General features: G+C 69.3%; 102 protein-coding genes, 1 tRNA gene and 1 pseudogene (2 of these 104 only partly in view). 64 read left to right on the top strand and 40 right to left on the bottom strand.

The window, feature by feature from the left end:
* The 4 genes in view from mrdA to AC3EF3_RS17895 are tightly spaced (at most 41 nt apart) and all read right to left on the bottom strand, a layout consistent with a single transcriptional unit that may run on beyond the window.
* A protein-coding gene (mrdA, locus tag AC3EF3_RS17910) for a penicillin-binding protein 2 (RefSeq protein WP_488533502.1) crosses the window boundary here: on the bottom strand, positions 1–1695 show its 5' portion. 321 nt of this gene lie to the left of the window's left edge; 1695 of the gene's 2016 nt are visible here — the first part of the coding sequence; its start codon is at positions 1693–1695; its stop codon lies beyond the left edge, outside the window.
* 10 nt (positions 1696–1705) lie between these two features.
* Positions 1706–2224: a rod shape-determining protein MreD gene (gene mreD, locus AC3EF3_RS17905; protein WP_488533501.1), complete on the bottom strand. Its 519-nt coding sequence runs from the start codon at positions 2222–2224 to the stop codon at positions 1706–1708.
* On the bottom strand, positions 2221–3162 hold the full coding sequence (mreC, locus tag AC3EF3_RS17900; RefSeq protein WP_488533500.1) for a rod shape-determining protein MreC: 942 nt from the start codon (positions 3160–3162) through the stop codon (positions 2221–2223). Before mreC ends, mreD begins: the two co-directional genes overlap by 4 nt.
* A gap of 41 nt (positions 3163–3203) precedes the next feature.
* Positions 3204–4247, bottom strand: coding sequence for a rod shape-determining protein (locus AC3EF3_RS17895; RefSeq protein ID WP_488533499.1), 1044 nt, complete (start codon positions 4245–4247; stop codon positions 3204–3206).
* A 128-nt stretch (positions 4248–4375) separates the two neighbouring features.
* On the opposite strand from AC3EF3_RS17895, the gene gatC reads away from it, so the two are divergent.
* Genes gatC through gatB form a run of 3 tightly spaced genes read left to right on the top strand, consistent with a single transcriptional unit; the run spans position 4376 to position 7583 of the window.
* Entirely contained in the window at positions 4376–4675 is a 300-nt protein-coding gene (gatC, locus tag AC3EF3_RS17890; protein ID WP_488533498.1) for an Asp-tRNA(Asn)/Glu-tRNA(Gln) amidotransferase subunit GatC, read from the top strand.
* Positions 4672–6141 carry an Asp-tRNA(Asn)/Glu-tRNA(Gln) amidotransferase subunit GatA gene (gene gatA / locus AC3EF3_RS17885; protein ID WP_488533497.1) on the top strand — a complete coding sequence of 490 codons (1470 nt, stop codon included), beginning with the start codon at positions 4672–4674 and terminating at the stop codon, positions 6139–6141. The genes gatC and gatA overlap by 4 nt, the downstream gene beginning before the upstream one ends.
* Positions 6138–7583 carry an Asp-tRNA(Asn)/Glu-tRNA(Gln) amidotransferase subunit GatB gene (gene gatB, locus AC3EF3_RS17880; RefSeq protein WP_488533496.1) on the top strand — a complete coding sequence of 482 codons (1446 nt, stop codon included), beginning with the start codon at positions 6138–6140 and terminating at the stop codon, positions 7581–7583. The genes gatA and gatB overlap by 4 nt, the downstream gene beginning before the upstream one ends.
* Here gatB and AC3EF3_RS17875 read toward each other — a convergent pair.
* Positions 7549–8220 carry a DUF4124 domain-containing protein gene (locus AC3EF3_RS17875; protein ID WP_488533495.1) on the bottom strand — a complete coding sequence of 224 codons (672 nt, stop codon included), beginning with the start codon at positions 8218–8220 and terminating at the stop codon, positions 7549–7551. The two genes, gatB and AC3EF3_RS17875, sit on opposite strands and share 35 nt — an antisense overlap.
* A gap of 38 nt (positions 8221–8258) precedes the next feature.
* Positions 8259–8942 carry an orotate phosphoribosyltransferase gene (gene pyrE, locus AC3EF3_RS17870; RefSeq protein WP_488533494.1) on the bottom strand — a complete coding sequence of 228 codons (684 nt, stop codon included), beginning with the start codon at positions 8940–8942 and terminating at the stop codon, positions 8259–8261.
* On the opposite strand from pyrE, the gene AC3EF3_RS17865 reads away from it, so the two are divergent.
* Positions 8941–9744 carry an exodeoxyribonuclease III gene (locus AC3EF3_RS17865; RefSeq protein ID WP_488533493.1) on the top strand — a complete coding sequence of 268 codons (804 nt, stop codon included), beginning with the start codon at positions 8941–8943 and terminating at the stop codon, positions 9742–9744. The genes pyrE and AC3EF3_RS17865 overlap by 2 nt on opposite strands.
* A 3-nt stretch (positions 9745–9747) precedes the next feature.
* Here the strand turns inward: AC3EF3_RS17865 and AC3EF3_RS17860 are convergent, their stop codons facing one another.
* Positions 9748–10839 (bottom strand): phospholipase A, encoded by a 1092-nt coding sequence (locus AC3EF3_RS17860; protein ID WP_488533492.1) that lies wholly within the window; start codon positions 10837–10839, stop codon positions 9748–9750.
* A 111-nt stretch (positions 10840–10950) separates the two neighbouring features.
* Between AC3EF3_RS17860 and AC3EF3_RS17855 the strand changes: the two genes are divergently transcribed.
* Both AC3EF3_RS17855 and AC3EF3_RS17850 read left to right on the top strand, forming a co-directional pair.
* A complete protein-coding gene (locus tag AC3EF3_RS17855) occupies positions 10951–12150 on the top strand; it encodes a 7TM diverse intracellular signaling domain-containing protein (RefSeq protein ID WP_488533491.1) in 1200 nt (399 codons plus the stop codon).
* Between the two features lie 147 nt (positions 12151–12297).
* A complete protein-coding gene (locus tag AC3EF3_RS17850) occupies positions 12298–12603 on the top strand; it encodes a DUF4148 domain-containing protein (RefSeq protein WP_488533490.1) in 306 nt (101 codons plus the stop codon).
* Positions 12604–12617: 14 nt separating this feature from the next.
* Here the strand turns inward: AC3EF3_RS17850 and AC3EF3_RS17845 are convergent, their stop codons facing one another.
* Positions 12618–13022 (bottom strand): hypothetical protein, encoded by a 405-nt coding sequence (locus tag AC3EF3_RS17845; protein ID WP_488533489.1) that lies wholly within the window; start codon positions 13020–13022, stop codon positions 12618–12620.
* 125 nt (positions 13023–13147) lie between these two features.
* Between AC3EF3_RS17845 and AC3EF3_RS17840 the strand changes: the two genes are divergently transcribed.
* Positions 13148–13471, top strand: coding sequence for a hypothetical protein (locus AC3EF3_RS17840; protein WP_488533488.1), 324 nt, complete (start codon positions 13148–13150; stop codon positions 13469–13471).
* Positions 13472–13480: 9 nt separating this feature from the next.
* Here AC3EF3_RS17840 and AC3EF3_RS17835 read toward each other — a convergent pair whose 3' ends face one another.
* Complete coding sequence (locus tag AC3EF3_RS17835; protein ID WP_488533487.1) at positions 13481–15556, bottom strand: ATP-dependent helicase; 2076 nt, start codon at positions 15554–15556, stop codon at positions 13481–13483.
* Positions 15557–15653: 97 nt separating this feature from the next.
* Here AC3EF3_RS17835 and AC3EF3_RS17830 point away from each other — a divergent pair, with 97 nt between their 5' ends.
* The 7 genes from AC3EF3_RS17830 to AC3EF3_RS17800 all read left to right on the top strand — a co-directional run bounded on the left by AC3EF3_RS17830 (position 15654) and on the right by AC3EF3_RS17800 (position 22868).
* Entirely contained in the window at positions 15654–16619 is a 966-nt protein-coding gene (locus tag AC3EF3_RS17830) for an AEC family transporter (RefSeq protein ID WP_488533486.1), read from the top strand.
* Between the two features lie 61 nt (positions 16620–16680).
* Positions 16681–18537, top strand: coding sequence for a M48 family metallopeptidase (locus tag AC3EF3_RS17825; RefSeq protein WP_488533485.1), 1857 nt, complete (start codon positions 16681–16683; stop codon positions 18535–18537).
* Entirely contained in the window at positions 18537–19115 is a 579-nt protein-coding gene (locus AC3EF3_RS17820) for a nucleotidyltransferase family protein (protein WP_488533484.1), read from the top strand. Before AC3EF3_RS17825 ends, AC3EF3_RS17820 begins: the two co-directional genes overlap by 1 nt.
* Positions 19116–19138: 23 nt before the next feature.
* Entirely contained in the window at positions 19139–19339 is a 201-nt protein-coding gene (locus tag AC3EF3_RS17815) for a hypothetical protein (RefSeq protein ID WP_488533483.1), read from the top strand.
* A gap of 183 nt (positions 19340–19522) precedes the next feature.
* The gene (locus AC3EF3_RS17810) at positions 19523–20569 is read left to right on the top strand and encodes a glycosyltransferase family 4 protein (RefSeq protein ID WP_488533482.1); all 1047 of its coding nucleotides are present in this window, start codon (positions 19523–19525) and stop codon (positions 20567–20569) included.
* Positions 20570–20591: 22 nt separating this feature from the next.
* Positions 20592–22766 (top strand): amylo-alpha-1,6-glucosidase, encoded by a 2175-nt coding sequence (locus AC3EF3_RS17805; protein ID WP_488533481.1) that lies wholly within the window; start codon positions 20592–20594, stop codon positions 22764–22766.
* 25 nt (positions 22767–22791) lie between these two features.
* Positions 22792–22868 (top strand) — tRNA-Met (locus AC3EF3_RS17800).
* Between the two features lie 43 nt (positions 22869–22911).
* On the opposite strand, the gene AC3EF3_RS17795 is transcribed toward AC3EF3_RS17800, so the two are convergent.
* A complete protein-coding gene (locus AC3EF3_RS17795; protein WP_488533480.1) occupies positions 22912–23166 on the bottom strand; it encodes a GlsB/YeaQ/YmgE family stress response membrane protein in 255 nt (84 codons plus the stop codon).
* A gap of 121 nt (positions 23167–23287) precedes the next feature.
* On the opposite strand from AC3EF3_RS17795, the gene AC3EF3_RS17790 reads away from it, so the two are divergent.
* Positions 23288–23704 carry a hypothetical protein gene (locus tag AC3EF3_RS17790; protein WP_488533479.1) on the top strand — a complete coding sequence of 139 codons (417 nt, stop codon included), beginning with the start codon at positions 23288–23290 and terminating at the stop codon, positions 23702–23704.
* A gap of 14 nt (positions 23705–23718) precedes the next feature.
* The gene (gene miaB, locus AC3EF3_RS17785; RefSeq protein ID WP_488533478.1) at positions 23719–25056 is read left to right on the top strand and encodes a tRNA (N6-isopentenyl adenosine(37)-C2)-methylthiotransferase MiaB; all 1338 of its coding nucleotides are present in this window, start codon (positions 23719–23721) and stop codon (positions 25054–25056) included.
* A gap of 6 nt (positions 25057–25062) precedes the next feature.
* Here miaB and AC3EF3_RS17780 read toward each other — a convergent pair whose 3' ends face one another.
* The 3 genes from AC3EF3_RS17780 to ffh are packed head-to-tail and all read right to left on the bottom strand — an operon-like array spanning position 25063 to position 28613.
* A complete protein-coding gene (locus AC3EF3_RS17780; protein WP_488533477.1) occupies positions 25063–26016 on the bottom strand; it encodes a tripartite tricarboxylate transporter substrate binding protein in 954 nt (317 codons plus the stop codon).
* Positions 26017–26029: 13 nt separating this feature from the next.
* Entirely contained in the window at positions 26030–27229 is a 1200-nt protein-coding gene (locus tag AC3EF3_RS17775; RefSeq protein WP_488533476.1) for a M20 aminoacylase family protein, read from the bottom strand.
* Between the two features lie 16 nt (positions 27230–27245).
* Positions 27246–28613, bottom strand: coding sequence for a signal recognition particle protein (gene ffh / locus AC3EF3_RS17770; protein WP_488533475.1), 1368 nt, complete (start codon positions 28611–28613; stop codon positions 27246–27248).
* Between the two features lie 47 nt (positions 28614–28660).
* Here ffh and AC3EF3_RS17765 point away from each other — a divergent pair, with 47 nt between their 5' ends.
* The 8 genes from AC3EF3_RS17765 (at position 28661) to AC3EF3_RS17730 (ending at position 38768) form a co-directional block, all read left to right on the top strand.
* On the top strand, positions 28661–29461 hold the full coding sequence (locus tag AC3EF3_RS17765; RefSeq protein WP_488533474.1) for a cytochrome C assembly family protein: 801 nt from the start codon (positions 28661–28663) through the stop codon (positions 29459–29461).
* Positions 29458–29688 carry a PP0621 family protein gene (locus AC3EF3_RS17760; protein ID WP_488533473.1) on the top strand — a complete coding sequence of 77 codons (231 nt, stop codon included), beginning with the start codon at positions 29458–29460 and terminating at the stop codon, positions 29686–29688. Before AC3EF3_RS17765 ends, AC3EF3_RS17760 begins: the two co-directional genes overlap by 4 nt.
* Positions 29689–29691: 3 nt before the next feature.
* Positions 29692–31389 (top strand): sensor histidine kinase, encoded by a 1698-nt coding sequence (locus AC3EF3_RS17755; protein WP_488533472.1) that lies wholly within the window; start codon positions 29692–29694, stop codon positions 31387–31389.
* Positions 31389–32819, top strand: coding sequence for a sigma-54-dependent transcriptional regulator (locus AC3EF3_RS17750; protein WP_488533471.1), 1431 nt, complete (start codon positions 31389–31391; stop codon positions 32817–32819). Before AC3EF3_RS17755 ends, AC3EF3_RS17750 begins: the two co-directional genes overlap by 1 nt.
* On the top strand, positions 32800–33384 hold the full coding sequence (gene ampD, locus AC3EF3_RS17745) for a 1,6-anhydro-N-acetylmuramyl-L-alanine amidase AmpD (protein WP_488533470.1): 585 nt from the start codon (positions 32800–32802) through the stop codon (positions 33382–33384). The genes AC3EF3_RS17750 and ampD overlap by 20 nt, the downstream gene beginning before the upstream one ends.
* 508 nt (positions 33385–33892) lie before the next feature.
* Entirely contained in the window at positions 33893–36808 is a 2916-nt protein-coding gene (locus tag AC3EF3_RS17740; protein ID WP_488533469.1) for a ribonucleoside-diphosphate reductase subunit alpha, read from the top strand.
* Between the two features lie 133 nt (positions 36809–36941).
* Positions 36942–38159, top strand: coding sequence for a ribonucleotide-diphosphate reductase subunit beta (locus tag AC3EF3_RS17735; protein WP_488533468.1), 1218 nt, complete (start codon positions 36942–36944; stop codon positions 38157–38159).
* A 162-nt stretch (positions 38160–38321) separates the two neighbouring features.
* Positions 38322–38768 (top strand): histone, encoded by a 447-nt coding sequence (locus tag AC3EF3_RS17730; RefSeq protein WP_488533467.1) that lies wholly within the window; start codon positions 38322–38324, stop codon positions 38766–38768.
* Between the two features lie 47 nt (positions 38769–38815).
* Here the strand turns inward: AC3EF3_RS17730 and AC3EF3_RS17725 are convergent, their stop codons facing one another.
* Positions 38816–39892, bottom strand: a complete 1077-nt coding sequence (locus AC3EF3_RS17725) for a LuxR C-terminal-related transcriptional regulator (protein ID WP_488533466.1) — start codon at positions 39890–39892, stop codon at positions 38816–38818.
* Positions 39893–40063: 171 nt separating this feature from the next.
* Between AC3EF3_RS17725 and AC3EF3_RS17720 the strand changes: the two genes are divergently transcribed.
* The gene (locus AC3EF3_RS17720) at positions 40064–40291 is read left to right on the top strand and encodes a hypothetical protein (RefSeq protein ID WP_488533465.1); all 228 of its coding nucleotides are present in this window, start codon (positions 40064–40066) and stop codon (positions 40289–40291) included.
* Here the strand turns inward: AC3EF3_RS17720 and AC3EF3_RS17715 are convergent.
* Positions 40285–41739, bottom strand: coding sequence for a cobyric acid synthase (locus AC3EF3_RS17715; RefSeq protein ID WP_488533464.1), 1455 nt, complete (start codon positions 41737–41739; stop codon positions 40285–40287). The genes AC3EF3_RS17720 and AC3EF3_RS17715 overlap by 7 nt on opposite strands.
* Positions 41736–43043, bottom strand: a complete 1308-nt coding sequence (locus AC3EF3_RS17710) for a cobyrinic acid a,c-diamide synthase CobB (protein ID WP_488533463.1) — start codon at positions 43041–43043, stop codon at positions 41736–41738. The genes AC3EF3_RS17715 and AC3EF3_RS17710 overlap by 4 nt, the downstream gene beginning before the upstream one ends.
* 85 nt (positions 43044–43128) lie before the next feature.
* On the opposite strand from AC3EF3_RS17710, the gene AC3EF3_RS17705 reads away from it, so the two are divergent.
* Together AC3EF3_RS17705 and AC3EF3_RS17700 are read left to right on the top strand one after the other, a co-directional pair.
* Complete coding sequence (locus tag AC3EF3_RS17705) at positions 43129–43995, top strand: MlaD family protein (RefSeq protein ID WP_488533462.1); 867 nt, start codon at positions 43129–43131, stop codon at positions 43993–43995.
* Entirely contained in the window at positions 43992–44594 is a 603-nt protein-coding gene (locus tag AC3EF3_RS17700; RefSeq protein WP_488533461.1) for an ABC-type transport auxiliary lipoprotein family protein, read from the top strand. Before AC3EF3_RS17705 ends, AC3EF3_RS17700 begins: the two co-directional genes overlap by 4 nt.
* Here AC3EF3_RS17700 and AC3EF3_RS17695 read toward each other — a convergent pair.
* Positions 44591–45148, bottom strand: a complete 558-nt coding sequence (locus AC3EF3_RS17695) for a cytochrome b (RefSeq protein WP_488533460.1) — start codon at positions 45146–45148, stop codon at positions 44591–44593. The genes AC3EF3_RS17700 and AC3EF3_RS17695 overlap by 4 nt on opposite strands.
* Before the next feature lie 60 nt (positions 45149–45208).
* Between AC3EF3_RS17695 and AC3EF3_RS17690 the strand changes: the two genes are divergently transcribed.
* The 14 genes and pseudogenes from AC3EF3_RS17690 (at position 45209) to AC3EF3_RS17625 (ending at position 62665) form a co-directional block, all read left to right on the top strand.
* A complete protein-coding gene (locus AC3EF3_RS17690; protein WP_488533459.1) occupies positions 45209–45499 on the top strand; it encodes a hypothetical protein in 291 nt (96 codons plus the stop codon).
* Entirely contained in the window at positions 45500–46090 is a 591-nt protein-coding gene (locus AC3EF3_RS17685) for an alpha-ketoglutarate-dependent dioxygenase AlkB (RefSeq protein ID WP_488533458.1), read from the top strand. It begins immediately after the preceding gene.
* A 147-nt stretch (positions 46091–46237) separates the two neighbouring features.
* Positions 46238–52324 (top strand): beta strand repeat-containing protein, encoded by a 6087-nt coding sequence (locus tag AC3EF3_RS17680; RefSeq protein WP_488533457.1) that lies wholly within the window; start codon positions 46238–46240, stop codon positions 52322–52324.
* Between the two features lie 21 nt (positions 52325–52345).
* Positions 52346–54022 (top strand): type I secretion system permease/ATPase, encoded by a 1677-nt coding sequence (locus AC3EF3_RS17675; protein WP_488533456.1) that lies wholly within the window; start codon positions 52346–52348, stop codon positions 54020–54022.
* Positions 54019–55356 carry an HlyD family type I secretion periplasmic adaptor subunit gene (locus AC3EF3_RS17670; protein ID WP_488533455.1) on the top strand — a complete coding sequence of 446 codons (1338 nt, stop codon included), beginning with the start codon at positions 54019–54021 and terminating at the stop codon, positions 55354–55356. Before AC3EF3_RS17675 ends, AC3EF3_RS17670 begins: the two co-directional genes overlap by 4 nt.
* 89 nt (positions 55357–55445) lie before the next feature.
* Positions 55446–56555 carry a PAS domain-containing sensor histidine kinase gene (locus tag AC3EF3_RS17665; protein WP_488533454.1) on the top strand — a complete coding sequence of 370 codons (1110 nt, stop codon included), beginning with the start codon at positions 55446–55448 and terminating at the stop codon, positions 56553–56555.
* 10 nt (positions 56556–56565) lie between these two features.
* Positions 56566–57987: an NADP-dependent phosphogluconate dehydrogenase gene (gene gndA / locus AC3EF3_RS17660; protein ID WP_488533453.1), complete on the top strand. Its 1422-nt coding sequence runs from the start codon at positions 56566–56568 to the stop codon at positions 57985–57987.
* Positions 57988–58066: 79 nt separating this feature from the next.
* Positions 58067–58525 (top strand): pyridoxamine 5'-phosphate oxidase family protein, encoded by a 459-nt coding sequence (locus AC3EF3_RS17655; RefSeq protein ID WP_488533452.1) that lies wholly within the window; start codon positions 58067–58069, stop codon positions 58523–58525.
* A 31-nt stretch (positions 58526–58556) separates the two neighbouring features.
* Positions 58557–58799: a glutaredoxin domain-containing protein gene (locus AC3EF3_RS17650; RefSeq protein WP_488533451.1), complete on the top strand. Its 243-nt coding sequence runs from the start codon at positions 58557–58559 to the stop codon at positions 58797–58799.
* Positions 58800–58871: 72 nt separating this feature from the next.
* Positions 58872–59786: an aldo/keto reductase gene (locus AC3EF3_RS17645; protein ID WP_488533450.1), complete on the top strand. Its 915-nt coding sequence runs from the start codon at positions 58872–58874 to the stop codon at positions 59784–59786.
* 6 nt (positions 59787–59792) lie between these two features.
* Positions 59793–60266: pseudogene (locus AC3EF3_RS17640) on the top strand (DUF6064 family protein); the annotation flags it as partial.
* Between the two features lie 220 nt (positions 60267–60486).
* A complete protein-coding gene (locus tag AC3EF3_RS17635; protein WP_488533449.1) occupies positions 60487–61377 on the top strand; it encodes a Tim44 domain-containing protein in 891 nt (296 codons plus the stop codon).
* A 12-nt stretch (positions 61378–61389) separates the two neighbouring features.
* Positions 61390–62268, top strand: coding sequence for a transcriptional activator NhaR (gene nhaR, locus AC3EF3_RS17630; RefSeq protein WP_488533448.1), 879 nt, complete (start codon positions 61390–61392; stop codon positions 62266–62268).
* A 55-nt stretch (positions 62269–62323) separates the two neighbouring features.
* Positions 62324–62665, top strand: a complete 342-nt coding sequence (locus tag AC3EF3_RS17625) for a hypothetical protein (protein WP_488533447.1) — start codon at positions 62324–62326, stop codon at positions 62663–62665.
* A gap of 1 nt (position 62666) precedes the next feature.
* Here the strand turns inward: AC3EF3_RS17625 and AC3EF3_RS17620 are convergent, their stop codons facing one another.
* The 7 genes from AC3EF3_RS17620 to AC3EF3_RS17590 are packed head-to-tail and all read right to left on the bottom strand — an operon-like array spanning position 62667 to position 68476.
* A complete protein-coding gene (locus AC3EF3_RS17620) occupies positions 62667–63017 on the bottom strand; it encodes a TfoX/Sxy family protein (protein ID WP_488533446.1) in 351 nt (116 codons plus the stop codon).
* Positions 63014–64438, bottom strand: a complete 1425-nt coding sequence (locus tag AC3EF3_RS17615) for an MFS transporter (protein ID WP_488533445.1) — start codon at positions 64436–64438, stop codon at positions 63014–63016. Before AC3EF3_RS17615 ends, AC3EF3_RS17620 begins: the two co-directional genes overlap by 4 nt.
* A gap of 5 nt (positions 64439–64443) precedes the next feature.
* On the bottom strand, positions 64444–65091 hold the full coding sequence (locus AC3EF3_RS17610) for a hypothetical protein (protein ID WP_488533444.1): 648 nt from the start codon (positions 65089–65091) through the stop codon (positions 64444–64446).
* Positions 65088–66068, bottom strand: coding sequence for an MlaD family protein (locus AC3EF3_RS17605; RefSeq protein ID WP_488533443.1), 981 nt, complete (start codon positions 66066–66068; stop codon positions 65088–65090). Before AC3EF3_RS17605 ends, AC3EF3_RS17610 begins: the two co-directional genes overlap by 4 nt.
* A 1-nt stretch (position 66069) precedes the next feature.
* Positions 66070–66873 carry an MlaE family ABC transporter permease gene (locus tag AC3EF3_RS17600; RefSeq protein ID WP_488533442.1) on the bottom strand — a complete coding sequence of 268 codons (804 nt, stop codon included), beginning with the start codon at positions 66871–66873 and terminating at the stop codon, positions 66070–66072.
* A gap of 31 nt (positions 66874–66904) precedes the next feature.
* The gene (locus tag AC3EF3_RS17595; RefSeq protein ID WP_488533441.1) at positions 66905–67846 is read right to left on the bottom strand and encodes a flavin-nucleotide-binding protein; all 942 of its coding nucleotides are present in this window, start codon (positions 67844–67846) and stop codon (positions 66905–66907) included.
* 9 nt (positions 67847–67855) lie between these two features.
* Entirely contained in the window at positions 67856–68476 is a 621-nt protein-coding gene (locus AC3EF3_RS17590; RefSeq protein WP_488533440.1) for a glutathione S-transferase family protein, read from the bottom strand.
* A 107-nt stretch (positions 68477–68583) separates the two neighbouring features.
* On the opposite strand from AC3EF3_RS17590, the gene AC3EF3_RS17585 reads away from it, so the two are divergent.
* The 3 genes from AC3EF3_RS17585 to AC3EF3_RS17575 all read left to right on the top strand — a co-directional run bounded on the left by AC3EF3_RS17585 (position 68584) and on the right by AC3EF3_RS17575 (position 72916).
* Entirely contained in the window at positions 68584–69471 is an 888-nt protein-coding gene (locus AC3EF3_RS17585; protein ID WP_488533439.1) for a LysR family transcriptional regulator, read from the top strand.
* Between the two features lie 149 nt (positions 69472–69620).
* Positions 69621–71528 (top strand): DUF6600 domain-containing protein, encoded by a 1908-nt coding sequence (locus tag AC3EF3_RS17580; RefSeq protein WP_488533438.1) that lies wholly within the window; start codon positions 69621–69623, stop codon positions 71526–71528.
* Between the two features lie 38 nt (positions 71529–71566).
* Positions 71567–72916, top strand: coding sequence for a DUF6600 domain-containing protein (locus AC3EF3_RS17575; protein WP_488533437.1), 1350 nt, complete (start codon positions 71567–71569; stop codon positions 72914–72916).
* Here AC3EF3_RS17575 and AC3EF3_RS17570 read toward each other — a convergent pair.
* The gene (locus tag AC3EF3_RS17570) at positions 72909–73169 is read right to left on the bottom strand and encodes a hypothetical protein (RefSeq protein WP_488533436.1); all 261 of its coding nucleotides are present in this window, start codon (positions 73167–73169) and stop codon (positions 72909–72911) included. The two genes, AC3EF3_RS17575 and AC3EF3_RS17570, sit on opposite strands and share 8 nt — an antisense overlap.
* 163 nt (positions 73170–73332) lie before the next feature.
* Between AC3EF3_RS17570 and AC3EF3_RS17565 the strand changes: the two genes are divergently transcribed.
* Entirely contained in the window at positions 73333–74826 is a 1494-nt protein-coding gene (locus tag AC3EF3_RS17565) for an AMP nucleosidase (RefSeq protein WP_488533435.1), read from the top strand.
* Positions 74827–74829: 3 nt separating this feature from the next.
* Here the strand turns inward: AC3EF3_RS17565 and AC3EF3_RS17560 are convergent, their stop codons facing one another.
* The gene (locus AC3EF3_RS17560) at positions 74830–75273 is read right to left on the bottom strand and encodes a VOC family protein (protein WP_488533434.1); all 444 of its coding nucleotides are present in this window, start codon (positions 75271–75273) and stop codon (positions 74830–74832) included.
* Positions 75274–75349: 76 nt separating this feature from the next.
* Here AC3EF3_RS17560 and AC3EF3_RS17555 point away from each other — a divergent pair, with 76 nt between their 5' ends.
* Entirely contained in the window at positions 75350–76228 is an 879-nt protein-coding gene (locus AC3EF3_RS17555; RefSeq protein ID WP_488533433.1) for a LysR family transcriptional regulator, read from the top strand.
* A gap of 5 nt (positions 76229–76233) precedes the next feature.
* Here the strand turns inward: AC3EF3_RS17555 and asd are convergent, their stop codons facing one another.
* Positions 76234–77094, bottom strand: a complete 861-nt coding sequence (gene asd, locus AC3EF3_RS17550; protein WP_488533432.1) for an archaetidylserine decarboxylase — start codon at positions 77092–77094, stop codon at positions 76234–76236.
* Between the two features lie 33 nt (positions 77095–77127).
* Between asd and AC3EF3_RS17545 the strand changes: the two genes are divergently transcribed.
* Both AC3EF3_RS17545 and AC3EF3_RS17540 read left to right on the top strand, forming a co-directional pair.
* The gene (locus AC3EF3_RS17545; RefSeq protein ID WP_488533431.1) at positions 77128–78051 is read left to right on the top strand and encodes an ATP-binding cassette domain-containing protein; all 924 of its coding nucleotides are present in this window, start codon (positions 77128–77130) and stop codon (positions 78049–78051) included.
* Positions 78048–78842, top strand: coding sequence for an ABC transporter permease (locus AC3EF3_RS17540; protein WP_488533430.1), 795 nt, complete (start codon positions 78048–78050; stop codon positions 78840–78842). Before AC3EF3_RS17545 ends, AC3EF3_RS17540 begins: the two co-directional genes overlap by 4 nt.
* Before the next feature lie 4 nt (positions 78843–78846).
* Here AC3EF3_RS17540 and AC3EF3_RS17535 read toward each other — a convergent pair whose 3' ends face one another.
* From AC3EF3_RS17535 to AC3EF3_RS17525, 3 genes are read right to left on the bottom strand one after another with little or no spacing between them, the layout of a single operon-like run.
* Entirely contained in the window at positions 78847–80340 is a 1494-nt protein-coding gene (locus AC3EF3_RS17535) for a glycosyltransferase family 39 protein (RefSeq protein WP_488533429.1), read from the bottom strand.
* Positions 80341–80372: 32 nt separating this feature from the next.
* Positions 80373–80702 (bottom strand): hypothetical protein, encoded by a 330-nt coding sequence (locus AC3EF3_RS17530; protein WP_488533428.1) that lies wholly within the window; start codon positions 80700–80702, stop codon positions 80373–80375.
* The gene (locus AC3EF3_RS17525) at positions 80702–80890 is read right to left on the bottom strand and encodes a hypothetical protein (RefSeq protein ID WP_488533427.1); all 189 of its coding nucleotides are present in this window, start codon (positions 80888–80890) and stop codon (positions 80702–80704) included. The genes AC3EF3_RS17530 and AC3EF3_RS17525 overlap by 1 nt, the downstream gene beginning before the upstream one ends.
* Positions 80891–81033: 143 nt before the next feature.
* Between AC3EF3_RS17525 and AC3EF3_RS17520 the strand changes: the two genes are divergently transcribed.
* Together AC3EF3_RS17520 and AC3EF3_RS17515 are read left to right on the top strand one after the other, a co-directional pair.
* Positions 81034–81528, top strand: coding sequence for a pyridoxamine 5'-phosphate oxidase family protein (locus tag AC3EF3_RS17520; protein ID WP_488533426.1), 495 nt, complete (start codon positions 81034–81036; stop codon positions 81526–81528).
* A complete protein-coding gene (locus AC3EF3_RS17515; protein WP_488533425.1) occupies positions 81525–82838 on the top strand; it encodes a GAF domain-containing protein in 1314 nt (437 codons plus the stop codon). The genes AC3EF3_RS17520 and AC3EF3_RS17515 overlap by 4 nt, the downstream gene beginning before the upstream one ends.
* Position 82839: 1 nt before the next feature.
* On the opposite strand, the gene AC3EF3_RS17510 is transcribed toward AC3EF3_RS17515, so the two are convergent.
* The gene (locus tag AC3EF3_RS17510) at positions 82840–83550 is read right to left on the bottom strand and encodes a hemerythrin domain-containing protein (protein ID WP_488533424.1); all 711 of its coding nucleotides are present in this window, start codon (positions 83548–83550) and stop codon (positions 82840–82842) included.
* Positions 83551–83720: 170 nt separating this feature from the next.
* On the opposite strand from AC3EF3_RS17510, the gene AC3EF3_RS17505 reads away from it, so the two are divergent.
* Together AC3EF3_RS17505 and AC3EF3_RS17500 are read left to right on the top strand one after the other, a co-directional pair.
* Positions 83721–84533, top strand: a complete 813-nt coding sequence (locus AC3EF3_RS17505) for a crotonase/enoyl-CoA hydratase family protein (protein ID WP_488533423.1) — start codon at positions 83721–83723, stop codon at positions 84531–84533.
* Between the two features lie 112 nt (positions 84534–84645).
* Complete coding sequence (locus tag AC3EF3_RS17500; protein ID WP_488533422.1) at positions 84646–87453, top strand: PAS domain-containing protein; 2808 nt, start codon at positions 84646–84648, stop codon at positions 87451–87453.
* Between the two features lie 6 nt (positions 87454–87459).
* Here AC3EF3_RS17500 and AC3EF3_RS17495 read toward each other — a convergent pair whose 3' ends face one another.
* Complete coding sequence (locus AC3EF3_RS17495) at positions 87460–87771, bottom strand: DUF4148 domain-containing protein (RefSeq protein WP_488533421.1); 312 nt, start codon at positions 87769–87771, stop codon at positions 87460–87462.
* Between the two features lie 28 nt (positions 87772–87799).
* Positions 87800–87964 carry a hypothetical protein gene (locus AC3EF3_RS17490; RefSeq protein ID WP_488533420.1) on the bottom strand — a complete coding sequence of 55 codons (165 nt, stop codon included), beginning with the start codon at positions 87962–87964 and terminating at the stop codon, positions 87800–87802.
* A 188-nt stretch (positions 87965–88152) separates the two neighbouring features.
* On the opposite strand from AC3EF3_RS17490, the gene AC3EF3_RS17485 reads away from it, so the two are divergent.
* Both AC3EF3_RS17485 and AC3EF3_RS17480 read left to right on the top strand, forming a co-directional pair.
* Positions 88153–90684, top strand: coding sequence for an ATP-binding protein (locus AC3EF3_RS17485; RefSeq protein WP_488533419.1), 2532 nt, complete (start codon positions 88153–88155; stop codon positions 90682–90684).
* On the top strand, positions 90684–93248 hold the full coding sequence (locus AC3EF3_RS17480; protein ID WP_488533418.1) for an ATP-binding protein: 2565 nt from the start codon (positions 90684–90686) through the stop codon (positions 93246–93248). The genes AC3EF3_RS17485 and AC3EF3_RS17480 overlap by 1 nt, the downstream gene beginning before the upstream one ends.
* Before the next feature lie 24 nt (positions 93249–93272).
* Here the strand turns inward: AC3EF3_RS17480 and AC3EF3_RS17475 are convergent, their stop codons facing one another.
* Entirely contained in the window at positions 93273–94049 is a 777-nt protein-coding gene (locus AC3EF3_RS17475) for an SDR family NAD(P)-dependent oxidoreductase (RefSeq protein ID WP_488533417.1), read from the bottom strand.
* Positions 94050–94091: 42 nt separating this feature from the next.
* Between AC3EF3_RS17475 and AC3EF3_RS17470 the strand changes: the two genes are divergently transcribed.
* The 6 genes from AC3EF3_RS17470 (at position 94092) to AC3EF3_RS17445 (ending at position 98754) form a co-directional block, all read left to right on the top strand.
* Complete coding sequence (locus AC3EF3_RS17470; RefSeq protein WP_488533416.1) at positions 94092–94541, top strand: MarR family winged helix-turn-helix transcriptional regulator; 450 nt, start codon at positions 94092–94094, stop codon at positions 94539–94541.
* Positions 94542–94575: 34 nt separating this feature from the next.
* Positions 94576–94998 carry an organic hydroperoxide resistance protein gene (locus AC3EF3_RS17465; protein ID WP_488533415.1) on the top strand — a complete coding sequence of 141 codons (423 nt, stop codon included), beginning with the start codon at positions 94576–94578 and terminating at the stop codon, positions 94996–94998.
* 34 nt (positions 94999–95032) lie between these two features.
* Positions 95033–95782, top strand: coding sequence for a metallophosphoesterase family protein (locus AC3EF3_RS17460; RefSeq protein WP_488533414.1), 750 nt, complete (start codon positions 95033–95035; stop codon positions 95780–95782).
* Position 95783: 1 nt separating this feature from the next.
* On the top strand, positions 95784–97232 hold the full coding sequence (locus tag AC3EF3_RS17455; protein ID WP_488533413.1) for a serine/threonine protein kinase: 1449 nt from the start codon (positions 95784–95786) through the stop codon (positions 97230–97232).
* Positions 97229–98236 (top strand): serine/threonine protein kinase, encoded by a 1008-nt coding sequence (locus AC3EF3_RS17450; RefSeq protein WP_488533412.1) that lies wholly within the window; start codon positions 97229–97231, stop codon positions 98234–98236. Before AC3EF3_RS17455 ends, AC3EF3_RS17450 begins: the two co-directional genes overlap by 4 nt.
* Before the next feature lie 113 nt (positions 98237–98349).
* Entirely contained in the window at positions 98350–98754 is a 405-nt protein-coding gene (locus tag AC3EF3_RS17445; protein ID WP_488533411.1) for a hypothetical protein, read from the top strand.
* A 4-nt stretch (positions 98755–98758) separates the two neighbouring features.
* Here AC3EF3_RS17445 and AC3EF3_RS17440 read toward each other — a convergent pair whose 3' ends face one another.
* Together AC3EF3_RS17440 and AC3EF3_RS17435 are read right to left on the bottom strand one after the other, a co-directional pair.
* Positions 98759–101704, bottom strand: coding sequence for an acetoacetate--CoA ligase (locus tag AC3EF3_RS17440; protein ID WP_488533410.1), 2946 nt, complete (start codon positions 101702–101704; stop codon positions 98759–98761).
* 109 nt (positions 101705–101813) lie between these two features.
* A complete protein-coding gene (locus AC3EF3_RS17435; RefSeq protein ID WP_488533409.1) occupies positions 101814–102689 on the bottom strand; it encodes a fumarylacetoacetate hydrolase family protein in 876 nt (291 codons plus the stop codon).
* A 65-nt stretch (positions 102690–102754) separates the two neighbouring features.
* Between AC3EF3_RS17435 and AC3EF3_RS17430 the strand changes: the two genes are divergently transcribed.
* The 3 genes from AC3EF3_RS17430 to AC3EF3_RS17420 are packed head-to-tail and all read left to right on the top strand — an operon-like array spanning position 102755 to position 105403.
* Positions 102755–103723: a Bug family tripartite tricarboxylate transporter substrate binding protein gene (locus tag AC3EF3_RS17430; protein WP_488533821.1), complete on the top strand. Its 969-nt coding sequence runs from the start codon at positions 102755–102757 to the stop codon at positions 103721–103723.
* A gap of 12 nt (positions 103724–103735) precedes the next feature.
* Positions 103736–104701 carry a tripartite tricarboxylate transporter substrate binding protein gene (locus AC3EF3_RS17425; protein WP_488533408.1) on the top strand — a complete coding sequence of 322 codons (966 nt, stop codon included), beginning with the start codon at positions 103736–103738 and terminating at the stop codon, positions 104699–104701.
* The gene (locus AC3EF3_RS17420; protein ID WP_488533407.1) at positions 104702–105403 is read left to right on the top strand and encodes a molybdate ABC transporter substrate-binding protein; all 702 of its coding nucleotides are present in this window, start codon (positions 104702–104704) and stop codon (positions 105401–105403) included.
* Here the strand turns inward: AC3EF3_RS17420 and AC3EF3_RS17415 are convergent.
* Complete coding sequence (locus tag AC3EF3_RS17415) at positions 105400–106587, bottom strand: MFS transporter (RefSeq protein WP_488533406.1); 1188 nt, start codon at positions 106585–106587, stop codon at positions 105400–105402. The two genes, AC3EF3_RS17420 and AC3EF3_RS17415, sit on opposite strands and share 4 nt — an antisense overlap.
* A gap of 67 nt (positions 106588–106654) precedes the next feature.
* On the opposite strand from AC3EF3_RS17415, the gene AC3EF3_RS17410 reads away from it, so the two are divergent.
* Entirely contained in the window at positions 106655–107257 is a 603-nt protein-coding gene (locus tag AC3EF3_RS17410; protein ID WP_488533405.1) for a TetR/AcrR family transcriptional regulator, read from the top strand.
* On the opposite strand, the gene AC3EF3_RS17405 is transcribed toward AC3EF3_RS17410, so the two are convergent.
* The 3 genes in view from AC3EF3_RS17405 to nirK are tightly spaced (at most 13 nt apart) and all read right to left on the bottom strand, a layout consistent with a single transcriptional unit that may run on beyond the window.
* Positions 107258–107836 carry an SCO family protein gene (locus AC3EF3_RS17405; RefSeq protein WP_488533404.1) on the bottom strand — a complete coding sequence of 193 codons (579 nt, stop codon included), beginning with the start codon at positions 107834–107836 and terminating at the stop codon, positions 107258–107260.
* A 13-nt stretch (positions 107837–107849) separates the two neighbouring features.
* Positions 107850–108596, bottom strand: coding sequence for a formylglycine-generating enzyme family protein (locus tag AC3EF3_RS17400; protein WP_488533403.1), 747 nt, complete (start codon positions 108594–108596; stop codon positions 107850–107852).
* 4 nt (positions 108597–108600) lie between these two features.
* On the bottom strand, positions 108601–109783 hold the 3' portion of the coding sequence (gene nirK / locus AC3EF3_RS17395) for a copper-containing nitrite reductase (protein WP_488533402.1). The gene runs 284 nt beyond the window's last position; the window shows 1183 of its 1467 coding nt (coding positions 285–1467); its start codon lies beyond the right edge, outside the window; the stop codon is at positions 108601–108603.

Raw genomic sequence — 109783 nt, 5'->3', positions numbered from 1 at the left:
CGAGGCCTTGTACTTCGCGTTCTGCGCGATCGTCACGACCTGCGCCGTGCCGGTCTTGCCGCCGCTCGTGTAGGCGGCGCCGCGAAACGCCGCGGCCGACGTGCCCTCGATGTTCACGCCTTCCATCGCCTTGCGCACGATCGCGATGTTCTCGGGTTTCGCGATGCGCTCGCCCATCGATTGCTGCGCGGCCGACAGCACGGGTTTCTTGGTGACCACGTCCTCGACCTGGCGCACCAGGTGCGGCTTCATCTTGACGCCGTCGTTGGCCAGCGTGCCCATCGCCGAGGCGATCTGCAGGATGGTGAAACTGTTGTAGCCCTGGCCGATGCCCAGCGAGATCGTCTCGCCGGCGAACCACTTCTGGTTGGCGGGGTTGCGCGTGTAGGCGGCGCGCTTCCACGCCGTGGAGGGCAGCAGGCCCTTGGCCTCGCCCTGGATGTCGATGCCGGTGATGTCGCCGAAGCCGAACCGGTGCATGTGCTCGTAGATCGTGTCCACGCCCAGGTCGTTGGCGAGGATGTAGTAGTAGGTGTCGCACGACTGCACGATGGAGCGGTACATGTCCACGGCGCCGTGGCCGCCTTCCTTGTCGTCGCGGAACTTGTGCCCGCCGAACCAGAAGAAGCCAGGGTCGTTGTACACCTGCTCCGGCCGGCGCTTGCCTTCTTCGAGCGCCGCCAGCGCCATGTAGGGCTTGTACGTGGAGCCGGGCGGGTAGGTGCCGCGCAGCGCGCGATTCAGCAGCGGCTTGTCGATCGATTCGTTGAGCTGCGTCCAGTTCTCGCTGTCGATGCCGTCGACGAACAGGTTCGGATCGAACGTCGGCTTGGAGACGAAGGCGAGGATCTCCCCGGTCTTCGGGTCGATCGCGACGAAGGCGCCGCGGCGGTCGCCGTACAGGTCCTCGACCAGCCGCTGCAGCTTGATGTCGACCGACAGCCGCACCGTGTTGCCCGGGGTGGGCGGGTGGCTGTGCAGCTTGCGGATCGCGCGGCCGCCCGCGGAGGTCTCCACGGCCTCGACGCCGGTGGTGCCGTGCAACTGCTCCTCGTAGCTCTGCTCGATGCCCAGCTTGCCGATGTATTCGGTGCCGCGGTAGTTGGCCTGCTGCGCCTCCGGCCAGTCTTCCATCGCGCTCTTCTCGGCCTGGTTCACGCGGCCGATGTAGCCGATCAGGTGGCTCGCGAGCTCGCCCCAGGGATAGTTGCGGAACAGGCGCGCCTTGATTTCCACGCCGGGAAAATGCCAGCTGTTGGCGGCGAACTTGGCGACCTCTTCGTCGGTGAGCTTGGTGCGGATCGGCAGCGATTCGACCGTCTTGTTTTCTTCCAGCAGCTTCTTGAAGCGTCGCCTGTCGCGCGCCGAGACCTCGATCACCTTGCCGAGGTCGTCGATCACCTTGTCCAGTGGCGCGTTCAGGCGCTGCGGCTGGATTTCCAGCGTGTAGGCCGAGTAGTTGGTCGCCAGCACGATGCCGTTGCGGTCCAGGATCAGGCCGCGGTTCGGCACGATCGGCACGATCGCCGTGCGGTTGTTCTCGGCCTGCTCCATCAGGTCGGCATGTCGCCAGATCTGCAGGTAGGCCAGGCGCAGCCCGAGCAGGATGAAGCACAGCACCACCACCAGGCTGGCGGCGAACACGCGCAGGCGAAACCGCGAGAGGTCCGCTTCGACATTGCGCAGTTCGGTCATCGCACCAGAGCTAGAGCGGACGGTTCTCGTCCGGGTCGGGGGCGCGGCGCTGGGGCGCGAGCAGCACGATGCTGGCGACGGGCCACAGCACGGCCTCCAGCACCGGTGCGAGCACGATGTCCCAGCCCGGGAAGATGCCGCCCGAGATCATGCGGATCACCAGCGAGATCGCATGCGCCGCCGCGAACAGCGGGAAGACCTGCACCGCCTGCGAAGGCACCGTGAACCACAGCAGGCGGCGGTGGATCGTGATCGCGAAATACGACAGGGCCGTGTAGGCGAGCGCGTGCTGCCCCAGCAGCGAGGCCTGGTGCACATCCATCGCCAGGCCGAACATGAAGGCCGCGCCGACGCCCACGCGCAAGGGCTGGTGCACGGCCCAGAAGACCAGCGTGAGCGCGAGCAGATCGGGCATCCACGGCGTGCGGCCGATCGGCAACATGTTGATCAGGAGCGCGACGAGCAGGGAACCCCAGATGAAGGTGGGGCTGGCGGGCAGCAGCAGCGGCTGGCCGGGGCGCATGATCATGGCGCAGCCGCCTTCTTCGCGGGGGCCGGCTTCTTCGCGGCGGCCGCAGGCGCATCTTCCGGCGCGGGCCGCGGCGGCAGCTGCTGCGCGATGCCGCCCAGCACCATCACGTGCCGGGCGCCGTCGACGGCCGCCGCAGGCGCCAGGCTGATGCGCGCGAAGCCCGCGTCGCCGCGCCGCTCGACCTTCACGACCTTCGCGACCGGCAGGCCGGGCGGGTACACCCCATCGACGCCGCTGGTCGTGAGCAGGTCGCCCGGCTGCACGTCGGCGTTGCCGGCCATGAAACGCAGTTCGAGCGAGCCGTCGCCCGACTTCGGGTCCCCGTACGCGACGCTGCGCGCGCCGGTGCGCGAGTTCAGCACGGGGATCGCGTGATCGCGGTCGGTGATCAGCGTGACTTCGGAGACCAGCGGCATCACGCGCGTGACCTGGCCCAGCACGCCCGATTCATCGATCACCGGCGAGCCGGCCTCGAGGCCCTGCGTCATGCCCTTGTCGATGATCACCTTGCGCGAGAACGGGTCCGCCGCGTCGTACAGCACTTCGGCCGCCGTGCCCGGCGCGTTCACGCGCTGGCGCAGCTGCAGCAGTTCGCGCAGGCGCTTGTTCTCGAGCAGCAGCTGTTCGACCTGGTTGGCCCGCTCGGACTGCAGGGCGAGCTTGCGGCGCGCCTGCTCCTCGTTCGCCTGGGCCGTGGCCAGCGACTCGAAGTATTCGCCGGTGAAGCGCACGGCGAGCACCGGCCTCAACGCGAGCCATTGCATCGGGTACAGCACGGTGGCGACGCCGGCGCGCAGCGGCTGCGATACCTTGAAGCGCGTGTCGGCGACCATCAGGAAGAGGGCGATGGCCGAAAAGACCATCAGCTTGGACAGGGCCGAGGGGCCCTGCTTGAAGAAGGGCGGCGGGGTCCGGTCGAGGGTGCCGAGAGGCATGGGTCAGCGGCAGATACTGCAAGCCGCATTGTGCGGCTTGCTTACTCGCTCGTGAAGATCGAACCGAGGCGCTCCATCCGCTCCAGCGCGATGCCGCAGCCGCGCACGACGCAGGTCAGCGGATCTTCGGCGACCAGCACCGGCAGGCCTGTCTCTTCGGCCAGCAGGCGGTCGAGGTCGCGCAGCAGCGCGCCGCCACCGGTGAGCATCATTCCGCGCTCGGCGATGTCGGCGCCCAGTTCGGGCGGCGTGGATTCCAGCGCGTTCTTCACCGCCGAGACGATGTTGTTCAGCGGGTCCGTCAGGGCTTCCAGGATTTCGTTGGAGGAGATCGTGAACGAGCGCGGCACGCCTTCGGAGAGGTTGCGGCCCTTGACCTCGATCTCCCTGACCTCGCTGCCCGGGAAGGCCGAGCCGATGGTCTTCTTGATTCCCTCGGCCGTGGGCTCGCCGATCAGCATGCCGTAGTTGCGGCGGATGTAGCTGATGATCGCCTCGTCGAACTTGTCGCCGCCGACGCGAACGCTGCCCTTGTAGACCATGCCGCCGAGCGAGATCACGCCGACTTCGGTGGTGCCGCCGCCGATGTCCACCACCATCGAACCGCTGGCTTCCGACACCGGCAGGCCGGCACCGATGGCCGCGGCCATGGGTTCCTCGATCAGGTACACCTCGGAAGCGCCGGCGCCCAGCGCCGACTCGCGGATGGCCCGGCGCTCGACCTGCGTCGAGCCGCAGGGCACGCAGATGATGATGCGCGGGCTGGGCCTCATCATGGACCGCGGGTGGACCATCTTGATGAACTGCTTGAGCATCTGCTCGGTGACGGTGAAGTCGGCGATCACGCCGTCCTTCATCGGGCGGATCGCCTCGATGTTGCCCGGCACCTTGCCCAGCATGGCCTTGGCTTCATGGCCGACGGCCTGGATGGTCTTCTTGCCCTGGGGGCCGCCCTCGTGCCGGATCGCGACCACCGAGGGCTCGTCCAGGACGATGCCCTTGTCCCGCACGAAGATCAGGGTGTTGGCCGTGCCCAGGTCAATCGCCAGGTCGGTCGAGATGTACCGCCGGAATGCTCCGAACATTGAGAAATTCCTCTTTTCCTCTGTGAAATCGGCCGCTAGCGCGGCCGTTCCAGCAAAGGCGGGATAATACCTGATCCCCTGTGGACAACCGGCCCCGGCGGGCCTGTTTTTTCCCCGTTACACCTCCCATGGCGCTGAACTCGCAAGACATCGCGCGGATTGCCCATCTCGCGCGTCTGGAACTCGATCCCGAAGAGGGTGAACGCATGCTCTCGCAGATCAACGGCTTCTTCGCGATCGTCGAGAAGATGCGTGCCGTCGACACGACCGGCATCGAGCCGCTGGCCCATCCCGTGGCCGCGGTGCAGGACGTGCAGCTGCGCCTGCGCGAGGACGTCGTGAGCGAGGGCAACCAGCGCGAGGCGAACCAGCAGAGCGCGCCCGCCGTCGAGCGCGGCCTGTTCCTCGTGCCCAAGGTGATCGAATGACCGCGGCATTGCACGAACTGACGGTGGCCCAGCTGGCCGCCGGATTGCGGGCGAAGAAGGTCTCGGCCGTGGAAGCGGCGCAGCATTTCCTCGCCCGCGGAAAGCAGCACGATGCGCTGGGCGCCTACCTCGCCCGCGACGAAGGCGTGACGCTGGCCCAGGCCCGCGCGATGGACGCGCGCATCGCGAAGGGCGACGCCCCGGCCCTTGCGGGCGTGCCGATCGCCCACAAGGACATCTTCGTCACCCGGGATTTCCCCAGCACCGCCGGCTCGAACATGCTGGCGGGCTACCGCTCGCCCTTCGACGCGACCGTGGTGGCGAAGCTGGCGCAAGCCGGCTGCGTGACGCTGGGCAAGTTGAACTGCGACGAATTCGCCATGGGCTCGTCCAACGAGAACTCCGCGTTCCAGCCGGTGAAGAACCCGTGGGACACCTCACGCATCCCCGGCGGCTCGTCGGGCGGCAGCGCCGTGGCGGTCGCGGCAGGCCTGGCCCCTGCGGTCACGGGCACCGACACCGGTGGCTCGATCCGCCAGCCGGCCTCGTTCTGCGGCATCAGCGGCATCAAGCCGACCTACGGGCGCGCCTCGCGCTACGGGATGATTGCCTTCGCCTCGTCGCTGGACCAGGCCGGCCCGATGGCGCGCACCGCCGAGGACTGCGCGCTGCTGCTGTCGGCGATGTGCGGGCCCGACCCGGATCGCGATTCGACCTCGCTCGACCTGCCGGCCGAGGACTTCACCCGGTCGCTGAACGGCTCGATCGACGGCCTGCGCATCGGTGTGCCGAAGGAGTTCTTCGGCGAAGGCCTGTCGCCCGATGTGCGCGCGGCGATCGACACGGCCCTCCAGGAGTTCACCAGGCTGGGCGCGAAGATCGTCGAGGTCTCGCTGCCGCGCACCGAGCTCGCCATTCCCGTCTACTACATCATCGCGCCGGCCGAAGCGTCGTCGAACCTCTCGCGGTTCGACGGCGTCAAGTTCGGCCATCGCGCCAGGCAGTACACCGACCTGCTCGACATGTACAAGAAGACGCGTGCCGAAGGCTTCGGCGACGAGGTGAAGCGCCGCATCATGGTCGGCACCTACGTGCTGTCGCACGGGTACTACGACGCTTATTACCTGCAGGCGCAGAAGATCCGCCGCATGATCGCCGACGATTTCCAGCAGGCCTTCAAGGAGTGCGATGTGATCGCCGGCCCGGTCGCACCGACGGTGGCCTGGCACCTGGGCGAGCACGGCAGCGACCCGCTCGCCGATTACCTGGCCGACATCTTCACGCTGCCCGGCTCGCTCGCGGGCCTGCCCGGCATGAGCATTCCCTGCGGCTTCGGCGAGGGCGGCATGCCCGTGGGCCTGCAGTTGCTCGGCAACTACTTCGGCGAAGGCAGATTGCTCAACGCCGCGCACCGCTTCCAGCAGGCGACCGACTTCCATGCGCGTCGCCCGGAGGGCTTCCAATGAGCAGGCTGGTCCGGGGCTGGGAAGTCGTGATCGGCTTCGAAACCCACACGCAACTGTCCACGCAGTCGAAGATCTTTTCGCGCGCGCCGACGGCGTTCGGCGCCGAACCCAACACGCAGGCCAGTGCGGTGGACGTCGCGCTGCCCGGCACGCTGCCCGTGATGAACCGGGGCGCGGTGGAACGGGCGATCGAGTTCGGCCTGGCCGTCAACGCGAAGATCGCACCGCGATCCATTTTCGCGCGCAAGAACTACTTCTATCCCGACCTGCCCAAGGGCTACCAGATCAGCCAGTATGAGATCCCGGTGGTGCAGGGCGGCGTGGTGGAGTTCTACCTCGGCGACGAGAGGAAATCCGTGCGCCTGGTGCGTGCCCACCTCGAGGAGGACGCGGGCAAGTCGCTGCACGAGGATTTCGTCGGCATGTCCGGCATCGACCTCAACCGCGCCGGCACGCCGCTGCTGGAGATCGTCACCGAGCCCGACATGCGCTCGTCCGACGAAGCCGTGGCCTACGCGAAGGAGCTGCACAAGATCGTCACCTGGATCGGCATCTGCGACGGCAACATGCAGGAAGGCTCCTTCCGCTGCGACGCCAACGTCTCGGTGCGCCGGCCCGGCGAGCCTTTCGGCACGCGCCGCGAGATCAAGAACCTGAACAGCTTCAAGTTCATGCAGCAGGCGATCGACTACGAGGTGCAGTGGCAGATCGACGAGCTGGAAGAGGGCCGCGCGATCGAGCAGGCGACGGTGCTGTTCGATCCCGACACCGGCGAGACGCGCGCGATGCGCACGAAGGAAGACGCGGCCGATTACCGCTACTTCCCGGACCCCGACCTGCCGCCGCTGGTGGTCGCGCCCGAATGGGTCGAGCGCGTGAAGTCGCAGATGGCGGAGCTGCCGCGCACGATGGCCGCGCGCTTCGTCGCGGACTATGGCCTGCCCGAGTACGACGCGACCACGATCACGTCGAGCAAGGCCATGGCGGCCTACTTCGAGGAGGCGGCGAAAGCCTCGAAGCAGCCCAAGCTCGCCAGCAACTGGGTGATGGGCGAACTGTCGCGCCGCATCAACGCGGGCGAGGGCACGATCGAGGCGCCGCCCGTGTCGGCGCGGCAGCTGGGCGCCCTCATTGGCCGCATCAGCGACGGCACGATTTCCAACAACGCCGCGAAGCAGGTCTTCGATGCGCTCTGGACCGGTGAAGGCACGGACGTGGATGCCCTGATCGAAGCCAAGGGGCTGAAGCAGATGAACGACAGCGGGCTGCTGGAGAAGATCATCGACGAGGTGGTTGCCGCCAGCCCGGACAACGTCGCTCAATACCGGGCGGGCAAGGAGAAGGCCTTCAACGCGCTGGTCGGCCAGGTGATGAAGGCCAGCCGCGGCAAGGCGAACCCGCAGCAGGTCAACGAGCTGCTGAAGAAGAAGATCGGGCCGTGACCGGCACGACGCGCTTCGCCCAGAGTTCCCTCAGGCGCGCCAGCTCCTCGTCGTAGCGCGCATTGATGCGCTTCTTCTCTTCGTCCTGGTTCGCGACGAAGCGCGCCTGGGCCGCCAGTTCGTGGTCGTTTTCCTCGAACTGGCGCTTCAGTGGCGGCGGCGCCTTCTTCATGTCTCCCCGGTAGAACTCGAGCTCGGCATCGAGCTTCCTGCGCTGGGTGTGCAGGTCGGCGATGCGCTGGTTGGCCGTGGCGATCACGTCGTCCACGGTGGTGATCGCCGCCGCCCGTTCCTTGTCGTGCGTAGCCTTGTCGGGATAGCGCGCGAGCAGCGCCCGGTCGCGCTTCTTCTCTTCGAGCTGGCGGTTGGTTTCCTCGGTGGCCCGTCGCGCTTTTTCTTCTTCGGCCGCGCGCTCTTCCGCCGTCAGCGATGGACCGATCTTGCGCACCAGCTGGCCGCCCGGGCTGAGCTGCCTCTGCTCGCGGTCGATGCATTCGAAGATCGGGCGATCGGACGTGAGGCGCCGGCCTTTCGCATCGGTGCAGGTGTAGATGCCCTGGACGCCCTGGGTGCCCTGGGTGCCCTGGGCCCCGGCCCCGGGCAGGAGCGCGGCCCAGAGACCGGCCGCGATCGCCATTGTTCCGAACCAGCGCACGTTGTCCCTTTCCCCAAGTCCTAGTCGATGCCGTAGCGTTCGCGGTAGGCGAGCACCTGCTGGTGGTGGCGGCCCAGCGCGTCGCCGCGGTGCCGCTCGAGATACTGGAGCAGATCCGAAAGCCGCGCGATCGAGCAGACCGCCAGGCCCAGTTGGCGCTCGACGTACTGCACGCCGCTGTAGTCGACGTCGGCACCCTTCTCGGTGGCCTTTTCCTGCCGGTCGATGGCGATTGCGACACCGACGGGCGAGCCGCCCGCGGCCGCGATGATGTCGCGTGCTTCGCGTTTGGAGGCGCCGTCGGTGATGACGTCGTCGATGATCAGCACTCGCCCTTTCACTGGTGCGCCCACCAGCGTGCCGCCCTCGCCATGGGCCTTGGCTTCCTTGCGGTTGTGCGCGTAGGGCACGTTGCGGCCCAGGCGGGCGAGTTCGATGGCGACGGCGGCCACCAGCACGATGCCCTTGTACGCGGGACCGAACAGCATGTCGAACTCGATGCCCGATGCGAGGATGCGGCGTGCATAGAATTGCGCCAGCCGGCCGAGCTTGGCGCCGTCGTCGAACAGGCCGGAATTGAAAAAATACGGCGACAGGCGGCCTGCCTTCGTCGTGAATTCGCCGAAGCGCAGCACCCCGGCGTCAATCGAAAACTGAACGAACTCCTGGGCCAGCTCGTCGCGGCCCCCATCACCGATCCCCATGGGCAAGTCCTTCTTCAAACTGACCAGTCTCAACCTGAATGGCATCCGGTCGGCGGCCAGCAAGGGAGTCGAGGCCTGGATTGCAAAATCCAGGCCGGATTGTATTTGTGTGCAGGAAGTCAAGGCTCAGGCGCCCGATGTCGAGGGCCGTTTCGAGGCGCTGGCCGGCCTGCAGGGCCACTTCCATTTCGCGCAGAAGAAAGGCTATTCGGGCGTCGCGGTCTACACCCGGCACGCGCCGAGCGACGTGATCGTCGGCTTCGGCTCCGACGAATTCGATGCCGAGGGGCGCTACGTCGAATTGCGTTTCGACACGCCCCAGCGCAAGTTCTCCCTCATCAGCTGCTACTTCCCGAGCGGGTCCTCGGGCGAGGACCGCCAGCAGGCGAAGTTCCGCTTCCTCGACCAGTTCGATCCGCACCTGGTGAAGCTGAAGCAGACGCGCGAGTTCGTGCTGTGCGGCGACGTCAACATTGCCCACCAGGAGAAGGACCTGAAGAACTGGAAGGGCAACCGCAAGAACAGCGGCTTCCTGCCCGAGGAGCGGGCGTGGATGACAAAACTGTTATCGGAAACCGGACTGGTTGACGTTTACCGGCACCTGAAACCCGAGACGACGGAGGAGTGCTACACGTGGTGGAGCAACCGCGGCCAGGCCTACGCGAAGAACGTGGGCTGGCGGCTGGACTACCACCTCGCGACACCGGCGATCGCGCAGCTCGCCCGCAGTGAATCGATCTACCGGACCGAGCGCTTTTCGGACCACGCGCCGATCACGGTGGATTACGAGTTCGCGCTATAGCCGCTACCAGTCCACCAGGCTCAATCCCACCCCCAGCACCGTGCGCCGGCGGTTGAAATCCAGCAGGCTGTCGCCGTAGCCGGTGAACAGCTGCAGGTGAAGGCGCAGGCTGCCGAGCGTCGACGGCGACTGGCTTTCTATCTTCTTCATCCATTCCAGCCGTGCCGATCCCTTGCCGGCCCCGCGCAGTGTCAGCGCAAGGGTGTCGCGGGGATTGATATCCCAGCTGCCCACCACTTCCGCGCGGCCGATGTAGTTGCTGATGTTCGGGTTGTCGTCGTTGCCGGCCGATTCCGGTATGCGCTGCCAGATCCGCCCCTGCAGGGTGAAGCCGCCCGGGTGCTCGGCGCCCGCCATCGCGTACAGGCGGTTCCAGCTGCGCGACAGCGGCAGGCTCTGGCCGTTCGACTGGTGCACCAGCCCCGCGCCGGCGTAGCGCAGGCGCCAGTTGCCGGGCAGGTCGAATGCCGCCGGGTACACGTAGACGATTTCGGGTTCGTGGTCCGTGCTGCGGAACGGCCGCGAGAGTGCCGGCGTGAAGACCTGCCAGTACGACTGCTGCGTGTACGCGAACCAGAGCGAATCGCGCGGCCCGTCGCCGGTCGTGAGCAGGCCTTGCGCGATCTTCGTGCGCACCGACAGCTGGATGCGCGTCTCGGTCCGCTGGTAGGGCTGCGCCGACGCGGCGTTGTTCAGCGGGTTGCCCGACGTGGGCTGGTCGTTCACGGTGTTGCCGCGCACCACCGACAGGCTGATCGGGCGGTAGCCGCGGATGCCGAACACGTCGCAGCTGGTGTCGTTCTCCAGTTCCCAGAAGCGCGAGAGCGCGGAGGGGCCGCTGCGGTGGCAGTGGTCACCCGCTTCTTCATTGGGTGGGGCGGCGACCGCGGCGACTGCAGGAGCGACGGCGGGAGCAGGTGTCGGCGTGGATTGCGCCGCCGACCAACGATCGAAGCAGGCGAGCCGTGCGCCCGCATCGGGCATCGCGGCGCAGGCTTGCCAGCCGGCCGGCGGCGTCGGCTGCGCATGGGCGTTGATCGCGGGAAACGCGAGTGCGAAGGCCAGGGACAGGGTGGCGGATGCAAAGCGAAGCATCGCCGCATTCTGCCCGCCGACATCGGTGCACTACGGAGGCATTACTGCCCGGGGCCCTGGTGCTGGCGCACTGCTGCGAATTCTGTCATCGTCGGGTGCGTGACTCATCACATGCCGATTCCGGAACTCGCCATCTGGAGCGCTGCCGCCGGTGCCATCGCGCTGGTGATTTCCTTCGGCCTGTTCGATTACGTCGTGAGCCGCCGCGTGGCGGCACTGCATGGCGCGATCTACAACACCGTCGCGTTGCTGTTCGTGCTCGTGATGAGCGGGCTCGCGGCGACGCTGCTGCCCGCCGTTTCCACAACGGATTTGCGCACCGCGCAGGTCCTCATCGGCCCGCTGTGCGCGTCCCTGGGCGATATGTGGATCCGCGTCTGGTTCGGGGCGCGCCAGCGCGATCGGCTCATGGACGTGAGCCTGCTGGCCGGCGCCACGCTCGTTCCCGCGGCGGCCGTCGCCGCGGTGTTCGCGCTTTCGCCCGCGCAGCAGCTGCCCGCGGCGGCGGCCCTGGTGACCGTGAACACGGTGCTTGTCACCTGGATGAGCGTGCGCGCGTGGCTGCTCGGAGACGCGCTCGCGCTGGGCATCGCGATCGGCGCGGTTCCCATGATGGTCGCCGTCGGCGGGCTGTATGCGCTCGCGCTGGGCCTCGCAGTGCCCACCGGCGGGCAGGCGCTGCTCGCACTGGCCTCGGCGCTGTGCACCGCCGTGACCGGCTTCACGCTGTGGAAGCGCAACCAGCGCGCACGCCGCGTGCGCACCGTGCAGTCGCAATACGACGCGTTGACCAAGCTGCCCGCCGGCATGCCGCTCGTGCAGCAGCTCGTTCGCGCGCAGAAACGCCGGCGCATGACGCGACGCGAGGGTGCCGTGATCGCCGTGCTGGTGTTCGAGCCCGAGCGCATCCGCAACCTCGCGGGCACGGCGGGCCTGAACGAAACCTACCTGCAGCTCGCGCGGCGGCTGCAGCACCAGGTGAGTGTCGTCAACCCCGTGGGCCGCTACTGGGAGCGCTGCTTCGTCGCCGTGATCGAGTCGATCCGCTCGCCGGCGTCGCTGCGCAGCCTGGGCCTGCGCGTCGCGGCGAGCCTGCGCCGCCCGATCGAGGTCACCGGTCCCGACGGCAGCCCGGTGCAGGTGCGGCTGGACGTCGGCATCGGCGTGCTGCGGCTGGCGCGCGGCGGTGCGGAGGTCGAGGACCTGTTGCACGAGGCGCAGGAGCTGGCCGAAGCGGCGCGCGCGTTCCCGTCGCGCGCGGCGACACGCGAGCCGGGTGGCTGGGAGATCCTGCCGGTGATGCACGCGTGACGGCTAATTCTGTTCGAAGAATCGGCTAACTGTCGCCGAAGTCGCGACGCCTACAGTTCTTTCACGGCCAGCGAAGGCGCTGACCGGGACGCCCCGGGGTCACGAACCCCGGGCGCCGGACCCAAATTCTTCGTGAAAGGAAACATCGTGAACAAGATCTTCTCCACCGCCGCCGTCGTCCTGTCCCTCGCCGCCGGTTCGGCCTTCGCCGCCGCGGACGGCCCCGACTACAACATCGCCGCCGCGCAAGGCAGCACCGTGTCCCGCGCCGAAGTGAACGCGCAAGCCGTGCAGGCCCAGCAAGAAGCGCGCAGCCAGTTCGCCGCGCCCGATGGCGGCGTCGTGACCGCGGCCGCCACGCCGGGCGCCTCGCGCAGCCGTGCCGACGTGAAGGCGGAAACCATCGACGCCATCCGCGTGAGCGGCCTGGACTTGGTCAGCACGCCGTACTGATAGGCGGGCAGCCGCTACGGCTGCTTCTTCAGCACGAAGGGACGCTCCATGGGCGTCCCTTCGGCTTTCCAGGTGCCGTGGAACTCGCGCCCGCAGGAGCCTTCGACCATTTCGCCGAGCCAGGTCGCGCTGATGTGCGTGCCGTCGGCCGACTCCTCGAGCGTGAGGTCGCCGTCGTCGACGTCCCCGGCCACATCGATGCGCTGCCCGCCGCGTTCGAGTTGACCGCGCACCGTCTCCGCGAAGTCGGGATGCTTCGCGAGTCGTAGCGTGATCGGCGCGGCCGTGCCTGCGACCTGCGCCTGCCAGGTGCCGACGAGATGCACTTGCGAGAGATCGCCCGCCGCGGGACACGCCGCAGGCGCGATGGTGCCGCAGGCGGAGAGGAGGGCGGCGCCGAGGACGAGGACGATGCGCATGCGGGAAAGGAAGGGCTGGGCTAATTCTGGCAAAAGAATCGGCTAAGTCTGCCCAAAGACGCGGAACCTACAGTTCTTTCACGGCCAGCGGGCGCTGACCGAAACATCCAGCCAAAGGAAGCACCGTGAACAAGAAGCTCTTCTCCCTCGCCATCGCCGCCATGTCCCTCGCCGCCGGTTCGGCCTTCGCCGCCCCCGACGGCTCCGTCTGGAAGGCTGATCCCTCGTTCGACGTTGCCGCCCGGGCCGGCACGCTCACCCGCGCGGACGTGAAGGCGCAGATCGCGCAGGCGCAAGGTGCGGACCGCGCGCTCTACGCGAACGCGGACGGCGCCGTCGACGCCTCGGTGGTCGCCCAGTCCAGCGCGCGCAGCCGCGCGGACGTGAAGGCCGAAACCGTGGACGCGCTGCGCGTGAGCGGCCTCGGCCTGGTCAACACGCCGTACTGATCCGGCGCATCACTTCGCCGCGGCGGCCGCCGCGGCCGATTCCTGGGCCTTGCGTGCGAACTCCGCGCGCAAGGCCTTCAGTTTTTCGCGCGGGTCTTCCTTCGTCGTCGCCTTCTCGAGCGCCATCTCCGCGATGAAGCGGCTCGGCTGGGCGGCGACCACGTCGCGGCCCTTCTTGCGCTTGCGCGTCCAGCTCACCGCGAGCGAGCGCTGCGCACGCGTGATGCCCACGTACATCAGGCGGCGCTCCTCCTGCAGGCGTTGCACGATGCTCTCGTTCACGCTGTCCTGGCCCTTGCCCTCGTCGTCATCGAGCTTGAACGGCAGCAGGCCCTCGTTCACGCCGACCAGCATCACGTGCGGCCACTCCAGGCCCTTGGCGGCGTGCAGGGTCGAGAGCGTGACCATGTTCTGGTCCTGCTCGCGCTCGCTGATGGTGGACAGCAGCGAGATCGTCTGCGCCACTTCCATCAGCGTCTTCTTCTCGCTCGCGATCGTCACGCCGGCCGTGTCATCGATGTGCCCGCCGCAGCGCTGCGCCATCCAGTCGATGAACTCCAGCACGTTGGTCCAGCGCGCGGAGGCCAGCTTCTCGCTCTCCTCCGACTCGAACAGGTGCTTCTCGTAACCGATGTCCTTCAGCCACTCGAGCAGGAAGGCGCGCGCGTCCTCGGCGCCGGTGGTGTGGCGGGCGCGGAACTCGAGGTCGTTGATGTAGCGGCCGAACTCGTGCAGGCTGCCCACGGCGCGCGAACTGAGCGCCGAGCCGAGCGAGGACGAGAACAGCGCCTCGAACAGCGACAGCTTGTACTGTCCGGCGAACACGCCCAGGCTTTGCAGCGTCTGGTGGCCGATGCCGCGCTTGGGTGAGGTCACCGCGCGCAGGAACGCCGGGTCGTCGTCGTTGTTGACGATCAGGCGCAACCACGCGCACAGGTCCTTGATCTCGGCGCGGTCGAAAAACGACTGGCCGCCCGAGACCTTGTACGGGATCTGGGCCTTGCGCATCGCCTGCTCGAACACCTTCGCCATGTGGTTGGCGCGGTAGAGCACGGCGAAATCCTTCCAGTCCTTGGCGAGACCGTTGGCGCGGATCGACTGGATGCGCGCGACCACGCGTTCGGCCTCGTGCTCCTCGTTGTCCGCATCGACGATGCGCACCGGCTCGCCTTCGCCCAGTTCGGAGAACAGCGTCTTGGGGAACAGCTTCGGGTTCGGCCCGATCACGTTGTTGGCCGCGCGCAGGATCGCGCTGGTCGAGCGGTAGTTCTGCTCCAGCTTGATCACCTTCAGCTGCGGGAAGTCCTGCGGCAGCTTCTTCAGGTTGTCCAGCGTCGCGCCGCGCCAGCCGTAGATCGACTGGTCGTCGTCGCCCACCGCGGTGAAGCGGCCACGCTCACCGACGAGGAGCTTGAGCAGCTCGTATTGCGTGGCGTTGGTGTCCTGGTACTCGTCGACCAGCACGTGGCCCAGTTGCGATTGCCACTTGTCGCGAACATCGGCGTGCTGCTGCAGCAGTTTCAGCGGCAGGCCGATCAGGTCGTCGAAGTCGACGCTCTGGTAAGCGGTGAGCCGCTCTTCGTAGCGCGCCATGATGCGCGCCGTGATGCGCTCGTCGTCGCTCTGCGCCTGCGCTTCGGCCTGCCCGGCGTTCAGGCCCATGTTCTTCCACAGCGAGATCGTCCATTGCCAGTGGCGCGCGGTCGCCGCGTCGGTGGTTCCGCCGGCGTCCTTCAGGATGGCCGTGACGTCGTCCGAATCGAGGATGGAGAACTGGGGCTTGAGGCCCAGCGCCGCGCCGTCCTGGCGCAGCATGCGCACGCCCAGCGCGTGGAAGGTGCACACGAGGACCTGCCTCGCGTCCCTGCCCACCAGCGACTTCGCGCGTTCGCGCATTTCGGCCGCGGCCTTGTTGGTGAAGGTGATCGCGGCGATGCGGTTCGCGTCCAGCCCGGCCTGGATCAGGCGGGCGATCTTGTGCGTGATCACGCGCGTCTTGCCCGAGCCCGCGCCGGCCAGCACCAGGCAAGGCCCATGCAGGTAATTGACGGCTTCCTGCTGGGCGAGGTTGAGGCCGGCGGACATCAGCGAGAGGGGCGGACTGCTTGCAAAGCGGCGAATCATACGGTGCGCCGTCAGCTCCCTTTGGAATGTCCTGCGCAGTTGCGAAGAAAATACGGCCGTGCTTGACATCCTGCTGGTCACGTTCCCGTTCTTCGCGCTGGTGCTGGCGGGCTACGTGGCCGCACGCGGGCGCCTGCTGCCGCTTCAGGCCATTCCCGGCCTGAACACCTTCGTGCTGTACTTCGCGCTGCCGTGCATGCTCTATCGCTTCGGCGCGAGCACGCCGATCGCGCAGCTGCTGGACCTGGTCGCGGCTTCGGTGTACCTGGTGAGCGCGCTGGTGCTGGTGGCGGGCGTGGTGCGATTCAGCCGCAACGAGCGCATCGGCTGGAACGACGCGTCCTTCGGCGCCCTGGTCGCCGCCTTTCCCAATACCGGCTTCATGGGCGTGCCGCTGCTGATCGCGCTGCTCGGCGCGCAGGCCTCGGGCCCGGCGATCCTCACGATCCTCGTGGACCTGCTGGTCACGAGTTCGCTGTGCATCGCGCTCTCGCGGCTCGATGGCGCGGGCGTGCACGGGGCCGAAGCCGCCGCGATGAACGCACTGAAAGGCGTCGCCGTCAACCCGATGCCCTGGGCGATCGTGCTGGGCGGCATCGCCTCGGCGGCGCACCTCGAACCGGTGAAGCCGGTCGCGCAGACGATCGGGCTGCTGGCCGATTCGGCCTCGCCGGTCGCACTGTTCACGATCGGTGCGGTCCTTGCGCGCTCGCAATTCGTCGCGGCGACGGCCGAGCATGCGCCGATGCCCGCGCGCGACTTCGTGCCGGTGGCCGTCGTGAAGCTGCTCGTGCATCCGCTGCTGGTGTGGGCGCTGGGACAGGTCGCGATCGCGGCCGGCATTCCGTTGCGTCCGCAATCGCTGACGGTGATGGTCCTGGTCGCCGCGCTGCCTTCGGCCAGCAACGTCGCACTGCTCGCCGAGCGTTTCCAGGCCGACACGGGCCGCATCGCCCGCATCATCCTGCTCACCACCGCCGCAGCCTTCATCACGTTCTCGGGTGCCGTGGCCGTGATGAAATGAGGTCAATCCCGTAGCGGACCGGCCCGCCTGCTCACCCTATCATTCGTGGCAGGGAGGAGCCATGACGGCCGACGAATTCGACGCGCGGGTGACCCGCCTGGAACCCATCGCCCGCCGGAACCCCGGCGCGTACAAGCGCAAGGTACTGCTGCTCGCCTTGCTGGGCACCGGCTACGTGGCGGCCATGGTGGTCGTCCTGGTCGCTGCACTGGTCTTGCTGGTCCTCACGATCGGCGCACTGAAGGCGCTCGGGGTGAAGCTCTTGTTCATCGTGGGCGCATTGCTCTGGGTCGTCGTCAAGGCGCTGTGGGTGCGCGTTCCACCGCCCCGGGGCCATGAGATCCGGCGATCCGCGGCGCCCGAACTGTTTTCGATCATCGACGATCTGCGCAAGCGCCTGGATGCCCCCGCATTCGATCATGTGCTGCTGGTCCCGGAGCTGAATGCCGCCGTGCAGCAGTCACCTCGCCTCGGGATCCTCGGCTGGCACCGCAATTACCTGCTGATCGGGCTGCCCTTGATGAAGTCGCTGGACGTGGAGCAGTTTCGCGCCGTGCTGGCCCACGAATTCGGGCATCTCGCGCGCGGGCACGGCCGCTGGCAGAACTGGATCTACCGGCAGCGGATGCGCTGGGCCGAGCTGATGCAGGTGCTGGAAGCGGAGCAGGCGTTCGGAAGCTTCCTGTTCATGCCGTTCCTGCGACGGTTCGTGCCGTACTTCCAGGCCTATTCGTTTCCGCTTGCGCGCCAGAACGAATACGAGGCGGATGCGACAGCCGCGCACCTCACCTCGCCGCGAGCCGTCGGTCAGGCCCTCACGAATGTGGACCTTGCGGCCCGGTTCATGGCGGAAAAGTTCTGGCCGGAAGTCCACCGCCGCGCCGACATCGAACCTGCGCCGACCCTCTCGCCCATGATGGCCTTCACGCCCGTGACTTCGCCGGAGCTCGGTGCGGACGCAGCAACGGCGTGGCTGCAGGAGGCCGCCGCCGCGAAGACCGGCACCGCCGACACGCACCCGTCCTTGCCGGACCGTTTGGCGGCGATCGGCGTGCCCCTGGAGCTCAGCTTGCCTGCGATCGGGCAATCCGCCGAGCGGCTCCTCGGCGATCACGCTGCCGTCTTGTGCGCACAGATGGACGAGGTGTGGCGCAGCCGTGTCGCGGCGGCCTGGCAGGAGCGCTATCAGCAGGCGCAAGAGGAAGCGTGCCAGCTCCGCGAACTGGAGGAGAAGGCGGCTTCCGCCGAACTCGACGTGGACGAGGCGCTGCAGCGCGCCCGCCTGACGCACTCCGTCACGGGCGATGTCGAAGCGGCGATCGCACAGCTGCAGGCATTGGGCGAGCGCGCCCCCGACAACGCCGCCGTCTGCTTCCAACTCGGAGTGCGGCTGCTGGAGCGCGACGATCCCCGCGGCGCTGAACTGCTCGAACGCGCGATCGCTCTCGATGAGGATGCGACGTTGCCGGCCGGCGTGCTGCTGCGCGATTACCACTGGAACGCAGGTCGGCACGAAGAATCCCATCGGTGGCACGAGCGCGTTGTCGCGCGCCAGCAGGCGATCACCGCTGCCGAACAGGAGCGCAGCACGGTGTGGCTGACGGACAAGTTCCTGCCGCACGGGCTGGATGCCCGGCAGGTCGGTGAACTCCAGCAGGCCCTGCGCGCCATCCCTGGACTGCACAAGGCCTACCTGCTTCGAAAGCGGACGCGGGCGGGCGATGCTCCCCTGTTCGTACTCGGCTTCTCGGTCACCGCGTGGTACCGGATCCACAGCCGCCAGCGCGCGCGGGCCGTCATGGAGGCAATCCAGCGGACCCTGGCCTTTCCCGGCGAAGCGATCATCCTGTGCATCGATGCCGAGAACTACAAGTTCGGAAGGAAATTCGGCTGGAAGCGCGGCACGCGCATCGCGTGATGAATGCGCGCGCCGACATCACTGAACACCAGTTCATCCGCGACGTGCTGGCGAACCGGCACAACCGCGCCATCCTGTCGGCGTGGGACCGGCTCGGGCTCGAGGACGGCTGGCTGGTGGCCGGCTGCCTGTTCCAGACGGTGTGGAACCTGCTCGGAGGCCGGGCGCCGGAATCCGGCATCAAGGACTACGACATCTTCTATTTCGATGCGTCGGATCTCTCAGAAGCAGGGGAACGGCAGGTCCAGCAGCGTGTGGAATGCGGGCTGCCGCATCTGGGCGTCGTGGTCGAAGTGAAGAACCAGGCGCGGGTCCATCTCTGGTACGAAGGCCATTTCGGCTTCCCTTATTCCGAACTGGCCAGCGCGCGCGACGGTATCGACCGCTTCCTGATCCCCGCAACCTGCGTCGGCATCCGGCCTGGCGCCAAGGGCTACGAGGTGTATGCGCCGAACGGACTCGACGCGCTGTACGCCGGCTCGCTGGCGCCGAACCCGCTCATCGACCATCGCGACCTGTTCCGCGCGAAAGCGGCTTCGTACCGGGCGCGCTGGCCCTGGCTGCAGGTTCGCGAGTAGACCGCGCCTTTAAACTTGCGGCCATGGAACCCAGAAGGCTGCGGGTCGGCCAGCCCATCACCCCCGAAGAGTTCGACGAGTTGAGCGACGAGCAGCTCGAGCGGCTGGTGCCGAAGGCCTACCGTGAATTCTTCCCCGGCAAGGACTTCTGCGCCGACGGCCACTTCTACCTGCACGACGGCACGGCCTGGAGCTTCTACCGGGGCGGCTTCCTGGACGAATAGCCGGGCCATTCAACAGGTGAGCTTGCTGCCCTGGCCGGTGCCACCCGGCGACTGACCGACACGACGGCACACCCGGCGCTGACATACACGCGCCACGCTCCGCACTATCGTCACCGGAGTTCGCCCAAATCCCGGTCCATGGCTCATCGCCAGCGGGCCGATGGTTCTGCTCGTTCTACAAGCATGAAGATCGCCCAAGTCGCCCCCCTCATCGAAAGCGTTCCGCCCCGAGCCTACGGCGGCACCGAACGCGTCGTTCATTACCTCACCGAAGCGCTCGTCCAGATGGGCCACGAGGTCACCTTGTTCGCCAGCGGCGATTCCCGCACGTCGGGCCGCCTGGTGCCCGTGGTCGACCGCGCGCTGCGCCTGCACCCGGCCAGGCCCGACCCGGTGATCTGGCACACCTTGATGGTCGATCGCGTGTGCGAACTCAGCGATTCGTTCGACGTGATCCATTTCCACATCGAGACCTTGCACCTGCCGCTCATGAGCCGGTGCTCGACACCGAGCCTCACCACCTTGCACGGCCGCGTCGACCTGCCCGACCTCAAGCCGCTGCACAAGCGCTTCAGGGACCACCCGCTGGTGTCGATCTCCAACAGCCAGCGCACGCCGCTCGCGTGGGCGAACTGGATCGGCACCGTGCATCATGGCCTGCCGCGCGACCTCTACACCTTCCACCCGCACGCCGACGACTACTTCGCTTTCGTCGGCCGGGTCTCGCCCGAAAAGCGCCTGGACCGCGCGATCGAGATCGCCATCGCCTGCGACACACCGATCCGCATCGCGGCCAAGGTCGACGTGATGGACCGTGAATACTTCGAGCAGGTGATCGAGCCGATGCTGGACCACCCGCTGGTCACCTTCGTCGGCGAGATCGGCGAGGACGCGAAGAACGATTTCATCGGCAACGCGAAGGCGTTCCTGATGCCGGTGGATTGGCCCGAGCCGTTCGGGCTGGTGATCATCGAGGCTTTCGCCTGCGGCACGCCCGTGCTCGCCTATGGCCACGGCTCCATTCCCGAGCTGGTGGACGACGGCGTGACGGGCTTCGTCGTCAACGACCAGCAGCAGGCGATCGCGGCGGCGCGGCGCATCGCCGCCATCGACCGGCGCGCCTGCCGTGAGACGTTCGAGCGGCGTTTCTCGTCGGAGGTGATGGCGCGCAATTACCTCGCGCTGTATCGCGAGCTGGCCGCATCCGCCAGGAAGAGCATGGTCGCCTGAACGGGCGCGGGGCGCTGCCATCATGGACAAGAAGAGAAAGATCCAGCACGGCGACAACTGGTACGTGCTCGCGACGCTCGCGCACACCGAGATCCAGCCGCAGGTCCTCAAGAGCGGCGAGACCTTCGCCATCTTCGATCGTTTCGGAGACATCGGCGCGCTGGCCTCCGCCGACGAGGGGCTGTACCACAACGACACGCGCCACCTGTCCCACATGGAGCTGCTGGTGGACGGCCTGCGCCCGCTGCAGTTGGGCTCGGGCATCGAGCACGCGAACAGCGTGCTGGGCATCGACCTGATGAACCCCGACATCTCGGTCGAGCACCAGGTGGTGCTGCCCAAGGGCATCCTGCACCTGCACCGCACCAAGCTGCTGCGCCAGGCCGCCTGCCAGGAGCGGCTGCGCGTGGCGAACCACGGCGCGGACCTCGCCGAAGTGCGCATGGGGCTGTCGTTCGCGGCCGACTTCATCGACCTGTTCGAGGTGCGCGGGATGCGCCGCGAGCGGCGCGGCGAGATGCTGGCCCCGCGGGTGGAGAACGGCGTGGTCACGCTGTCGTACCGCGGGCTCGACGCCGTCATCCGCCGCACGCACCTGCGTTTCGACCCCGCGCCCCAGAGCCTGTCCGAGCACGCCGCGGTCTTCGAGCTGGCACTCGCGCCCGGCGCCGAACACGACGTCGAGATCACGGTGACCTGCGAATGCGAGGGCGAACCGCTGCCCACGGCCCTGCCTTTCGCCGCGGCGCTGGAGGCGGGCCGGCGCGAATGGCAGCGCCAGCACGAGGAGGGCTGCCGCATCGACACGTCGAACCCGCTGGCCAACATCTGGCTCGAGCAGTCGCTGTCCGACCTGGCGATGCTCACGACGCTGCTGCCGAGCGGCCCCTATCCCTTCGCCGGCGTGCCGTGGTATTCCACGACCTTCGGACGCGACGGCATCCTCACGGCGATCGAGTGCCTGTGGATGGATCCGTCGCTCGCGCGCGGCGTCCTGCAGTTCCTCGCCGGCACGCAGGCGACGGAGATCGATGCCAGGCACGACGCCGAGCCGGGCAAGATCCTGCACGAGGCGCGCCTGTCGGAAATGGCGGCCACCGGCGAGATCCCGTTCAGCCGCTATTACGGCTCGGTCGATTCGACGCCGCTGTTCGTGGTGCTCGCCGCGCTGTATTGGAAGCGCACGGGCGACGCCGAATTCATCCGCGAGATCTGGCCGAACCTGCTGGCGGCTCTGAGGTGGATCGACACCTATGGCGACCCGGATGGCGACGGCTTCGTCGAATACGCGCGCAAGAGCCGCGACGGCCTCACGCAGCAGGGCTGGAAGGACTCGCACGATTCGGTGTTCCACAGCGACGGCCAGATGGCCACTGCGCCCATCGCCCTGTGCGAAGTGCAGGGCTATGTGTACGACGCCAAGCGCCTGCTCGCGCGGGTGGCCCATGTGCTGGGCGATGAAGTGCTGGCGTCCCAGCTCGCCGAACAGGCGCAGCTGCTCAAGGACAAGTTCCAGGCGGCTTTCTGGAGCGAGGAGCTGGGCACGTACGCGCTGGCGCTCGACGCCGACAAGCGCCGCTGCGAGGTGCTGTCGTCCAACCCGGGCCATTGCCTGTGGAGCGGCATCGCGACCCCCGAGCACGCCACCCGTATCGTCGACGGCCTGATGTCGCCGGCGTTCTTCACCGGCTGGGGTATCCGCACGATCGCGCAAGGCCAGCCGCGCTACAACCCGATGTCGTACCACAACGGTTCGGTCTGGCCGCACGACAACGCGATTGCCGCGCTGGGCATGGCGCAGTACGCGCGCACGGCCGACGCGGTGAAGCTGACGAGTGCGATCTTCGACGCGAGCGTCCATTTCGACCTGCACCGCCTGCCCGAGCTGTTCTGCGGTTTCGCGCGGCGCGAGGCGTCGGGGCCGACGCTCTACCCGGTCGCGTGCGCGCCGCAGGCCTGGGCCGCCGCCGCACCGTTCGCGATGCTGCAGGCCTGCCTGGGCTTGGAGATCGTGCACGGCGGCACGGAGGTGGTCATGCATTCGCCGCGTCTGCCGGCCTTCGTCGACTGGCTGCGCATCTCGCGCGTCGGCGCGCCCGGCCGCAGCTGCGACCTGCTGCTGCAGCGCCATGAGCGCAGCGTGGGGGTGGAAGTGCTGAGGAAGGACCCGGATTTGCGGGTCACGGTGATCGCCTGACGAACCGTTTATAATCACCGGCTCTGGCGCTTTAGCTCAGTCGGTTAGAGCGATGGAATCATAATCCACAGGTCCGCGGTTCGAGTCCGTGAAGCGCCACCAGACAAAACGAAAAGCCCAGCGATTGCTCGCTGGGCTTTTTTCTTCAGGGGGTGCGGCGGCGCACCAGGCCGTAGAGGAACAGCAGCACGACCGCGCCGATCACCGATGCGATCCAGCCAGCCGGCTGTTCCGGGGAGTACCAGCCCAGCGCGGCGCCGACATAGCGTGCGACGAAGGCGCCGGCGATGCCGAGCAGGGTCGTCATGACGATGCCCATCTTGTCGTCGCCGGGTTTGACGGCGCGGGCGATCAGGCCGACGATGAAGCCGACGATGATGGTGCCGATGATCGAAAGCATGCGAAATACCTCACGGGAGTGGCGAGGGCCTCATTGTGGCTTGCGGCCCAGCCGCCGGACCGGCGCGCTGTGACCCATTGTTAAAATCGCCCATCCTCACGACAGCCTCTGGATCTACACCATGAACCGCTGCTTCTCGATGCGGGCGCGCCTGGCGCTCGCAGCCATCCTATCCCTGGCCGCGCTCGGCGCCGTAATGCCGTCGGCATCGCTCGCGCAGGAGTCCCTGCGCCGTGAGATCCCGAAGGACGTCTCACTCGGCCAGATGAACGTCAGCCTGCCGCCGGTCATCCGGATGGACGGCAAGGACGACCGGCTCTCGCCCGGCGCGCGCATCCACGACCTGCGCAACATGCTGGTGCTTTCCGGGGCGCTTGCGGGCAGCACGGTGCCGGTGGTCTACAAGCGCGACGCCGGGGGCCTCGTGCACGAAGTGTGGCTCCTCACGCCGGACGAGTACGGCAAGCTGGGTGACACCGGCAGCGACGCCCGGAAATTCGTGGACATGCTCGCCTTGATCTTCGGCGCGCGGCGATGAACGAGGGGCAGGGCATGAAGAAAGTCTTCATCAAGACCTTCGGCTGCCAGATGAACGAGTACGACTCGGACAAGATGGCCGACGTGCTGAACGCGGCCGAAGGGTACGAGCCGACCACCGACGTCGAGCAGGCCGACCTGATCCTGTTCAATACCTGTTCGGTGCGCGAGAAGGCGCAGGAGAAGGTGTTCTCCGACCTCGGGCGCGTCAAGCACCTGAAGGAGAAGGGCGTGCTGATCGGCGTCGGCGGCTGCGTCGCTTCGCAGGAAGGCGCGGCGATCATCGAGCGCGCGCCCTATGTGGACGTGGTGTTCGGGCCGCAGACGCTGCATCGGTTGCCGCAATTGCTCGACGCGCGGGCGCGCCAGCAACGGCCGCAGGTCGACATCAGCTTTCCCGAGATCGAGAAATTCGACAACCTGCCGCCCGCGCGGGTGGAGGGCGCGACGGCGTTCGTGTCGATCATGGAAGGCTGTTCCAAATACTGCAGCTACTGCGTGGTGCCTTACACGCGCGGCGAGGAAGTGTCGCGCCCGTTCGAGGACGTGCTGACGGAGGTCGCGGGCCTGGCGGACCAGGGCGTGAAGGAAGTGACGCTGCTCGGCCAGAACGTCAACGCCTACCGCGGCCGGATGGGCGCCACGAGCGAGATCGCGGATTTCGCGCTGCTGATCGAATACGTTGCCGAGATCCCCGGCATCGAGCGCATCCGCTACACCACCAGCCACCCGAACGAATTCACGCAGCGCCTCGTCGAGGTGTACGGCCGCGTGCCGCAGCTCGTGAACCACCTGCACCTGCCGGTGCAGCACGGCAGCGACCGCATCCTGATGGCAATGAAGCGCGGCTACACCGCGATGGAATACAAGAGCACGGTGCGCAAGCTGCGCGCGGTGCGGCCCGGCATTTCGCTGTCGAGCGACTTCATCGTCGGCTTCCCCGGCGAGACCGAGGACGATTTCGCGAAGATGATGAAGCTGATCGAGGACGTCGGCTTTGACGCCAGCTTCAGCTTCGTCTTCAGCCCGCGCCCGGGCACGCCGGCCGCGCAATTGCACGACGACACGCCGCAGGAGGTGAAGCTGAAGCGCCTGTACGTGCTGCAGCAGGCCATCGAGGCGAACGCGCGCCGCATTTCGGAGAGCCGCGTGGGCACGGTGCAGCGCCTGCTGGTCGAAGGCCGCTCGCGCAAGGATGACAGCGAGCTGATGGGCCGCACCGAGTGCAACCGGATCGTCAACTTCCCGGGTCAGCCGCGCCTGATCGGGCAGATGGTCGACGTGACGATCACCGAGGCGCTGCCGCACTCGCTGCGCGGCGAGGTGTGCGTCAAGGAAGAAGCGGCGGCCTGAAGCCGCTCATTCGATCCGCGCGCCGGAGGCCCTCACGATCGCGCCGGCCGTGTCCCAGTCGGCGCGCAGCAGCTTCTGGAAATCCTCCGCCGGCATCGTGCCGGGCTCCACGCCCAGGCGCGTCAGCCGCTCCTGCACTTCGGGCATCGCCAACACCTTGTTCATCGCGGCATTGAGCTTGTCCAGCTCCGCCTTCGGCAGGCCCGCCGGCGCCAGCACGCCGATCCAGGAATCGAACTTGTAGCCGGGCACCCCGCTTTCGGCCACCGTCGGCAGCTCGGGGAGGAACTTCGAACGCTGCGCGCCGGTGTAGGCGAGCAGCTTGATGCGTGCGTCCTGCTTGAACGGCACGATGCCGATCAGCGCCGAGGTGACGCCCTGCACGCGGCCGGCGAGCAGCTCGTTCACCGCATCGCCGGTGGATTTCATCGGCACGTGCTGCATCTGCAGGCCCGCTTTCGCGAGGAAATAGGCCATGCCCAGGTGGGTGGCGCTGCCGTTGCCCGCCGACGCGTAGTTGAACTGCCCGGATTTGGCCCTGAGCAGCTTGATGTAGTCGGCCATCGTGCCCACGCCCAGGTTCGACGGCGCGGCGATCACGTAGCCGGTGTTGCCGATGAAGGCGACGCCGGTGAAGTCCTTGATCGGGTCGTAGGGCAGCTTGCTGTACAGGTGCCCCGCGAGTGTGTGGCTCGCCGCCGCGACGATGAGCGTCGTGCCGTCCGCCGGCGACTTCGCGACCGCCGCCGTCCCGATCGTGCCGCCGGCGCCCGGCTTGTTCTCCACGATCACCGACGCGCCGAGCGCCTGGCCCAGTTCGTTGTTGAAGGTGCGCGCGATGGTGTCCTGCACGGCGCCGGGGCCGAACGGCACGACCAGGTGGATGACGCGCTGGGCGAAGGCGGACGATCCCGCCGCGACGAGCAGGGCGGCGAGGGCGGTGCGAAGGATGCGATGCATGGAAGGCCTCTCCTCAGGCGGCGGGTTGGGCGAGCCAGCGCTGCACGAGCCGCACGTAGTAGCTCGCGCCGATGGGGATGATCTCGTCGTTGAAGTCGAACGAGGTGTTGTGGATGATGCACGGACCCGCGCCGTGGTCGGGCAGGCGGTGCGAGCCGTCGCCGTTGCCGATGAAGGCGTAGCAGCCGGGCTTCACGCGCAACATGTGGGCGAAGTCCTCCGCGCCCATCACGGCGGGCAGGTGCTCGTTCACGCGGTCCGCGCCGACGACCTCGCGCATCACCTCGGCCGCGAAGCGCGCTTCCCGCTCGTGGTTGACGACCGGGGGCGAGGCGCGGCGGAAGAAGATGTCCGCCGTGCAGCCGTGGGCCTGGGCGATGCCTTCCGCGAGGCGGCGCAAGCCGGCTTCGAGCTTGTCCGTGGCTTCGACAGAGAACGTGCGGATCGTGCCGCCCACCGAGGCCAGGTCGGGAATCACGTTGGGCGCATCCGAGCCGCGCAATTGCGTGACCGCCAGCAGCGCCCGCTCGGTCGAGGGGATCACCCGCGGCACGAGCGACTGCAGTTGCTGCGCCAGGTCGATCACCGCACCGACGGGATCGATCCCCGTGTGCGGCAGCGACGCGTGCGTGCCGCGGCCGTGCATCGTCACCTTCCAGGTGTTGCTCGATGCCATCAACGCCGCATGGTTGAGCGCGAAGTTGCCGACGCCCTCGATCGCGAAGTTGTGCAGGGCGAACACGGCTTCGCAGGGGAAGCGCTCGAACAGGCCGTCCTCGATCATCTTGAGCGCGCCGGCCTTGCCCATCTCCTCGGCGGGCTGGAAGATGAAGTTCACCGTGCCGCTGAAGTCGCGGGTCTTCGCTAGGTGCCAGGCGGCGGCCAGCAGCATGGTCGTGTGGCCGTCGTGCCCGCAGGCGTGCATGCGGCCGTCGTGCCGCGAGCGATGCGCGAACCGGTTCTCTTCCTGCAGGGGCAGCGCGTCCAGGTCCGCCCGCAGGCCGATCGTGCGCCGGCCGTCGCCGCACTGGAGCACGCCGACCACGCCGGTGCCGGCGATGCCGGTGTGCACTTCGATGCCCCATTCGCGCAGCAGGTCGGCGACGATCTTCGAGGTGCGGTGTTCCTCGAAGCCGAGTTCGGGGTGCTGATGGATGTCGCGGCGCAGCGCGACGAAGCGGGAGATGTCCGCGAAGCTGTCGACGATGTTCACGGGGACGCAGTATGCGTCAGAACGGCAGCTTCGGCATGCCGCCCTTGCCGCCGCCCATGCGCTTCATCAGCTTCATGAGGCCGCCGCCCTTCATCTTCTTCATCATGCCCTGCATCTGCTCGAACTCGTTGAGCAGGCGGTTCACTTCCTGGACCTGCACGCCGGCGCCGGCGGCGATGCGGCGCTTGCGCGTGGCCTTGATGATCTCGGGCTTGCGACGCTCCAGCTGCGTCATGCTGTTGATGATGCCTTCCTTGCGCCGCATGTCCCGCTCGGCCTTGTCCATGTCGACGTTGCCGGCTTTGGCCGTCATCTGCGCGGGCAATTTGTCCATCAGCGAGGACAGCCCGCCCATCTGCTTCATCTGCTGGATCTGCGCGAGGAAGTCGTTCAGGTCGAACCCGCTGCCGCTCTTGACCTTGGCCGCGAGCTTCTGCGCGGCTTCCATGTCGACGCCGGCCGTGACCTGCTCGACCAGCGCGACGATGTCGCCCATGCCGAGGATGCGGCCGGCATGGCGCTCGGCGTCGAACTGCTCGAGCCCGTCGATCTTCTCGGAGACGCCCGCGAACTTGATCGGCGCGCCGGTCACCTGCCGCACCGACAGCGCCGCGCCGCCGCGCGAATCGCCGTCCATCTTGGTGAGCACGATGCCGGTGAGCGGCAAGGCTTCCTTGAAGGCCTTGGCCGTGTTCACGGCGTCCTGGCCCTGCATCGCGTCGACCACGAACAGCGTCTCGACCGGGTTCAGCGCCGCGTGCAGCTGCTTGATCTCGGCCATCATCGCCTCGTCGATGGCGAGGCGGCCGGCGGTGTCGACCAGCAGCACATCGAAATACTGCTTCTTCGCGTAATCCAGCGCGGCGCGGACGATCTCCACCGGCTTCTGCTCGGGCGAGCTGGGGAACCACTCGGCGCCGGCCTGCCTGGTGACGGTCTTGAGCTGCTCGATGGCGGCGGGGCGGTACACGTCGCCGGAGACCGTGAGCACCTTCTTCTTGCGTTTCTCGATCAGGTACTTGGCGAGCTTGGCCGTGGTGGTCGTCTTGCCGGCGCCCTGCAGGCCGGCCATGAGGATGACGGCCGGCGGCTGGGCGGCGAGATTGATGTCCGACACGCCTTCGCCCATCGTCGCGGCGAGTTCGCGGTGCACGATGCCCACCAGGGCCTGGCCGGGCGACAGCGAGCCCAGCACTTCCTGGCCCAGGGCCTTGTCGCGGACGCGGGCGACGAAATCGCGCACGACGGGCAGCGCCACGTCGGCTTCGAGCAGGGCCATGCGCACCTCGCGCAACATGTCCTGCACGTTGGATTCGGTGATGCGGGCCTGGCCGCGGATTTCCTTCGCGAGGCGCGAGAGTTTGTCGGTGAGTGCGGAAGCCATGCGATGGGCCGGGCTTCACGGAAGAGAAGCGCGGCTAAACTGTGCGCATGATTCTACCGAGCGGCCTCGACGCGCACGCGGTGCTCGCCATCGCGGCCGCGCTGGCCTATGCGATCTCCGCAGCCGGCGCCTCGCGCCTGGGCGAAAGCGGCGCGCGTTTCGCCCTGGTCGCCGCGTGGCTGTTGCACCTCGGGGCGATCGCCTGGGGCCTGTTGCTCGGCCAGCCGCCGCGCTTCGGCTTCGCGCCTGCCCTGTCCGTCACCGCGTGGCTCGTGCTCACGGTCTACGCGGTCGAGCGGCAGGTGTTCCCGCAACTGCAGGCCCGCTGGGCGCTGGCGGGCCTGGGCAGCATCGCCGTGCTGCTGGCGCTGTTCTATCCGGGCACGCCCTTGCATGCGCTGGCCTCGCCGTGGCTGCCCTTGCACCTGGCACTGGGCGTCGCCTCCTACGGCCTGTTCGCCGCCGCGGCGGTGCATGCCTGGCTGATGATGCGCGCCGAGCACGCGATGCGCCAGGGGGCCGATGCCGACGCGGGCCTGCCGCTGCTCACGCTCGAGCGGCTCACCTTCCGCTTCGCCACCATCGGTTTCGTGCTGCTGTCGGCAACCTTGCTGGCCGGCCTCCTGTTCTCGGAGACGCTGTACGGGCAGCCGCTGCGCCTGGACCACAAGACGGTGTTCTCGATCCTGGCCTGGCTGGTGTTCGCCTTCCTGCTGCTCGGGCGCCTGCGTTTCGGCTGGCGCGGGCGCAAGGCGGTGCGCGTGCTCTACACGGGCTCGATCCTGCTGCTGCTGGCCTATGCCGGATCGCGCTTCGTGCTCGAAGTGATCCTGAGGCGCGCATCATGAAATACCTGCTGCTGATCGCCGTGATCCTCGCGGTCATCTGGTACATGCGTGGCGGCCGGCAGATGCAGGGCCGGGCCCCGGGGTCGCGCGGCCCGGCTCCGCCGGCGCCGCAGGACATGGTGGAATGCCCGGTGTGCCGCGTGCACTTGCCGCGCAGCGAAGCACTGCCCGGGCCCGGGGGGCAGCTCTATTGCTGCGCCGAGCACCGGCAGCGCGCCGAGGCCTGACGGATGACGGACGCGGCCGGATCGGCTGGCACCCTGCCGTTCGATACGGCCTTCGCGCGGCTGTGGCGCGGCTTCATGACCGCGCGCATCACCATCGCCCTCGTGCTGATGGTGCTGCTCGGTGCGCTGCATACGCTGGCGGCGCCCGTGCTCAACGTGAGCAACTGGCTGGTCTTCCTGTGCGCCACCTACCTGCTCGCGGCGTTCGCGGTGCGCGTGTTCACGCGGCCCAAGGCGCCCGGCCAGTCCTTCGACGCGCACTGGGTGTCCACCATCGGCGTGGACCTGATCGCCTTCGCGGCGTTGCAGTTCCTGCAGGCCGGCGGCATCAATTACTCGCCGCTGTTCGCCTTGCCCGTGCTGATGGCCGCGGTCCTGGGCTCGACGCTGCTGGCGCTGGGCACGGCGGCCGGGGTGGCGTTGCTGCTGCTGGCCGACGCATGGATCGTCGCGCTGCATGTTCCCGGCGATGCCGCCGCCTCGCGCTACCTGCAGGCGGGGCTGACGGGCACCGGTTATTTCGCGCTGGCCTTTGTCGTCAACCTGCTCGCGGCGCGGCTGGCGCGCGAGGAGGAGGCGGCGCGGCACGGCCGTCGCGCGGCGCGCACGCAGGCGCAAGTCAACGAGCTGGTGATCGAGGCCCTGTCCGAGGGGGTGATGGTCGTGGACGGCCACGGCCGTGTGCAGGCCGCGAACCCGGCCGCGCGCGCCTTGCTGGGCTTCGTCGAGGTGAACGACAAGCAGCCCTTCGCGCTCGCCGCGCAGCCCGCCTGGGAGCCGCTGCGCGAAATGGCGGGGAGCACCTTCGCGCAGCACCGGCCGCAATGGGGCGAGGTGGCACTGGAGGAAGAAGACGCGAGCCCGCGGCGCATCCACGTCCGCACGCGGCTCACCGCGCCCGAGGAAACGGCGTCCGAAGGCCTGTGCGTGATGTTCCTGCAGGACCTGCGCGAGATGGAGGCGCGCCTGCGCACCGAGAAGCTCGCGGCGATGGGCCGCATGTCGGCGGCCGTCGCGCACGAGATCCGCAATCCGCTGGCCGCCATCGCGCAGGCCAACGAGCTGATGGAGGAGGACCTGAAGGAGCCGGGCCTGAAGCAGCTCAGTTCGCTGGTGCGCAAGAACGCCCAGCGGCTGCAGCAGATCGTCGAGGAGATCCTGGACATCTCTCGCGCGCGCCACGGCCCGGGCGCCGCGGCGGAGATGCTGGTGCTCGATGGCGCGGTGGCCGCCGCCTGCGACGACTGGGCGATGCAGACCCGCAGCGCGTCGCGCCTGCAGCTGTCGCTGGCCGCGCCGGGCTTCGCCGTGCGTTTCGAGCCGGACCACTTGCGGCGCGTGCTGGTCAACCTCCTGGACAACGCGCTGCGCTACGCCGGCGAGCAGCCGGACTCGATCCGGGTCTGGACGCGCCTCACCGGCGCGCACGCCAGCCTGCACGTGTGGAGCGACGGCGCGCCGCTCGAACCGTCGGTGCAGCGCCACTTGTTCGAGCCATTCTTCTCGTCGGAGAGCCGCTCCAGCGGCCTGGGCCTGTACATCTGCCGCGAGCTGTGCGAACGTCACGGCGCGACGATGGGCTACGAGCGCGCGCTGTCCGGTGTCGCGGGCGATGCGCGCGAGGGCAACGAGTTCGTGGTGATCTTCGCGCATGGCGCGGCCGTGGCCAGTCCTGCATCCTTTGACAAAATGACCGCCTGATGTCCACCCCGGCTTCTTCCGCGCAAGTGCTGGTCGTCGACGACGAACCCGACCTGCGCACGCTCTACGAACTCACGCTGCTGCGCGAGGGCTACCGCGTGGACGCGGCCGCTTCGCTCGCCGAGGCCAGCGCCCAGCTTGCGGCCAAGAAGTTCGACGCGGTGATCACCGACATGCGGCTGCCCGACGGCCACGGCATCGAACTGCTCAAGTGGATGGCGGCGGAGCAGCGCGGCGAGCGCTGCATCGTCATGACGGCCTACGGCTCGGCCGAGAACGCGGTGGAGGCGCTCAAGGCCGGCGCCTTCGATTACCTCACCAAGCCGGTGGACCTGAAGCAGTTCCGCACCGTGGTCGCGTCGGCGATCGCCGAGTCCGCGGCCGGAGCCCAGCGCCCGCGGGCGGCGAGCCGCGGCGCGGCACCGGGCGCAGGCAATGCGCAGAATGCGCTGCAGCGGCTGGTGGGCGAATCGGCCGCGATGCGCACGGTCAAGGAGCGTATCGGCAAGGTGGCGCGCAGCATGGCGCCGGTGCTCGTGCGCGGCGAGTCGGGCACCGGCAAGGAGCTGGTGGCGCGCGCGATCCATGCCTGCAGCCACCGGGCCGAAGGCCCGTTCGTGGCCGTGAACTGCAGCGCCATCCCCGAGACCCTGCTCGAAGCGGAGTTCTTCGGGGCCAAGAAGGGCTCGTACACCGGCGCCGCCGCCGACCGCGAGGGCTACTTCCAGGCGGCGCGGGGCGGCACGCTGTTCCTCGACGAGATCGGCGACCTGCCGCTGCCCATGCAGTCCAAGCTGCTGCGTGCGATCCAGGAGCGCCACGTGCGCTCGCTCGGCTCGACGCAGGAGGACGCGGTGGACGTGCGCGTCGTCAGCGCCACGCACAAGGACCTGGGCGCCGACGTCCAGGCCGGGCGCTTCCGCCAGGACCTGTTCTTCCGGCTGAACGTGATCGAAATCATGGTGCCGCCGCTGCGCGAGCGCCGCGAGGACCTGCCCATGCTGTGCGAGTCGCTGCTCGCGCGCATCGCGCGGGAGTCGGGCATGCCCACGCCGCAGCTGTCGCCCGCCGTGATGGAGCAGCTGATGGCGCACCCGCTCAGCGGCAACGTGCGCGAGCTGGAGAACCTGTTGCATCGCGCGGTGGCCCTGTCCGACGGCGAGGAGCTGCAGGTCGACCGCGCGCCGCCGTCGCAGCCTGGGGCGCTCGATGCGGCGCCGAAGCCGCCGGCCGAGATGCCGCAGGACCTGCAGGCGTACCTCGACCAGCAGGAGCGCGAGATCCTCGTGAAGGCGCTGCGCGAGACCGGCTTCAACCGCACCGCCGCCGCGCAGCGGCTCGGCCTGTCGCTGCGCCAGATCCGCTACCGCATCGCGCGGCTCGCGATCGCCGTGCCGGGCGGTACGGACAATGACAATGACGAGGGCTGAAGCCTCGCCGCTGTGGGACGGCGGCTGGTACCGCTTCGCCCGCCGTCTCGCGTCGCCCAACTTCGGCCCGCGCCCCTCGGGCGCGAACGTGGACCTCATCGTCGTGCACTCGATCAGCCTGCCGCCCGGCCGGTACGGCGGCGACGAGGTGCAGCAGCTTTTCACCAACACGCTGGACTGGAACGCGCACCCGTACTTCAAGTCCATCGAGGGCATGGAAGTGTCGGCGCATTTCTACATCCGCCGCGGCGGCGAGCTGTGGCAGTTCGTCGATTGCGACGATCGCGCCTGGCACGCCGGCGCCTCGTGCTGGCGCGGCCGGGAGAACTGCAACGACGATTCGGTGGGCATCGAGCTCGAGGGCCTGGAGGGCGGCACCTTCGAGTCCGCCCAGTACGAGACGCTGGCGCAACTCGCCGCCGCGATCGCGCAGCGCTATCCGATCGAACACATCGCCGGCCACGAACACATCGCGCCCGGCCGCAAGCGGGACCCCGGCCCGGGCTTCGACTGGCCGCGCCTGCAGCGCGAACTGGCGTGGCCCAGGGAGCGGTTTCCGGGCTGACGTGAGGCGTCGCGGGTTCGCGGCATGGCCCATTCGGCCAGTCCGAATGGCCCATGCCGCGAGGGCACCTTGCGCGTGCTCGGAGAGGATTGGTTGTCGCCCTGCACGGCGCTCGCACTCGCGTCAGGCGGTGCCCGGCTGGCCGATTTTTAGATGAGGACTGACGGGCACCGCCTGACGCGAGCCCCACCGCCTGTCGCACGCCCTCCGCGGGCAACACGCTGTTACTCGTTCGCCCGCGCAAGCAAGGACGCGCATTCCACCGCGAATCCGCGCGCCAGCCCGCGTCAATGCTCGCTTGTGGATCGTCCGTCCAGCGACAACGCGCTCTCCTGCTCAGCCACGGGGCATTGCCAACACCCTGTCCACAGCTGGCCCACAAGTTGGTAGAAGCACTAGATGTAGTGAGCTTGACAGTGGCTTGCCCCCATATATAGTGCTTGAGACGCGCGAACCACGCTACACTCCCGCTCCCCGAAGAACAAACACCGCAGAGGAAATACGCCGAATGCAATCTGTTTCGAGCACCACCACCGGCCCGGCTGCCGCTTCCCTGTACACCGCGTCCCAGGCGCCGCAAGCAACCGCGAATCCCCTCGCGAATTACCAGATCATCCGCCGCAACGGCTCGGTGGTCCCGTTCGAGCCCAACAAGATCGCCATCGCCATGATGAAGGCGTTCCTGGCCGTGCACGGCACGCAGGGCGCGGCATCGGCCTCGGTGCGCGAGACGGTGGACCAGCTCACGCAGTCCGTGATCCGCGCGCTGGTGCGTTCGCGACCGGGCGGCGGCACGTTCCACATCGAGGACGTGCAGGACGCCGTCGAGCTCGGCCTGATGCGCAGCGGCCAGCATGACGTCGCGCGCGCCTACGTGCTGTACCGCGAGCGCCGTGCGCAGGAGCGGGCGAAGGAAACGAAGGCCGAGGCGCCCAAGCAGCCGCAATTGCATGTCGTCGACGGCGGCCATCGCGTGCCGCTCGACCTGAACGCGCTCAAGCAGCTGATCGAGGCCGCCTGCGCCGGCCTGTCGGCCGACGTGAAGAGCGAGCCGATCGTCGGCGAGACGATGCGCAACCTGTACGACGGCGTGCCGATCGACGAGGTCTACAAGGCCTCGATCCTCGCCGCGCGCACGCTGATCGAAAAGGACCCGGACTACACCTTCGCCACCGCGCGCCTGCTGCTGCACACGATCTTCAAGGAAGTGATCGGCCGCGACCTGTCGCCGGCCGAAGCGGCGGCGAGCTACGCCGATTACTTCCCCGGCTTCATCAAGAAGGGCGTGGAGGCCGAGCTGCTCAACCCCGAGCTCCTGAACTTCGACCTGAAGCGGCTGGGCGCGGCGCTGAAGGCCGACCGCGACCTGAAGTTCGACTACCTGGGGCTGCAGACGCTGTACGACCGCTACTTCCTGCACGTGCGCAAGAAGCGCATCGAGCTGCCGCAGGCCTTCTTCATGCGCGTGGCCATGGGCCTGGCGCTGAACGAGATCGACCGCGAAGCCCGCGCGATCGAGTTCTACGAGGTGCTGTCGACGTTCGACTTCATGTCGTCCACGCCGACGCTCTTCAACAGCGGGACGCTGCGCTCGCAGCTGTCCTCGTGCTACCTGACCACGGTGCCGGACGACCTGGACGGCATCTACGAGTCGATCAAGGAAAACGCGCTGCTCTCGAAGTTCGCGGGCGGCCTGGGCAACGACTGGACGCGCGTGCGCGCGCTCGGCTCGCACATCAAGGGCACCAACGGCGAATCGCAGGGCGTCGTGCCCTTCCTGAAGGTGGTCAACGACACGGCGGTGGCCGTCAACCAGGGCGGCAAGCGCAAGGGGGCGGTCTGCACCTACCTGGAGAGCTGGCACCTCGACATCGAGGAGTTCCTCGAGCTGCGCAAGAACACCGGCGACGACCGCCGCCGCACGCACGACATGAACACGGCCAACTGGATCCCCGACCTGTTCATGCGCCGCGTGATGGAAAAGGGCGAGTGGACGCTGTTCTCGCCCTCCAACGTGCCGGACTTGCACGACAAGTTCGGCACCGAGTTCGAGAAGGCCTACGTCGCCTACGAGGAAAAAGCCAGGCGCGGCGAGATCAAGCCGACCAAGACGCTGCCGGCCACCGACCTGTGGCGCAAGATGCTCTCGATGCTGTTCGAGACGGGCCACCCCTGGATCACGTTCAAGGACGCCTGCAACGTGCGCTCGCCCCAGCAGCACGTGGGCGTGGTGCACTCGTCCAACCTGTGCACCGAGATCACCCTCAACACCAGCGACACCGAGACGGCCGTCTGCAACCTCGGCTCGGTCAACCTGGTCCAGCACCTGAAGAACGGCGCGATCGACCAGGACAAGCTGAAGAAGACGATCCAGGTCGCGATGCGGATGCTCGACAACGTGATCGACATCAATTACTACGCCGTCAAGAAGGCGCGCGATTCCAACATGCGCCACCGCCCGGTGGGCCTGGGCATCATGGGATTCCAGGACGCGCTGTATGAACTGCGCATCCCGTACGCGTCCGAGCAGGCCGTCGCTTTCGCCGACAAGTCGATGGAAGCCGTGTGCTACCACGCCTACTGGGCGTCCACGGAACTGGCGCGCGAGCGCGGCCGCTATTCCAGCTACAAGGGCTCGCTGTGGGACAACGGCATCCTGCCGCCCGACACGCTGGACCTGCTGGCCAGCGAACGCGGCGGCTATGTCGAGGTGGACCGCTCGGCCACGCTCGACTGGGACGCCCTGCGCAAGAAGATCGCCCTCGACGGCATGCGCAACAGCAACTGCATCGCGATCGCCCCCACGGCCACCATCTCCAACATCATCGGGGTCGATGCCTCCATCGAGCCGTGCTTCGGCAACCTGTCGGTCAAGTCGAACCTGTCCGGCGAGTTCACGGTGATCAACCACTACCTGGTGCGCGACTTGAAGCGCCTGGGCCTGTGGGACGACGTGATGGTGATGGACCTCAAGCACTTCGACGGTTCGCTCAACCCGATCGACCGCGTGCCGGAAGACGTCAAGGCGCTGTACGCCACGGCCTTCGAGGTCGAGCCGGTGTGGCTGGTGGAAGCCGCCGCGCGCCGCCAGAAGTGGATCGACCAGGCGCAGTCGCTCAATATCTATATGGCGGGCGCCTCGGGCAAGAAGCTGGACGAGACCTACAAGCTCGCATGGCTGCGCGGCCTGAAGACCACCTATTACCTGCGCACGACCAGCGCGACGCAGGCCGAGAAGTCCACCGTGCAGTCGGGCCGCCTGAACGCGGTGTCGAACGGTGCGTCGGGTGGTGGCGGCATGAGTGCACTCGAGAAAGCCGCGGCTGCGGCGCAGTCGCAGATGAACGCGGCAAGTGCTGCAGCGCCGGCGACCGACATCAAGTTCTGCGCGATCGACGATCCGGGTTGCGAAGCGTGCCAGTGACTCGATGAAGGCGCATGTGTCGATGTTCTCCGACATCGGCACGATGCATAGGAGCAACAAAATCGGGCGGTGATGTGAACGGACACTTTGCAATTTGCATCACTGCTCACATAATTCGAGCACTGGAAAACTTATGTTGACCTGGGACGACGAAGTCACGCCCACATCGCAAGCACCTGGCAGCAACGGTTCATACAACAACGCGAACCGTGAGGTAAACCTCTCCCCGGAAATCGCCTTGCAGACCGTCAGCACCCCTTCCCGCAAGTTCGACGACGTGGCGCTCGCGCCCGCGCAGCCTGCGTCACCGGCCAGCGCCGCGGCGTCGTCGCAGCGGCGTGTGCAGGCCGCGGACAAGCGCATCATCAACGGCCAGACCGACGTCAACCAGCTCGTCCCCTTCAAGTACAAGTGGGCCTGGGAGAAGTACCTGGCCACCTGCGCCAACCACTGGATGCCGCAGGAAGTGAACATGAACCGCGACATCGCCCTGTGGAAGGACCCGAACGGCCTGTCCGAGGACGAGCGCCGCATCATCAAGCGCAACCTCGGCTTCTTCGTGACGGCCGATTCGCTCGCCGCCAACAACATCACGCTGGGCACCTATCGCCACATCACGGCGCCCGAGTGCCGCCAGTTCCTGCTGCGCCAGGCCTTCGAGGAAGCGATCCACACCCACGCCTACCAGTACATCGTGGAGTCGCTGGGGCTGGACGAGAGCGAGATCTTCAACGCCTACCACGAGGTGGCGTCGATCCGCGACAAGGACGAGTTCCTGATCCCGTTCATCGACGCGATCATGGACCCGCACTTCCATACGGGCACGCCCGAGGCCGACCAGAAGCTGCTCAAGTCGCTGATCGTCTTCGCCTGCCTGATGGAGGGCCTCTTCTTCTACGTCGGCTTCACGCAGATCCTGGCGCTGGGCCGCCAGAACAAGATGACCGGCGCGGCGGAGCAGTACCAGTACATCCTGCGCGACGAGTCGATGCACTGCAACTTCGGCATCGACCTGATCAACCAGATCAAGCTCGAGAACCCGCACCTGTGGACGGCGCAATTCAAGGAGGAGATCAAGGCTCTCTTCCAGAAGGCCGTCGAGCTCGAATACCGCTATGCGGAGGACACCATGCCGCGCGGCGTGCTGGGCCTCAACGCCTCCATGTTCAAGGGCTACCTGCGCTACATCGCGAATCGTCGCGCGACGCAGATCGGCCTCGAAGCGCTCTTCCCGAACGAGGAAAACCCGTTCCCCTGGATGAGCGAGATGATTGACCTGAAGAAAGAGCGCAATTTCTTCGAAACCCGCGTGATCGAATACCAGACGGGTGGCGCGCTTTCCTGGGACTGAATCGCCTGCGTTGATCGACCGGCCACAAGAAGCTGGAGCCGACGCGGGCACAGGTGTTCATGGAGCTGGGATGCGTCCCAACTCCATGGATCTCTCCATGCAAACCAACAAGCATGGGGTGCTTCTTTGGTTGATGTTGATCAACTTGAACAGGAGATAGAAATGGCAACTGCGAAGAAGGCGGCCAAGAAGGCCCCGGCCAAGAAGGCCGCGAAGAAGACGACGGCGAAGCGCCCGGCGGCCAAGAAGGCTGCCGCCAAGCGCCCGGCGGCCAAGAAGGCTGCCGCGAAGCGCCCCGCGGCCAAGAAGGCTGCGAAGCGCCCGGCGGCCAAGAAGGCCGCGAAGAAGGCGACGGCGAAGAAGGCCGTCAAGAAGACCGCGAAGAAGGCCGCCAAGAAGTCCACGGCCAAGAAGGCCGCGAAAAAGGCGCCTGCGAAAAAAGCGGCGAAGAAGGCTGCGAAAAAGCCTGCGAAGAAAGCTGCGAAAAAGGCCGCGAAAGCACCTGCTGCCAAGCCGGCTGCGGCGAGCCCCGCTCCGGCTGCACCTGCGGCTCAGACCACCCTGAACCCGCAAGCGGCCTGGCCATTTCCGACGGCCAGCAAGCCGTAAGGCCAGCGGAGCAAGAAGCAAAACCCGGCACTGCGGTGCCGGGTTTTTTATTTGCCGGCGGCCAGTTCGCTGATGCGCGCGCTCAGCGCCTTGGCCGAATGCACGTCCAGCTTCGTGTAGATCTTGCGAATGTGGTCGGCCACCGTGGTCGCCGACACGTTCAGCTGCCGCGCGATCTGCGCCTGCGAGTCGCCGCGATGCAGCAGCGCGCAGACCTCGCGCTGCGCCGGCGACAGCGGCAGCCGCTCGAGCGCGCGCCGCAGCCACACGACGTGCGGCTCGAACTGCGCGATCATCACCTCCAGCAGCGGCGAGCCGGCCGGCCCGAGCGGCCACATCGGCTCGGCTTCGAACGTGAAGCGGCCCCACGCGTTCTCGACCGTCCACGACCGCTCGCGCCCGCGCCGCTGCCACAGCGCATCGAGCGCAGCGAAGTCTTCGCGCCGCGGCTCGCGGGTGACGGCTTCGGGCGTCACCCCGCCGTGCGCCAGCATCAGCAGCTTCATCGCCTCGGCCGAGGCGTGCGCGAGGCGGCCCTGCGCGTCGAGCGTCAGTTGCGCCGCGCGCGCGGGCGATACCGAGAATTCCATCGCGCCGTTCATGGGCTCGCCGCGCTCGATCCCCTGTGCGATGTACGCCGTCGCCTGTTCCAGCAGGTGTTCCTCCTGCCGGGTGAACTTCGGGTCGCCCGGTGCGCGATACAGCACCAGCGAGCCGAGCGTGCGGCCGTGGGGCGTGCGCACCAGCGCCTCCACGCGCGTGTGCAGGCCTTGCGGCCGCCACACCTCGTTGTACAGCGCCGAGCGGAAGAACGCGGGCGTGTCCAGCTCCTGCGCGCTGTGCACACGGTCGCGCGCACGGATGCTCTGGCGGAACACCGGCATCACCTCCGCCTCGCGGCGGTTGTAGAACTGCTCGAAGTAGTGCGAGGCGATGCGATGATCGATCGGTCCCTCGAACCAGTAGCGCACGATGTTGCCCGCGTCGTCGGTCCAGTCGAACAGGTTGCGGTACGAGGGCACGACGCCGTGCAACGCCTCCAGGGCCGCGGGGATGAACGACTCCGCCGGCAGCCCTGCCTGGCAGAGCGCGCGCAACGCCGAGAGCCCCGCACTGTTCTTCATGGCGCGAGCCTAGTGAGGCACTGCCTGAAAAGCTGTGACGCGCTTCACCCGCTGTAACCAGCCGTCTCGCCGCGGTGTCGAATGCCCCCTGCGCGCAGGGTGCCGATGTGCCTGTCGGCGCCTAGAGTCCCCGCCACGTGCCCACCAAATCAGGGCATAGAGGAGGAAGCGATGCAACTGGTTCCTTTCATCGGCGCGGGCCATTTCAGTTGGAAGCCCCTGCCCATCCGCTGGACCAAGCCCATTCTGTGGGCCGTGCCGCTGGTCGTCGCGTTCGGCGCCGTTCTCGTGCTCACGTCCAGCAAGGACTGGCGCGCGGCGCAGGACACGCCGGAGTTCGCCCTGAGCCCGTCGGCGCTGCCAGTCTCGGGAAGCGTTCCGAGCGATTCCAATCACTGAGGCGCCACCAGCGCCTCGAGCAAGGCGGGAGGGAAGCGGCCTTCGATCAGCCCGGCGAGGCGGTCGAAGGCCGCGTCAAGGTCGCGTGTTGCCGCGCCGAACAGGGCGTGCAGCACGCGCGCGTCCTCGAACAGGCCGTGCAGGTAAATGCCGAGCACGTTGCCCTGCGCGTTCTGCCATGCCAGCCCGGGCAGCACCTCGCGGCCGGGCTGCATGGCCGGATGCCAGGCGGTCTGCCCATGGTGGATTTCGTAGCCGTCGACAGCGACCCGCGACAGCGCGCGCCATTCGCCCGCGACCTCGCCGAAACGCGAGCTGGTGCGGCGCACCGTCTTGGCCGGCTCGAACACCGACACGACCGGCAAGAGGCCCAGGCCCGGCCCGTTGCCATCGATGCCGTGCGGATCGACCAGCGCCTCGCCCAGCATCTGCAGCCCGCCGCAGACGCCGAGCACGGCGCCGCCGGCTGCTGCATGGCGCGCAACGCAGACGTCGAGCCGCTGCGCGCGCAGCCACGCGAGGTCGGCGCTGGTGTGCTTGGAGCCCGGCAGCACGATCCAGTCCGCGCCGGCGCAGTCGGCCGGCGTGCGCGCCCACACCAGGCGCACACCATCGACGTGCTTGAGCGGCTCGAACTCGTCGAGGTTGCTGATGCGCGGGTACGCGATCACCGCGATGGTGCGCCGGGTGGGCCCGGTCGAGGTCGTGCCGTGGTCGAACACGCCGTCCTCCTCGGGCAGGCCGTGCTGCGGCACGAACGGGAGGGTCGCGACCACCGGCACGCCGGTGAGGTCCTCGAGCATGCGCGGCCCGGGCGCGAGCAGCGTCTCGTCGCCACGGAACTTGTTGAGCACGAAGCCGCGCAGCAGCGCGCGCTCCTCGGGCGGCAACAGCGCCCAGGTGCCGTACAGGTGCGCGAACGCGCCGCCCCGGTCGATGTCGCTGACCAGCAGGCAGGCCGCACCGGCATGACGCGCGATGCGCATGTTGGTGAAGTCGCTGTCGTGCAGGTTGATCTCGGCGGGCGAGCCCGCGCCTTCGATCACGATGACCTCGTGCTCGGCGCGCAGGCGCTCGAACGCCTCGGCCACGCGCGGCCAGACCTTCTCGCTGCGCTTCCGCCAGGGCGTCGCGCCCAGCGCAGTGTCGACTTCGCCCAGCACCACGACCTGGCTGCGCGTGTCGGCCTCGGGCTTGAGCAGCACCGGGTTCATCAGAACGCTCGGTTGCACTTTGGCCGCGAGCGCCTGGTGGTACTGGGCACTGCCGATCTCGCCGAGGCGGCCGCCAGGGCCCGGCACCACGCGCGCGTTGTTGCTCATGTTCTGCGCCTTGAACGGCGCAACCTTCAAGCCCCGGTTCGCGTAGTGGCGGCACAAGGCCGTCGTGAGCCAGCTCTTGCCGGCGCCGCTGCTCGTGCCCAGCACCATCACGCAACGCGCGGTCACGACGACGCTCCGAACAGCGCGGCGACCGCCGTCGGGTTCGATGCGAACCACGCGTGGAAGTAGCTCGCGCGCACGTTGTCCTGCTGGTACAGCGCCTCGCCGCGTCGCACGCCGTCGGGCGACGTGGTGTGGCCGCCCGCCTCGAGCGGCGTGCTACAGGTCGAGTGATGGAAGGTGTGGCCGCGCAGCACACCCGCGGGCATGACCAGTTGCTGCGGCCCGATCGCGGCGAGCCGCTCGTGCATGCGCACGCACCCGGGCAGCACGCCCCACATCGCGTGGCGTCGGCCGCAGACCTCCTCGAGCTCGTCGAACAAGGCCATCATGCCGCCGCATTCGGCCCACACAGCACGGCCGGCGGCCGCATGCGCGCGCACGCTCCCGCGCGTCGCCTGCGCAGCGGCGAGCGTGGCGCCGTGCAGCTCCGGGTAGCCGCCGGGCAGCCACAGCGCATCGCACACGGGCACGGTCTCGTCCTTCAATGGCGAGAAGAACGCAACCTGCGCGCCGAGCGCATGCAGCGTGTCGAGGTTCGCGGGATAGATGAAACAGAACGCCGCATCGCGTGCGACGGCGACGGTGCGGCCTGCGAGCAGCGGCGCGATCGTGCGCGGCGCCGGTTCCTCGAATGCCGTCGACCAGCGCGCCAGCATCGCGGCATCGGCCAACGCCGTGGACGCGAGCGCGTCCGCCGCCGCATCGATGCGCGGCATCGCGTCGCCGAGCTCCTCGCGCACGACCAGGCCGAGGTGCCGCTCGGGCAGGCTCATCGCCGCGTCGCGCATGATCGCGCCCAGCCAGGGACTGTCGCTGCCGAGCGCCTCCTGCAACATCCGCCCATGCCCTTCGCCGGCCACGCGATTGGCGAGCACGCCCGCCCACGGCAATCCGGCGCGGTAATGCTGCAGCCCGAACGCGATCGCGCCGAAGGTGCCGGCCATCGCCGACGCGTCGATCACCGCCACCACGGGCAGGCCGAAACGCGCGGCGATGTCGGCGGCACTCGGCCCGCCGTCGAAGAGGCCCATCACGCCTTCGACGACGATGAGGTCGGCTTCGCGGGCGGCCGAGTGCAGGCGGGCGCGGATGTCCTCCTCGCCCGTCATCCACAGGTCGAGGTTGTGCACCGGCGCGCCGCTCGCGAGCTCCAGCCAGCCGGGGTCGATGAAGTCGGGGCCGCATTTGAAGGCGCGCACGCGCCGCCCGCCGCGCGCGTGGAGCCGCGCGAATGCGCAGGCGACGGTCGTCTTGCCCTGGCCCGACGCCGGGGCACTGACGAGAACGGCCGGACAGGAAACGGTCATATGTCATCCTAACGCGCGAAATCATGGCGCCCGAGGGGAATACGGATCGCTCGAGCCGTGTTCGTCCTCAAGGAGGTGCACCCCCATGCCCAAGTCTCCCGAAACCCGCGCGAAGATCGCCTTTGCCGCCACGCTGCTGGCCCTCGCTGCTGCGGCAGGAGGCTGGTACCTGTTCGCGCGCGGGCAGAACATGCGCTACGAGATCCGTTCGAGCGACAGCGTCTCCGGACTCATCCCGGGCGCGCCGGTCGAGTTCCACGGTGTGGAGGTCGGCCAGGTCGAGGAGGTGCGGCTCATCGGTCCGCGCAGCGTGCAAGTGATCGTCGCGGTGAAGAAGGATACCCCGGTCACGACGGCGACCGTCGCGACGATCACGGGCCGGGGACTCGCGGCGCGCGGCTTCACCGGTTATGTGTACGTGAGCCTCGAGGAGCCGGCCAGCGGCGGGCAGCCGCTCGTCGCCGACGCGGGCCGCCGATACCCTTCCATCCCGAGCACGCCGTCGCAGGCCGTGAGCCTGGACACGTCGATCAACCAGCTGGGCGAGAACGTGCAGGCGGCGGTGGCGTTGCTGCGCACGGCGCTCGACCCGCAGACGGTCGCGTCGCTCAAGCGCTCCGTGGCGAGCCTGGACGAGGTGACGCGCACGCTGGCCGCCAACAACGCGCGCCTGCAAGGCATCGTGGTGAACGCCGAGCGGACGACGGCGCAGATGCCGCCACTGCTGCAGGCGGGCACGCAGACGCTGCGCACGATGCAGGACGACGTGCTGCCGCACGCGGACCGCACGCTGGCGCAGATGGACGGCGTGATCGCGTCGACGCAGGACGCGGTCACGCGCCTCGACGCACTCTCGGGCTCGCTCGCCGACACCGCCGATCGCGTGCGGCGCAACCCGGCGATCCTCGTGCACGGCGAGCGGCCGGCCTCCGGGCCGGGCGAGGCCCCATGACGACGCGTCGCATCGCCGGTGCGGCCATCGCATCGTTCACGACCGGCTGCAGCAGCTGGCTGGCGCCGGTCGAGACCACCACCGCCGCTGCGCTGCTGGACAAGCTGCCCGACGAGGTCCCGCGCGCGGCGCGACCGCGCGGCGTGCTGCTGGTGCAGTCGCCCACCTGTCGGCCGGCCTACGACACGACGCGCATGGCGTACAGCCTGCGGCCGCACCGCGTCGATTTCTATGCCCGCCATGAGTGGGCGGAACGGCCCGCGCAGATGCTTGGGCCGCTGCTGGTACGCACGCTGGAGGCGGCGCGTTGCTGCCAGACCGTGCTGGCGGCCCCGCAGCCCGGCGCCTACGACTTCAGCCTGCGCACGGAGATCCACGAGCTGGTGCAGGATTTCTCCGCCGAGCCGCCGCGGGTGCGTCTCGCGTTGCGCATCGTCGTCACCGCGCGCGAGCGCGTGATCGCCGCGCATGCCATCGAGGCCACCGAACCGATGCACGCGAAGAACGCGGAGGCGGGCGTCGAAGCGGCGAACGTTGCCGGGGCGCGGGCGTTGCGCGAGATCGCCCGGAAGGTGATCGACTCGCTGGCTGCCGCCTAGGGCAACATCTTCTTCAGCGTGTCGTCGCGCAGTACCCAGTGGTGCACCAGCGCGGCCACGCTGTGCACGGCCAGCAGTGCGAGCAGCGCGTACGCGAGCCAGCGATGCACGTCGATGAGCACCGGGAACAGGTGCGGGTTGGCGCGGATCAAGTCCGGCAGCGGGAGTCGGTCGAACCAGGCATAGACGGGAAAGCCCCCGGCCGACGACATCAGCCAGCCGGTGACGGGCAGCGCGATCATCAGCGCATAGAACCACAGGTGCACGAAGATGGCTGCGGCCTTCTGCCCGTCGGGCACGCTGTCCGCCAGGCGCGGCAGCACCGTGATCCTGCGCCAGAGCATGCGCACGGCCGCGAGCAGCAATGCGACCATGCCGATCGACTTGTGCGTGAGGATCAGGTGGATCTTCTCCTGGTCGAACCCCGCATCGGGCAAGCGCACCATGTACCAGCCCAGCGCGAACAGCCCGATCAGCAGCGCCGCCATGGTCCAATGGATCAGCACGGACAGGAGGCCGTAGCGGGCGGGGGTGTTGGCGAGGGCCGGTGCCATCGTCCGACTGTACGCGCCCCACCGGCGCGCGACGCGCATTAAAGTCGCGCCATGTGGCAAATGCGTCCCCGCGCCAGCGCGCCGGCCCAGCCGGACGATGGCCTGCTCGACAAGATCCTGCCGGTGCTCTCGGTGTTCACGATGGCGATGACGCTGCCGCAGGTGTGGTCGGTCTGGGTGCTGCAGGACACCGCCGGCGTGTCGCTGCTGTCGTGGTCGGCATACCTGCTGGCCGCCTGCCTGTGGCTGATCGATGGGCTGCGCAAGCACGACAAGACGATCTGGGTCGCGTGCATCGGCTGGATCCTGATGGATGCCGCCGTGGTCATCGGCGTGCTGGTGAGGCAGTGAATGGCCGCGCAGGAGCGGGACCTGTTCGGTGCACCCGAGCCGCGCCTGCCGCAGGGGATGCGCTACGAAACCGGGTTCCTCTCGCCGGATGAGGAGCGGCACTGGATCGGGTTCGCGCAGGCGCTGCCGCTCAAGGAGATGAACTACAAAGGCTATACGGCGCGGCGCCGCGTGGTGAGCTTCGGCGGCAAATACGACTACCTGCGCAACAAGCTCGAGGAAGGCCCGCCGATCCCGCCCGCGCTCGATGCCTTGCGGGGGAAGGTTGCCGCCTGGCTGGGGGTGGCGCCCGAGGCGTTCACCCAGGTGCTCGTCGCCGAATACCGCGAGGGCACGCCGCTGGGCTGGCACCGCGACGTGCCGGACTTCGAGGACGTGGTCGGCGTGTCGCTCCTGTCGGAGGCCGTGATGCGCTTCCGTCCTTATCCACCCGAGGCGCCGAAGAGGTCCGACGTGATCAAGCTCACCGTGCAGCCGCGCTCCATCTACCTGCTGCGGGGACCGGCGCGCTGGGAATGGCAGCACAGCGTGGTCGCGACGAAGACGCTGCGCTATTCGATCACCTTCCGCACGCCGCGCCAGCGCCGCTGACGCGCCGCACGGCCGAGGACGGGCGAAAGCTCCCAGCGGGGCCGGGGACGGTGTTCCGCCGAAAACGGGATGTTTTGACCATGCAGCTGGACGGCAGGGCGGGCCAAATGAAGCCCCAGGTTGACTTCGCCATCTGCCGGAGAGCCCATGGGTACTACGATCACCAGTGGAACCGTCACGTCCTTCGCCAATACGCCGCAGGCCGGCGATGACCTCTACCTCGCCACGCTGACCGGCCTGACGGAAGACTCGACGTGCGTCGTCGTGTTGAACGTCATGGCGAACGATCTCGGCGGCGCCGCCAAGACCCTCTATTCGCTGGACGACGCGAGCAGCGCGGGAAGCACGACCGCACCGACGGACCTCCTCGCGCAGGACACCGCGCGCGCCGAGGCCACCAGCACCGACACGAGCTTCGGGGGCGCCAGGATCTGGATCACGGCGGACGGCAAGGTCGGCTACGACACGGCAACCCTGAGCGCGGCATTTCGCGCGCAACTGCAGTCCCTCAATGCGGGCCAGACGCTCAACGACACCTTCACGTATGCCATCCGGCTCGGCAACGGCACGCTGAGCTGGGCAACCGTGACCGTGCAGTTCGCCGGGGCCAACGACGCGCCGGTGGTGGCCGCCGTGGTGGCGGGCACGGCCACGGAAGACGGTGCCGTCGCCACGCTGGATGCACTCGCGAACGCCTCGGACGTGGACAGCGGCGCCGTGCTGAGCGTCGTGAATCTTCCCGCGACGCTGCCGGCCGGCGTCAGCTGGGATGCAGCCACGCATTCCTTCAAGCTGGATCCGTCCGACAGCGCCTACCAGCACCTCGCCGTGGGCGGCAGCACGGTGGTCACGGTGAACTACGGCGTCTCGGACGGCATCGTGACGACGCCGGCGTCCGTGAGCTTCACGGTCTCGGGCACCAACGACGCGCCGACGGTGACGGCGGCCCTGACCGCCGCCGGCACGGAAGGCGGCGCGGCCGTGACGGCGAACCTGCTGGCCGGCGCGGGGGATGTCGACGACGGCGAGGCGGCAACGCTCACTGTATCGAACGTGATGTACCGCGTCGATGGCGGGGCCCCGAGCGCGAGCGCACCGGCGGGCTTCAGCCTGAGCGGATCGACGCTGACGGTCGACCCGACGAATGCAGCCTTCGACCATCTGAAAGCCGGGGCGACGACGCAGGTCGTGGTCAGCTATCTGGTGAAGGATGCCCAAGGCGCGACGGTCGCGCAGACCGAGACGGTGACGATCACGGGCACGAACGACGTGCCCATCGTGACGGGCGCGCTCAGCCAAACGGCGGCCGAAGGCGCCGCCTCTTTCACCGCGAATCTGCTCGGCGGCGCGAGCGATGCCGATGACGGCGAGACGGCGACGCTCTCCATTGCCAATGTCACGTACAGCGTCGATGGTGGCGCTGCTTCGGGCACCGCGCCGGTCGGCTTCAGCCTGAGCGGCTCGACCCTGACGGTCGACCCGACGAACCCGGCGTTCGATCACCTCGCCGTCGGCGCGCACACGACCGTCGTTGTTTCCTACGACGTCCAGGACCCGCAGGGCGCCACAGTCGCCCAGACCGAGACCGTCACCATCACCGGCACCAACGACATCCCGACGGTGACGGGCGCGCTGACGGCAACCGCTGCCGAAGGCGCATCGTCGTTCACGGCGGATTTGCTGAGCGGCGCGAGCGACCTGGACGATGGCGAGACGGCGTCACTTTCGATTTCGAACGTCACTTATAAAGTTGACGCCGGGGTCGCCACGGGCTCGGCGCCCGCCGGCTTCAGCCTGAGCGGGTCGACGCTGACAGTCGATCCCACGAACACGGCCTTCGACCACTTGGCCGTCGGTGCGCACACGACGGTCGTCGTCGCCTACGACGTCAAGGACGCGCAGGGCGCAACCGTCGCCCAAACGGAGACGGTGACGATCACGGGCACCAACGACATTCCGACCGTCACGGGCACGTTGACCGGAGCAGTTGCCGAAGGCGCGTCCTCATTCACGGCCAACCTGCTGGCTGGTGCAAGCGATCTGGATGACGGCGAGACGGCGACTCTGTCGATTTCGGATGTCACCTATTCGGTCGATGGCCTCGCCGCATCCGGCACACCTCCTGCGGGATTCAGCCTGAGTGGCTCGACGCTCGCGGTGGATCCCACCAACACCGCCTTCGACCACCTCAAAGTCGGCGCGAGCACGACGGTCGTGGTCGGCTACAACGTCAAGGACGCCCAAGGTGCAACCGTCGCCCAAATCGAGACCGTCACGATCACCGGCACCAACGATGTGCCGACGGTAGCCGGTGTGCTGAGCGACACGGCAGCCGAGGAGACGGCCTCTTTCACGGCGAATCTTTTGAGCGGCGCCAGCGACGTCGACGATGGCGAAACGGCGACGCTGTCCATCGCGAACGTCACCTATTCGGTCGACGGCGGCACGGCAACTGCCACGGCGCCCGCCGGCTTCAGCCTGAGCGGATCGGTGTTGACAATTGATCCCACGAACACCGCTTTCGACCATCTCAAAGTCGGCGCGAGCACCGCGGTCGTGGTGAGTTATCTGGTGAAGGATGCGCAAGGCGCGACGGTGGCGCAAACGGAGACCGTCACGATCACCGGCACCAACGATGTGCCGACGGTAGCCGGTGTGCTGAGCGACACGACTGCCGAGGGTGCCGCCTCTTTCACGGCGAATCTGCTGGCCGGCGCGAGCGACGTCGACGACGGCGAGACCGCGACCTTGTCCATCGCGAACGTGAGCTACGTCGTCGATGGCGGCACGGCATCCTCTACAGCGCCCGCTGGCTTCAGTCTGAGCGGCTCGACCCTGGCGGTCGACCCCACGAACCCCGCTTTCGACCACCTCAAGGTCGGGGCAAGCACCGTCGTCTTGGTCGCCTACGACGTCAAAGACGCGCAAGGCGCGACCGTGGCGCAGACTGAAACCGTCACGATCACGGGCACCAACGACGTGCCCACGGTGACGGGCGCGCTGAGCGAAATCGCCGCCGAGGGCGCATCTTCGTTCACGGCCGATTTGCTGAGCGGCGCAAGTGACCTGGACGACGGTGAGACGGCCACGCTGTCGGTCCACGACCTCACGTACGCCGTCGACGGCGGAGCTGCGTCGCCGACCGCACCCACCGGCTTCAGCGTCAGCGGATCGATCCTCACCGTGGACCCGACGAATGCGGTTTTCGATCACTTGGCCGTCGGCGCGCACACGACGGTCGTCGTCGCTTACAACGTCAAGGACGCGCAAGGTGCGACCGTCGCCCAAACCGAGACCGTCACCATCACCGGCACCAACGATGTGCCAACGGTCACTGGCGTGCTAAGTGAAGCGGCCGCCGAGGGTGCCCCATCGTTCACGGCCAATCTGCTGAGTGGCGCGAGTGACTTGGACGACGGCGAGACCGCGACCTTGTCCATCGCGAACGTGACCTACGCCGTCGACGGCGCCACGGCATCGGCCACGGCACCCGCCGGCTTCAGCCTGAGCGGATCGGTGTTGACGGTTGATCCCACGAACACGGCCTTCGATCACCTCAAAGTCGGGGCGAGCACCGTGGTGACGGTTGGCTACCTCGTGAAGGACGCACAAGGTGCGACGGTCGCCCAAACGGAGACGGTCACGATCACCGGTACCAACGATGTGCCGACAGTGACCGGTGCGCTGAGCGCAACGGCTGCAGAGGGTGCGCCCGCGTTCACCGCCAGTTTGCTGAGCGGTGCGAGCGACCCGGATGACGGCGAAACCGTGACGCTGTCCGTCGCGAACGTGAGCTATTCAGTCGATGGTGGAGCGGCATCGACGACAGCACCGGCCGGCTTCAGCCTGAGCGGATCGACCCTGACGGTCGATCCGACGAACACCGCGTTCGATCACCTCAAGGTCGGAGCGAGCACCGTGGTGGTCGTCGCCTACGACATCACGGACGCGCAGGGCGCCACGGTCGCGCAGACCGAAACCGTCACGATCACCGGCACGAACGATGGTCCCCGGGTGGCAGCTCCCTTGGCGGCGACGGCGGCCGAAGGCTCGATCGCGTTCACGCACGACCTGCTGTCGGGCGCCACCGATCCGGACGACGGCGAGACGGCGACCCTGGCCGTGACCGGCGTCACCTACAGCGTCGACGGGGGCACCGCGTCGGCCACGGCGCCCACGGGCTTCAGCCTGAGCGGGGGCTCGCTCGGCGTCGATCCTTCCAACGCGGCCTTCGATTCGCTCGCCGCGGGCCAGAGCCGCACGGTGGTGGTCAGCTACACGATCGAGGACGCGCACAACGCGACGGTCGCGCAGACGGACACGATCACGATCACGGGCGTCAACGACGCGCCCGTACTGGACGCCTCCGCCTCGCCGGTGCTGGCCGCCGTGGACGAGAACGCCGGCGCACCGGTCGGCGCCGTGGGCACGCTGGTGTCATCGCTCACCGGCTTGAGCAACGTCAGCGACGCGGACAACGGCGCGCTCACCGGCATCGCACTCACGGCGACGGACGGCACCAACGGCGTGTGGTGGTATTCGACGAACGGCGGCACGAACTGGGCGCTGGTGGGTTCGGTCTCCACCGCATCGGCACTGCTGCTGGCTGCGGACGCGAACACGCGCCTGTACTTCCAGGGGAACACGGGTTTCGACGGCACCATCGCCTCGGCGCTGACTTTCCGCGCCTGGGACGAGACCACCGGGACGGCCGGGGGGCACGGCGATACGGCCGTGAACGGGGGAACGAGCGCGTTCTCGACGGCGACCGACACCGCGGCGATCACGGTGAACAACGTCAACGCGAACCCGGTGGCGAACCCGGACGTGATCTACGTCTCGAATGGCACCGTCGTGACCCTGCCGACGAGCGTGCTGCTCGCAAACGACACGGACATCGACGGGCTGTCGCTGTCGATCGCCTCGATCACCGCGCCGGCGGGCGCGCTGGCCTCGCCGATCACGCTCAACCCCGACGGGACGTTCACGTTCACCACGGGTGCGAGCGGCGGGACCGTCGCCGCGCCGACGCTGGTGACCCTGAGTTATGCGCTGAGCGACGGGGCGGGCGGAACGGCGACCGGCACGCTCACGCTCGACGTCGTGAACACGACCACGGGTGCGGACCCGGTCAACCTCAGCACGGTGTCCGGCTACCAGGCTTCCTTCATCGACGGCAAGGCCGGTGCCGACTCGCTGACCGATGGGGCGGGGCTGTCGATCCTGCAAGGCGGACTGGGCGCCGACAACCTGAGCGGAGGCGCAGGCAACGACCTGCTGATCGGCGGCGACAACAACGACGTGCTCGCCGGCGGGGCGGGCAACGACGTCCTTCGCGGCGGCCTGGGCAACAACGACTCGATGGATGGCGGCGCCGGGGCCGAGGACCTGCTGGACTTCTCCGACGGCACGCTGGCCGTCAACTTCACGCTGGTCCAAAGTGCGGGATTCACGTTCCTGGCCAACGGCACCGCGGGCCTGGGGAACAACGACAGCTACGCCAACATGGAAGGGGTGATCGGGACCAAATTCGCCGATACCCTCAACGGAAGCGCCCTGAACGACATCCTGCGCGGCGGCGCCGGGAACGACACGATCGACGGCCTGGCGGGCAACGACCTCATCGACTTCTCCGACGCCACCGGCGGCATCAATTTCGTGCTCGTGCAGAGCCCGGTCGCGACGGCGTTCTCCGCGCCCGGCCTGGACACCGACAGCTACAAGAACATCGAAGGCGTCATCGGGACCAGCTTCGACGACCACCTGACCGGCACTGCCCTGGCGGACCAGCTCCGCGGCGGCGGCGGCAACGACGTCATCTCGGGGCTGGGGGGCAACGACCGCATCGCCGGCGGCGCGGGCGCCGACACGCTCACCGGCGGGACCGGGGCCACGAGCGCCGACACCTTCGTCTTCGACACGGCGCCGAACGCGGTCGACACCATCACCGACTTCGAGGCGGACCTCGGCGACAAGATCGAGCTGTCCGCCGCGGTGTTCGCCAACCTGGCGACGGGGCCGGGCACGGCACTCGCGGCGGCGGACTTCGCGTCGGTGGCCGGCACGGGTGCGACGGCCACGGTGGCCGCAGGCGTCAACATCATCTTCGACAGCAGCACCGGCAACCTGTACTACGACGCGGACGGCGGCAGCAGCGCGAACCGCACGCTGTTCGCCACGCTCACGGGTCTCACCGGGACCTTCGACCAGAACGACATCCAGGTCGGAACCTGAGGCCCGCGCAGGGACGCTGCCATGCCATTGCTCCTGACGCTCCTCAAACGGCCGCTCGCCGCGGTCGTGACGCTGTCCTTCGTCATCAACCTGCTGCTGCTCGCCCCGGCGTTGTTCATGCTGCAGCTGTTCGATCGCGTGCTCACCAGCCAGAGCCGCGAAACGCTGCTCGTGCTGCTCATCGGCATGGCGCTGGCGATGGCCCTCATGCTGGTGCTGGACTACGTTCGCAGCCGCTTGCAGGGCGCGGCGGGCAGCCTGCTGGGCGAATACCTGTCGCCGCTCGTGGCCCGCGTGATGCTCGCCCGCTCGGCGCGCCCGGGCGAGGCCGTGCCGCAGGAGGCCCTGCGCGACGTGCAGTCGGTGCGCACGCTGTTCTCGGCCCAGGGCCTGCTGGCGATGCTCGACGCGCCTTGGGCCATCGTCTATGTCGCAGTGATCGCGATGGCGCATCCGATGCTGGGCCTGGCGGCGGCCGCGGCATCGGTGCTGATGCTCGTGCTGGCCGTGGTGAACGACTGGATGACCCGCCGCGACATCGAGACCCTGCAAAGGGAGGCCGCCAGGGCCACGCGCTATCTCGAGAGCTCGATCCACAACGCCGAAGTGGTGCAGTCACTCGGCATGGGCGATGCGCTGCTCGCGCGCTGGCGGCAGCTCAATCAGGGCGTAACGGCGCTGCAGCGTCCCGCGGCGCGCCGCTCGGTCGCACTGGCCGCGACGACGCGAACGACGCGCCAGCTCGTGCAGGTGCTGGTGCAGGCACTGGGCGCCTACCTGGTGATCACGGGCGAGGGCACGCCGGGCATCCTGGTCGCGACGACGCTGCTGCTTGGACGGGCACTGGCGCCGGTCGAACAGGTGGTGGCCAGCTGGCGCGTGCTGGCCGAAGGGCGGCTGGCATTCCGGCGCCTGCGTACGCTGCTGGCCGACCACGATGCCGAGGCGACGCGCATGGCGCTGCCCGCGCCGACCGGGCGCCTGGAAGCGCAAGGGGTGACCTACCGGGCGCCGCACGGCGGCCGGGTCATCCTGTCGGGCGTGTCGCTGTCGCTCGAGCCCGGCGAGTCGCTCGCGATCATCGGGCCGAGCGGGGCCGGCAAGTCCACGCTGCTGAGGCTGCTCACGGGCCTGTGGCAGCCGAGCGCGGGCGTGGTGCGGCTCGATCACGTCGACGTGGCGCAATGGCCGCGCGCGGCGCTCGGACCGTGGCTGGGTTACGTGCCGCAGGACGTCGAACTGTTCGCGGGCACGATCGCCCAGAACATCGCGCGGCTGGGCGAGGTCGATTCCGCCAAGGTCACGCGTGCCGCCCGCCGCGCCGGCGTGCACGAGATGATCCTCGCGCTGCCCGAGGGTTACGACACCGCGGTCGATCCCGCCGGCAATGTGCTGTCGCCCGGCCAGCGCCAGCGCATCGCGCTGGCGCGCGCGCTGTATGGCGATCCGAAACTGCTGGTGCTGGACGAACCCAATTCGAACCTGGACGGCGCGGGCGAGATCGCACTCGCCGAAACGCTGCGCGCCCTGGCCGGACAGGTCACCGTGGTGGTGGTGACCCATCGCAGCACGCTCGTGCAGCACGTGCGCAAGATCATGGTGCTGGAAGGCGGGCGGGTGCAGCAGTTCGGCACGCCGGACGAAATCCGCCAGGCCTTCAGCCGGAAGGCCGAGCGGCAGGCGGAGGGCGCATCATGAGCGAATCGCTGCAGGCACCGACGCCGACCGACCCGCTGGCTCCGCACCTCGAGGACCTGCGCCGGCTGTCCCGGTGGGGCGCGGGCATCGTCCTCGCGGGCGTGTTGCCGGCCGCCGCCTGGATGGCCCTCGCGCCACTGTCGTCGGCCGTCGTCGCACCTGCCTACGTGAAGGTGGACCTCAACCGCCGGCCGGTGCAACACGCCGAAGGCGGCACGGTGCGCGAAGTGCTGGTGCGCGACGGCCAGATCGTGCGCGAGGGCGAACCGCTGCTGGTGCTGGGCGACGTGTCGGTCGATGCCGACCGGAACCGCCTGGACCTGCGCGTGAAGATGGAGCGCGCCAGCCTGGCGCGGCTCGAGGCCGAGCAGGCCATGTCGCGTGCCATCGCCTTCCCGCCGGACCTCGTCGAGAGCGCGCGCGGCGACTCGCGACTGGCGCAGCAGATGGCCAAGGAGCGCTCGCTCTTCGACACGCGGCGCGATTCGCTCGTCGGGCAGGTGCGGCTGCTGCAGGCGCAGCGCGAGAAAGTGGCGGACGAGATCCGCGCGCTCACGGCGCAGGTCGCGCAGGCGGGCGAGTCGATCGCGTTCCAGCGCACGGACCTGGAAACCAACCGCAAGCTCCTGAAGGACGGGTTCATTTCCGCCACGCGCATCGCGCAGCTCGAAGGCGCAGTGGCCGACTACGGGGTGAAGCTGGAAGAGCGGCGTTCGGAGCTCGCGCGGGCCCAGCAGCGCTCGGTCGACGCGGACCTGCGCATCCGCTCGCTCGAGAACGACTACCGCCAGCAGGCCGGCGACCAGCTCAAGGTGACGGCGGCCCGCCTGTCGGAGATCGAGCAGGAGCAGCGCAAGTCCATCGACGCGTCGGCGCGCCAGGTGATCACCGCGCCGGCCAGCGGCGAAGTGATCGACCTGAAGGTCACCGCGTCCGGTTCCGTCATCGCGCCGCGCGAGACCATCGCCGACATCGTGCCCCGCGACACGCGCCTGGTCACGGAGGCGCGGATCCGCACCGAGGACATCAGCCGTGTGCAGAAGGGCCAGGCGGCGGACATCCGCTTCACGGCGTTCAAGTACCGCACCACGCACCTGGTGCACGGGAAGGTGACGTACATCTCCGCCGACCGCCTGGTCGACCACGCGAGCGGCGCGCCGTATTACGCCGTCCTCGTGGAAGCCGACGCCGAGTCTTTGCGCGCCGCGGGCGACCTCAAGCTGCAGGCCGGCATGCCGGCGGAGGTCTACATCCGCGGCGAGGAGCGCACCCCGCTGCAGTACCTGGTCGAACCGGTCACCCAGGTGCTGCGGCGCGCGGCGCGCGAACGATGAGCCGCCGGTAGCCGCATCGCACGCGCAGCCTGCGCCCACTCCTACAGTCCCACCGCGATGACCACCACAGAATCGTTGCGAGGACGGCCATGCAAGAGGCACCTGCGCCCACGCCTGAGCTCCTGCTCCAGTTCATCGAGCAGACGCTGGAGTACGCCGTGGTGGTGATGGACCCGCAAGGGACGGTCACCGGCTGGCTGGGCGCTTCGGAGCGCGTGTTCGGCTACAAGCGCGAGGACATCGTCGGCAGTCCCGTCGGCAGGCTGTTCACGCCGGACGACATTGCGCGCGGGCTCGACCGCCAGGAGCTGGCGATCGCGCAGGCGGCCGGCCGGTCCACCGACGACCGCTGGCACGTGCGCAGCGACGGTACCGCCGTGTGGATCACCGGCACCGTGGAGGTGATGCGCACGCGCGGCGGCGAGCTCGCCGGCTTCGTCAAGATCGCGCGCGACCGCACCGACCTGCGCGCGCAGCTCGATTCGCTCACCAACGAGATCGCGGGTGCGCAGGCGCAGGTGCGGCACACCAAGGCGTTCCTGCGCACGCTGGGGCACGAATTGCGCAACCCGCTCGCGCCGCTGCAGATGGCCGCGCAGATCATCCGGCGTTCGGACGACCGCGCCGTCATCGAGCGCTCCGTCGACACGATCCTGGCGCAGACGGCCACCATCGCGCGCCTGGCGGACGACCTGATGGAAGCGACGCGGCTGGATGCCGGCCAGGCCCGCCTGCAGCTGCATCCGCTGGACTTGCGCGTACTGGTGCAGCAGGCGAGCGATTCCTTCCAGGGACTTGCCGTGGAGAAGCGCCTGTCCATCGATGTGGTCCAGCCGGACTCGCCGCTGACGGTCAACGCCGACGGCCCGCGCCTTCAGCAGGTGCTGCTCAACCTGGTGTCGAACGCCTTGAAGTACACGCCCGCCGGCGGGCGCGTGTGGCTCAAGACGACGAAGGAGGGCAACGAGGTCGTCCTGCGGGTGGAAGACACCGGCATCGGCATCCCGCCCGACGTCCTGCCGCGGATCTTCGACCTGTTCACGCGCGAAGCGACGGCCGTGGAGACCGACCCTCACGGGCTGGGCATCGGCCTGGCGATGGTCCGCCAGATCGTCAGCCTGCACGGCGGCTCGGTGCAGGCGCGCAGCCCGGGGCGGGGCCGCGGCACGGAATTCACGGTGCGCCTGCCGGCGGTATGACAATGCGGGGATGAGCACCCCGCAACCCTCGGACCTCGGCATCGTCGGCCTCGGCGTGATGGGCGAGAACCTCGCCCTCAACTTCTGCCGCCACGGCTTCACCGTCAGCGGCTACGACCTGGACCCGCCCAAGCGGGAGCACTTCGCGCAGCGCACGCAGGCGACGGCCCCGCGCTCGCTGCAGGAGCTGGTCGCCGGCCTGCGCACGCCGCGCGTGCTGCTGATGATGGTGCCCGCGGGCGAGACCGTGGACGCGATCCTGGCCGACCTGCGGCCGCTGCTCGCGGCCGGCGACATCGTGATCGACGGCGGCAACACGCGCCACACCGACACGCACCGGCGCCTCCTCGAACTGCAAGGCACGGGCATCCTGTACGTCGGCGCGGGCGTGAGCGGCGGCGAGGAGGGCGCGCTGCGCGGGCCGGCGATCATGCCCGGCGGCGACGCGCAGGCCTGGCCGCGCATCAAGCCGATGCTGCAGGCGATCGCGGCCTGCGCCGACGATGGCGCGCCCTGCTGCGAATGGATCGGACCGGGTGCGGCCGGCCATTACGTGAAGATGGTCCACAACGGCATCGAGTACGCCGACATGCAGACGATCTGCGAGGCGTATTTCCTCATGCAGGAGCTGCTGGGGATCGCGCCGCGCGAGATGAGCGAGGTCTTCGCCGGCTGGAACCGCGGCGAGCTGTCGAGCTACCTGATCGGCATCACCGCCGACATCCTCGCGCGCACCGACGAGGAAACGGGCCGGCCGCTGGTCGACGTCATCGTCGATACCGCGGAGCAGAAGGGCACGGGCAAGTGGGCGAGCCAGGCGGCGCTGGACCTGGGCGTCACCGCGCCGACCATCGCCGAGGCGGTGTTCGCGCGCACGGTGAGCGCCGTGCGCGCCGAGCGCGCCGCGGCCGCCGCCGTGCTCAGCGGCCCCAGCGTGCGTTTCGCCGGCGATGCTCCGGCGTTCATCGACAAGATCGGCCATGCGCTGCTGGCGGCCAAGGTGTGCGCCTACGCGCAGGGCTTCCAGCTGCTCGCCGCGGCCGACCAGGAATACGGCTGGGACCTGCCGTTCGCGACGATCGCGGCGACCTGGCGCGCCGGCTGCATCATCCGCGCGAAGCTGCTGGAGGAAATCCGCGGCGCCTATGCGCGTGCGCCGAAGCTGGCCAACCTGCTGGTCGACGCGCATTTCGCGCAGGTGATGGCCGGGTCGCACGCGGCGCTGCGCGAAGTCGTCGCCACGGCCGCGCAGCACGGCGTGCCGGTGCCCGCGTTCATGAGCGCGCTCGCGTACTACGACGGCTACCGCGCCAAGCGCCTGCCCGCCAACCTGCTGCAGGCGCAGCGCGATTACTTCGGCGCGCACCGTTACGAACGGCTCGACCGGCCGGGGAAATTCCATACGAAGTGGACGGGGGAGTCCTCTTCCTGACGGAGATCAACTCCGGTATGCGCCGCGCGCGCGACCATGTCCTCGCGCTCCGCCGTGGACGGCGGACAAGGGAGGCTCCATGGACGATCCACTGAAGCAGAAGATCCTGGCACTGCTCGATGCCCATCGGATCATGACGATCGCGACGCTGCGTCCCGACGGCTGGCCACAGGCCACGACGGTCGGCTACGCGAACGAGGGCATGACGCTCTGGTTCCTGTGCGGGCTGCAGAGCCAGAAAGCGAAGAACCTCGCGCACGACAACCGCGTTTCGATCACCATCGACCACGACACGCCGGACCTGACGGCGATCACCGGCCTGTCGATGGCGGCGCGGGCCCACCGGGTGACCGATCGCGCCGAAGCCGACAAGGTCCTTCGCCTGCTGCCGCTGAAATACCCCGACGCCCCGCCCGCCACCGCACAGATGAAGATGCCCGCGCCCGATGAGGTGGCGCTCTTTCGCATCGTGCCGGAAGTGATCTCGGTACTCGACTACACGAAGGGGTTCGCGCATACCGACCTGGTCGCCTGCTGAGGCCGTCGCGTGACCTGCTTACACTCCCGCCATGGAACTCAAGATCGTCGTGTACTCGAAGTCGGCCTGCCCCCAATGCGACTCGGCCAAGATGCTGCTGAAGTCGCGCTCGCTGGGCTTCGAGGAAATCAGGATCGATGACGAGGCCGAGCGCCTGGCGTTCTACGAGCGCTGCGGCCCTTCGGTCCGGCAGATGCCGCAAATCTTCATCAACGACCAACGGGTCGGCGGCGTGACCGGCCTGCAAGCGGCGCTGGCGCAGCTGGGCCGTTAGCGCCCCGGCAGGTCAGGGGCTGAGGCAGCCGCGAGTCGCGGCGCGCTATGCTGGGCGCGAAGGACTCGTGCGATGCGTGCCTGGCCTGTCCCGTTCGTCACGCGCCGGTCGCTGCTGATGGCGGCGGCGTGCGCGGCACTGCCGCGACTCTTCGCAGCGCAGACGTCCGTCATCGCGCGGCCGATTCCCTCGAGCGGCGAGCCCCTACCCGTGGTAGGCCTGGGCACCTGGATCACCTTCAATGTCGGCCGGGACGCCGCCGCGCGCCGCGAGTGCGCCGAGGTGATTCGCAATTTCCTCGAGCTCGGCGGCCGGATGATCGATTCCTCGCCGATGTACGGCTCCTCGCAGGACGTGGTCGGCGACGCCTTGGCGCGACTGCACGCGCAGGACCGCGTCTTTGCCGCTGACAAGGTCTGGACCAGCGGCGATGGTGCGGCGCAAGCGGACGAGACGCGTCGCCTGTGGCGCGTCGCGCGCCTGGACCTGCTGCAGGTCCACAACCTGCTTGCCTGGGAAAGGCAGCTGCCGCTGGTCGAGCGGATGAAGGCGCAGGGTGGCGTGCGCTACGTGGGCATCACCACGTCGGAAGGCCGGCGCCACGGCGAGATGGAGCAGCTGATGCGCTCGCATCCGCTCGATTTCATCCAGCTCACCTACAACCCGGTGGACCGCGAGGCGGAGCGGCGGCTGTTGCCGCTCGCTCGTGAGCGCGGGATCAGTGTGATCGCGAACCGGCCCTTCCAGCAAGGCGCGCTGCTGCGCCGCCTTGCGCGCGAGCCACTCCCCAAATGGGCCGCCGAGATCGGCTGCCGTAGCTGGGCGCAGCTGGTGCTCAAGTTCATCGTGTCGCACCCGGCGATCACCTGCGCGATTCCCGCCACGAGCCGCGTTGACCACGTGCGCGAGAACATGGCGGCAGCCGCCGGCCCGTTGCCCGACGACGCGATGCGCCGCCGCATCGCCGAAGCGGTCGCCAGGCTTTAGAGCCCCATGAGCGAGTGGTGGACCTACCGCCTGTCGAGCTTCCTGATGTTTTCGCCGCGCACGTACGGGCGGCTGGTGGAGACCTACAACCGCCAGCTCTGGCCGTGGCAGCTCGTGATGCTCGCCATCGGCATTGCGCTCCTCGTTTTGGCGTGGCGCCGGAGCTCGGTCGCGAACATCGCCATGACCATCGGGCTGGTGATCGCCTGGCTGCAGGTGGGCGGGTCGTTCTTCTGGGCACGGTACACGGAGATCTTCACGGGCGCGCCTTTCCTCGCGATCGCCTGCTGTGTGCAGGCCGTGCTGCTGGTGATCACGGGAAGGCGTCCCGAGGAACCGTCGCGCTCGACCTTGGGCCTGCTGCTCGCGACTGCCGGCGTGCTGCTCTATCCGGTGGCGGGCGTGTTCCTGGGTCGTCCCTGGTCGCAGGCCGAGACCTTCGGTGTGATGCCGGACCCGACGGCGCTTGCGACGCTCGGGTTCGTCCTGCTGCTGCACGGGCGTGCATCGGCTCGCGCGGTGCTCTGCGCGATCCCGGTCACCGTGCTCGCGTTCGGCTGGGCCACGCTCGCGACGCTCGCCTCGTCGGGCTCCGGCCAGAGTTCGGTTTATCCTGAGCGATCGGCAGCTTTCATCTGCTTTTTCCGGCGGGCGCCCGCTGCTACCTTCGAGGCTCCCCTTACTCTTCGGAGACTGAGCCATGAGAAAAATCCTTGCCCTGTGCGCCGTCGTGCTGATGCTGGGCTCGACGCTGTCCCTCGACGCCGAAGCCGCGCGCCGGCTGGGCGGCGGCCGCTCGGTCGGCATGCAGCGCCAGGCCACGCCGCCGGCGCAGGCGCCCGCCAACACCGCCACGCCAGCTGCGCCCGCGCAGCAGGCCGCGCCGGCGGCCGGCACCGCCGCAACCGCGGCCGCGGCCACCGCAGCGCCGAAGCGCAGCTGGATGGGCCCGATCGCCGGCCTCGCCGCCGGCCTGGGGCTCGCGGCCCTCGCGTCGCACTTCGGCTTCGGCGAAGCGCTGGCCAACATGCTCACGATCGCGCTGCTCGCGATGGTCGCCTTCGCCGTGATCGGCTTCGTCATGCGCAAGCGCATGCAGCCGCCGCAGCCGGCATATGCCGGCGCAGGCCCCGCCGGCATGCCACGCACCGGCTCGCTGATCGGCTCGAGCCTGGGCGGCGGTGGTGCCTCGCCGCAGGCCCCGCGCATCCCCGACGGCTTCGACACCGCTGCCTTCGAGCGCAACGCACGCGAGCAGTTCATGGCGCTGCAGGCCGCGAACGACGCGCGCGACCTGGACCGCCTGCGCGACTATCTCACGCGCGAGATGTTCGAGGCCGCGCGCGCCGACATCGCGACGCGCGGCGATGCCCCGCAGAAGACGGACGTCTTCGGCCTGCAGGTGCAGGTGCTCGAGGTCGTCGAGGAGGCGACGCGGTACGTCGTCAGCGTGCGCTTCACCGGCAGCGTGCGTGACGAACCCGGCGCCGTGCCCGAGGACCTCGACGAGGTGTGGCACCTGACGAAGCCGCGTGCGGGCTCCGGCGGCTGGACCATCGCCGGCATCCAGCAGATGCAGCAGCCAGCCTGAGCCCCCACGCGCATGGCCGTTCCGCTCAACTACCGGCACCTCTACTACTTCTGGGTGGTGGCCAACGAGGGCGGGATGGCGCGCGGCGCGGAGCGCCTGGACATGGCCGTGCAGACCATCAGCGCGCAGGTGCGCGCGCTGGAACAGGAACTGGGCCACGCGCTCTTCAAGCCGGCCGGCCGCGGGATGGCGCTCACCGAGGCCGGCAAGGCGGCGATGGGATTCGCCGACCAGATCTTCCAGCTCGGCGAGCAGTTGCAGGACGCGGTGCGCGACGCCGCGACCGGCCAGGGCTTGCGGCTGGCGGTGGGCATGTCCGACGGCTTGCCCAAGCTCGTCGCGCACCACCTGCTGCAGCCGGCCTTGCAGGACCCGCGCGTGCGCCTGCTCTGTCACGAGGACGAATTCGACCGCCTGCTCGCCGACCTCGCATTGCATCGGCTCGACGTGGTGCTGTCCGACCGGCCGGCGCCGGCCAACCCGAACCTGCGGCTGTACAGCCACCGCATCGGTGAGGGAGCGCTCGCATGGTTCGCGCCGGCGGCGATCGCCAGGCGCCATGCGAAGCGGTTTCCCCAATGCCTCGCCGAGTTGCCGGTGCTGTTGCCCACGGCGCACTCGGCCGTGCGCGTGGGCATCGACCAGTGGCTCGAGCGCCAGGGCATCCGCACGCGCATCGCCGGCGAATTCGAGGACAGCGCCCTGCTCGCCGCGTTCGGCCGCGCGGGCATGGGCGTGTTTCCGGCGTCGCGCTGGTCGCAGCAGGAACTGCTGGACGACGGGCGCCTGCGGCTGCTCGGCGAAACGCCCGAACTGGTCGAGCACTTCTACCTCATCTCGGCCGAGCGCCGCATCCAGCATCCGCTGGTCAAGCGGCTGCTGGAGGCATGATGCGCAGGCGGTGAAGGCCGCCGGCATCAAGGCCGAGTGAGGGCCGCCTGACCGCATGGGTTACCATGCACCGGAACACGTCCCCAAGACCATCGCTTTTCCGGTCTTCCTGCGAATTCCCTTCTTGCTGATCTTTCCGGGCGTGGCATTGACCGAAGGGATCGACATGACAACGCAACACACTGCGGCTTCGGCGGAGGCTGAAGCCCTGCAAGCGCAGGCATTCGAAGCCGAAGCGGAACGCCGGTTCGATTCCGTGCACGACCAGCTCGAAGCCAGCGGGCGCAAGCGCGAAGCCACGTCGTCGGAAGAGTTCCGGCAATGGATGCGGGCCCGCGCCCGCACCGACGAAGCCTGGGGCCAGTGGGCGCTCGCGATGGACGCCTCGCGTCCCTGAATCAACGCCTGCGACGGCGCGCGGGCCTGGCACGGGCGCGCAGCGCCGCTTCCAGCGCCAGCCGCGCCCAGGGTGCCATCAGCTGCGGCGAGTCCATCGCCTCCGGCGGCACGCTCCAGTAACTCGTCGTGTGCCGCTCGCCGCGAGCGGTGTATTCGAAGCGGCGGCTGCCTGCGTCCATGAAGCGCGATTGCGTCTGCTCGTCCGCCTTCAGGTAGAGCGTGTCGCCGGCGATGATCGCGACGAACACGCCGTCGATGTACAGGCCATGGCCGCCGAACATGCGCTTGCCCTGGACCTCGCCCACGGCCGACAGCAGCTCCGAGCAGTAGTTCGCGAAATCAGGCGTCATGCCGCATTCTCCAGCGGCGGTGCGATCTCCTCCAGCGGCCTGCGTTCCGCGTCCACCCCCCAGCGCCACGCGACCACGGCGGCCGCGACCACGAGCGCCGCGCCGAAGCCGTAGCCGGCGAACACGTGGGCCCGGCTGCCGGTCGCGATCAACTCGCCGAACAGTGCCGGCGCCGCGAAGCCGCCGATGGCCGTGCCGACGGCGTAGAAGATCGAGATGGCCACCGCGCGCATCTCCAGCGGGAACACCTCGCTCACGGTGAGGTAGGCCGAGCTCGCCGCGGCCGATGCGAGGAAGAACACGGCGGACCAGGCGAGCGTCATCATCGTCGCGTCCAGCAGTTCGTGCAGGAACGCGAAGCCGGTGGCTGCGAGGGCGATGCCGGACAGCGCATAGGTGGCCGCGATCATCACTCGCCGGCCCACGCGATCGAACAGCGGCCCGAGCACCAGCGGGCCGAGCACGTTGCCGGCCGCGAACGGGAGGATGAAGAGGCCGACGCGCGCCGCATCGATGTCGAAGAAGCGCGTGAGCACCAGGGCATAGGTGAAGAAGATCGCGTTGTAGAAGAACGCCTGCGACACCATGAGTGCCAGCACCACCGCGCTGCGCCGTCGATACCGGCGCGCCAGCACGTGCGCCACCTCGCGCAGGCCCGGCGAGCGCACGCGCGTCGACGCCACCCGGGCGTGCCCGGCCGGCGGCAGGGTGGTGGGCCCGGGCCGCGCGCGCACCTGCGCTTCGATACCCGCGACGATCCGCTCGGCTTCCGCCGCGCGGCCATGCGCCAGCAACCAGCGCGGACTCTCGGGCACATGGCGCCGCACGAGCAGGATCGCCACGGCCAGCGCCGCCCCCAGCAGGAAGCCCGCGCGCCAGCCCTGCCGCGGACCGAGCACCCGCTCGTCGAGCAGCACGAGGCTGAGGCTCGCACCCAGCGCCGCGCCGATCCAGAAGCTGCCATTGATCGCGAGGTTCACGCGTCCGCGCACGCGCGCGGGAATCAGCTCGTCGATCGCCGAATTGATCGCCGCGTATTCGCCGCCGATGCCGATGCCGGTCGCGAAGCGGCACAGGGCGAAGCTCGCGAACCCCGTACTGAAGCCTGTCGCCATCGTGGCCAGCATGTAGACGACCAGCGTGATGAGGAACAGGCGCTTGCGCCCGAGCTGGTCGGCAAGCCGCCCGAACACCAGCGCCCCGAGCACCGCGCCGGCGACGTAGAGCGACCCGGCCCCGCCGACCTGCGCGGCGGTGAGCGCCAGCGTGTCGGGCCGCTCCAGCACGCTGCCCACCGATCCGACGAGTGTGACTTCCAGGCCGTCGAGCACCCACGCGATCCCCAGCGCGAAGACCACGCGCCAGTGCCAGCGCGACCAGGGCAGGCGATCCAGCCGGGCGGGGATGTCGCTGGCCGGCAAGGCGGCTAACGTCCTTGCGTCACGAGCGCCATCCGCCGCCGGATGCGCTCCGCCTCCTCGCGCGCACCGGCGCGCTCGGCGCGTTGCGCCTGCACGCCCAGCCACGCGAGCAGGGGCCGGCGCCAGCCTTGCCCGGAGGCCGTGTCGACGGCGACCTGCATCACCTCGGGCGAGGCGCGACCGGTGCGGAACATCACCCCCGCGGCGACGAGTCGCGCGACCGGGTCGCCGATCGCCTGCAACGCGCCTGCATCTTCGCGGCCGCCGGCAACCGCCCGATGCTGCTCGGGCAACAGCGCCACGTCGGCCGGCGTGACGCGCCCGGCGATGTACTCGGCGTACGCGCGTTCGGCGGGCGGCGCATCGGCGCGCAGGCGCTCGAACCCGGTACACGGGTCCAGCACCAGGCTGGCCACGGCGACGGCGCAGCGCGTGAGTTCCGCGCGTGCGACCAGCTCGGCGCGCCCGGTGCTGGCGAGTTCGTTGCGGGCCTGCTCGAATTCGCTGTCGGCGCGCGCTTCGCCCTTGAGGTAGGACGCGGTGAAGCGCTGCAGGTCACCGTGGGCGTTGGCCTGCCAGTCGGGCGCGGGCGGCGTGTTGCCGCAGCCGGCCAGGGCCACCAGCATCGAGATCAAGGCAAGGCTCGGCTTCATGGGACCTTCACCTCCGTTTCGCGCGAGAACGGCCACTTGCGATTGAGCTGGTCGATCATGCCTTCGATCTTGTGCAGGTTCGCGTCCACGTCCGCGCGCAGGCGCGACAGGTCGTTGGTCGCGCCGCGCACGTTGGCGCCCACGCCTTGCGCCTCGACCAGCACCGCGTCGACCTTCTTCAGGCTCGCGCGCGTTTCGGCGAGCAGCTGGTTCAACTGGCCGACGGTTGCGCGCGCTTCCTTCATCACGCCGTCGGGGCCGAACACCTGGGTGTCGGCTTTCGCGGTCATGCCGTCCAGGCGCGCCAGCAGGGAGTTCGCGCGATCGAGCGCGGCGACGAGCTTCTGCGCATCGGCCTCGTTGCCGAAGGCCGCGCCCAGCACGCCACGCGGGCCCTTCAGGCGCTCGCTCACCTCGCGCAGGTTGGCGAGCGTGGTGCGCAGTTCGCCTTCGGCCGCGGTGATGGTGGCCACGTTGCTCAGCACGTCCTTCGCGGCCGAGAGCACCTGCGGCAATTCCGCGGTCGCATCGCCGCGCAGCACCGGGCGCTCGGCGCCGTCGGGCAGGGGCGGGTCGGTCGGCAGGCCGGTGAAGGCCTTGATCGTCGTGCCGCCCACCAGCCCGCGCACCAGCGTGAAGACGCTCGACGTGCGCAGCCAGTGCGCGTCCTTCGTCGGCACGTCGATGACGATCCTGACGTTGCCGGACTCGGCCAGCTCGACGCGCCGCACGCGCCCGATCGGGAAACCCGAGAACGTCATGTCCATCCCGACGGTCACGCCCTCGGCGTCGTCGGCCAGCAGCACCACCTGCTGCTTCGCCTCGAACAGTCCGCGCGCGTAGAGCAGGTACAGCACCGAGCCGGCGACCAGCAAGGCGGTGAAGAGCAGCAGCGCCGCCGCCTTCCGCTCGAGATGGCGAACCGGGTGCGCCGGTGTGGGCTCGGAGTTGGTGAGGGGGGAAACCGGGTCCGTCATGTCAGTAGTAATTGCCGGCGAGCGACGCGGCCTCCAGCACCAGCAGCACCGCGAACATGCGCACCAGGCCTTGCAACGCCGCGCTTTCGCGGGAGGCGTGCGCTTCGAGGTCGTACAGGCCCGAGGCCATCGGGATGATCGCCACGGCGAGGCTGAAGAAGAGCGTCTTGAGCACGAAGATCAGCGAGACGGCCGGATTGAAGACATGCCCGAACACGCGCGTGTACGCGGCGAGGCCCGCCAGCGAGAAGCCGTACAGCGCCAGGTAGGCGAGCACCAGCGCGACGACGCAGCTCAAAGCCGCCAGCGTGATGGTCGCGTAGACGCCCGCCGCCGCGCGCGGCAGCGCCTGCGTCACCACCGGGTCGCGTCCGGCGCGGGCCAGCGCGTCGAAGTCGCCGCTGCGCCGCATTGCCGCCAGCGCCGCGCCGTTCGGGATCGTGCAGCGCAGGGCGACGAACAGGGCGGCCGTCAGCGGGATCAGTTCCAGCACCAGCACGCGGATCACCATCTCCAGCGCGTACTGCGACAGGCCGTAGCTGATGGCCGTCACCACCACGATGCGCGTGATGATCAGCGTGAGCAGCGCGCACAGGGTCGTGAACCACCACAGGATGGGCGCCGTGTCCACGTACACGTGGTGCACGAGCGCGTCGCGCGTCTCGCGCGTGTAGCTCGAAGGCGTGAGCGCCAGCACGACCAGCGACGCGCCGAAGAACAGGATGCGCCACCAGCCGGCGAGCCAGCGCAGCGGCGCCCGGCCCGCATGGTCGACGCGTTGCTGCCAGGACGGGCTCGTCGTCATGCGCGGATGATATCCGCGCACATGCGCGGACCTACCAGCTGCCCGTGGCCCCCAGCACCGGCGACAGCTCGACCGGTCCCCAGCGCAGCGGCAGCGCGGACGGCGTCCACAGCGCGCCCGTGACTTCCAGGCGCACCAGCCGCAAGGCGCCGCGGAACGAGGCGAGCTCCTCGCCATCGGTGACGATGCGGGCCCGCGCGGTGACCTGCAGCGTGCCGCCGCTGTCGTGGTCGATGAAGAGCAGGCCGCAGCGCGGCTGGATCAGCAGGTTGCCGAGCGTGTTGAAGTAGGAATTGCCCGTGAAGTCCGGCAGCGTCAGCACGGCGCCGCCATCGTCGACGCGCACGAAGCCGGGCTTGCCGCCGCGGTGCGATACATCGATGCCGTGTTCCGGCGCGCTGCTTTCCAGCACGCGCGGATGGGCCGACGCGATGAACAGGGTATCGGCGCCGCGCACCAGCCGCTGCGCCGCTTCGTCCAGCGCGTTCATGCGCGCGACACGCGGCCGCTCGCTCGTCGGGCCGGTGAACCGTGGCTCGCGCGCCTGGATGTATTTCGGGCAGTTGCCGAAACTCTGGTCCACGCGCAGGCGGAACATCGTGCCGTCCGCTTCGACGACATGACCGTTGAGGCGGTTGCGGCGGCGCGTGTGCGGCTGGATCCCCAGCAGCCCGATCGGCGCGCCGGCGCGCAAGGCCGCCGCGAGCGGATCGTTCCCCAGCGGCCAGGCCCGCACCTCGAGCAGGCGCGGATCGGGCGAGTGCGCGAAACCCGGCGGCCCCGCGAGCACGGAGGCGCTGGGCTGGCCCTGCGCATCGACGCTGCCCGCCAGCAGGAACGGCAGCAATGGAAAGAACTCGCGATGCTGCTCGGGCATGAAGTCGCGCAGGAACGCCGCACCCGTCGCCGCGAAGCGTTCGCGCACGCCGGTTTGCGCCTGCAGCGCCTGTTCGCCTTCGTGGAATGCGCCCACTGCGGCTCCTCAGGCGGCCGCGGCCAGGCCGACCTTCGACCGGGCCATCGGCACGAACCGCGGCAAGGCCTCCACGCGCGCCAACCAGGCGCGCACGTGGGCATACGGCTCGAGCGAGACGTTGCCTTCCGGTGCGTGCGCGACATAGGCGTAGTTCGCGATGTCCGCGAGGGTCGGCTCGCGGCCGGCCAACCAGGGCCGCGATGCGAGCTCGGCGTCCATCACCTGCAGCAGCTGGTGGGCGCGCGTGATCATGGGCGTGCAGTCGTCGCCGCGCCCGAACAGCACGACGACGCGCGCCGCCGCGGGGCCGAAGGCGAGCGGGCCGGCCGCCACCGACAGCCAGCGCTGCACCTGCGCCGCACCCACGGGATCGCGCGGCAGCCACCGGCCCGGCGCGTACTTCGCTTCGAGGTAGACCAGGATGGCATTCGAATCCGCGATCGTGACATCGCCGTCCTGCAGCACGGGCACCTGGCCGAACGGGTTCAACGCGAGGAACGCGGGCTTCTTGTGCTCGCCGCTGCGCATGTCGACGTCGACCAGCCCCCACTCCAGCCCGAGCAGCGACAGGAACAGTTCGACGCGGTGGCAGTGGCCGGACAAGGCCATGCGGTGCAACGTGATCATCGTGGTCTCCGTGAACGTGCCGCGATTCTGGGCGCGCAGGGGCGTGGAATAAATGGCGCCCCCTGCAGTGAACTACTGCAAAATGCGCAGTAATCCGGAAGGGACCCATGGACAAGTTCAAGGCGATGCAGAACTTCGTGCGGATCGCGGACGAGGGCAGCCTGACGCGCGCGGCGCGCGAGCTCGGCTTGTCGCTGCCGGCCGTGGTGCGCTCGCTCGCGGGCTACGAGGCCGAGCTGGGCGTGCGCCTGTTCAACCGCACGACGCGCCGCATCACCCTGACCGAGGATGGCAAGCAGCACCTCGCCAGCTGCCGCCAGGTGCTGGCCGCGGTGGAGGAATCGGAGGCGCAGCTGGCCGCCGGCGCGCGCGACGCGGCGGGGCACCTCACGATCACGGCGCCGGTGCTGTTCGGCCAGATGCATGTCGCGCCGTCGGTCACGCGCTTCCTGCACGGGCATCCGCAGATCCGCTGCACCGTGCTTCTGCTCGACCGCGTGGTGAACCTGATCGATGAAGGCATCGACGTGGGCATCCGCATCGGCCACCTGGAGGACTCGTCGCTGGTCGCGCTGCCGATCGGCCGCATGCGGCGCGTGGTGGTTGCGCATCCCGACTACCTGCGCGAGCACGGCACCCCGCGTCATCCTCGCGACCTGCTGAAATTCAACTGCATCCGCAACGTCGGCGGGCCGGCGGGTTTCGGCGAGTTCCAGGAGAAGGGCCGGGCCTTCCGGGTGCCGGTGTCGGGCAACCTGGAGTTCAACCACGTGCTGCCCGCAGTGCAGGCGTGTGCCGATGGCGCGGGCTTCGGCATGTTCTTCGCCTACCAGGTGACGCCGTTCGTCGCGGCGAAGCGGCTGAAGATCGTGCTCGAGAAGTTCGAGCGTCCACCGCGGCCGATCCAGGCCGTGTACCCGCATGCGCGACTGCTGCCGGCGCGCACGCGCGCCTTCATCGACTGGATCCGGGCCGACCTCACGGCATTTCGCTGAGGCACGCGGCATCGAGGAATCCATCACGCCCGCGGCGCGCCCATTACAGCGCTTTACAAAAAACCGGGGAGCACGCGCCGCGCTTTACTTCCCGTTATCCGTTTTCGCAGGAGCTCAGGCGTTCTACTTGCAAGAGAGAGTCGACCGCCATGCGCCCGCGCTGTTCATTGCTTGCCTGCATCCGCCTGCTGTTCGTCATGGTCGCGCTGGGCGGGCCCGGCGTGGTGGCGATGGCGCAACCGGATCCGCCGGGCCGCGTCGCGCGCCTGAATTACACCGAAGGCAACGTCGCGTCCGCGCCGGCGGGCGACAACGAATGGGGCGACGCCGAGCTCAACCGTCCGCTTGTGCCCGGCGACAAGTTGTGGACCGACAAGGGCGTGCGGGCCGAAATCCAGGCCGGATCATCGGTGGTGCGGATGGATGGACGCACGCAGCTGGCGGTGCTCGCCCTGGATGACCAGGCGACGCAGCTGAGCGTCACGCAGGGCACGGTGTACGTGCGCGTGCGCAACCTGCCCGAGGGCGAGAACTTCGAGATCGACACGCCCCAGCTCGCCTACCGCGCCGCCTACCCGGGCGATTACCGCATCGACGTCGACGGGCAGCGCGGCGTCACGCGCGTCACCATTCTCTCGGGCACGGGCGCGGTGTACGGCGAAAAGGGCCAGGCGCTGACGCTCGGCGGCGGCCAGCAGGTCACGTTCAAGGGCCGCGCGCTGGAGAAGGTGAACGTCCAGGAGCAGCCGCCGCAGGACAACTTCGATCGTTGGGCGGCCGAACGCAACCGGCGCGAGGACCAGTCGGTCGCGGCGCGCTACGTCCCGCGCGACGTGGTCGGCTACCAGCTGCTCGACGCGAGCGGTGAATGGCGGCAGGACGCGAAGTGGGGCCCGGTGTGGTTTCCGCAGGGACAGGCGGCCGACTGGGCGCCCTATCGCCACGGCCACTGGGAATGGATGGACCCCTGGGGCTGGACCTGGATCGACGAGGCGCCGTGGGCCTTCGTCACGTCGCACTATGGCCGCTGGGCGCGCATGGGCACGCGCTGGGCCTGGGTGCCGGGCCGCATGGGCCTGCGCCCGATCTATGCGCCCGCGCTGGTCGCCTTCGTCGGCGGCGGCGAGGCGCCCCTGGCGGTCGGCGGCAAGCCTGCGGTGGCGTGGTTCCCGCTCGCGCCGGGCGAGGCCTGGCAGCCTGCCTACCGTGCGACGCCGCTGTACATCAGCAGCCTCAACGCCAACATGCCGCCGAAGAAGGAGGGCGACTACGCCTACCAGCGCAGGCCCGAGGCCCTGACGGCGGTCGCGCTGGAGGATTTCCATCGCGGCAGGTCCGCCCAGGGCAGCGGGCTGCGCGTGGCGGCGAACGCATTGACCAATGCGCAGGTGGTCGCGCCGCCGCCGATGCCCGAACGCAGGGCAACGATGATGGCCCGGGCCAGCGCACCGGCGGCGGCACCGGCACCCGCGCCTGCGCCTGCGCCTGCGCCTGCGCCTGCGCCCGCGCCCGAGGTCCGGGCCGCGACCGGCAGCGGCGCCGCGGTGCAACAGCAGCAGGCGCAACGCGAGCAGCAGGCCCGCGCCGACGCGGCCCGGCGCGAGCGGCAGCAGAAGCTTGCCGAGCAGAAGCGCAGTGCAGAGAAGCTGCGCGTGGCAGAGCAGGCGCGGCGCGCCGAGCAGCTGAAGACGGCCCGCCTGCAGCAAAGGCTGGCGCAGAAGAAGACGGCGCAGAAGCGGCAGGCTACCGCGCTTGCCGCCGCGAAGAAGGACGAGCAGATGCGGCGACAACTGCATGCGCAGCAGGTCGAGCAGGCACGGCGCGCGGCCGAGCGCGATGCGCAGGGGCTCGCGCAGCAGCGGGCGCAACGCGAAGCGTGGCAGCGGCAGCAGCAGGCGCTCGCCGAGCAGTTCAGGCGCGACCAGCAGGCGTGGGAAGAGCAGCAGAAGATCAAGGTGACGCCGCGCCCGCGTCCGGACCTGCGCCGGCCGCAGCCGGCGGAGCCCGAAGTCTGGCAACGCGGGATCCCGATCCTCACGCCGGGGCGCACGAGCTGAGCCGCGCCTCTTACACCGGATTACAGAAAAGGCGCGCCGTGACAGCCCTGTCCGCCTTTGTCCGATGGCTCACGATCGCCTGCGCGTTCGCGGGGACGATCACCTTCGCGCAGCAGCCGATGGCGCCCGACCCGCCGCCGCGCGTCGGGGCGCTCACGGCGTTCGAAGGCTCCGTCGCCGTGGCGCCCGCGTCGGAAACCGAATGGAGCGAAGCCGCGCGCAACCGGCCGCTCGCGCGCGGCGACCGCGTGTGGACCGACGACGGCGCGCGCGCCGAAGTGCACTTCGGCCCGTCAGTGCTGCACATGGACAGCCGCACGTTCGTCGAGGTCCTGGCGATCGACAGCGACGTCGTGCAAGTGCAGCTGAACGAGGGCAGCGCCAATGCGCGCGTGCACGAGCTGCAGGGCGACGACATCTTCGAGATCGACACGCCCCACCTCGCGTTCCGCGCGACGCAGCCGGGCGAGTGGCGCATCGACGTCGACCCGCAAGGCGGCTTCACGCGCATCGCGCTGCGCAGCGGCGCGGCCGTGGTGTGGGGTGCGGGCGGCGGCGTGCGGGCACTGGCGGCGGGGCAGGCGCTCGCGTTCACCGGACGCGAGCTGGCGACGATGCAGAACCTGCCGCCGGTCGGCGACGAAGGCCTCGATCGCTGGGCGGGCGAGCGCAATCGCGCCGAAGACCAGTCGATCGCCGCGCGCCACCTGCCGCGCGACGTCGTGGGCTACCACGAGCTCGATCGCTACGGCACCTGGTCGCAGGACCCGGTCCTCGGTCACGTGTGGTACCCGCAGGTCGCGGCCGCCGACTGGGCGCCGTACCGCTACGGCCATTGGGAGCGGATCGCGCCCTGGGGCTGGACCTGGATCGACGATGCGCCCTGGGGCTTCGCGCCGTCCCATTACGGGCGCTGGGCGATGGTCGGCACGCGCTGGTGCTGGGTGCCGGGCCCGCTCGGCCCGCGGCCGGTGTACGCGCCCGCGCTGGTCGGCTTCGTCGGCGGCGAGGGCTTCAACCTCGTTGCCTGGTACCCGCTCGCGCCGGGCGAAGTGTGGCGGCCGATCTTCCCGGCGAACCCCGCGTACGTGCGCAATGCGAACCGCTACGTCGTGACCGACAGCCGCGGCTACAACACGGGCCTGCCTCGTTTCCTGCGCTCCGACGCCGTGACGGCGATGGGCGTCGAGGATTTCCAGCGCGCCCGTCCCGTGCAGCAGCACTGGATGCGGGTGAACCCGTCCGAGCTCGCGCGCGCGCAGCCGCTGGTGCCACCGGCGCAGCGCCATGCGCAGCCGATCGCGCCGGCCACCCCGCGCATGTCGCCCACGACAAAACGCCCGCAGGATGCGGGCGTTCGGCCTTGGGGCTTGCGTCAGCTCAATTGATCGTCTTCGCGTACTCGCGAGTCACCGCGGCGGTCTTTTCCTCCTCGGGCGGCAGGTACACCGTGGTGCGGTCGATCTTCGCGTCGTAGGCCGCGAGCTCCGCGCTCGCGCTGCGGATCACCGCACGGTCGAGGGGATGGCATTGCCGCTGCGACAGGCGCCGCAGCGCCTCGGAACGTTCGACGGTTTCGCGTACCGCGCCCGGGTCCGTCATCAGCGCAAAGGGATTGGCGGCCACAGTTGCAGTTGTCATTCGTTGAAGCTCCTGTTGTTTGTGGTTCGTCGGAAGGCGGTGCAACTACTGTGGCCGAGGGGCGGGATTTGTAACGTCAGGTGCCTTCGTTACACCCTGTAGGACGCATTCCCGGACGGGCTGCGGCATCGATGCGGGAGCGCGCGTAGGCACAATAGGCCGCATGCCCTTCATGCCGCCTTTCATTGCGCCATCCCGCCACGGCGACCCGGAAAGCGCGCTGGCGCAGGTGCGCACCATCTACAGCCAGCAGATCAATCACCTGCGCGAAGCCATGCAACGCTTCATCGCCGGCGAAAACCTGCCCGGCCATGTGCGCGCCTGCTACCCCTTCGTGCGCATCCATACCGAATCGCTGCTGCGGCAGAACGCGTTGGAGAACTCGGGCCTGTCCTATGGCTTCGTTTCGGGGGCGGGGCGCTTCGAGACCACGCTGACGCGGCCCGACCTGTACGCGAACTACTACCTGGAGCAGTTCCGGCTGCTGCAGCAGAACCATGGCGTCGAGCTGGAAGTGGGCACGAGCACGCAACCGATCCCCGTGCACTTCTCCTTCGCCGAAGGCGATTACATCGAGGGCACGGTGCCGCCCGAGCGGCGCGCGCTGATGCGCGACGTGTTCGATCTGCCCGACCTGCACAACATGGACGACGGCATCGCCAACGGCACCTGGCGCCACACGCCGGGCGATCCGCAGCCGCTGGCCCTGTTCACCGCGCCGCGCGTGGACTACTCGCTGCACCGCCTGCGCCACTACACCGGCACCGCGCCCGACTGGTTCCAGAACTTCGTGCTGTTCACGAACTACCAGTTCTACATCGACGAGTTCGTGCGCCTGGGGCACGAGGAGATGGCCAACCCGGCGAGCGAATACGTCGCGTTCGTCGAACCGGGCAACGTGGTCACGCGCCGGCGCGGATTGGGCGCGCAGGAAGGCGATGAATCCGGCGCCGTGCCGCCGCGGCTGCCGCAGATGCCCGGCTACCACCTGATCCGTCCGGGCCACGGCGGGATCTCGATGGTCAACATCGGCGTCGGTCCCGCCAACGCCAAGACGATCACCGACCACATCGCCGTGCTGCGCCCGCATGCGTGGATGATGCTCGGCCACTGCGCCGGCCTCCGATCGAGCCAGCAACTGGGCGACTACGTGCTGGCGCATGCCTACGTGCGCGAGGACCACGTGCTCGACGAGGAACTGCCCGTGTGGGTGCCGATCCCGGCCCTGGCGGAAATCCAGCTGGCGCTGGAGAAGGCCGTGGCCGATGTCACCGGCTACCAGGGCGCGGACCTGAAGCGCGTCATGCGCACGGGCACGGTGGCCAGCACCGACAACCGCAACTGGGAGCTGCTGCCCGGCAACGAGCCGCAGCGCCGTTTCAGCCAGAGCCGCGCCGTCGCGCTGGACATGGAAAGCGCCACCATCGCCGCCAACGGCTTCCGCTTCCGCGTGCCCTACGGCACCCTGCTGTGCGTCAGCGACAAGCCGCTGCACGGCGAGATCAAGCTGCCCGGCATGGCCAACGAGTTCTACCGCCAGCGCGTGGACCAGCACCTGCGCATCGGCATGCGCGCGATCGAGATCCTGAGGGCCGAAGGCAGCCAGCGGCTGCATTCGCGCAAGTTGCGCGCCTTCGACGAGGTCGCGTTCCAGTAGCCCTTACTGCTTCGCGAACAGCTTGCCGATGTCCTGGAAGGCCTTGATCTCGATGGCGTTGCCGCTCGGATCGAGGAAGAACATCGTCGCCTGCTCGCCGGGCAGGCCCTGGAAGCGCACGTAGGGCTCGATCACGAACTCCACCTTGCCCTGCAGCCGCCGGGCGAGGGCTTGCCAGTCCGCCATCGGCAGCACGATGCCGAAGTGGCGCACCGGCACGCCGTGGCCATCCACCGCGCTCTTGCGCGCTTCGCCCGTTTCGCCGGGCGCCAGGTGCGCCACGATCTGGTGGCCGTAGAAATTGAAGTCGACCCATTCGTCGCTGGAGCGGCCTTCGGGGCAGCCGAGCAGCTCCCCGTAGAAGCGGCGTGCGGCCGCGAGGTCGTGGACCGGGAAGGCCAGGTGGAAGGGCGAGAGCGGGGCGGGGTTGGTCGTGGGGGCTTGCATGGCCACGATGCTACGCGCACCGGTGCAAAAGAAAAATCAATGTATATTTGAATCGAGCATCGATTTTTATTGTTCAATGATCCGCGAACTGAAGACCCTCATGGCCGTGGCACGCGAGGGCACCTTCGCGGCCGCGGGCGGGAAGATCGGCCTCACGCAGGCGGCGGTGAGCGCGCAGATGCAGCGGCTCGAAGCGGAACTGGGCTTTACGCTGTTCGACCGCACGGGCCGCGCGGCGCGCCTGAACCCGATGGGCCACCAGACGCTCGCGCGCGCCGAGGAGATCGTGCGCCTGGTCGAGGCGCTGGGTTCGCGCCGCGGCGGCCGCCCGGCCGTGCCGCTCGTCACGCTGGGCGCGATCGCGTCGGTGCAGCGCGCGGTGCTGCCCGCCGTGCTCGCGAAGTTCCACCGTCAGCTGCCCGACTGCCGCACGCGCGTGGTGCCCGGCGTGTCCGTGCAGCTGCAGGACCTGGTCGATGCCGGCGAGATCGACATGGCGCTCATCATCCGGCCGCCGTTCGCGCTGCAGGGCGACCTGCGCTGGACCACGCTCGCGCACGAGCCGTTCCGGCTGGTGGTGCCGCGCGGGTGGCGCGGCCAGGACTGGGCGGCCCTCCTGTCCAGCCAGCCGTTCATCCGCTACGACCGCGGCTCGTTCGGCGGCCGGCAGGTCGACCGGTTCCTGCGGTCGGCGCACATCGTGCCGCGCGACGTCTGCGAACTGGACGAACTCGAAGCGATCCTGGCGCTGGTCGCGAAGGGCGTCGGCGTCGCGCTGCTGCCGCAGACACGGGGGCAACGCTGGCCGGCCTCGGTGCGGGCGATCGGCCTGGGCGAGCACACCTTCCACCGCGACATCGGCCTCGTGCACCGCGCGCCGCACCAGATGAACGAGGCGGCGCAATCGCTGGCGAAGATGGTCTGCGCGGCCTACGGCCAGCCGGCGCCGCGCTAGTCCTTCTAGTCCGGACTCTCGGCCCCCGCGTACGTCGCCATGGCTTCGCCCAGCTTGACGGGCTTGCTGGGCGACCAGTCCGGGTGGAAGCTCACCACGTTCCTCGGGAACAGCATGACCACCGTCGAGCCCAGCAGGAAACGGCCCATCTCGGCGCCCTTCGCGAGGCGGATGTCCTGGTTCTCGTACGTCCATTCGCGAATGTCACGCGTGCGCGGCGGATTGACGACGCCGTGCCACACGGTGGCCATGCTGCCGACGATGGTCGCGCCGACCAGCACGTTGACGAAAGGACCGAACTCGGTGTCGAACACGCACACCACGCGTTCGTTGCGCGCGAACAGGCCCGGCACATGGCGCGCGGTGAGCGGGTTCACCGAGAACAGGTCGCCCGGCACGTAGATCATCCGCTTCAGGCGCCCGGCGCAGGGCATGTGGATGCGGTGGTAGTCGCGCGGCGCGAGGTACAGCGTCGCGAAATGGCCATGGTCGAACAGGGCGGCGAGCCGCGCGTCGCCGCCGACCAGCGCGCGCGTCGAATAGCTGTGGCCCTTGGCCTGGAAAATCTGGTCGTGCTCGATCGGGCCGAACTGGCTGATCGCCGCATCGACCGGGCACACGAAGGGCGCGCTGTCGATCGGGCGGACGCCGTCGCGCAGCGGCCGCGTGAAGAACTCGTTGAAGGTCGGGTAGCTCTCGACGCGCGGGTCGGCCGCCTCGCTCATGTCGACCTTGTACTTCGCGATGAAGTTGCGGATCAGCGCGTGCGTCAGCGCACCGCCGTGCAGGTTCGCGACCTTCCCCGCGAATTGCGTCAGCAGCCGCTTGGGCAGGAGGTATTGCGGCAGGGCGGCGAGGCGGGACATGGGCCGGGATTCTAGTGACAATAGCCGCTGCCAATGAGTGACGTCCTCTTCGAAGCCCGCCACCTCACCAAGCGCTACGGCGGCCAGGAAGTGGTGCGCGACCTGTCGTTCCACATCGAGCGCGGCGAGTGCCTGGGCGTGATCGGCCCGAACGGCGCGGGCAAGACGACGACCATCCGCATGTGCCTGGGCCTCACGGTGCCCGACGCCGGCGACATCGATGCGCTGGGCCTCGTCATGCCGCGCGATGCGCTCGCGATCAAGGCGCAGCTGGGGGTGGTGAGCCAGTTCGATTCGCTGGATCCGGACTTCACGCTGGCGGAGAACCTGCTCGTGTATGGCCGCTACTTCGGCATGAAGGATGCGCAGGTCCGCGCACGCATTCCGCAGCTGCTCGAATTCGCGGCGCTGTCGCACAAGGCCCATGCCAAGCCCATGGAACTGTCGGGCGGGATGCGACGCCGCCTCTCCCTCGCCCGCGCGCTCGTCAACGACCCGAAGCTGTTGATGCTGGACGAGCCGACCACGGGGCTGGACCCGCAGGCGCGCCACCTGATGTGGGAGCGGCTGCAACTGCTGCTGCAGCAGGGCAAATCGATCCTGCTGACCACGCATTTCATGGACGAGGCCGAGCGGCTGTGCTCGCGCCTCATCGTGCTGGACCACGGGCGCAAGATCGCCGAAGGGCGTCCGCGCGACCTGATCGCGCAGTACCTCGAATCGGACGTGGTGGAGGCGTACGGCAATGGCGCGTTCGCGCTGGTCGATTCACCGATGAAGGCGCTCGCCTCGCGCATCGAGAAAAGCGGCGAGACGGTGTTCTTCTACACGCACGACGCCAGGCCGCTGCTCGATGCTCTGGGCGAACATCATCACTTGCGCACCTTGCATCGGCCGGCGAACCTGGAAGACCTCTTCCTCAAGCTCACCGGCCGCCAGATCCGAGAGGAAGGATGAATTCCATCTGGCGCTTCCCCGACCTGTCGCCGCGCTGGTGGCCGGTTTTCCTGCGCAACCTGCTGGTGTGGCGCAAGCTCGCGATCCCCAGCCTGGTGGGCAACATCGCCGAGCCGCTGATGTGGCTGGTGGCCTTCGGCTACGGCATGGGCGCGCTGGTCGGCACGGTGCAGATGGGCGGAGCGCCGGTGCCCTACATCCTGTTTCTCGCGAGCGGCTCGATCTGCATGAGCGCGATGAACGCGGCCTCCTTCGAGGCGCTCTATTCCGCGTTTTCGCGCATGCACGTGCAGAAGACCTGGGACGGGATCATGAACGCGCCCGTGAACCTGGACAACATCGTGCTGGCCGAGATGCTGTGGGCCGCGTTCAAGGCGCTGTTCACCGTCACCGCGATCCTGGGCGTGATGCTGGCCCTCAACATCAGCCACAGCCCGAAACTGTTCGCCGCCTGGCCGGTGCTGCTGTTCGTCGGTATCGCCTTCTCGTGCATCGCGCTGATCTTCAACGCATTGGCCAAGGGCTACGACTTCTTCACCTACTACTTCACGCTGTTCCTCACGCCGATGATGTTCCTGTCGGGCGTGTTCTTCCCGCGCGATCAGTTGCCTGCGGCGCTGCGCACGTTCTCCGACTGGCTGCCGCTCACGAGCGCGGTGGAACTGGTGCGGCCGATGTTCATGGACCGCTGGCCCGACCATGCACTGCGGCACGGCCTGGTGCTCGCGGCCTACACGGTCGCGGCGTTCTGGGTCGCTCTCGCGCTCACGCGCAAGCGCTTCCGGGCGTGAGCGGCTAGCAAGGACGCGCCGGCGGGATCACCCGCCACCAGATGGCGGAGGGGGCGTTCGCGTTCTTGGCCGACGACGGAACCGCCATGAACGAGGCGCCCTGCGGAATGTCTTCCATGCCGTCAGGCCCGTGCACCTCGAGCGCGCCCCGGTCGTGCAGTTCGCGCGGCGTGACCCACGGCGTCTTCGTGAAATCGCCCTCCTCGAGGACGGGCGGGTATGCGCCCGAGTACACCGACACCAGGCCGGCAGCGAAGGACCCACCCTCGAGCAGGCGCAAGGGGCAGTTCGTCGAGCGCTGCCAATCGGCCATGGCGGCGTGGGCGAGCTCGGTGGCCGGCATCAGGCGGTCGACTGCACGGACGTGCATGCGCATCTGGGGGTCCTCGGCTTCCGCGAGCGCGTAGCCGACGTTGGCGGCCGTGAGGACAGCCGCGGCGACGGCCGCGCGGCCCACGAGCGGCTGTCCGGGCCGGGCGCGGGCGATGCGCCAGGCGAGCCAAAGCGGCAGGAACTGCAACGTCTGCAGTCCCCACATCTTCTGCGGCGTGAGCCCGGCCACCAGCACCGCACAGGCGACCACCACGAGAGGCACACCGGCCAGCCCGATCAACCAGGCACGCGCCGCGTCGTCAGCCGGTTCTGCACGCGCCGGGGCGGGGTTCCGACGCGCGGGCCAGAACACCGCGGCCGCGGCAACGAGCAGCATGCCGGCCACCATGAGCATCTGCACGGAGAAGAACCGGAACAGCGCCGGCAGCCGTGCGAACGGGCGCAGGTGCCGTGCGCTGTGTTCCACATAGTCCAGCGTGGGCAGCGCCTCGTGCACCAGCCACAGGAAATGCGGCAGGAACACGATGAACGCCACGGCGGCCGCGAGCCAGAGCTGCCGGCGCAGGGCCGGCGAGCGCAGCCGGCCCGTGATGCCCAGCGTGACGATCACGCCCATCACCGTGACCAGCGCCTGGTACTTGGCGAGCAGGCCCAGTCCGGCGACCAGTCCCGCGAGCAGCCAGTCCCGCGTGCGGCCGCTCGCCGCAGCGCGTACCGCCGTCCAGGCGATCGCCGACGAGAACAGCACCACCGCCGTGTTGTGGTTGTAGACCTCGGCGCGGAAGGTCAGCGCCTGGTGCAGGGGCCACAGCAGGATGGCGAGCTCGGCGGCGCGCGGCGGCAGGATCGCGCAGGCGATGCGCCATATGAACGCGACCGACACCAGCAGGCACAGCGCGGCCAGCAGGGGCGCGGTCCAGTGCGACACGCCGATGAGCGCGATCGCGCCGCGCATCATCCACGTGGACAGCGGCGGGTGTTTCCAGTAGCCCCATTCCAGCGAATGCGCCCAGTTGTACTGCTCGATGCTGTCGGCGAACTGGGCCGGATGGATCGCGGCCATCAGCACCGCCCAGAAGACGACCAAGCCGCCCGCCGCGAGCGGCGCGGCGGTCAGGCTCGAAAATGCCGGAAACGGAAGGCGCAGCGGATGCTCACGTTGCATACGCAAGCATCATAGTCCGCGGCCAGCGCGAGTCAGCGCGCGCCGCCGCCGCCGCGGCCCGCACCGGGGCCGCCCTTGCGCTGCGCCATCTGGTTGTCCCCACCGCGTTCGGCCATGCGGTCGTGGCGGCTTTGCGGCGTGCGACGGCCTTCGTTGCGCTGTGTGGGCGCCTGCCCGCCCATCTTGTTGTGGTCGTTCGCGGACTTGCCCGAATGCGGCGCCTGCCGGTCCTGCGGGTTGAGGTCCCGGTTCGATTTCGCCGCGCCGCGCAGTTCCTCGGTGGACGCGCCGCCGACCCAATCGCGTTCGGGGTGCTTGTCGCGGCTTTGCTCGCTGCGGATGAAGTCCTGCTTCTTGCTCATCACATGACTCCTTCCGCATGGTCATCGTTGGCCGCGTGGCACAGGACGTCATCCAGTTCCATCGTGCCGGCCAGGCCCGCTTCGCCGGGCAAGGTGGTGAGCACCGCGCCTTCGAGGTCCGTGAGCACGCCCGCTACCGTCCAGCCACCGTCCTCGGTGGTTTCATTCGTCTGGGTGTCTTTCATCATGGTTGCAACCTTCGGTCGTCCATTCCATCTTGGGACAGGCCGCGGCGCCTTTCTGTAGGAGCATCCCGATGCCCGGCCGTGGGTGCCCGGAGACAGCGCGTAGCTGTACCGGACGCGGCCGAACAGTTAGCATTTCGCGCACCATGAGTGCGCTGGCCCAACTCGCCCCCGACCTCGTCGCGATGATCGCGCGCGGCGTGTCGGCCAACGTCGCCTCGTGCGACGAGCGGCTGCGGCCGAGCGTGATGCGGGCGATGGGCAGCGCCATCGACGCGGCCGCCGGCACCGTCACCGTGTACCTCGCGCGCTCGCAGGCCGGCCAGCTGCTGCGCGACGTCGAGGCGGGCGGACGCATCGCCGCGACCTTCAGCCAGCCCTCGAGCCACCGCACGGTGCAATTCAAGGCCACGGGCGCGAGCATCCGGCCGGCAACCGAAGCGGACCGGCCCGTGCTCGAGCGCTATATCGCCGCGATGGAGCACGAGATCGGGCAGGTCGGGCATCCGCCGCGCGTCACGCGGGCGTTGCTCGCGTGGCAGCTGGAGGAGCTGGTGGCGGTGAGCTTCGTGCCCGAGCAGGCGTTCGACCAGACGCCGGGCCCGAAGGCCGGCCGGCTGGTGGCGGGCGCGATGCCATGACGCGGCTGTCGGACATCCGCGCCTGCTTCGAAGGCGCGATCCCCGCGGTGATGGCCACCTGCGCGGGCGACGGCACGCCCAACGCGACCCAGATCTCGCAGGTGTATTACGTCGACGAGCAGCATGTCGCGCTCTCGTTCCAGTTCTTCAACAAGACGCGGCAGAACGTGCTCGCCAACCCGTACGCGGCCGTCCTGATGATCGACCCGCGCACGATGGCGATGTGGCGCCTGCACCTGCACTACCGGCGCACCGAAACCGAAGGGCCGCTGTTCGAGGGCATGAAGGCGCAGCTCGCGGGCATCGCCTCGCACACCGGCGTGGAAGGCGTGTTCCGCCTGCTCGGCTCGGACGTGTACGAGGTCGAGCGCATCGAGGCCGTGGCCGGCGAACCGCTGCCGGCGCCGCCCGCGCGCATCGGCCTGCTGGGCGCGGTGCGCCGCTGCGGCGAGCGGCTGGCGCGCTGCACCGCGCTGGAAGAAGCGCTCAACACCGTGATGGCCACGCTCACGCACGACCTCGGCATCGCCCACGCGATGGTGCTGATGCTCGACGCGGCCGCGCAGCGGCTCTACACGGTGGCCAGCGCCGGCTACGCGACCTCGGGCGTCGGCTCCGAGATCGGCGTCGGGCAAGGCGTGATCGGTGTCGCCGCGCGCGAGCGCACGCCGGTGCGCATCGTGCACATGACGCATGCCGCGAGCTACAGCCAGGCGATGCGCTCCAGCCTCGAGGTGAGCGGTCCGGAGATTCCGTACCCGGGCCTGGCGCAGCCGCACAGCCAGCTCGCGGTGCCGCTCGTTTCGGGTGGGCGCGTGCTCGGCGTGCTGTTCGCCGAAAGCCCGGAGGACCTGCGCTTCGGCTTCGAGGACGAGGACGCGCTGGTCGCGATCGCCGGCCAGCTGGGCGCAGTCATCGATCTCACGCAGGAAGCGAGTGACGCTCGCGAGAGCGAACCGAGCGCGACGCCCGCCCGTGCCGCTGCCGGACCGCCGCTGGCGGTGCGGCGCTTCGCCGCCAACGAGAGCATCTTCGTCGGCGACCAGTACCTCATCAAGGGCGTCGCCGGTGCGATCCTGTGGAAGCTGTTGCGCGAACAGGCCGCCGGGCGCTGCGAATTCACCAACCGCGAACTGCGGCTCGATCCCGCGCTCGGCCTGCCCGAGGTCGGCGACAACCTCGAAGCGCGGCTCGTGCTGCTGCGCCGCCGGCTCGAGGAGTTCGGCTCCGACCTGCGCATCGAGAAGACCGGGCGCGGTCGCTTCCGGCTTGCGGTGACCCGGCCGGTCAGCCTGGTCGACGCCGGCTGAGTCACTCGAGTTCGAGCGCCTGCGCCAGCTTGTCCCACTCGCGCTGCGTCAGGTGCGGCCGCACGGTGGCGATCACGGCCTGGAACGCCGGCGCAGGCGCGTGGGCTTGCATGTCCTGCAGCATGACAGCGCGCTCGGCGGGGCTCATGAAGGGCACCATCCAGCGCATCGCGAACAGCATCTCCTGTGGCGGGATCGAGCCGACCAGCGCGCCGTGGATGCCCGCGAGTTCCTCGTCGCTGTAGTTTGCCCACAGCACGGCGTTGTGCTGGGTTTCCTCGACGTGCATGTGCTCGAAGTTGTCCGCGATGAACAGGGCCAGCGCCCGGTACAGCGTCAGCGCGGCGGCTGCGCGCGCGGCGACCGGCTGCGCGCGCAGCGCCTCCACGGCCTGCGCGAGTTCGGCGATGTGGCGTTCGTGATCCTCGTGCTCACCGGCGATGCGCGCCGCGCTGCCGGGCGCGCGCGCGTCCATCGCGGGATGCACGAACGCGTCCTCGTGCGCCAGGTGCGAGCGCAGGAAGTCGAGCAGCTCGACCACGCGCTGGGTCACCTGGGCGAACTCGAGGTCGTCCTCGCAGTCCATGCGCCCCACGGCCAGCAGCGTGTCGGCCATCAGCGCGCGCAGCGCCTTGTGGATGGGCAGGTACAGGTCCGGGCGCGGCGCCGACAGGGCGGCCACTTCGTGCATTTCCTTCTGGTCGATCTTCATGGGTTCCTCTTTGGCCTTCGGATTTCGAAGGCGGAAGTCTAGGAACCACGCACCGATCGCGCCGCTAAGAATTGCTTAAGCGATCGCTCAAATCTTCGTAAGGCGCGATCGCTGTGAACTGCGTCACTCCGCGGGTGATCGCCAGCCCGATTTGCAGTCTAATCAGCGCCATGTCGTCCTCGCCCGAAGCGCCGCCGCAAGGCTGCATCAGCTGCGAAACCCGCGGCCCGCTGCTGCTCATCGGCATCAACCGGCCCGCCAAGTACAACGGCTTCACGCCGCGCATGTTCAGGGAGCTCGGCGAGGCGTACACGCGCCTGGACGACGATGCGCCATTGCGCGTCGGTGTGCTGCATGCGTACGGCCAGCACTTCACGGCCGGGCTGGACCTGCCGACCATCGCGCCGCTGATGCAACGCGGCGAGAAGGCGATCCCCGAAGGCTGCGTGGAGCCCACCGACCTGGGCACGCCGGGTTACCGGCGCCGCACCAAGCCGATGGTGGTGGCCGTCAAGGGCATCACCTACACGCTCGGGATCGAGCTGATGCTCGCGGCCGATGTCGTGGTCGCGGCCGACGATTGCCGCTTCTCGCAGCTGGAGGTCAAGCGCGGGATCATGGCGACCGGCGGCGCGACGCTACGCATGGCCGAGCGTGCCGGCCTGGGCAATGCGATGCTGCACCTGCTGACGGGCGACGAGTTCGGCGCGGCCGAGGCGCTGCGCCTGAATTTCGTGCAGAAGGTGGTGCCTGCCGGGCAGGAACTGGACGAAGCCTTGCGTATCGCCGAAGCGATCGCCGCGCAGGCACCGCTCGCGGTCGTCGCCACGCGCCTGAACGTGACGAAGGCGATCGAGCAGGGGCCGCTCGCGGCGATGGCGGAGTTCGTCGACACGCAACGCCGGCTCGCCCGGACCGAGGATGCGGCCGAGGGCGTGCGCTCGTTCGTGGAAAAGCGCGCCGCGCGATTCCAGGGGCGCTAGCACAGCCGCTTGCGGCCGTGCTTCATATTGCACGCCGGCGCGCTCGTTTTCGTCCCGATCCGTCGCTTCAGCTCCAGCGCGGCGCCGCGCGCCCCTAGATTGGGCAATGCCCTTGTCATCCCTTCGCGCCGCGCTCGAGCCGCACGGGCCCGGCTCGTCGCCCGGGCAGCCCGCCGTCGTGCTGTCGGACCGGCCCGCGGACGCCGCGTCGCGCCGCGCGGCGCTGCTGGTGATCGCCCTGTCCATGGGCGTGTTCCTCGCGCTCGCGCCGCTGGCGAAGATGCCGCTGCCGCCGGTGGCGTGGTTCATCCCGCTGTTCCAGTCCGTGCTGATCATCAACGATCTCGTCACGGGCGCGCTGCTGTTCGGGCAGCTGCGGCTCGCGCACGAGCGCGCCCACCTCGTGCTGGCGGGCGGCTATCTCTATGCGGCCGTGATGGCGAGCGTCCACCTGCTCACCTTCCCGGGCGTGTTCTCCCCGACCGGGCTGCTCGGCGCCGGCGCGCAAACGACGGCCTACCTCTATGTGTTCTGGCACCTGGGCCTGCCGCTGGCCGTGATCGGCTACGCGCGCGCACGCGGGCCACGGCGCAAGCTGGTCCTGCCGGTATCGAACGCCGTCGTCCTCACCGTCGCCGGCGTGGCCGCGATCGCGGGCGGCCTGACGCTCCTGGCCACGCTGGGCAACGACCTGTTGCCGCCGCTTCTGGAAGGCAATCGCTATTCGTCGGCCTTCAACCTCGGGCGCTACGGGCAATGGCTGCTGACGGCGCTCGCGATCGTCGTGCTCTGGCGGCGCCGGACGCGCTCGGTGCTGGACCTGTGGCTGGTCGTGATGCTGTGCGACAGCTTCCTGGAGATCGCGCTGGTCGCGATCTTCAATTCGGGCCGCTACGACCTCGGCTTCTATGCAGGGCGCGCCTATGCCGTGCTCGCGTCCTGCCTGGTGCTGGTGATGCTGCTGGCCGAGCACGGCAAGATCTACCGTGAGCTGGCCGAGGCGCGCGAGACGGCGCGTTCGGAGGCGGTGCTGCGGCTCGCGATGCACGGCGGGCGCATGGCCGCATGGACGCGCGAGATGACGACCCGCGCGAGCTGGTGGAGTCCCGAAGTCGAGGAACTCACCGGTTGGCCCGCCGCCGCACTGGCCGGCTCGGATGCCTTCTTCTTCGATCGCGTGCACCCCCAGGACCGGGCCGCCGCGCAACGCGCCATGGCGTTCACGCACGAACCGGGCGAGGAGTTCGCGGAGGAGTTCCGGCTGCGCGATGCCGACGGCCGCTGGCGCTGGTTCCAGGCGCGCGGCCAGGCCCTGCGCCACGAGCACGGCGGGCCCTCGCGGCTCTTCGGCGTGCTGGTGGACATCACGGACCGCAAGCAGAGCGAGCGCGCCGCCGCCGAGATCGAAGCGCGCCTGCGCGCGCTGGCCGACGGCATGTCCCAGCTCGCCTGGATGGCGCGGCCCGACGGCTGGATCTACTGGTACAACCGGCGCTGGTACGAATACACGGGCACGACGCTGGAGCAGGTGCAGGGCTGGGGCTGGCAGCGCGTGCACGACCCGAAGGAGTTGCCGGCCGTGCTGGAACACATCCGCCGCAGCTTCGCAACGGGCGAGCCCTTCGAGATGGTGTTCCCGCTGCGTGGCGCGGATGGCAAGCTGCGGCCCTTTCTCACGCGCATGATGCCGCTGAAGGACGCCGACGGCCGCGTGCTGAACTGGTTCGGCACCAACACCGACATCACGCAGCAGCGCGAAGCGGAGGAGGCGCTGCGCATGGCCGATCGCCGCAAGGACGAGTTCATCGCCACGCTCGCGCACGAGCTGCGCAACCCGCTGGCCCCGATCCGCACTGCGGTGCAATTGATGGAGCGTGTGCCGGGGCTGCCGCCGCAGCTGGCCCGCACGCGCGACATCCTCGATCGGCAGTCACGGCACCTGGTGCGGCTGGTGGATGACCTGCTCGAGGTGTCGCGCATCGCGCAGGGCAAGCTGCTGCTGCACCGCGAGCCGGTGTCGCTGGCCGAATGCGTGCACGACGCGGTGCACGCGGCCCGGCCCGCCCTGGAAGCCGCCGGTCACCGGCTCGACGTGCATGTCGACAGTGACCCCCTGCATGCGAACGCCGATGCCACGCGCATCACGCAGGCGGTGGTCAACCTGCTCAACAACGCCTCCAAGTTCACCCCGCGCGGCGGCCGCATCAGCGTTCACGCCAGCCGCGAAGGGCCGCAGGCCTGCATCAGGATCGTCGACACCGGCATCGGCATCGCCGCGGAACACCTGCACGGCATCTTCAAGATGTTCTCGCAGGTGAGCAGCGCGCGCGAACGCAGCCATGGCGGCCTGGGCATCGGCCTGGCGCTGGTGCGCGGATTCATCGAACTCCATGGCGGCACGGTGGAAGCGCGCAGTGCCGGGCTCGGGCAGGGCAGCGAGTTCGTGATCCGTCTGCCGCTGTTGCACGAGACGCACGCCGCCGATGAAGAGAAGGTGGCGGTCCGTTCCGGCGTGTCGCGCCGCGTGCTGGTGATCGACGACAACCAGGACGCTGCAGCCACGCTGGCCGCGCTGCTGGAGCACGACGGGCACGAGGTGCGGGTCGCGCACACCGGGCGCGAGGGCCTGGCGGTCGCGTTCGAGTTCGAGCCGGAGGTGGTCCTGCTCGACATCGGCATGCCCGGCATGAGCGGGCTGGAAGTGGCGCGCGAACTGCGCCGCCGGGCGCTCGATGCGGACCTGCAGCTGATCGCGGTGACGGGATGGGGCCAGGCGCACGACCGCCAGCTCACGCGGGAGGCGGGGTTCGATCACCACCTCACCAAGCCGGTCGACTACGCCGAGCTCCACGCATTGCTGACCGCGGGCCTGCGCGACCATGGGCCGGAAGGGTCGCGCAGCGCCCTCCCGCGGCATTGAAGACGATCAGTCCGGCGTCTTCACGACGCCAGGATGGCTCACGCGGACCTTCTCGACGGCTTCCGTCTTGACTTCGGCGCGGCTGCGCGTGGCGGCGGCGGGCGTGAGGGCGGCGGTGGCGACCTCACCCTCCGGGTCCGGAAAGACGCGCTGCGAATCCTCGTTCGCCTGCACGGCTTCCGCCTTCAATTCCGCACGGGTGACCGTGCTGGCCTGGGCGGGCGCGAACTTGTAATCCGCGCCGTCCGCGGCGGCGAGGGCGGAGCCGGCGGCGAGCGACAGGGCGGCCGCGGCGGTGGATATGAGCTTCGTGTTCACGATACTTCCTTCACGAAGGGCTCGGCCGTCAAGCCGCGGTCGTTTGGGCAGCGAGCGCCAGCACGCTTTGCCCATCCGTAGCGGTGAGCCCGAAGGCCACGATGGTGAAGAGCGTGGCCGTGATCACGCATGCGGCGAGGGCACGGGCGACCCAGGACAGGCCGGTGGAGTATTCGAACGGGTGCCGCATCATGTGAACCTCCTGTTTCAATTGGGTCTTGTGACACCCATGCATCGTCGGCGCGTGCAGGTTTAAAGTCCTGAAGCCGCTGCTGAAACGTGCTGAAAGGTCCTGAATCGGCGACGCCGGCGGTGACGGCGCGCGCAAGAATCGCGCTGCATGGCGGGCGTGCAGAGCCTGCGAGGGGAATCGCGATGCACATGGACTATCGTTTCGGCAATGCCGAGCTGCGGCCCGACCAGCGCCTGCTGCTGGTGGGCGGCAAGCAAAGCCACATCGGCGCGCGTGCCTTCGACCTCCTGCTCGCTTTGGTGGAACGGCGCGACCGCGTGGTCGCCAAGGACGAACTGCTCGATAGCGTCTGGCCCGGCGTCGTCGTCGAGGAGAACAACCTGCAGGTCCACATCAGCAACCTGCGCAAGGTGCTCGGGCCGCGTGCGATCGTCACGGTGCCCGGCCGCGGCTACCAGTTCACCGCGCCGGTGGAAAGCGCCGGCGACGCGCAGGGCGCAGGCACGGCACCTGCGGCCGCGACGGTGCCGGCCGCCGAATCGCTGCCGACCAACTTGCCGGCCGAACTGCCGTCGCTGATCGGGCGCGACCACGAGACCGCGCAGCTGGCGGCGCTGCTGCGGGCCCATCGCGTGGTGACGGTGGTGGGCCCGGGCGGCATCGGCAAGACGGTGCTCGCGCAGGCGGCGGCGCGGCAGGCCCTCGCGCACTTCCGCGACGGCGTGTGGCTTGTCGATCTCGCGCCGCTCGCCGACGGCTCGCTGGTCGTGAGCGCGGTGGCGTCGGCCCTGCACCTCGTGCTGCGCGTGGACTCGCAGGCGCAGGCCCTGGCGAAGGCGCTGGCGTCCTCGCATCGCCTGCTGGTGCTGGACAACTGCGAACACGTGGCCGGTGCGGTCGCGGAGCTCGTCGAGGCGCTGTCGCACGGTGCGCCGCAGGTGTCCGTGCTGGCCACCAGCCAGGAGCGCCTGAAGCTTGCGCAGGAACAGGTGTTCCGGCTTGGCGCGCTGAGCCTGCCGGCGGCGCCCGATGTCGAAGCCACGCGCCGCTCGGGCGCGGGCGCGCTGTTCGAACGGCGCGCCGCCGCGGCCGACCCGTCGTTCCGCATCGATGCCGACAACGCGGGCGCGGTGGCCGACATCTGCCGTCACCTCGATGGCATTCCGCTCGCGATCGAACTCGCCGCCGCGCGCGTGCCGCTGCTCGGCGTGCGCGCGCTGCAGGCACGCCTGGACGAGCGCTTCCGGCTGCTGGGCAGCGGCTCGCGCGTCGGACCGGCCCGCCACCGCACCTTGCGCGCGGCGCTCGAATGGAGCCACGGGCTGCTGTCGCCCCCGGAGCAGCTGCTGTTCCGCCGGCTGGGCATCTTCGCCGGCAGCTTCGACCTCGACGGCGCGCACTGTGTCGCGCTGGAGGCGGGGATCGAGGATGCCGCCGTCTTCGACCTGCTCGCGGGACTGGTGGACAAATCGCTCGTCGTGGCCGAGCCTCAGGAGGTGCCGCGCTACCGCATGCTCGAGACCACGCGCGTGTTCGCGCTGGAGAAGCTGCGCGAATCGCGCGAGGGCGAGGCCGCGTCGCGCGGCCTGGCGCTGGCCATGGTGACGACCTTCATGCGCTCGCGCCAGGACGAATACCGGATGGCACGCCAGGACTGCGTGCAGCGCTACCTGCCGGACCTGGACAATGCACGCGCGGCGCTCGACTGGTGCGCGGGGCCTTCGGGCGATGCGAACCTGCACGTCGCACTGGCAGGCGCCATGGCGTGGTTGTGGGTCGAGGCCGGCCTGCGCGGCGAAGGCCAGCGCCGCACGGCGCCGGTCATTGCGCGCATCGGCAGCGGCACGCCGCCGCGAGCGCAGGCGCTGCTGCTGACGTCGTGGACGCGGCTGGCCTTTCCCGATATCGGCGAGCGCGAGCGCGCGTGCGGGCAGCGCGCCGTCGCGCTGTATCGCGAGCTGGGTGACGACCAGGGCCTGTTCATCGCGCTGGCGGAACAGGCCCGCGGCCTGTCGATGTTCGGCGAACCCGGCCCGGCCGCCGAGCTGATCGCGCAGGCGCAGGCGCTGCTGCGTGCCGAGTGGCCGGCGGCGATACGCTGCCCCTTGCTGCAGGCACGCTACTGGGTCGCGCACATCGGCGGCGACTACCACGAATCGATCCGCATCTGCGACGAGCTGCGCCAGCTGGCCGGCCGGCTGGGCGATCGCCGGATGGCGCTGAATGCGCTGATCGCGCAGGAGCAGGCGTACGCAGGCCTGGGCGAGATGGCCGAAGCCGTCGTGCGCGGACGCCAGCTGGTGCAGATGCTGGAAGAGCAGCCGGCCACGGCGGGCTGCCTGGAAGGCTACATCTACGGCAACCTCGTGATTTCGCTGTGCGAGACGGGCAATGTGGGCGAGGCGCTGGAGATGGCGCGCAAGGCCTACGCCTTCCGCGAGCAGGCGGGCGGCACGCTGTGCATCCTCGACCCGTTCGCCCGCCTGGCCTTCCTGCGCGGCCACGTGCGCGACGCGGCGCAGATCCTCGGCCGGGCGGAGATGCGCTATACGACCAGCAACGAAAAGCGCCAGCCGGTGGAGCAGCAGGTGCGCACGAAGCTGCTGGCGCAGCTCGAGGCGGCGCTGCCCGCCAGCGAATTGCAGCGGTTGATGCGCGAGGGCACCGCCCTTTCCGATGAGGCCGCGGCGCAGCTCGCGCTGCGCGACGGGGCCACCTGATGATGCCCGGCCACGCCGCACCGGCCCCGGGCTTGCGGTTCGGCAACGCCGAACTGCGGCCCGACCAGCGGGTGTTGCTGGTGGGCGGCGCGGAAAGCCACATCGGCGCGCGCGCCTTCGACCTTCTGCTCGCACTGGTGGAGCGGCGCGACCGCGTGGTCGGCAAGAACGAGCTGCTCGATCGCGTGTGGCCCGGTGTCGTGGTCGAAGAGAACAACCTGCAGGTCCACATCAGCACGCTGCGCAAGGTGCTGGGCCCGCGCGCGATCGCGACCATCCCGGGCCGCGGCTACCGGTTCACGGGAGAGCTGGCCGATGCTGCGGACGCCGGCCCCGCTGCCGCGCCGGTCGCGACGCCCGCGGGCAACGATGCGCATGGGCCCTCGTCCAACCTGGCGCCGGACAACCCGCCGCTGTATGGCCGCGGGACCGAGCTGCAGGCGCTGCGCTCGCTGCTCGCGTCGCATCGCCTGGTGACGATCACCGGGGGCGGCGGGATCGGCAAGACGGCGCTGGCCCAGGCGCTCGCGCACGAGCTGCGCGAAAGCTTTCCCGACGGCGTGTGGCGGGTGGAACTGGCGCCGCTGGCGAGCCCGTCGCTGGTGGCCGGCGCCGTTGCCGGGGTGCTGCAGGTGAGCCTGAACGCGGCCACGCAGGTCGAATCCCTGGCACGGGCCCTGGGCGCGCGCCGGATGCTGGTCGTGCTCGACAACTGCGAGCACGTCATCGACGCGGTGGCCGAACTCGCGCGGGCGCTGCAGGCTGGCGCACCCGGCGTGAAACTGCTGGCCACGAGCCAGGAGCCGCTGAAGCTGACGCACGAGCGCGTGTACCGTCTCGGCCCGCTGGAGTTGCCGGCGGACGCCGCGGCCGAGGACGCGCGGCAGGCGGGCGCCGTCGCCTTGTTCGAAGCCCGCGCGCTGGCCGCCGACCCGCGCTTCACGCTCGGTCCGCACAACATCCATGCCGTGGCCGACATCTGCGCGCGGCTCGACGGCATCCCGCTGGCCATCGAACTGGCGGCCGCACGCCTGCCGCTGCTCGGGCTCGAGGGGCTGCGCGCGCGGCTGGTCGAGCGCTTCCGCGTGCTCAAGGGCGGCGCGCGCGATGCTTCATCGCGCCACCAGACGCTGCGGGCGGCGATGGAATGGAGCCACGGGCTGCTCACGCGCGACGAACAGGTGGTGCTGCGGCGGCTCGCGGTGTTTGCCGGCGGCTTCCGGCTGGAATCGGCGCAGCATGTCGCGCACGACGCCGAGCTGGACGAGTGGATGGTGCTGGACCAACTGGCGGCACTGGTCGACAAGTCGCTGGTGGTGGTGGTGGCGCAGGACGGGCCGCAGCCGCGCTACAAGCTGCTGGAGACCACCCGTGCGTTCGCGCGCGAAATGCTCCACGGCTCCAACGAAGCCGCCGCAGTGCGGCATCGCCACTGCGAGGCGGTGCTCGCCATCTATGAAGCCTCGCTGGACGAGGAAACGCGTGAGCCGCCCTACAAGCTGCTGCCCCGCTACATCCCCGACCTCGACAACGCGCGCGCGGCGCTGGACTGGGCGGGCGGTCCCGAGGGCGATGCCGTGCTGCACGTCGCGCTCGCCGGCGCGATGCCGTGGATCTGGGAACCTGCGGGGTTGCGGCCCGAAGGCATGCGCCGAATGCGCGACGCGATGGCGCAGATCGATGGCGCGACGCCGCCGCACCTGCAGGCGCGCTTGCTGGCGGCCTGGCCCTGGGTCGCCTGGCCGCAGATCGGCAGCCAGGAACTGGACAGCGCCGAGCGTGCGATCGAGCTGTTCCGCCGGCTCGGCGACCGCATCGGCCTGTTCCGCGTGCTGACCCAGCAGGCCAAGCTGCTGGCGACGATCGGCCGTCACGAGGAGGCGGGCGCGGCGCTCGATGAAGCGCAGGCGCTGTACGAGCCCGCGTGGCCACGGCGCCTGTATGCCCGTCTGCTGGTGGCGCGCGGGTACACCTTGCTGGAGCGCGGCGAGATCGAAGCGTCCATCGCCGCGTGCACCGAACTGTGCGCGGTCGCCCGCGAGATCGGCGATCGCGCGATGGAACTCAGCGCCATGGTCAACATGGAGCAGGACTGCGCGACGCTCGGGCGCTGGGACGAGGCGGCGGCACGCGGCTACCAGATGGTCGAGCTGCTGGGCGACAACCGGGTGCTGCGCCAGCAGATCGAAATCTACGCGGTCGGCAATCTCTGCCTGGCCCTGACCGAGCTGGGAAGGCTGCCGGAAGCGATGGAGATGGCGCGCCGTTCGCTGGCGCTGCAGCGGCAGTTCGGGCACATGGAGTGCGGGATCGACCATTTCACCTGCCTCGCGTTCAAGCGTGGGCACGTGCGCGACGCGGCCCGCCTGCTGGGCTACGCGGATGCGGCTTATGCGCGGACCGGTTCCAGCCGGCAATGCGTCGAAGCGAAGCTGCACGATGCCGTGGCGGCCGGCCTGCAACAGGCGCTGCCCTCGGGCGAGCTGGCGCGCCTGATGCAGGAGGGCGTGTTGCTTGGCGAGGAGGCCGCCGTGAGCCTCGCGCTGCACGATTCGGACGGTTAGCGCGAGCCGCGGCGTGAACGCGGGTCATTGCTCCGAGTAGTTCCACATCAGGCCGCCGTCGACGACGATGCTGGCACCCGTGATGTAGCGCGCATCGTCCCCGGCGAGGAACGCGACCACGCCGGCGACGTCCCCGGGATCGCCCATGCGGCCGAGCGGGATCTTCGCGAGCAGCGCATCGAGCTTGGGCTTGTCGTGCACCAGCGCCTCGTTGATCGGCGTGCGGATGGCGCCCGGCGCGACGCTGTTGACCGTGATGCCCAAAGGCGCGAGTTCGATGGCGAGGTTGCGCATCACCATCTTCAGGCCGCCCTTGCTCGCGCAGTAGGGCGTGAAATGCGGGAAGGGCAGCTCCTCGTGCACGGAGCTGATGTTGATGATCCGACCGCCCCGGCCGGCCTGTTTCGCGTGGCGCACGAACGCCTGCGCGAGAAAGAGCGGCCCCTTCAGGTTGGTGCGCATCACGAGATCCCAGTCGCGCTCGGTGATGTCGGCCAGCTCCGCGTTGCGTTCGACTCCCGCGTTGTTCACCAGGATGTCCAGCGTGCCGAAGGCGGCGACGGCTTCATCGACCATCCCGTGCGCCGCCGCGACGTCGCCGACGTCGGCGGCGAACGTCTCGCAGCGGATGCCCGCGGACTGCAGTGCGGCGCGAGCCCGCAGCGCCCGCTCGTCGTCGTGACGCACGTTCAGCGCGATGTGTGCGCCTTCGCGCGCGAGCCGCTGCGCGATCGCGAGTCCGATGCCCTGCGAAGCGCCCGTCACGAGCGCGACCTTGCCGCGCAATCCACCGGAATCCATAATTAAGTTGCACGCAATCAAATTGCACGCTATAATTGCGCCATGCCGACGAACACGACCCCACCGGACCGCATGCTGCTGCTGGACAACCAGCTGTGCTTCGCGCTCTATTCGGCGTCGCTGGCGATGACCAAGTTATACAAGCCGCTGCTGGATGAGCTGGGCCTCACCTACCCGCAGTACCTCGTCATGCTCGCGCTCTGGGAGCGCGATGGCGCGACGGTGTCCGAGCTCGGCGAGCGCCTGTCGCTCGATTCGGGCACGCTCACACCGTTGCTGAAGCGGCTGGAGGCCGCCGGCCTCGTCGCCCGCCTGCGCAGCACCGAAGACGAGCGCCGCGTGCACATCACCCTCACGGCCGCCGGCCGGCGCCTGAAGGGCCGCGCCGCTCGAATCCCGTCCTGCATCATGGCGGCCACCCAGTGTTCGCTGCCCGAGATCATGAGCCTGACGCGCGAACTGCGCGACCTGCGCGACCGGCTCGCGGCCTGACCGTTTTCTCCCCTTCACCACAAGGAACCACACCATGGAAAAACTCGACAAAGTCCTCTACACCGCCCGCGTGCACACCACCGGCGGCCGCGACGGCAACTCGAAATCGGACGACGGCAAGCTCGAAGTGCGCCTGACGCCGCCGGCGGCCAACGGCCCCGGCACCAACCCCGAGCAGCTGTTCGCCGCCGGCTATTCGGCCTGCTACATCGGCGCGCTGAAAGCGGTGGCCGGCAAGATGAAGCTGGCGCTGCCGGCCGACCTCGCGGTCGATGCGGAAGTGGACCTCGGCCCGATCCGCGAGGGCGCCGCCTACGGCATCGCCGCGCGCCTGAACATCAGCCTGCCGGGCCTGGACCGGACGCAGGCGCAGCAGCTCATCGATGCGGCCCACCAGGTGTGCCCGTACTCCAACGCCACGCGCGGCAATATCGACGTGAGCTTGCGTCTGGTCTAAGCCGCGTCCCGCGCCGGGGGCGACAATCGCCCGCATGAAGCTCGCGCTCCTGGCCGACCTCCACGCCAACCTGCAGGCGTTGCAGGCGTGCCTGGCGGATGCCCGATTGCGCGGCGCGACGCAGTACGTCTTCCTCGGCGACCTGGTCGGCTACGGCGCCGACCCGGGTCCCGTGCTCGACCTCGTGATGGCGCACGTCGCGCAGGGCGAGTGGGCCCTCATGGGCAACCATGACGAGGCCGCGCTCGCGCCGGCGGCGCCTTCGCCGCGCGCGGACCCTGCGGGCGCGGCCTGGACACAGGCGCAGCTCAACCCCGCGCAACGCCAGTTCCTCGCGTCGCTGCCGCTCACCGTGCAGCACGGCAAGATGCTGCTGGTGCACGCCTGCGCGCGCGACCCGCAGCGCTGGACCTACATCACGCGCCCGATCGAGGCGGCCGACAACATGGACGCGGCGCAGTCGCTCGGCGCGTCGCTCGTGTTCACGGGCCACGTGCACGAGCAGCGCCTGTTCTACCAGGGCGCGGTCGGCAAGCTGATGGCTTTCGAGCCCACGCCGGGCGTCGCGGTGCCGGTGCGCGCGCACCGCGAATGGCTCGCCACCGTCGGCTCCGTCGGCCAGCCGCGCGACGGCGACCCGCGCGCGATGTACGCGCTGTTCGACGACGCAGGCGCGCGGCTCACGTTCGTGCGCGTGCCCTACGACCACGAGGCGGCGGCGGCGGCGATCCGCCGTGCCGGCCTGCCGGAAGCGAACGCGGCGCGGCTCGCGGTGGGGCGCTGACTTGAAACTCATGTCCCCCGGCACGGAACTCGATGGCTTCGTCATCGGCGAGTGCGTGCATGCGGGCGGCATGGCCCACATCTACCGGGTCACCTATGCGCAGGCCGGGCGCGAGCCGCCGTTCCCGCTCGCGATGAAGGTGCCTCGCATGACGGTGGGCGACGGCGCCGAAACCATCGTCGGCTTCGAAGTCGAGCAGCAGATGCTGCAGGTGCTGCACGGCCCGCACGTGCCGCGCTTCGTCGCCGCCGGCGACCTTGCCCGGGTGCCCTACCTCGTGATGGAGTACGTCGAGGGCCGGCCGCTGCAGCGCTGGCTCGATGACGCGATCGAATCGCGTCGGCGCCCCTCGCCCGAGGCGATCGCGCGGCTCGGTGCCGCGGCGGCCGCGGCGGCGCACAGCCTGCACCTGCAGAACGCGGTGCACCTGGACCTCAAGCCCGGCAACGTGCTGATTCGCGCCGACGGCAGTGCGGTGCTGGTGGACTTCGGCCTGTCGTGGCACGCGCATTACCCGGACCTGCTGGCCGAGGAGACGCGCCTGCCGGTCGGCTCCGCGCCGTGGATGGCACCCGAGCAGGTGGTGGGCGTGCGCGGCGACCCGCGCAGCGACATCTTCGCGATCGGCGTGATGCTGTACGAGCTCGCGACCGGCGAGCTGCCCTTCGGCGACCCGGAAACGGCCGGCGGCCTGCGCCAGCGGCTGTGGATGGAGCCGCAGCCGCCGCGCGCGCTGGTGCCCGCCACGCCCGCCTGGTTGCAGGAAATCATCCTGCGCTGCCTCGAGCCGCAAGCGCGCGACCGCTACCCGTCGGCCGCGCAGCTCGCGTTCGACCTTGCGCATCCCGGGCAGGTCGTCGCCACGGCGCGCGGCGAACGCGTGACGCCCGAGCGCTGGCGCACGCGCCTGGCCCGCTGGGTCAAGGCCGCGGGCATGCATTACCAGCCGAGCCCGCTGCCGGTCGCGCAGGTCGAGCAGGCGCCGATCGTGATGGTGGCGGTGCCGTGGAAGGACGTGAGCGATGCGACCTCGTATTCGCTGCGCGCGGCGGTGAACCGGTCGCTCGGCGTGCGCCCGGGCGCGCGGCTCGCGTGCGTGACGGTCGTCTCGTCCGCCGGCGCCGAGCGGGTGCCGGGCGGCGTGACCGCTGCGCACCGCGCCCAGCTCGATCGCCTGCGCCAGTGGGCGCGCGGGCTCGACCTCGACGGGCACCAGGTCTCCTTCCACGTGGTCGAGGCCGACGACGTGGCGAAGGCGCTCGTGGACTACGCGCGCGCCAACGCGATCGACCTGATGGTCCTGGGCGCGGCGACGCATGGCACGCGTTTCCAGCGCGTCCTGGCCACCGTGCCGGTGCGCGTCGCGACGGAGGCGCCGTGCAGCGTGATGCTGGTGAAACCGTCGCTGCCTTTCGGGCAGCTGCAGCTCGCCGGCGACAATGCGGCATGACCGCCGCCGCTGCCCATCCTTACGACGCGCTCACGCCGGACGTGGTGATGGACGCGCTCGCCGGCATCGGGCTGTTCGGCGACGGCCGCCTGCTCGCGCTCAGTTCCTACGAGAACCGCGTCTACCAGGTGTGGCTGGAGGACGCCTTCGAGGGCGACGCGATCGTCGTCGCCAAGTTCTACCGGCCGGGCCGCTGGAGCGAAGCGCAGATCCTGGAGGAGCATGCGTTCGCGGCCGAGCTCGTCGCGGGTGAAGTCCCCGCGGTCGCGCCGCTCGCGATCGAGGGCCGCACGCTGCACCACTTCGGCGGCTTCGCCTTCAGCGTGAGCCCGCGCCGTGGCGGCCGCGCTCCGGAGCTCGACGATGGCGAGGTGCTCGAGTGGATCGGGCGCTTCCTCGCACGCATCCACCTGGTCGGCGCGCGCCGGCCCTTCGCCACCCGGCCGGCGCTCGACCTGCAGACCTTCGGCATCGCCTCGCGCGACCGGCTGCTCGGCCACGAGCTCATCCCGCTGGACGTGCAGTCGGCATGGCAGGCGCGCTGCGACGAAGCGCTGACGATCATCGGCGACACCGCGCTCGGCGAAGACCCCGGCGCGATCCGCCTGCTGCGCGCGCATGGCGACTGCCATCCCGGCAACATCCTGTGGGTGCCGGGCGAAGGCCCGCATTTCGTCGACCTGGACGACGCGCGCACCGCGCCCGCCGTGCAGGACCTGTGGATGCTGCTGTCGGGCGAACGCGCGCAGCGCCAGAAGCAGCTCGGCGCGCTGCTCGACGGCTACGAGCAGCTGCGGGAATTCGATCGCGCGGAACTGGCACTGATCGAGCCGCTGCGCACGCTGCGCCTCATCCATTACAGCGCCTGGCTCGCGCGGCGCTGGCGCGACCCGATCTTCCCGATCAACTTTCCCTGGTTCGGCTCCAGCGACTACTGGCAGGGTCAGGTCCAGATGCTCGAAGAGCAGATCGAGGCGATGCGCGAGCCGCCGCTGGTGGCCTGAGCGTTTCCGGTTTGCGCACCGGCGCGGCGCGAACTATGTTTGCCCCACGTGCCTGCGCGAGCGGCACGGCGACTCGACGCAGTCGAGGGGGAAACCTGGGAAAGGAGCATCCTATGTTAGGGGAACGCATCGGCGAGGACAGCGGCAAGGTCACGGGACAGCGGGTCCTTCCGCCGGCGAACGGCGCGCCCGTCATGGAGACGTCGTTCGCCGCCACCGGCTCGCTGCTGGGGGTGGGCACCACCGAGAACGGCACCTACGTTTCCACCTTGCGGCCCGACGGCACGCTGTTCGGCGGGGCGCAAGGCATCACGATGGGCAAGGGCGGCGAAGCCGCCACCTGGAGCGGCCAGGGGGTCGGGCGGCTGAAGCAGGACGGCGCGGTGAGCTACCGCGGCGCGATCTTCTACCAGTCGGCTTCTCCCGCCTGGCAACAGCTCAATGGCATCGCACTCGTCTTCGAGTACGAAGTGGATGCGCAGGGCAATACCCGGGGCCAGGTTTGGGAATGGAAGTAGCGGCTTAGGCCGTGAGCTGCTCGTCCATCGCCCGCGCCGCATAGGCGTGGGTCGTGTGCACGAGGTCCAGGTGCGCACCGGGCAGTCGAACCACGCGCAGGCCCGCGACGGCCGTGCGCCGCCAAATGGGCAGGGGATCGCAGTAGCCGCCCAGCGGGATCGCTGCGCGCAGGTACACCAGCGGGCCGCCGTCGAACGGGCTTGGGCGGTAGCGTTCCAGCGCCCGCATCATGGCTTCGTGCACGCGGCGCTGCTCGGGGCCCAGCGTGGCGGGCAGATGCCAGCCTTCGTGCCGGTGTCCGATGCGGTCGACGGCGTACGCCGCGAGTTGCGGCAGCGGCATGTGCCGCACGCGCCGCGCGGCCCGGCGCCAGGCGTCGCGCGCGGCGGACCAGCGGTCCAGGTCTTCGCGCACGTAGGTGTCGATCAGGCCCACGTGGTCGACCGGCTCGCCCGCCTGCGCCAGCATGCGCGCGATCTCCAGCGCGACCACGCCGCCGAACGAGAAGCCCCACAGCGAATACGGCCCGTGGGGCTGCACGCGCCGCAGGTGCTCGACGTACGCCCGTGCGATGTCCTCGACCTCGTCGCGAGGCATCAGCCCGTCGTCCAGGCCGCGCGCCTGGAAGCCGTAGACGGGCCGCTCGTTCTTCAGCCTGGAGATCAGGGGCCAGCATTCCATCACCGTTCCGCTCAGCCCGTGCACCAGGAACACGGGCCGGCCGTTGCCGTCGCGCGCGCGCACCGCGTGTTCGCCCGAGGGGTCCGGCTCCTGCTCGAGCAGGACGATGAACTGTTCGAGCGTCGGCGCGCGCAGCAGGGTGGACAGCGGCAGCTCGCGCCCGGTGAGTTCGCGTGTGCGCGCGAGCAGCCGCGCGGCCATCAGCGAGTTGCCGCCGAGCTCGAAGAAATGCGCCGCGCCCTCCGGCGGCTGCGGCATGCCGAACACCTCGGCCCAGGCGGCGCCGACCTCTTCGCGCAGCGACGCGCCGTGCGATGCGCAGGCGCGGCGTGCGTGCAGCATCGGATGGTCGCGGATCGCGTGCAGGCTCTGGGGATTGCGCAGCGCCGCTTCGTTCTCGATCGGCTGTCCGGAGACGGCGCGGCGCGCCGCCGATTCGGATGTCTTGCCGCTGTGGGTGACGGGCAGTTCGGGCACGGCCAGGAACAGATCCGGCACGTGCGCCGGCGACAGGCGCTCGGCGAGCTCGCGCCGCAGCTCGGCGACGAGCGCCGCGTCGAGCGACGTGCCGTCGGCCAGCACGAGCAGCGCGATCGCACGCGGCTCCGGCTGCACCTGCTGCTCGACGACCAGCGCGTCGCGGATGCCGGGCCGCGCGAGCAGCACGCGGGCGATGTCGCCCGGCGAGACCTTGATGCCGCGCAGGTTCAGCACACCGTCGCAGCGCCCGAGGATGCGGATGCCGCCGCGGGCGGTCACGCGCGCGAAGTCGCCGTGGCTCCATACGCCGGGGTTGTGGGCGAAGTAGGCGGCATGGAAGCGCGAGCCGTCCGCGTCGCCGAAGAAACCGAGCGGACGCGAAGGGAAGGGGTTCGCGCACACCAGCTGGCCGTTGTGCACGGTGGGCGCGCCCTGGTCCCACACCTGCACGTCCATGCCCAGGCTGCGGCAGGGCGACTCGCCCGCGTACACCGGCAGCAGCGGGCTGCCCAGCACGAAACAGCCGATGATGTCGGTGCCGCCGGAGATCGACCACAGCGGCATGGTGTCCTTCACCGATTCATGGACCCAGTCGTACTGCCAGTCGTGGAGCACCGAGCCGGTCGAAAGCATCGCGCGCAGGGCGCCCAGGTCGAACCGCTCGCGCGGCACGAGCCCCGCGTCCTGCGACAGGCGCAGGTAAGGCGGGCTGGTGCCGAACACCGTCGCGCGTTCCTTCGCAACCACCTCCCACAAGCGATCGACCGACGAGATCGGGCCGTCGTACGTCACGATCTGCGCGCCCGACGCGAGCGCCGACAGCTGCCAGTTCCACATCATCCAGCTGCAACTGGTGTGGAAGAACATGCGGTCGCCCGGCTTCAGGTCCACGTGCAGGCGATGTTCCTTCACGTGCTCGAGCAGCGTGCCGCCTGCGCCGTGGACGATGCATTTGGGCGGGCCGGTGGTGCCCGAGGTGAACATGATGAAGAGCGGGTGATTGAAGGCCAGCCGCGGCCAGTCGAAGGCGGGCGCCTGCGATACAGCGACGAAGTCCTCCCAGCCCGCCTCGCCGTCCAGCAGCAGGAGCCTTTCGCACGAAGGCAGCTCGCGCACCAGGTCGGCGAGCCTGCGCGGCAAGGGCACGCCCGCATCGTGCTCGCGCGGCTGGCCGTGCGCGATGACCAGGCGCGGCGCGATCGGCACGAACCGGTCGCGCAGCGCGTCGATGCCCATGTCGGGCGCGGCGGTGGCCAGCGTGGCCCCGACAGCGGTCACCGCGAGCGCCGCGATCACGGCGCGGTCGTCGTTGCGCAGCACACCGGCCACCCGGTCGCCCGGCTTCAGGCCCCAGGCGCGCAGTGCGGCGGCGGCTCGTGCGACCTCGCTGCGCAGGGCGCCGCGTGTCCAGCGCGTCACGGTGCCGTCGGCGTGGTATGCGGCGATGGCCGGCGCATCGGAGCCGGCCACGCGAAGATTCAGCAGCGCGTCGGCGTAATTGAGGCGCAGTTCCGGGAAGAACAGCGCGTGCTCGCAGTCATCGCCGACGCACACCGGCTGCGAGTCGCCCTCGAGACCGAGCGCGTGGCCGCACCACTGAACGAAGAAGCCCCAGAACTCGCGCCAGTGCGCGATCGAATAATCCTCCAGCGCGTGGTGATCGGCTATCGCGTGACCGCTGCGGTCCGCGATCCAGGTGATGAATGCAGCGAGCTGCGCCTGGGCGGCGCTTTCGTGCGAGGGTACGTGGATGGGCAACTCGCGTTTGGTCTCGACTGCTTCGCACATGGTGCGCCTCCCGGTGTCCACCCGACGTGAACACCGCGCAGAACCACTTTATTCCTCCGGGGTGCGCGCGTCGACATGCATGGCCCTTCCGGGCCACACGAGGGCAAGCTCAGCGGACCGGGTTCTCGAGCACGCCGATGCCGTCGATCTCCAGGCGCACCGTATCGCCGGGCTTGAGGTATTTCGGCGGCTTGAAGCCGATCCCCACGCCCACCGGCGTGCCGGTCGCGATGACGTCTCCGGGGTAGAGCGTGATGCCGCCGGAGATCGTCTCGATGAGTTGAGGGATGTCGAAGATGAAATCGCGCGTCGAGGCGTTCTGGCGCTGCTCGCCGTTGACGAAGCAGCGCACGTGGGTGTTCGCGCCATCGAGCTCGTCGGCGCTGACGAGCCAGGGCCCCATCGGGCAGAAGGTATCGAAGGACTTGCCCAGGTCCCACTGCTGGTGGCGCGCCTGCCAGTCGCGCGCCGTGACGTCGTTCACGATGGTGTAGCCCCAGACGTGGTGCATCGCCGCGCTTCGCGCGATGCGCTTGCCGCCGCGGCCGATCACGACGGCGAGCTCCACCTCGTAATCGATCGCCGTGGACACCCCGGCCGGCACCACGATGGGTTCGTTCGGCCCGATCACCGATTCCGGCACCTTGGTGAAGATGATCGGGTGCTGCGGGATGTCGCCGCCCGATTTCGCACTGCTGTCGAAGCCGCTGCCCGCGAATTCCTTCGCGTGCGCGTGGTAGTTCTTCCCCACGCAGAAGATGTTGCGGCGCGGCCGTGGCAGCGGCGCTGCGAGCTTGACGGCGTCCAGGGCGACCGGCGCACCGGTGGGCGGCAAGGCTTCGCCGTGCGCCAGCAACTCGACAATGCGCTGCGCACCACAGGCCGCGTCGGCCGCGGCCATCTCGAAAGGCACGATGCTCTGCAGGTCGGGCGACACGGTGCCCACGCGCAGGCGCCCGGCGTCGAGGTAGGTGGCGATCTTCATGGGGAAAACTCTCGGTACGGCTCCAGCGCCAATGTAGCATGCTAACGAGAACGGAGTCCCGCATGATGCAACGCAGAAGCCTTCTCGCGGCGCTCGCCGTCGCCTCGTTCGCCACCGTGGCGGCCGCGCAGGCGAACTACCCCGCCAAGCCGATCACCATGGTCGTGCCGTTCCCGCCGGGCGGCGTCGCCGACACCGTGGCGCGGCCGGTCGCCGAGGCGATGTCGCGCGACCTCGGCCAGCCGGTCGTGATCGAGAACCGCGCCGGCGCGGGCGGCGGCATCGGCATGGCTTATGTCGCGAAGGCGCCGCCGGATGGCTACACCGTGCTGCTCGCGCTGTCGTCGATCACGGTGATCCCGGAAGCGGACGTGGTGCTCGGCCGCTCGCCGATGTTCGCGCTCAACCAGCTGCGTCCGCTCGCGCGCTTCACGGCCGATCCGACGGTGCTCGCCGTGCGCGCCGACGCGCCGTGGAAGACCGTGAAGGATTTCGTCGAGGATGCGAAGGCGCATCCCGGCACGATCAACTACGGCTCGTCGGGCAACTACGGCACGATGCATGTGCCGATGGAGATGCTCGCGCAGGACGCCGGAATCAAGCTGACGCACGTGCCGTACACCGGCGCCGGCCCGGCGGTCGTTGCGCTGCTCGGGGGCCAGATCCAGGCCGTGTCCTCGGGGCCGGCGACGGTGCTGCAGCACGTGAAGGCGGGCAAGCTGCGCGTGCTCGCGCACTGGGGCAACGCGAACCTCGAGACCCTGCCCGAGGTGCCGTCGCTCAAGTCGGCGGGCTACAACGTGGAGTACGCGCAGTGGTCCGGCCTGTTCGTCCCGGCCGCCACGCCCGCGCCCGTGGCGCAGCGCCTGCGGGCAGCGGCGCGGGCGGCCGCCAACGATCCGCGGGTGAAGGAAGTGATCCTGAAGGCGGGCAGCCCCATCCTGTACCAGGACGCGCCCGACTTCGAGCAGTACGTGCAGCAGGATGCCAACAAGATGGCGGACGTGGTGAAGAGGATCGGCAAGGTGGAGTAGGGGGAGCGGGCGATGGCGTGGACGCGGCGCTTCTTCCTGGCGGCATGCGGCCTCGGTGCGAGCGCGATGCTCCATGCCCAGACCTGGCCGGTGCGTCCCGTCAGGATCGTCGTTCCCTTCGCCGCCGGTGGCCCGGCGGACAACTACGCGCGCTTCCTCGCGCAGCGGCTTCAGGAGACGCTCGGCCAGCCCTTCGTGGTCGAGGACAAGCCGGGCGCAGGTTCCGTGATCGGCACCGACATCGTCGCGAAATCGCCGGCCGACGGCTACACGCTGCTGCTGATGTCGAACACGCACACGGTGAACGAAACGCTGCTCGCCAGCAAGCCCTTCGTGCTCACGCGCGACTTCACGGCGGTCGCGCCGATCAACTACTCGGACCTGGTGCTGGTGGCGCACCCGTCGCTCAAGGCGAACACCATCCAGGAACTCATCGCCGAGGCGAAGGCGCATCCCGGCCGGATCAATTACGCGTCGTCGGGGCCGGGGACGCCCTATCACATGGCCGGCGAGCTGTTCAAGAGCATGGCCGGCGTGCACCTCGTGCACATCCCGTACCGCGGCAGCTCCGGCGCGCGCACCGACGTGATGGGCGGGCAGGTGGAGCTGATGTTCGATGCCGTCACGACGATGGCCGAGGCCGCGAAGATGGGCAAGGTGAAGGCGCTCGCGACCACGGGCCTGCAGCGCTCGAGCGTGCTGCCCGACGTGCCGACGGTGAACGAGTCGGGGGTGCCCGGCTACGAGGCGACGATCTGGCTCGGGCTGCTCGCACCGAAGGGGACGCCCAGGCCCATCGTCGACAGGCTGAACGAAGCCGTCTCGAGGATCGCGAGCCAGCCCGAGGTGAAGCGGCAATGGGGCCAGCAGGGCGCGACGCCGATGGTGATGATGCCGGCGGACTTCGACAAGTACATCCAGGCCGACATCACGAAGTGGGCGCAGGTGATCAAGGCCGCCAACATCAAGGCTGATTGAATGAGCGCTCTACGATTGCTCAGCGGCGGTGCCGCGCAGGCGCTGGTCACGCGCATGAAACCCGCGTTTGCGGCGTCGCATGGCCTGGACGTGCAGGGCACTTTCGGCGCCGTCGGCGCGATGCGCGACAAGCTGCTCGCCGGCGAGGCGTGCGATGTGCTGATCCTCACGCAGGCGCTGATCGACAAGCTCGCCGGCGACGGCCAGGTGCTGCCGGACAGCATCACGCCCCTGGGCATCGTGAAGACCGGCGTGGCGGTGAAGGCGGGCGATCCGCAACCCGACGTCTCGACGGCGGCTGTACTGAAGGCGGCGCTGGTGCGCGCACCCGGCGTCTATTTCCCCGACCCGGACAAGGCGACGGCCGGCATCCATTTCATGAAGGTGCTGAAGTCGCTCGGCGTCGACCGCGAACTGCAGGGGCGCCTGCGCACCTTCCCGAACGGCGCCACCGCGATGGGCCGGATGGCCGCATCGGGCGAACCCGGCGCGATCGGCTGCACGCAGGTGACGGAGATCCTGTTCACGGCCGGCGTGAAGCTGGTCGGGCTGCTGCCGAAGGAGTTCGAGCTGGCGACGGTCTACACGGCCGCGGTGTGCACGCAGTCGCGGCAGGCGCAAGCCGCTCGCGCATTCGTCGCGCTGCTGGCCGGCGATGAAGCCGCGCCGGTGCGTGCCGACTGCGGCTTCGAGACGCGTTAGATGGCGCGGCGCCGCGCCGCCAGGTGCAGCGCGATGCCCGCGAGCGCCACCACCAGCGCGCCGAAGCCGAGCGCCGTTTCGACCAGGTACCCGGTGCGCGCCACGACGAAGCCTGCCGCGATCGCCGGCAGGCCGAGCGCGAGGTACGAGACGATGAAGATCACGGACAGCACGGCCGCACGCTCGCTGGCACCGACCCGCGCCATCACGCCGCGCACCGCGCCCTGGAAGCCCAGGCCGAAGCCCGCGCCCGCCACGATGGCGGCAACGAAGAACGCGGTGGTCGCATGGAACGCCAGCGCGGCGAGCGAAGCGCTCATTCCGATCGCCAGTGCGCCGGCGCCGCTGATGCGCATGTGACGTTCGTGCGTGCGGTGCAGCAGCAGCACGGCAAGGCTCCCGCTGCCGGCAAGCAGGAACGCAGCCACACCGCCGGCGAGCGACGAATCGAGCCCGAACACGCGATGGATCAACGCGGGACCGAGCGACAGGTAGAAGCCGGCGATGGCCCAGCCGGCGACGAGCAGCGGCGCCGCGGCCAGGAGCGGCGCGTGCGTGCTGCGCGGCGCACGCCACTGGAACTTCAGGGACGCGAGCGCGCCCGGTCGGCGCGCGCCGGGTTCGGCCATGAGCGCGACGCCCAGGCCCTGCAGCAGGTAGATGCCCGCGAGGACGACGTAGACGAGGTAGGTCGGCGCCGGCAGCCAGCGCACCATGGCACCGGCGACCAGGCCGCCGAGCGCCGTGCCCATCGCGGGCGCCACGGCATTGGCGACCGTCCCCTTGTCGCGGTCGAGGTCGAGCATGCCGGCGCCGACGGCGCCGATCGCGGCGCCGGTCGCGAGGCCCTGCAGGATGCGCGCCGCCAGCAATGCGACGACGCCGTCGGCGGTCGCGAACACGACCATCGTGAGGGCCTGTGCGACGGCCGCGACCATCAGCACGGGGCGGCGCCCCACATGGTCCGACAGGCGGCCGGCCACGAGCAGCATGGCCAGCAGCGCGATCGCATAGGCCGCGAAGATCACGGTCACCGTGACGGGCGAGAAATGCCACAGCTGCTGGTAGATGGGGTAGAGCGGTGTCGGCGCGCTCGATCCCGCGAGGAACGAGACGGCGATCGAAGCGAGAAGGTAGAAGGCCGCGCGGGGCGGCAGGTCGAGGGTGCGCAGGGCATGGGTCATGGCATTCCTATAAACAGACCGTTCTGTCTGATTGACACTATACAGACCTGTCTGGTAAAGTCAAACCATGACCACGATGTCCCCTGACAGTTCCGCGCCGCCGGGCTCGGCCCGGACGTCGGCGCGCGAGCGCCTGCTGGCGGCGGCCCGCGAGCTCTTCTACAAGGAGGGCATCAACAATGTCGGCATCGACCGCGTCATCGAGCACGCGGGCGTTGCCAAGGCGTCGCTGTACTCGAACTTCGGCAGCAAGGACGAGCTGGTGCGCGCTTACCTGCAGGCCATGCACGAAAGGCGCCAGGCACGCGTGCTGGAGCGCATCGCCCGCCACCGCAGCCCGCGCGAGCGCCTGCTGGCCGTGTTCGACGGCATCGCCGAGGCGTTCGCGCAGCCGGGCTACCGCGGCTGCGCGTTCGTGCGCACGAGCGCGGAGATGCCGACGGGTGGGCCCGGGAAGGAAGTGATCGACGAGGCGCGCGCCTGGATGCGTGAGCTCTTCACGACACTCGCGCGCGACGCGGGCGCGCGCAATGCGCCCGCGCTGGCGCAGCAGCTGGTGCTGCTCTACGATGGCGCGGTAACCGCCGCGTCGATGGACGGCAACACGGGCGCGGCGGCGACGGCGCGCTCGCTCGCGGCGAACCTGCTGGACACCGCCACGTCGCGCTGATCAGCCCGCGAACAGCGCGTGCACGCGCTTGACCAGCGCGGGGTCGGCCGGCCCGAGCTTGCCGCTCCTGGAGGCGATGCGGCCTTCGCGATCGAGCAGCAGCAGCAGTGACGAATGGTTGAATTCGCCGTCGGAGAGCCTGCGGTACTGGATGCCCAGCAGCGCCGCGATCTTGCGGGTGGTCGCCTCGTCGGCGCGGGCCAGCGACCACTGCGCATCGCAGCCGCGCTTTTGCGCCGTGTCCTTCAGCACCGCCACCGTGTCGCGCGCGGGGTCGAAGCTCACCATCAGCACTTGCACATCCTTGCGTTCCGCGGTCGGCAGCGCGCGCAGCGTGGCGTGCACCGTCTCGAAGATCATCGGGCAGACCATGTCGCAGGAGGTGTAGAACATGCTGGCCAGCACGGGCCGGCCGCGCAGCGAGGCGAGATCGAAGTGGCGGCCGTCCTGGTCGGTGAGGGTGGCGTCGAGCTTGTAGATGGAGTTCCCCGGCAGGTCCGACGCGAACGCCGCGGGGCACGCCAGCGCCGCACTGGCCACGAGGAAGCGGCGCCGCGAGAGGCATTCAGAAGGGTTCATGTCCAATCTCTTTCTAAAGCGAGCGCGCGCAGCGGAAACCGAGCGTGCCGGTCGTGTCCGCTGCGTTGAGCGAGGAGAGCAGGGCGATGCGCATCACCACCGCGTAGCTGTCGCGGTCGACGATGCTGATCGCGCCCGCACCGCAGAACTTGAGCAGGTCGGCGTCGCCCTGCGTGCGGCTGTCGCCGGCGATGAAGAGCGCGTTGAAGTCGTCGACCCATTCCCAGACGAGGCCGTGCATGTCGCTCACGCCGTACACGTTGGGCGTGCCGCCCACCGCGCCCGGCGCCGCGCGCGACGGCCGCTCGTACCAGCTGAGGATGCGGCGCCGCCAGGCCGGGTCGCTGCGTGCATCGCGCCGCGTCTCGTCGGCAGCGGCCGCGTACTCCCATTCGATCCAGGTCGGCAGGCGCGCGTCCTCGCTCTCGCAGAAGGCCTTCGCGGCAAACCAGCTCACGTCCACCACCGGTGACTGCGCCGGGCCGGGCCACTTCGAAAGGTAAGCCTTCTCCGCGAAGACTTCGGGCACGCGGCCCTTCTGCCATTCGGGGTGGCTGCGCAGGAACTCGGCGAATTCGGCGACAGTGACCAGCGTGCGGCGCAGCGCGAAAGGCGCGACCCGCACCTCGGTCGACGCCGTCGGCGAAGGCCCTTGCGGCAGCACGCTCTCGAACGGCCCGCCCGGCACGTCGACGTAGGCCGGGGCGGCCGCGTGCGCACTGCACGCGAATGCGAGGGCGACGGCGGCCAGGGCCTTCATGGCCTCAGTGCTCCGCCTGCTTGGGGGCCGCGCGCGCCGTCGAGCGCTGCTGCTTCACGTCTTCCTTGGTCACGCGGCCGCCGGGATTGCCCCAGCTGTTGAGGACGTAGGTCAGGATGTTCGCCACCTCGTCGTCGTTCAGCTGGTTCATCGGCGGCATCACGGAGGTGTAGTCCTGGCTGTTGACGGTGACCTTGCCGCTCAGGCCTTTCAGCACGACGCCCACGGCGCGCTTGATGTCCGCGGCGAGGTAGTCCGATTGCGCCAGCGGCGGGAACACGCCCGGCAGGCCCGCGCCGTTCGCCTGGTGGCACACCGAGCAGGTGCCCGCGAAGAGCTGGCCGCCGGCCTTGACCTGCTCCTCCAGCGTGAGCGTGCCGGAGGCGGCCGACTGCGTGGCCTGCGACACCGCCGCGAGGTTCGGGCCGGCGCGGTCGCCGAGGTACACGGCGTCGAGCTCCTTGCCCGAGTAGATGCCCTTGTTCTCCCTGCCCTCGATCTTCATGATCGCGATCGCGCCCTTGTTGAACGCGCGGAAGATCGAGTGGTCGACCAGCACGTAGCTGCCCGGCACCGTGGCCTTGAACTTCACGATGGCCGCTCCGCCGGCAGGCACCAGCGTGGTCTGCACGTTCTTCTGCACATTGGTGCCGCCTTCCCAGCGGACCTCGTCGAAGATCGCGCCGATCACGTGGAAGCTGGAGACGAGGTTCGGGCCGCCGTTGCCGACGAACAGGCGCACGGTCTCGCCGACCTTCGCGCTCAGCGCCTTGTCGCCGGTGAGCGCACCCTCGGCGCCATTGAACAGCACGTAGGTCGGCTGCTCCGCGATCGCCTTCTCCATGTCGAAGGGCTGGCTGCCCTTCTCGCGGTACTTGCCGCCCGTGTAGAAGTCGCCCTGCATCACGTAGTACTCGTGGTCGACCTTCGGCAGGCCTTGCGGCGGCTCGACCAGGATCAGGCCGTACATCCCGTTGGCCACGTGCATGCCCACCGGCGCGGTGGCGCAGTGGTACACGTAGATGCCTTCGTTGAGCGCCTTGAACGTGAACTGCGATTCGTGCCCGGGCGCCGTGAAGCTCGACGCCGCGCCGCCGCCGGGACCGGTGACGCCGTGCAGGTCGATGTTGTGCGGCATCTTGTTGTTCGGATGGTTCTTGAGGTGGAACTCCACCGTGTCGCCCTGG

It is taken from the genome of Ramlibacter sp. GS1-15 (assembly GCF_057785015.1).
This window is presented reverse-complemented; position numbering and strand designations above follow the sequence as displayed.

Excerpts from the sequence above, each read along its gene's own strand:
- mreD (WP_488533501.1), bottom strand. The coding sequence starts at position 2,224 with ATGATCATGCGCCCCGGCCAGCCGCTGCTGCTGCCCGCCAGCCCCACC.
- mreC (WP_488533500.1), bottom strand. The coding sequence starts at position 3,162 with ATGCCTCTCGGCACCCTCGACCGGACCCCGCCGCCCTTCTTCAAGCAG.
- AC3EF3_RS17895 (WP_488533499.1), bottom strand. The coding sequence starts at position 4,247 with ATGTTCGGAGCATTCCGGCGGTACATCTCGACCGACCTGGCGATTGAC.
- gatC (WP_488533498.1), top strand. The coding sequence starts at position 4,376 with ATGGCGCTGAACTCGCAAGACATCGCGCGGATTGCCCATCTCGCGCGT.
- gatA (WP_488533497.1), top strand. The coding sequence starts at position 4,672 with ATGACCGCGGCATTGCACGAACTGACGGTGGCCCAGCTGGCCGCCGGA.
- gatB (WP_488533496.1), top strand. The coding sequence starts at position 6,138 with ATGAGCAGGCTGGTCCGGGGCTGGGAAGTCGTGATCGGCTTCGAAACC.
- AC3EF3_RS17875 (WP_488533495.1), bottom strand. The coding sequence starts at position 8,220 with ATGGCGATCGCGGCCGGTCTCTGGGCCGCGCTCCTGCCCGGGGCCGGG.
- AC3EF3_RS17865 (WP_488533493.1), top strand. The coding sequence starts at position 8,941 with ATGGGCAAGTCCTTCTTCAAACTGACCAGTCTCAACCTGAATGGCATC.
- pyrE (WP_488533494.1), bottom strand. The coding sequence starts at position 8,942 with ATGGGGATCGGTGATGGGGGCCGCGACGAGCTGGCCCAGGAGTTCGTT.
- AC3EF3_RS17860 (WP_488533492.1), bottom strand. The coding sequence starts at position 10,839 with ATGCTTCGCTTTGCATCCGCCACCCTGTCCCTGGCCTTCGCACTCGCG.
- AC3EF3_RS17855 (WP_488533491.1), top strand. The coding sequence starts at position 10,951 with ATGCCGATTCCGGAACTCGCCATCTGGAGCGCTGCCGCCGGTGCCATC.
- AC3EF3_RS17845 (WP_488533489.1), bottom strand. The coding sequence starts at position 13,022 with ATGCGCATCGTCCTCGTCCTCGGCGCCGCCCTCCTCTCCGCCTGCGGC.
- AC3EF3_RS17835 (WP_488533487.1), bottom strand. The coding sequence starts at position 15,556 with ATGTCCGCCGGCCTCAACCTCGCCCAGCAGGAAGCCGTCAATTACCTG.
- AC3EF3_RS17825 (WP_488533485.1), top strand. The coding sequence starts at position 16,681 with ATGACGGCCGACGAATTCGACGCGCGGGTGACCCGCCTGGAACCCATC.
- AC3EF3_RS17820 (WP_488533484.1), top strand. The coding sequence starts at position 18,537 with ATGAATGCGCGCGCCGACATCACTGAACACCAGTTCATCCGCGACGTG.
- AC3EF3_RS17815 (WP_488533483.1), top strand. The coding sequence starts at position 19,139 with ATGGAACCCAGAAGGCTGCGGGTCGGCCAGCCCATCACCCCCGAAGAG.
- AC3EF3_RS17810 (WP_488533482.1), top strand. The coding sequence starts at position 19,523 with ATGAAGATCGCCCAAGTCGCCCCCCTCATCGAAAGCGTTCCGCCCCGA.
- AC3EF3_RS17805 (WP_488533481.1), top strand. The coding sequence starts at position 20,592 with ATGGACAAGAAGAGAAAGATCCAGCACGGCGACAACTGGTACGTGCTC.
- AC3EF3_RS17795 (WP_488533480.1), bottom strand. The coding sequence starts at position 23,166 with ATGCTTTCGATCATCGGCACCATCATCGTCGGCTTCATCGTCGGCCTG.
- AC3EF3_RS17790 (WP_488533479.1), top strand. The coding sequence starts at position 23,288 with ATGAACCGCTGCTTCTCGATGCGGGCGCGCCTGGCGCTCGCAGCCATC.
- miaB (WP_488533478.1), top strand. The coding sequence starts at position 23,719 with ATGAAGAAAGTCTTCATCAAGACCTTCGGCTGCCAGATGAACGAGTAC.
- AC3EF3_RS17780 (WP_488533477.1), bottom strand. The coding sequence starts at position 26,016 with ATGCATCGCATCCTTCGCACCGCCCTCGCCGCCCTGCTCGTCGCGGCG.
- ffh (WP_488533475.1), bottom strand. The coding sequence starts at position 28,613 with ATGGCTTCCGCACTCACCGACAAACTCTCGCGCCTCGCGAAGGAAATC.
- AC3EF3_RS17765 (WP_488533474.1), top strand. The coding sequence starts at position 28,661 with ATGATTCTACCGAGCGGCCTCGACGCGCACGCGGTGCTCGCCATCGCG.
- AC3EF3_RS17760 (WP_488533473.1), top strand. The coding sequence starts at position 29,458 with ATGAAATACCTGCTGCTGATCGCCGTGATCCTCGCGGTCATCTGGTAC.
- AC3EF3_RS17755 (WP_488533472.1), top strand. The coding sequence starts at position 29,692 with ATGACGGACGCGGCCGGATCGGCTGGCACCCTGCCGTTCGATACGGCC.
- AC3EF3_RS17750 (WP_488533471.1), top strand. The coding sequence starts at position 31,389 with ATGTCCACCCCGGCTTCTTCCGCGCAAGTGCTGGTCGTCGACGACGAA.
- ampD (WP_488533470.1), top strand. The coding sequence starts at position 32,800 with ATGACAATGACGAGGGCTGAAGCCTCGCCGCTGTGGGACGGCGGCTGG.
- AC3EF3_RS17740 (WP_488533469.1), top strand. The coding sequence starts at position 33,893 with ATGCAATCTGTTTCGAGCACCACCACCGGCCCGGCTGCCGCTTCCCTG.
- AC3EF3_RS17735 (WP_488533468.1), top strand. The coding sequence starts at position 36,942 with ATGTTGACCTGGGACGACGAAGTCACGCCCACATCGCAAGCACCTGGC.
- AC3EF3_RS17730 (WP_488533467.1), top strand. The coding sequence starts at position 38,322 with ATGGCAACTGCGAAGAAGGCGGCCAAGAAGGCCCCGGCCAAGAAGGCC.
- AC3EF3_RS17725 (WP_488533466.1), bottom strand. The coding sequence starts at position 39,892 with ATGAAGAACAGTGCGGGGCTCTCGGCGTTGCGCGCGCTCTGCCAGGCA.
- AC3EF3_RS17720 (WP_488533465.1), top strand. The coding sequence starts at position 40,064 with ATGCAACTGGTTCCTTTCATCGGCGCGGGCCATTTCAGTTGGAAGCCC.
- AC3EF3_RS17710 (WP_488533463.1), bottom strand. The coding sequence starts at position 43,043 with ATGACCGTTTCCTGTCCGGCCGTTCTCGTCAGTGCCCCGGCGTCGGGC.
- AC3EF3_RS17705 (WP_488533462.1), top strand. The coding sequence starts at position 43,129 with ATGCCCAAGTCTCCCGAAACCCGCGCGAAGATCGCCTTTGCCGCCACG.
- AC3EF3_RS17700 (WP_488533461.1), top strand. The coding sequence starts at position 43,992 with ATGACGACGCGTCGCATCGCCGGTGCGGCCATCGCATCGTTCACGACC.
- AC3EF3_RS17695 (WP_488533460.1), bottom strand. The coding sequence starts at position 45,148 with ATGGCACCGGCCCTCGCCAACACCCCCGCCCGCTACGGCCTCCTGTCC.
- AC3EF3_RS17690 (WP_488533459.1), top strand. The coding sequence starts at position 45,209 with ATGCGTCCCCGCGCCAGCGCGCCGGCCCAGCCGGACGATGGCCTGCTC.
- AC3EF3_RS17685 (WP_488533458.1), top strand. The coding sequence starts at position 45,500 with ATGGCCGCGCAGGAGCGGGACCTGTTCGGTGCACCCGAGCCGCGCCTG.
- AC3EF3_RS17680 (WP_488533457.1), top strand. The coding sequence starts at position 46,238 with ATGGGTACTACGATCACCAGTGGAACCGTCACGTCCTTCGCCAATACG.
- AC3EF3_RS17675 (WP_488533456.1), top strand. The coding sequence starts at position 52,346 with ATGCCATTGCTCCTGACGCTCCTCAAACGGCCGCTCGCCGCGGTCGTG.
- AC3EF3_RS17670 (WP_488533455.1), top strand. The coding sequence starts at position 54,019 with ATGAGCGAATCGCTGCAGGCACCGACGCCGACCGACCCGCTGGCTCCG.
- AC3EF3_RS17665 (WP_488533454.1), top strand. The coding sequence starts at position 55,446 with ATGCAAGAGGCACCTGCGCCCACGCCTGAGCTCCTGCTCCAGTTCATC.
- gndA (WP_488533453.1), top strand. The coding sequence starts at position 56,566 with ATGAGCACCCCGCAACCCTCGGACCTCGGCATCGTCGGCCTCGGCGTG.
- AC3EF3_RS17655 (WP_488533452.1), top strand. The coding sequence starts at position 58,067 with ATGGACGATCCACTGAAGCAGAAGATCCTGGCACTGCTCGATGCCCAT.
- AC3EF3_RS17650 (WP_488533451.1), top strand. The coding sequence starts at position 58,557 with ATGGAACTCAAGATCGTCGTGTACTCGAAGTCGGCCTGCCCCCAATGC.
- AC3EF3_RS17645 (WP_488533450.1), top strand. The coding sequence starts at position 58,872 with ATGCGTGCCTGGCCTGTCCCGTTCGTCACGCGCCGGTCGCTGCTGATG.
- AC3EF3_RS17635 (WP_488533449.1), top strand. The coding sequence starts at position 60,487 with ATGAGAAAAATCCTTGCCCTGTGCGCCGTCGTGCTGATGCTGGGCTCG.
- nhaR (WP_488533448.1), top strand. The coding sequence starts at position 61,390 with ATGGCCGTTCCGCTCAACTACCGGCACCTCTACTACTTCTGGGTGGTG.
- AC3EF3_RS17625 (WP_488533447.1), top strand. The coding sequence starts at position 62,324 with ATGGGTTACCATGCACCGGAACACGTCCCCAAGACCATCGCTTTTCCG.
- AC3EF3_RS17620 (WP_488533446.1), bottom strand. The coding sequence starts at position 63,017 with ATGACGCCTGATTTCGCGAACTACTGCTCGGAGCTGCTGTCGGCCGTG.
- AC3EF3_RS17610 (WP_488533444.1), bottom strand. The coding sequence starts at position 65,091 with ATGAAGCCGAGCCTTGCCTTGATCTCGATGCTGGTGGCCCTGGCCGGC.
- AC3EF3_RS17605 (WP_488533443.1), bottom strand. The coding sequence starts at position 66,068 with ATGACGGACCCGGTTTCCCCCCTCACCAACTCCGAGCCCACACCGGCG.
- AC3EF3_RS17600 (WP_488533442.1), bottom strand. The coding sequence starts at position 66,873 with ATGACGACGAGCCCGTCCTGGCAGCAACGCGTCGACCATGCGGGCCGG.
- AC3EF3_RS17590 (WP_488533440.1), bottom strand. The coding sequence starts at position 68,476 with ATGATCACGTTGCACCGCATGGCCTTGTCCGGCCACTGCCACCGCGTC.
- AC3EF3_RS17585 (WP_488533439.1), top strand. The coding sequence starts at position 68,584 with ATGGACAAGTTCAAGGCGATGCAGAACTTCGTGCGGATCGCGGACGAG.
- AC3EF3_RS17580 (WP_488533438.1), top strand. The coding sequence starts at position 69,621 with ATGCGCCCGCGCTGTTCATTGCTTGCCTGCATCCGCCTGCTGTTCGTC.
- AC3EF3_RS17570 (WP_488533436.1), bottom strand. The coding sequence starts at position 73,169 with ATGACAACTGCAACTGTGGCCGCCAATCCCTTTGCGCTGATGACGGAC.
- AC3EF3_RS17565 (WP_488533435.1), top strand. The coding sequence starts at position 73,333 with ATGCCCTTCATGCCGCCTTTCATTGCGCCATCCCGCCACGGCGACCCG.
- AC3EF3_RS17560 (WP_488533434.1), bottom strand. The coding sequence starts at position 75,273 with ATGCAAGCCCCCACGACCAACCCCGCCCCGCTCTCGCCCTTCCACCTG.
- AC3EF3_RS17555 (WP_488533433.1), top strand. The coding sequence starts at position 75,350 with ATGATCCGCGAACTGAAGACCCTCATGGCCGTGGCACGCGAGGGCACC.
- asd (WP_488533432.1), bottom strand. The coding sequence starts at position 77,094 with ATGTCCCGCCTCGCCGCCCTGCCGCAATACCTCCTGCCCAAGCGGCTG.
- AC3EF3_RS17545 (WP_488533431.1), top strand. The coding sequence starts at position 77,128 with ATGAGTGACGTCCTCTTCGAAGCCCGCCACCTCACCAAGCGCTACGGC.
- AC3EF3_RS17540 (WP_488533430.1), top strand. The coding sequence starts at position 78,048 with ATGAATTCCATCTGGCGCTTCCCCGACCTGTCGCCGCGCTGGTGGCCG.
- AC3EF3_RS17535 (WP_488533429.1), bottom strand. The coding sequence starts at position 80,340 with ATGCAACGTGAGCATCCGCTGCGCCTTCCGTTTCCGGCATTTTCGAGC.
- AC3EF3_RS17530 (WP_488533428.1), bottom strand. The coding sequence starts at position 80,702 with ATGAGCAAGAAGCAGGACTTCATCCGCAGCGAGCAAAGCCGCGACAAG.
- AC3EF3_RS17525 (WP_488533427.1), bottom strand. The coding sequence starts at position 80,890 with ATGATGAAAGACACCCAGACGAATGAAACCACCGAGGACGGTGGCTGG.
- AC3EF3_RS17520 (WP_488533426.1), top strand. The coding sequence starts at position 81,034 with ATGAGTGCGCTGGCCCAACTCGCCCCCGACCTCGTCGCGATGATCGCG.
- AC3EF3_RS17515 (WP_488533425.1), top strand. The coding sequence starts at position 81,525 with ATGACGCGGCTGTCGGACATCCGCGCCTGCTTCGAAGGCGCGATCCCC.
- AC3EF3_RS17510 (WP_488533424.1), bottom strand. The coding sequence starts at position 83,550 with ATGAAGATCGACCAGAAGGAAATGCACGAAGTGGCCGCCCTGTCGGCG.
- AC3EF3_RS17505 (WP_488533423.1), top strand. The coding sequence starts at position 83,721 with ATGTCGTCCTCGCCCGAAGCGCCGCCGCAAGGCTGCATCAGCTGCGAA.
- AC3EF3_RS17490 (WP_488533420.1), bottom strand. The coding sequence starts at position 87,964 with ATGATGCGGCACCCGTTCGAATACTCCACCGGCCTGTCCTGGGTCGCC.
- AC3EF3_RS17485 (WP_488533419.1), top strand. The coding sequence starts at position 88,153 with ATGGACTATCGTTTCGGCAATGCCGAGCTGCGGCCCGACCAGCGCCTG.
- AC3EF3_RS17480 (WP_488533418.1), top strand. The coding sequence starts at position 90,684 with ATGATGCCCGGCCACGCCGCACCGGCCCCGGGCTTGCGGTTCGGCAAC.
- AC3EF3_RS17475 (WP_488533417.1), bottom strand. The coding sequence starts at position 94,049 with ATGGATTCCGGTGGATTGCGCGGCAAGGTCGCGCTCGTGACGGGCGCT.
- AC3EF3_RS17470 (WP_488533416.1), top strand. The coding sequence starts at position 94,092 with ATGCCGACGAACACGACCCCACCGGACCGCATGCTGCTGCTGGACAAC.
- AC3EF3_RS17465 (WP_488533415.1), top strand. The coding sequence starts at position 94,576 with ATGGAAAAACTCGACAAAGTCCTCTACACCGCCCGCGTGCACACCACC.
- AC3EF3_RS17460 (WP_488533414.1), top strand. The coding sequence starts at position 95,033 with ATGAAGCTCGCGCTCCTGGCCGACCTCCACGCCAACCTGCAGGCGTTG.
- AC3EF3_RS17450 (WP_488533412.1), top strand. The coding sequence starts at position 97,229 with ATGACCGCCGCCGCTGCCCATCCTTACGACGCGCTCACGCCGGACGTG.
- AC3EF3_RS17445 (WP_488533411.1), top strand. The coding sequence starts at position 98,350 with ATGTTAGGGGAACGCATCGGCGAGGACAGCGGCAAGGTCACGGGACAG.
- AC3EF3_RS17440 (WP_488533410.1), bottom strand. The coding sequence starts at position 101,704 with ATGTGCGAAGCAGTCGAGACCAAACGCGAGTTGCCCATCCACGTACCC.
- AC3EF3_RS17435 (WP_488533409.1), bottom strand. The coding sequence starts at position 102,689 with ATGAAGATCGCCACCTACCTCGACGCCGGGCGCCTGCGCGTGGGCACC.
- AC3EF3_RS17430 (WP_488533821.1), top strand. The coding sequence starts at position 102,755 with ATGCAACGCAGAAGCCTTCTCGCGGCGCTCGCCGTCGCCTCGTTCGCC.
- AC3EF3_RS17425 (WP_488533408.1), top strand. The coding sequence starts at position 103,736 with ATGGCGTGGACGCGGCGCTTCTTCCTGGCGGCATGCGGCCTCGGTGCG.
- AC3EF3_RS17420 (WP_488533407.1), top strand. The coding sequence starts at position 104,702 with ATGAGCGCTCTACGATTGCTCAGCGGCGGTGCCGCGCAGGCGCTGGTC.
- AC3EF3_RS17415 (WP_488533406.1), bottom strand. The coding sequence starts at position 106,587 with ATGACCCATGCCCTGCGCACCCTCGACCTGCCGCCCCGCGCGGCCTTC.
- AC3EF3_RS17410 (WP_488533405.1), top strand. The coding sequence starts at position 106,655 with ATGACCACGATGTCCCCTGACAGTTCCGCGCCGCCGGGCTCGGCCCGG.
- AC3EF3_RS17405 (WP_488533404.1), bottom strand. The coding sequence starts at position 107,836 with ATGAACCCTTCTGAATGCCTCTCGCGGCGCCGCTTCCTCGTGGCCAGT.
- AC3EF3_RS17400 (WP_488533403.1), bottom strand. The coding sequence starts at position 108,596 with ATGAAGGCCCTGGCCGCCGTCGCCCTCGCATTCGCGTGCAGTGCGCAC.